The following is a 115,343-nucleotide window of genomic DNA, read 5'->3' as shown; positions in this document are numbered from 1 at the left end:
TACATTGACCAGTAAGCAAAAAGACCAGAATCTGGTGGTTGAGGTTTCTGACGATGGGCCTGGCATTAGCGACCAGGCAAAAGAAAAGGTTTTTGACCTTTTTTACACGGCAGAAACTGCGGCAGCTGATGGCAAAAGAGGACTGGGAATAGGGTTATCCTTATGTAAGAGTATCGTTACAGCACATGGAGGGACCATTTATGTCCGTGACAATAGCCCTAAAGGGGTTACCATTGGCTTTACATTACCATTAGTGGAGGTGCCAGTATTACATGAAAAATGAAAATGTTAAGATTTTAATTTGTGAAGATGACCCTTCCATTAACAAACTCTTGTCTCTGACAATGGAAGTTGAGGGTTATCATTATGTGGCAGTGCAGACAGGAAGATCTGCCTTGCGTCAGATTGTTTCGCAACTCCCAGACCTATTAATATTGGATCTTGGTCTTCCGGATATGGATGGCAAAGACATTATTGACAAGGTTCGTGGCTTTTCGCAACTGCCTATTATTGTTGTTAGTGCCCGCGGGGAAGAAAGTGATAAGATTGCTGCCCTTGATGCTGGGGCAGATGATTATTTGACCAAACCCTTTAGTGCTGATGAGCTTTTAGCTCGCCTAAGAGCCAACCTTAGGAGAGCCAAACAGCATGAGCAACAAGGAGCCTATGGTTCTAAAACATCAGCCTTTAGCAATGGCTGGCTACATATTGATTTTTTAGCCAATCGTGTGTTTATTACTGACCAAGAAATTCACTTGACTCCAATCGAGTATAAGTTGCTCTGTCTCTTGTCAGAGAATGTCGATAGGGTCTTGACCTATCGCTTTATTGTCAAGGAGATTTGGGGTTATTATGAGGAAGACTTCTCAGCCCTGCGGGTTTTTGTGAATACGCTGCGCAAAAAAATTGAATTAGGGTCTGGTTACCCCAAAATGATTCAAACCCATATTGGCATTGGTTATCGTCTCGTCAAAATCGAAGATGGTGCCAATAAATAAGCTAAACAGAATGTCATTCATCCGATAGGTGATGCCTTTGCAGCTATTTAAAACAAGTCTGAGGACCTCTTGTCCCAGACTTTTTTAATGGGTCAATCTTTATATTATCTTTATCTGGCATACTTAATCTTTATACCACCTTTATTTCTTTAGTGCTAGAATAATCACATTGTTGAAGGAGGATATGATGCTAGTAGATGTCATAATGTTTTTCATTTTGTTTTTGAGTTTTCTGTTGGTGCTTGGCTTTATTGCCTGGTGTGACAAACGACTCAAAGATGATTAGAAAGAGAGGGTGATACCATGATAATATTAGGAATCATTCTTGGCTTATTAATCAGTTATTTGTTTTATGCTCTGTTACACCCAGAGCGATTTTAGGAGGAATGTGAGATGTTACAAATCATCTTTGTCTTAGCATTAGCTTGTCTTCTCATATTACCAACAGGAAAGTACCTTTACCATGTTGCTAGTCAGCAAAAAACTTTTGCAGATCCTATCATGGACCCTATTGATCGAGGTATTTATAGGCTGCTTGACGTGGATAAAAAAGGTATGACTTGGAAACAGTATGCTGTGGCTCTTGTTTTAACCAATGCTGTTATGGCTCTAGTGGCTTATCTGATTCTACGAACACAAGCTTTTCTCTTTTTGAATCCCAACCGTGTGGGTTCATTAGAATCAAGCTTGAGTTTTAACACGGTCATCTCCTTTATCACTAATTCTAATTTACAAGATTACGTTGGTGAAAAGGATTTGTCTTTTCTTAGTCAGATGGTGGTTATTACTTTTATGATGTTTACCTCAGCTGCTTCGGGCTATGCTGCTGCTATGGCCTTTATCAGAGGGGTGTCAGGAAAATACCAAGACATGGGGAATTTCTATGTTGACTTTGTGCGTGTTATTACTCGGGTCTTACTTCCCCTTTCAATCGTGGGAGCCTTACTGCTTATTTCACAAGGAGTTCCTCAAACATTGGCAAAAGAGTTAAACGTGACCACCTTGGAGGGCAACTTACAAGGTATTGCAATGGGGCCAGTTGCCTCTCTTGAAATCATTAAACACTTGGGAACCAATGGTGGTGGTTTTTTTGCGGCGAATTCAGCAACTCCTTTTGAAAACCCTAATGTGATTACAAATATTATAGAAATGCTGTCAATGATGTTGTTGCCAGGGTCAATGCTAGTTGCCTTTGGCTATATGGTTACAGCGCAGAAAAAGGAATCCCATCCTCTTACTTCCTTACAGAAAGTTTCCTCTAATCCCATGACTGTTCAGCTAGGCAGACAAGCAAGACCGCTTTTGCTTGTTATGCTCTCCTTGTTTGTTGTGGGGTTAGCACTGATTGTTTGGTCAGAAAGTAAAGGGAATCCTTTCTTGCATCAGTTAGGTCTGAACCAATCAATGGGAAGCATGGAGGGCAAGGAAGTTCGGTTCGGTATTCCCATGTCTGGCCTCTTTACAGAAATAACAACGGCCTTTACAACGGGTTCGGTGAATAATATGCACGATACCTTGACGCCTCTGAGTGGTGGAGTAGCTATGATGAACATGATGCTCAATGTTATCTTTGGTGGTAAGGGTGTTGGCCTAATGAATATGATGCTGTACGTTTTACTGACTGTTTTTATCTGTGGGTTGATGATTGGACGGACACCTGTTTATTTAGGGAAAAAAATTGAAGGTAAGGAGATGACCTTAATTGCCTTAGGCATTATGATTCATCCTGTGATTATTCTAGGGTTTTCAGCCTTAGCTGTCTTATTACCAGCAGGACTTAGCAGTGTCACCAATCCAGGTTTTCATGGCTTATCACAAGTGATTTATCAATTCACCTCAGCTTCCGCCAATAATGGATCAGGATTTGAAGGATTGAAAGACAATACTCTATTCTGGAATATGTCCACAGGATTAGCCATGTTTTTGGGACGCTATGTGACCTTGATTCTTCAGTTGGCGATTGCTGGTTCGTTAATGAGAAAGCCACCTGTGAATGATTCCCTTGGCTCTTTAAAAACAGACACAGGAACCTTTACCATTAGTTTAGGGGTGGTAGTGCTAATCATATCAGCCTTGACTTTCTTGCCAGCTCTTGTGCTAGGCCCTTTAGCTGAATTTTTAACACAATGAGGTTTATTATGATTTCAAGGAAAACGCATTTTTTAACGCAAGAGATATTGCGCAGTTCTCTCAAAGGGGCGGTCGCAAAACTTCGTCCTAGCTATATGATTAAAAATCCAGTCATGTTTGTGGTTGAAGTTGGTTTTGTGCTGACCTTCTTTTTAGCCATTATCCCCGCTGATCTTCAGCAAGTCAGCCAAAGCAGTCAATTATACAACGGTATAGTGTCAGGCATTTTGCTCTTGACCTTACTATTTGCTAACTTTGCTGAATCCATTGCGGAAGGAAGAGGAAAAGCACAAGCCGAAAGTTTAAAAAAGACACAAGAGAACATGACAGCCCGCCGACTTCAGTTCGATCAGGCCAGCCAAACCTTTCGTGAAGAAAGGATTGAAGCGACTGATCTTCAAAAGGGGGATATCGTTCTAGTGAAAGCTGGCGAAATAATTCCCGGTGACGGCGAAGTGATTGAAGGGATTGCCTCTGTTGACGAATCGGCGATTACAGGAGAATCAGCGCCAGTGGTCAAAGAACCTGGTGGTGATTTTGCCTTCGTAACCGGAGGAACAACCCTTGCAAGTGACTGGCTCAAGTTGAAAATGACCTCACGCGCTGGGGAGTCCTTTTTAGACAAAATGATTGCTTTAGTGGAAGGCGCTTCTCGGCAGAAAACCCCTAATGAAATTGCCTTGAATACCTTGCTAGTCAGCTTAACCATTATCTTCTTAATAGTAATCGGGAGCTTGTACCCACTTGCTAATGCTTTGCATATCAAGATTACAGTTACCACCCTTGTTGCTTTGACCGTGTGCTTAATTCCAACAACGATTGGAGGTCTCCTGTCAGCAATTGGCATCGCAGGCATGGATCGCGTCACACGATTCAATGTGATTGCCATGTCAGGAAAAGCAGTGGAGTCTAGTGGGGACGTGGATACTATGATTTTGGACAAAACAGGGACTATTACCTTTGGAAATCGCATGGCAGCGCAGTTTGTTCCTGTTGCTGGTGTGAGCCAAAAGTCTTTAATGACAGCAGCTATGCTCAGTTCTTTACAAGATGACACACCAGAAGGAAAATCCATTGTGACCCTTGCCAAAGAGCATGGGGAAATGATTCCTCCTATTTCGGCCGACATGACCTTTATTGATTTTACTGCCCAAACACGCATGAGCGGCCTTGACCTTGCCAATGGGAGAATGATACGTAAGGGAGCCACAGACGCTATCAGCCATTATATCAAAGGAAAAGGTGGTGTGATTCCAAAAGATTTGAAGGCTATTAGTGAAGGGATCGCTTCAGCCGGAGGGACTCCTTTAGCAGTAGCTGATGGCCAGGTTATTTTAGGCGTGATTGAGCTCAAAGATACCATCAAGCCTGGCTTAGTTGAACGATTTGCCCGCTTACGAGAAATGGGCATTAAAACCGTTATGTGTACCGGTGATAATCCTCTTACCGCAGCAACCATCGCTCAAGAGGCAGGCGTTGATAGCTTTATTGCTGAATGCAAGCCAGAAGACAAAATTGAAGCCATCAAAAAAGAGCAGCGCTTAGGAAAAGTGGTTGCCATGACAGGTGATGGTACCAATGATGCACCAGCCCTCGCTCAAGCAGACGTTGGTATTGCCATGAATTCTGGAACAAGTGCTGCCAAAGAAGCTGCTAATATGGTAGATTTAGACAGTGATCCAACTAAGATTCTTGATATTGTTGAAATTGGGAAGCAATTATTAATGACACGAGGAGCCTTAACTACCTTTTCAATTGCCAATGATATTGCCAAATATTTTGCCATTATTCCAGCGATTTTTATGGTGGCCATTCCACAAATGCAAGCACTAAATATCATGGGATTAGCAACACCTTCCAGCGCTATTTTATCAGCTCTGATTTTCAATGCCATCATTATTCCCCTCTTAATACCAATTGCCATGAAGGGCGTTGCCTACAAACCTCAACGGTCAGAAAAAGTCTTGGCCCATAACCTGTTGATTTATGGTTTAGGCGGAGTCCTTGTCCCATTTATTGGCATCAAAATCATTGATATGGGCATTGCCCCACTCTTGCACCTGCTGAGCTTATCCTAACAAAACAGTTCAATACCAGAAGACATTCAGGAAAAGAACAGCTTAGGAATGGTCAATCTTTACTTGCTAAAAAAGTGGCCTTTCCTTTGGTTGCACATGAAAGGAATGAACAACAACCATGACAAAAATATGCACTTACCTCAAACGACCTGTCCGCCTAACGCTTTTATTTGGGGCGGTTTGTGGAATCATTTACCCTTTGCTGATTACGGGCTTGGGGCAGTTTCTGTTTCCTTTCCAAGCCAATGGTAGTCAGATTAAGCAGCATGGGGAACCGATTGGCTCAGCCTTAATTGGTCAAGAGTTTTCATCAGCTGCTTTTTTGCATGGCAGACCATCTGCCATTCATTACAACACCTACCCTCGTGAGGAAGTAGCAAATGGACAAAGGCTTGTGATTACTTCTGGTTCCCAAAATCTGGCTCCTAGTAATCCCAAACTAAAAGCACGGGTCCAACAGGAACTGGCACTTTTCCTAAAAGAAAACCCAACCGTTTCAGTGGGAGATATCCCTGCTGATTTGGTAACAACATCAGGTTCAGGACTAGACCCAGAAATTAGTCCAGAAAGTGCCAAACTACAAATTCCTCGTATTGCTAGTGAAACAGGGATTAGTCCAGCTAGGTTAAACAAAATCATTAACACACATACAGCAACAAAGGTCTTGGGGTTTCTAGGTGAAGACAGGGTATCTGTTTTAAAAGTTAACCTTGCTATCAAGAAAGAACTGAACCAAAACCCTTTTAAAAGACATATTGCTGTGATTGCAAGTGATGATTGACTAAAACACACAGTGATTAAAATGGAAGGATAAAAATGAAAAAGAGGTAGTGATCATGCGACTCGTAAAAAAGACACAAATAGACCGAAAACTTCTCATTAATCAGACGAAAGCCTTACTTGCAAAGAGAAAATATAATGACTGTTTTGAGTTGCTAGCTGATGACATGAAAAAGAATCCCCATCTCCCTGAACCCCATAATCTGATGGGGATCTTACTGGAAGAAAAAGGGGATCACCTTTTAGCCATGAAACACTTCCGTGTGGCTTTGGACTTGGACCCAACCTATCTCCCCGCAGAATACAACCTAGAACATTATGGCTCATTTTCTCCCAGCGGCCACTGTGCCTACGACAAAAAGGATTGCCTCCATCATCACAGTAGCTTAGGAGTAGCTAACCGCCTGTTTTTGCGCCACTAATCATGGCAGTAAGTAGAAAATGTTATTGCTTTGATGACCATAGTTTGACGGTTATGATTGGCGATAATAGGAACGTCACGTTCTCGAAAACACTCAAAAAGACTAACGATGGTAAGGCCGTTAGTCTTTTTGAGTCTATTTTCCAGCTGTCTTTGCTTGATCAGTCCACATAAAAGCAAAAAGACTTTTGGCAATCGCTAGCTCTCTCATCCAAAGATATTAAAGTAGGATAAGACGTTTATCAGTCAACTAGCTGAAATGAGATCTGAAATCGACGACGTCATCCGCCATTACCAAATACGATGTTCCATTATTCTTTCGACTAGTCAATCACTACCGAGAAATTGGAAAAAGCAAATGAGAGATGCCTTATCCCATCTTAAAGAAAAAAGATTATCTGTGAATAAGAGAGAGGGCTAATGATTGTAAAAAGGCTAGTTTTCCTCTTTCTTAATGAGGTTCCTTGGCTATTTGTTGCGCAAGATCAATAATAGGTTTAGGTGTTTGGTACCTGTTTACCACAAGGTACTAAGAAATATCATTGCTTAGTCTTGCTAATGCACCTTGCTCTCCTTTTTCAATCGCTGTTCTAGCTTTTAAAAGGATTTTTACTAGGGCATTATTATGTCGTATATCATTAGCATTTAAGATAGTGTCAATCTGTTTTACCCATTCAGTGACGTCTTTGTTTTTTTCAATAGGGTAAAGCTCCTTCCATAGTCTATAAGACCTTCAATTGTTAGTGATTGCCTAGGCCGCTTAATATTATTATATCATAGTGGCAGGTGCTTGAAATGCTCAAAAATAATTAGGGCATCCTTATATTGTTTTTATAAAAAGATTACTATATAATGATAGTGTAGGATTGCGCTTTCAATATTTGAGGAGATTACCTGATGAGAACAATTAACAGGATATCAACCATTAGATTGGTTAAGTTATGTCAATTAATGTTGCTTGTATTAAGTGCATACCTTGCTGCAGCTCACTTTGGGATGTTAATAAGTAGTCTTCCGCTTATTCTGTGTTTCTTATTGGAATTATTTGTTCCCAGTGATTATAAGTGGGGATTTGCTGGAAGCAAAAACGTTTTTCTAAAGAATGTGAGTCCCAATATTGAAAATACCATTTTGTTGGTGGTAGTCATATTATTGTCTGCACTTGCTGTTTCCTTTACTTTTTAACTGTGATCTTATACAAATCTTTTGAGATATAATAGTAAAAAAGAAGCTATATGACAACGACATTTTATTTTATTCGCCATGCTGAGCCAAACTATGACAATCATGATGATGTCACTCGTGAACTAACTGAGAAGGGCATAGTAGCCAGCCAAGCATTAATTGAAGCATTTGCATCAATTCCAATTGATAAATGCTACAGTAGTCCTTATAAACGTTCCGTTGATACCATTCTTCCTCTAGCAAAAAGTAGAGGCATGAAAATAATAACTTTGTCAGACTTGCGAGAACGTAAACTCTCTGATGAGTGGGTCAAAAATTTTAATGAAATAGCTCAAAAACAGTGGGAGGATTTCAACTTTAAACTACCAAATGGCGAAAGTTTACAAGAAGTCCAAGAAAGAAATATTAAAGCTCTCAATCATATGTTATCTGAATCCCAAAATCAAACGGTAGTCATTGGTACACATGGGACGGCATTGTCAACCATCATTAATTATTATAAACCAGAATTTAGGTATGAAGCCTTTAATGCCCTTAAGCATGTCTTTCCATGGGTGGTTAAATTTGAGTTTGAGGGGGAAGTATTTAAGGACATTAGATATTAGTTTAGGAATAGGGAAATAGATATATAAAAATAGCCCGGGTTTGAACTGCACCTCGTTCATTAGATTATTTGTCTAACTTTTGGGGGGCACTTCATTGTGAGTGTTTTTCTGCAAATCTTTGGAAATAAGTTCATTTTTTTTATTTTAATTCAACTATTGATTATCATTAATAAAAGGTATATACTTATTAATAAGAGAATTTAATTTAAAATTCTTAATTTAATCTATAAAGAGGAACTTAAAATGGAAACCAAGAAAATGAAGTATTACTTGAGAAAATCAGCATTTGGCTTAGCAGCTGTTTCAGCTTCTGTGCTAGTTGGTGCGAACACTGTTTCTGCGGCAACTACAAGAAGCATGACTGCTCGGGAGAAAGCTAATACTGAGAAGAAGTTTGAAGAATTAAAAGTGCGTTATCCTGATTTCAATGTTGAAGAAGCTAAGGCTAAGTTAGCTGATCTTGTACAACCAGAAGAATTTAAGAATGTTTTGACAGAAACAGAATTTAAGGCAGAATCAGAAGCAGCAGCAAAGGCGGAGGTTACTAACGAAGCTACTCATGCTGATGCATGGGAAGCTGCTGCGGATCAAGCAAATACTGCTAAAGCAGAAGCAGATGAACTTGCAAAGGCAGAAAAAGAATCATCAGATGCTTGGGAGAAGGCTGCTGCTTTAGATCAAGCTAAGCAAGCTGCTCTAAAAGAATTCGATCGTTATGGTGTGAGCAACTACTATAAAAATCTTATTAATAAAGCTAAAACTGTTGAAGGAATTATGGAGCTTCAGGCACAAGTTGTTGAGTCAGCCAAAAAAGCACGTATTTCAGAGGCAACAGATGGTTTATCTGATTTCTTGAAGTCTCAAACTTCAGCAGAAGACACCCTTAAATCAATTAAACTTTCAGAAGCTAAGGAGATGGCTATTCGTGAGTTAGATGCTCAGGGTGTTAGTGACTTTTATAAGAACAAAATTAACAATGCTAAGACTGTAGAAGGAGTTGTTGCGCTTAAAGACCTTATTCTTAACTCCTTAGCTAAACCAGAGGTTGAACCAGAAGCTAAACCAGAGGTTGAACCAGAAGCTAAACCAGAGGTTGAACCAGAAGCTAAACCAGAGGTTGAACCAGAAGCTAAACCAGAGGTTAAACCGGAAGTTAAACCAGAGGTTAAACCGGAAGTTAAACCAGAGGTTAAACCAGAAGTTAAACCAGAGGTTAAGCCAGAGGTTAAGCCAGAAGTTAAACCTGAAAACAAACCAGCTGAAGTTAAGAAAGATGAGAAGAAACTTCCATCGACAGGCGAATCTGTGAACCCATTCTTCACAGCAGCAGCATTTGCAGTTATGGCAGGTGCAGGTATGGTTGCTGTTTCTTCAAAACGCAAAGAAGATTAGTTCTACTAACAACTATATTATAAAAAAGGGGGGACTTATAGTTTCCTCTTTTTACTTTGAGATTAACCCTAGCATAATAGGATTATTTTTTTTAAAAATAACTAGTAATTGTTGAAAATAGGGATAAAGTGAAATAAATTTAACTTTCTCATAATTAAGATTAGTATAACGTTATCCCTACTTTGAGCAAATGTGAAATATGCTTAAACATTTAATTTATAGAGAAAAAAAGCATTCTATCTTAAAAGTCAAAAGAAGAATTCTAAAAAATCATAAAAAGCACCCTCACTGCGATAAACTTGATAACCAAGTTAGATAATCGTCTGGAGAATGCCCTCACTATGTTACTATTTTTAGTCTAAATGCTCAATTTTAGACATGCAAAAACTCTTGCATCTTGAGCAAGTTTTAAAATGATGCGTGATTTTATAGTTTTTATCTTACTTTAGTTTCCTCAAATGTTTGATGAGTTGTGAGAAGGTGATAAATCAGACGAATAAACTCTTTTGAACATGTGTCACAGCTACAGTATAATGCTTTTCTTGACTGATTTTCAGTCTTAAATAAGCCTTGAAGTGCGGTGAATAAATTGATAGGAGTTTAGCAGCTTGTATTAGGGCATGCCTTGGATGAGAAGAACCACTTTTCACCAGATGTCCTGTACTTTCAAGTGCTATCTTGACATCTTGTGTTATAGGAGATAGTTGTTCTAGCTTTTGTTTCAATTGATTAAAGCCTTGATAAGAATTATCAAATCTGAAGTTTGATATGACTGCCTCTCTATTTTGATTGATGCAGGCTACATCGTGTTTGTTTTTTGCAATATCAATACCAACATAGAGCATAAGTTTCTGATTTCTTTCAAAGTGATTAGCAACTGTTGTTCGTTCCACGCACTCTTTGCCGTGTACCCTTCCACGAGATAAAACGTCAGAGCGTTATCATTCTCATTACCAGTCAAACCACCCGTTTTGATATGATAGCTCTTTTACAGTCATGAGTGTCCACAGAGCAGATATGACTGTAAAATACCTTCGGAAGTACGAAAGGCTGCCTTAAATGCAGAATATCCTATCCTCTAGCTAAGAATAAACCAATTGGAAAGTACAAATCTAAGTGGTGTGCGTGAAAAACCAGTCGCACATTTTGTACGACTGATGTTATCAAACAGACACTATTTTTAGATAGTTAACCTATCTACTTGACAGGGGGTATATCAAAATGGATGGTTATGACTGGTAAACAAATTACTTTGTAATATACATATTAAGTGTTTATTGAATTAGTATTTACAAAATGGTCATCCCAATGATATGAGGTAGTTGTTAGTTTCCTATCGAAGAAGTTTTGTAAAGCGAAAACTTTTTAGGGCTCCTTTTGAATCAAGAGATTGTTTTTTTGTGTTCTTTTCGCCATACGTTTGGTGATTGTTGATAGTGGCGTTTAAAGGCTGTTGAAAAATTAAATTGATTGGAGTAACCGACTTGTTCAGCTACTTCTTGAAGGTTTAAATTGGTCGTTCTCAGTAATTCACATGCCTTACTAAGGCGGTATTGGATTAAAAATTGTTGGGGAGAGGTGTAGACTTGTTCTTTAAACAATCTGCTAAAATAATGTTTATTTAGATTACAATGCCTTGCCATATCAGTTACAGTAATAGGTTTGTCATAATTTCTTTCAATAAAATTGACAGCTTCTCTAATGTAAAGCACTTTAATATCATCATGTTCTGTTTGATAGTGTGTGAGAGAATTTTTAATGAGTGCATCAATGAACAAATAGAGATGAGCGATAATGTGTGCACTATTTTTATGATAACTCTTCATGAGCGCAGTAAGTTCTTGATAAACAGCGCTATCTTTTGAGGTTGTATGCTGACTAAAAATAGGCTGTAAAGCACTCATTCCAGCAAGGCGCAGAAAATGTTGGCTTTTGAGACCGTCAAACTCAATCCACATATAACTCCAAGGGTTGTCCTTATCAGCCTCATAACTACAAATGAGATCTGGAGGAATCAAAAATCCTTGACCAGCTTTAAGATGATAGGCCTTATCCTGACCGGAAATATAAAATGTTCCCTGTCCCTCAATAATATAATGAAAAAGATAGTGTTTCTTCATAGCAGGGCCAAATGAGTGTAGCGGCTGACAGGATTCTTGTCCAAATTGAATAGGGTAAAAGTCAATATAGGACTGGTTATTAAAGATGTGAAATTCTGTGTTTAGCATAATGGATTAACTTTCTAAAAACTGATAAACAATTACTATCAACAGTATAACAAATTTATATTGGAATGTGACATTTTATATGTCTAATTAACAGAATAACTCAAAATAATATTGTTTTAGTCAAATTAAAACATTCAAAAGAAAGCGCTTACTTGTTATCATAGAGCCGTAAGAAAGAAACAAATTTAGTCAAATAATAAAGGAGAATTTCTTATGAAATTGAAAAAATTAGGCTATTATGTTGGCGTTGTAACATCGCTTATTCTACTATCGGCTTGTGGTTCAACCAATAAATCTGGGACTGTTTCCTCAGATAAATCTGAACAAACCAAAATTTCTTATGCTATTTGGGATTCAGGACAAGAACCAGGGCTTCGCCAGATAGCAGATAAGTTTGAAGAAAAAAATCCTAAAATTAAAGTGGACATTCAGGTAGTTTCATGGGATGCTTATTGGACCATGTTAGAAGCAGGTGCAACAGGGGGATCCTTACCAGATACTTTTTGGATGCATTCTAATGAGATTTACCGCTATGGTTCTAATAACATGTTGTTGCCTTTAGATGATAACATTAAAAACAGTAAAAAAGTGGACTTGGAAAATTATCCTGAAGGTCTCAACAAAATTTATAATATTAATAGCAAGCAGTATGCTATTCCAAAAGATTACGATACTATAGGACTTTGGTATAATAAGAAAATGTTTGATGAGGCCGGTGTTAGCTATCCTGATGACACTTGGGATTGGAACACATTGAAGGAAGCAGCTAAGAAATTAACCAAATCTGATGGTAGTCAATATGGCTTTTTAGCACCACTTCATAATCAAGAGGGTTATTATAACTTTATCTATCAAAATGGTGGAAGTGTTATCACAGATGCTAAAAAATCAGGTTATGCTGATCCAAAATCTGTTGAAGCATTGAAGTTTTATGAAAGCTTTGTCCGTGAAGGCCTCTCACCAGAAATCACGGAAGACAAGAAACGTGCTGAGGCACTGCAAAATGGGCAAGTAGCCATGGCTTATTTTGGCTCATGGAACTTAGCTTCATTTACTAAAAATGATTATATCCGTAGCAACTTTGATGTTGCAGTGTTACCAAAAGGCAAAGTGCGTTCAACAATTTTTAACGGACTTGGCAATGCTATTGCAGCCAACACAAAACATCCAAAAGAGGCTTGGAAATGGGTTGAGTATCTTAGCTCAAAAGAAGGGCAAGAAATGCAAGCAGAACTTGGTGTCGCTATTTCAGCTTACAAAGGGACAGCTGATACTTGGGTGAATTCTAACAAAAACTTTGCTATTAAGAACTTTGTTGACATGGTAGACTACGCACAAATTCGTCCTTACTCAAATGCAACGTCTAAATGGGAAGATAAAGCCTATGAACTCTTGAAACCATCTTACCTGGGTCAAGAAGATGTTGAAAAGGGTGCTAAAAATACTGCAAAAATGATGAATGAAGAATTAGCTTTAGAAAAATAGTAATAAGGAAAACTGGAGAAGGAGCTGAATAACCTCTCCAGTTTTCCCTTCATGGAGGTTAAAATGAAAGATAAAAAAAGGCGTAACGAAGCCTTATGGGGATTGGGGATGGTTGCACCAACAATTATTGGACTAATTGTTTTAAATATCATTCCCATTTTACAAACCTTAAAAATGAGTTTTTTTAAGAGCGGGGATTTCGGACGAGGTGATATTTTTGTTGGTCTTGCCAATTATCAGAAAATGTTTGCGGACGAACAAGTTCGCCTAGCAACTTGGAATACCCTCAAATATACATTGCTAGTAGTCCCTATTACCGTGGTATTAGCTACTGTTTTGGCTACCTTACTCAATTCTAACATTAAAGGAAAGCATATTTATCGAACACTTTATTTCTTGCCAATGGTTGCAGCTCCTGCCGCAGTAACGATGGTTTGGAAGTGGTTGTATAACACTGATTTTGGTTTAATTAACTATATTCTGGGAAAAGGTGGCTTGGGACCGGTTAATTGGATTGAAGATCCTAAAATAGCAATCTTTTCTATTGCCGCAGTAGGAATTTGGAGTACTGTTGGTTATAGTATGATTTTAATTTTAGCAGGTTTACAAGAAATACCAACAGACTTTTATGAGGCTGCTCGTATTGATGGTGCTAGTCAAGTAAGACAATTCTTTGCCATTACTTTACCGATGGTTTCTCCCACCTTGTTCTTTGTCGTGGTTACTAGCATTATCCAAGCCATGCAGGTTTTTGACAGTATCTACATGATGGAAGGGGTTACTAGCCCAGCTTATAAAAATACCGTATCCTTAGTCTACCTTTTCTATAACAATTCCTTCAAATACTCGGACAAGGGTTATGGCTCAACGATTGTGATGCTATTGTTAGTTATCATTATGATAATTACTGTTATTCAGATGAAAATTCAAAAGAAATGGGTTCATTACAACTAGTCAGGAGATGTTATCAATGAAACAAGAAAGTAAATTAGTCACTTTGGGGATTCATATTTTTCTCATCATGGTGGCTTTGGGAATGATTGTCCCTTTTATTTGGATGATATTGACATCCTTTAAAACTATCACAGAATCAACTCAAATGAATCCTTTTAGTTTTTTTCCTAAAGACTGGCAGTTTAAAAACTATACCGAAGTGATTCGTTCTAATAATTTTATAATGCTTTACTTCAATACGATTATGATGATGCTGTGGCGCATTGTGAGCTCTGTGCTATTTAGTGCTATGGCTGCTTATGCATTTGCACGCTTGGAGTTTCCAGGTCGAAATTTCCTATTTGGATTAGTTTTATTTCAGATGATGGTTCCTCCTCAGCTTTTTGTTATTCCACAGTATTTAATGATTAATGATCTGGGGCTTCGCAATTCTATTTTTGCCTTGGCCTTTCCAGGTTTGGTTTCGGCATTTGGCACTTTCTTACTAAGACAGTTCTTTGTTGGTTTACCAAAGGAACTAGAGGAGGCAGCTCAGTTAGATGGGTGCAATATTGGTCAGACCTTCTTTAAGATTATGCTACCTTTGGCTAAATCTGGTCTTATTGCTTTGGGTATTTTTACGGCTCTCTTTGCTTTTAAAGATTTACTATGGCCTTTGATTGTCAATTCTGAAGCTGATGCAGCAACCTTGTCTAGTGCTCTTTCAAAAATTCAAGGTGCTTATGCTGTGAACTATCCACAATTGATGGCAGCGAGTGTTTTAGCTATTTGGCCGATGGTTGTCATTTATGTTATTTTCCAAAAACAATTTATTCAAGGGATTGCAACATCAGGTGGAAAATTGTAGGAGGTAAAAATGGCAATTATTTTTAAGAAAAAAAGTAAAGAATTTCACATTTATAATGATAAGATTAGCTATGTTATTTGTGTTCTTCCAAATGGGCATATAGGGAATCTTTATTTTGGCAAACGATTGAGCCAACAAGATTCCTATCTTCATTTGTTGGAAGGAAGACATCGTGCGATGACTTCATATGTTTATGAAGATGATGAAAACTTTTCGTTGCAGCATACACGGCAGGAGTATGCCTGCTACGGGACCGGCGATTTTTCTCTTCCTGCCTTTGAAATTAAGCAAGCAGATGGCAGTTTGCTCTCAAATTTTGTTTTTGAAGATTATCGTATTTTTTCTGGTAAACCTACCTTAGAAGGTTTGCCAGCAACTTATGTTGAGAAGGAAAGTGAGGCGACAAGTTTAGAAATTCAGCTTATTGATAAGGTATCTGAGACAAGACTATTTCTTTTATACACCATTTATGAAAATTTAGCAGCAGTGACAAGAAGTGCTCGATTTGAGCAATTGGGACAGCAAGAGATTCGTTTGACAAGAGCTCTTAGTTTAACACTTGATTTGCCAGATAAGCATTATGATTGGTTGCATTTGGATGGTGCTTGGAGTAGAGAAAGACATCTAGTGAGGACTCCTTTAAGTCAAGGTTGTCAATCTGTTTATAGCCTTAAAGGAGCTAGTAGCTCTGAGCATAATCCATTTCTTGCTCTTTTACGTCCTCATGCAGATGAACATCAAGGAGAAGTTCTTGGTTTTTCACTGGTTTATAGTGGTAATTTCTTGGCACAAATAGATGTTACACCTTACCAACAGACAAGGGTTAGTTTAGGTATTCATCCAGAACACTTTGAGTGGCCCTTAGCTCAAGGAAATCATTTTCAAACGCCTGAAGTAGTGATAGTTTATAGTGAAGAAGGGTTGAATGGTCTTAGTCAAAGTTATCATAATCTTTATCAAAAACGTCTGGCACGAGGTTATTGGCGAGATAAGGAACGTCCAATTCTCCTCAATAATTGGGAAGCGATGACCTTTGATTTTGATGAAGAGCGGATCTTGAAATTGGCTCAGCAGGCAGCAGATGTGGGTGTGGAACTTTTTGTCATGGACGATGGTTGGTTTGGAGCTAGAGACAATGATCAAGCTGGGCTTGGAGATTGGAAGGTTAATCTGAACAAGCTTCCAAATGGATTGACAGGAGTTATTGCTAAAGTTCACGAAATGGGGATGTCCTTTGGACTTTGGATTGAACCTGAGATGGTCAATAAGGATAGTGATTTGTATCGTCAACATCCCGACTGGATTTTCCATCACCCCCATCGTAGCCAATCTCATGGTCGTCATCAATTTACTTTGGATTTATCAAGAGAAGAGGTTTTCCAAAATATTTATCAACAGCTTTATGATTTACTTTCTCAGCATGATATTGATTACATCAAATGGGATATGAATCGTTACATGACAGAGGTTTTCAGTCTAACGCAAGCTAATGATCGACAAGGAGAAATTTTCCATCGTTATATTCTCAATCTTTACCGTTTATTTGACAGATTGACTAGTCAATTTCCAAAAATACTTTTTGAATCTTGTTCCAGTGGAGGTGCTCGCTTTGATCCAGGACTTCTTTATTACGCTCCGCAAGTTTGGACGAGTGATGATTCGGATGCTATTGAGCGCTTGAAAATCCAGTATGGGACATCAATCGTTTATCCTTTATCAACTATGGGCTGTCATGTGTCTGAAGTTCCTAATCAACAGGTGAGTCGTCTGACACCTCTAGAAACGAGAGCGAATGTCGCTTATTTTGGTGCCTTTGGGTATGAATTAGACCTATCAGAGTTGACAACAACAGAACTTCATGAGGTTAAAGAGCAAATTGCATTTTACAAAAGAGCAAGGAAAACCTTCCAGTATGGACGTTTTACACGTCTCATGAGCCCTTTTGAAGACAGTTCTACGGCTTGGCAAGTTATGTCCGAAAGCCAGGAAGAGTTGTTTGTCGGTTTTTACCGTAGCCTTATTATGGCAAACGAAGGTAATCAGCGTCTTTATTTAAAAGATTTGGACGAAACAGCAACTTATCAAGTTAATAATCAAGCGGTCTACTCTGGGTCAAGCTTGATGTATGCTGGGCTACCAATTGCATCGGAAGACTTTCCAACTGGGCTAAAGGATTTTGCATCTATTTTGTATCGTATTCAAAAATTGTAAACAGTCATTATGACGTTTTAAAGTGATTTTAGAGGAGGAGTTATGAGATTATTTTTTATCATGAAAGAAAAACGACATTTTTCTCTTCGGAAATTGGCTATTGGTGTTTGTTCAGTTTGCTTAGGTGTCAGCTTAGCCTCTCATTCAGTTAAGGCAGAAGAAGCAACTGTCACTGAAACACCGACAACAGAATTGTTATCGGGTCAAACACCGTCAGCTGCTTTAGCTTCTGAAATAAAGAGTTCCTCTATGGGTCAATCCGCCGACAAACAGATTGAGAGTTCCGAGGATTCAAACCTTGCTTTGCTTACAGAGACGAAAGAAGAGACAGAAACAACTAAATTAGTTAATGTGGTAAAGGGAAAAACACCGACTAGTAATAGTACTACAATGATTACATATGAACTGTCAACAATTCCTTCCGTCCAGATTGAAAATCCTAAACAGGCGACAGATGGTAGTAAAAATAGTGGATCAACTGATAAAAGTAATACCAAAATTTTAGCTGGTCAAGAAACTGGTGGCAAAGATAATGGTTATTCGAGCTGGCAACCTGTCTATTTGCAGTATGATTTTGGAGATGTTAAGCCTGTGGAGCGTATTGCTATTTATCGTAATACTTATAGTGATGCTATATCAACTTTTAAAAAAGTTAAAGTTGAACTATCAACTGAAGCAGATTTTAGTAAAAATAGTCAGGTCATTTTTGAAGAGGCGGATTTTGTTGAAACAGTAGGGACAAAGGGTCAACCTCAAATCATTGAGTTGTTAAAGACTGTTAATGCTCGCTATATCCGTATTTGGGGACAGGGACATTATATTCAAAATACCAATAGTAGTTGGGCAGGTTATAGTAGCGCTCTTCGCTTTAATGAGGTTGAAGTTTTGGCACGTGTCAAGGACGATGGTAGTCAAAATAATAATACCACCTTAGTTAATCTAGCTGCTCTCAAGCAACCTTATGTTTACGGGCTAGATCCGACTAATCTTGAAGCAATTAATGATGGCAAATTTGATGAAAATTATGCTTATCACAATACCAGAGGAGCGTCTTATCTTCAGTATGAATTCAAACGTTCTTACAATATCAAGGAGATTCGATTTAAATTAAAACCAGGTCTCTACTCTGATATTGCTGTTAGTTTTGACAATACCCCGTCACCAAATGATGGTTATGAGTCTATTTATAAGGAAGAGAATAAAACGATTGATAGTGGCGATATTATCACCGTCTCAGTTCCAGAAGATGCTCAGTCTCAGTATGTTCGTTTTTCAGCATGTCGAGCAGACAGGGAACCTGTTGGTTATTCTGAAATTGAAATTCTAGGAACAGGTGATAGTTATGATGAAAGTCGTCCAGATTATGTAGAACCTAATTCTAAGTTTAACAAACTTGTTTGGTCTGATGAGTTTAATGGTGACACGATAGATGAAAGCAAATGGCAAATTATTGATGGGATGGTCAATCACGCTGCCATTTATAACCGTGGTGCAGTTAGCATTAAGAAAGATGCAGACAAGAGTTATCTTTCAATCCGTAGCCAAAATTATGCTTCTACAGATGAGCTTATTAAGGCTGTTGGTATTGACAGATATGATGATAAAAAGTTAGCAAGTAAAATTACCTGGTCATCTGGTCGTGTTGAATCCAAAGACAAGTATTCCTTCCAGTACGGTCGTATGGCGGTTCGAGCCAAGGTTAACGATTCACAGGGAATTTGGCCGGCCATTTGGATGTTAGCACAAGATGAAACTGGTCATGATGAGATTGATGTCTTAGAGTTTCTGGGGCAAACGCCATGGGAGGCATGGACGACCAACCATTATGGTATTTTAGCAAAAAACAAAGCATCTCATGGTGTCCCCATTGAATATTATGAAGCTTGGAGCCAAGCTTTCCACGTTTATGAGGTGGAGTGGACACCAGAATCGATAAAGTGGTTTATTGATGGAGAATATGTATTTGGTAGTGATCGCGGACGTGATGATGGACGTGATGGTATGCATAGTCGTCCAATGTTTCCAATTCTTGAGACACAAGTCGGTGATGGATGGGTTGGCAATGTAGACTATGACAAAAATAAAACAAAGCAAAACAGTGAGTACCTGATTGACTGGATACGTGTTTACCAAGAGGATAATCAAGATCAAGTTTACTTTGATAATCTTGACAAAGAAGCGCCAAGTGGTGACTACTATATTCAACCAACACACTATGTGGGACAATTGACGGCAGTTTCAGACGGTAAGGAAGATTTTGAAAATAAAAATCATTTCTATTACGGCGGTCAGCCACGCTATGAAACCAGTCGCTTATTTGCCAGTGATGATAATCAAGAAAATGCACTGATTTATAAGATTGATCACCCAAGTGCTGTTCATTTAACCACTTATTATAAAACTTTGAGCGATTACAAGGTTTACAATGCCGCTGCTTGGGCAAATGAAGGACAATCAATTCGTGCACATTTGCTTGGAGATGATACCATTGATTTTAAAGTCTATTTATCAGCAGATGGTAATAAATGGACAGAAACAGGACTATCGGTGGTTGATAATTTTGTAGAGGCTACACCAGCCTATGCAAGGACCAACTTTGATGCGCGTGATTTGGCAGAAGGAACTCACTTTGTTAAAATTGTTTTTCCGAAGGTCTCTGGGAGACAGTACCGCTTAGCAAATCAGAGTCTTCAAGAGGTAATAGCAAGTGATGTGCAACTAGCTAAGGTTACTTTTACAGCACCTAAGCAGGTTAAGCCAAATCAAGTTGAACAGGTCTTAATAGATGACAAAGTAGTGAATTCTAACCTGAGATTGACAGAAGCTCTTCCTAATGCCCAACCACTGTCAACTAGTGCACCAGAAAAAGTGACTAAAAGTAAAGGTTTTCTCCAGGAAAAGGAGATACTGGTCATGGAAGAAAAGACAGGGAAGAATGCTGCTAGGACTTTACCAAAAACGGGTGACTCATCAACTGCTTGGTTAAGTTTAGCTGGACTAGTAGCACTACTGTCTACTGTTAGTTTCTTCAAAAAGAAAGAATAATTATCAGTTGTTCTCTTTTGACAAAGAAAGATTCTCTTGCCTTTATCAAGGTTTAAACAAATCTCTAAATTAAGGTTGTTATGGGCTATGCTTTTCTTAGGCATTATCCATCTATCCACTGTAAATAGTGAGGAACAGTAATAGGATAAAAGAAACACAGACGCTGCTTTATTTCAAAGTTCTTCATGACGAGCTGTCTGGATAAGGTATTGAAAAAACAGCTAAATTCAGCTGTTAGATTAGGGGTTAAGATGATTGTGTCACAAGTTGGTTTTATAGGTGACAGTTATGTAATGTTAGATCGCTACTCCAAGCATAGGAGGAAAGTTAATGAAGATATTAGAACAAATCATTGAAAAAATTGGACAAGAAGAAGTCATACAAATAACGTTAATGAATGATTTTGGCGTTAAAGTGGAATGTTTAACATTTGGAGCCACATGGCAATCTTTTAAGGTGCCAGATGGTGCAAATGAGAAAAATATTGTTTTAGGCCATCAATTGGTAAGTGATTATTTGATAGATCCTCTTTGCGCGGGTCAATCTATTGGGCGTGTTGCAGGTCGTATTGGAGGAGCTACTTTTCGTTTGAATAATCAGTCTTTCACCGTTGAAGCTAATGAAAAGGGAAACTGCTTACATGGTGGGTCAAAGGGTTTTCATAAACGAAATTGGCATTATCGAACGAACCTATCTGCTGAAGCAGCTAGTGTTACATTTTTGATGGGTTGTAAGGAAAGTGATGATCTATTTCCTGGTGATATGGATGTTTGTATTACTTATACCTTAACCAATGCTAATCAACTTGATATTGTATTTGAAGGCAACAATGCTAGTAAGCTAGGTTTATTTAACCCAACAAATCATGTGTATTTTAATTTAAGTGATCGCCAGGACTTAACAACACACTCCTTGCAAGTGGCAAGTGATGACTATCTGGAAACTGACGGGGACCTTATTCCTACAGGAAGGTTTCTTGATGTTAGTGGCAGGCCTCATGACTTTAGAGAAAAGAAGGCATTATGGCCAGCAGTTATCGCAAATGATGGTTTTGACACAGCGTTTCGCATTCGTCCAGATGCTCATAAAAATGGCCTGCCAATTGCTGTTTTAAGGGATGAGGAAAGTAATACTCAACTGTCAATTTTTTCAGACCGCAATGCCCTTGTCATCTACACAATGGATGACATTCCTTCAAATCTGTTTTTTGAAAGGGATCGTGGCCAAACAGCTTTGCCAAGAGAAGCGATCGCAATGGAAGCACAAACTTTGCCAGATGCGATTAATCATGCGGAATTTGGTGATATTACCATTTTGCCAAATGAGAAAAAGACCTATCGTATTTCTTACCACTACAACTAGAAAAGCAAATAGTAACTGAAGCAAACAGATTTATAAAAAGTGTGACATGCTATATTTGATTGAACATGTCATGCTTTTTCTGTATATATTCTAGAAGTTTCTAGCCGGTGTAGCTGCTCATATTTTTTGGGATAATGCAATACTTTAAAGGGACATCTTGATTAAAAAGTGAAAAAGTATGAGACAAAAGTTTAAACCTAATTGAAAAAAGGAACAAGCATAGGAACTAAGAGTTTGAAACCTACCTTTATTCATTTTAATGATTAATGTCTAAGTTAATAGGTGTCGATATTATCGTTTTTCTGAAATGGAATTCTTTTTGTCTCAAGCTCTTTCTATAAACTACTTTCTCGTAGAGTTAATGTCGTCGCTATTCGCGTCATACTAGCGATGGTTTCAGGTGCAATTAACTGTCTGTTTAACACGTCTACAGCTGTGCGTCCCATTTCTTCTGTATAAACAGTAATACTAGAGAGCGCTGGGTAGACCTGTTTGGCAAGCGATGTGTCATTAAAAGAAACTAAGCTAACTCTTTGAGGGACAGCAATACCAGCTTCCTGGAGTGCTTTGAGGGCTCCGATTGCTAGGGTATCATTTGCTACAAAAAAAGCTTTTGGAAGATTATTTCCCAATTCATCAATGGCTTTTTTCATTAAAAAATAGCCAGATTGAGCAGAAAATTCACCAATAAAGATTGTCTTTGGCGTGTAGATACCATGTTCGTAAGCATAGTTACGAAAGGTTCTAAATCTTTGATCGACAATAGTTTCTAAGCCATCAGTTGTCTTTTCTTCCCCAGCAATCATACCAATAGGAGTGAGTTTTTTGTCAATAAAATAGTCAAGAACTTTAATGACAGAATGGTCAAAATCAGTGGTGACACAAGGGTGTCCACTCGTTAGCGTATCGCTATCGACAAAGACCAGATTTTCAGTTAATTCTTCAAGACATTGAATTTGTCTTTGGCTAAACTTTCCTATAGCAATAATGCCGACTAGGTCATTAGGCAAGGCATCTAAATGACAATCAAAGCAGCGGATGACATCATAACTTAAATCTTGAGCACGTTTTTCAATCCCAATCCGGATAGTGTAATAATATAAATCATTCAGTTCTTCTTGTTCACTATACCATTGGACGATGGCTACTTTTTGCTTGACTCTTGTGGTATTTGTGATTTTTTTGTGCTTTTTATAGTCAAGATCATCAGCTATGGTTAAAATTTTGTGTCTCGTAGTCTCTGTGACTGATAGACTTTCATCATGGTTTAGAACTCTAGAAACAGTTGCTTGAGAAACGCCGGCTAATGTTGCAATATCTTTCAGTGTAGCCATAATAATTTCCTTTCTGTATTGATTTTATTATAACATTTTTAGTAATTTATAGGTAAAATTTAAGTAAAAATATTGAAAAACTTTTCTTTGGTTTCTATAATAGAAGTATCAATAGCTAAAGGAGTTTCATAATGAACGAAAAAGAACTCAGTCAAGCTTTTCAAACAATTTTTGAAGAGCAAGCAGATGCGACTTTTTTCTCACCTGGTCGTATTAATTTAATTGGTGAACATACGGATTATAATGGTGGACACGTTTTTCCGGCAGCGATTACACTGGGAACTTATGGGGCAGCTAAAAAACGTAATGATCAAAAACTACGCTTTTACTCAGCAAATTTTAAAGAAGTTGGGATTATTGAAGTATCTTTGGACGATTTGGCGTTTAAAAAGGAAGACTCATGGGCCAACTATCCTAAAGGAGTTATTAGTTTTATAAAGAAAGCAGGCCATGTGATAGATAAGGGATTTGATCTTTATGTCTATGGAAATATTCCAAATGGCTCCGGCTTATCATCGTCATCTTCTCTAGAAATGTTAGTGGGTATTGTCGCTGAGGAATTATTTGAACTAAAGCTTGAACGGCTAGATTTGGTCAAAATTGGGAAACAAACAGAGAATGATTATATTGGTGTTAATTCCGGTATAATGGATCAATTTGCCATTGGTATGGGTGCTGAAAACCGAGCTATTTATCTGGACACTAATACCTTGTCGTATGACCTGGTACCACTTGATCTTGGCGAGCATGTGATTGTTATTATGAATACGAACAAGCGTCGAGAGTTGGTAGATTCAAAGTATAATGAGCGTAGAGCTGAGTGTGAGAAAGCTGTCGAGGAATTAAATGTTTTGCTTAACATTAAAACTCTTGGTGAACTCGATGAAGCTGGCTTTGATGAATTTGCCTATTTGATTAAAGATAGTAAACGTATCAAACGTGCCCGTCACGCAGTTTTAGAAAACCAACGAACTTTAAAAGCCAGAAAAGCTCTAGAAGCTGGTAAATTAGAGCAGTTTGGTCGCTTAATGAATGCTTCTCATGTATCTCTTGAGCATGACTATGAGGTTACGGGAATTGAGCTTGATACACTAGTTCATACTGCTTGGGCACAAGAAGGGGTTTTAGGGGCACGTATGACAGGAGCAGGTTTTGGTGGCTGTGGTATTGCCATTGTCGCAAAGAATAAGGTTGATACTTTTAAGGCAAATGTTGGTCAGGTCTACACAGAAACTATAGGGTATGCACCAGATTTTTATATTGCCGAAATTGCTTCTGGCTCACGTGTGCTTTCAAGGAAATAAAAGATGGTCGGTTTAGTTGAAGCCTTTGTCACCAAGGTAATTGAAAATAGTGACTATAGCATTATTGATAGCATGTATCTTCGTAACCGCATCTTAGCACTTGTCGGTGAAACTAATGCCAATCAAGAGGTAAGTAACGACAATCTCATTGAATTAAAAGAGCTTTTGGTAGATTTGGCAGTTGCAAATGGCAAGATTGGTTCTCTAATAGAAGAAAAAGATTGCTTAGGGGCAGAGTTAATGAATTTTATAACTCCTATTCCGAGTGTGGTTAATCAAAGGTTCTGGGACACTTATGAAAAATCTCCTCAACAGGCGATCTCGGACTTTTATAATCTTAATCGAACAAACGACTACATTAAAGTAGCTGCCGTTGCAAAAAATATAGCTTTTTCAGCCCCATCACCTTATGGGGATTTGGAAATTACTATTAATTTATCTAAGCCTGAAAAAGACCCCAAAGCTATCGCAGCTGCCAAAAAACTTAAGCAATCCAGTTATCCAAAATGCCAACTTTGCATGGAAAATGAAGGATATTATGGCCGACTCAACCACCCAGCAAGAACTAACCATCGCATTATTCGTATGTCTTTGGGTTCTGAGATATGGGGCTTTCAATATTCTCCTTATGCCTATTTTAATGAACATTGCATTTTTCTCAATACCCAACATATACCCATGAGGATTTGTCAAACAACATTTGCTCAATTGCTTGATATTGTCGACACTTTTCCAGGCTATTTTGCTGGTTCAAATGCTGATCTTCCTATTGTTGGTGGCTCTATCTTGACACATAATCATTATCAAGGAGGACGACACACTTTCCCAATGGAAAAAGCCTTAATTAGTGATTCTTTTAAGATTGAAGGGTTTGAGAATGTGAGTGTCGGTATATTAAAGTGGCCTCTGTCAGTTATTCGGTTAACTGGTCTTGTTAAGTTAGACTTGGTAGCTTTAGCTGAGCATATTCGCTTGATTTGGCGAGACTATTCAGATGAAACAGTTGACATATTAGCTTATTCAGATAATATATCGCATCATACCGTGACACCAATAGCAAGGAAACGTAATGGTTTTTATGAATTAGATCTTGTTTTACGTGATAATCATACGTCAACAGAGCATCCAGATGGGGTTTATCATCCACATGCCGATGTACAACACATAAAAAAAGAAAATATAGGCTTGATTGAAGTAATGGGCTTGGCTATTTTACCATCTCGTTTAAAAGATGAATTAATGGAAATTGAAGCCTATTTGTTGGGACAAGAAAATAACATTGCGCCATACCATAAGGAATGGGCAGAGCAAATCAAGCAAAAACACACAGTAATAAGGGAAGATACTGTTCACGACCTTGTTTTTCAGGCAGTTGGACAAACGTTTGCTCGGGTCTTAGAAGACGCCGGTGTATACAAACAAACACCAGAGGGACAGAAGGCGTTTAAGCGTTTTGTAATGAGCTTGGGTGTTATACAATAGAATTTAAGGCATGTGATTCAAAGAAAGGAAGAGAAATGGCAATTTTAGTGCTTGGTGGGGCTGGTTACATTGGCTCACATATGGTTGATCGTCTGATAAAAAAAGGAAATGAAGCGGTGATTGTAGTGGACAATTTAGTAACTGGACATCGTGCAGCTTTGCATCCAGATTCTACTTTTTATCAAGGAGATTTGGCGGATCAGGATTTTATGCGCCAAGTTTTTAAGGCACATCCTGATATTGATGCTGTTATTCATTTTGCGGCCTATTCTTTAGTTGGCGAATCCATGCAGGAACCCTTAAAATACTTCGACAATAATACAGTAGGCATGATTAAACTCTTAGAAGTCATGAAAGAATGTGGTGTCAACTATATCGTTTTTTCATCAACCGCTGCAACTTATGGTATTCCAAAAGAAATTCCAATCAAAGAAACAGCAGAACAAAACCCGATAAACCCGTATGGTGAAAGTAAATTGATGATGGAGACTATCATGAAATGGTCAGATAAAGCTTATGGCATCAAGTTTGTAGCTTTGCGCTATTTCAATGTTGCTGGGGGCAAGCCAGATGGTAGCCTTGGAGAAGATCATAACCCCGAAACACATTTGTTACCAATTATTCTTCAAGTGGCACAAGGGGTGAGAGATAAGTTGATGATTTTTGGAGATGACTATCAGACTCCTGATGGCACAAATATTCGTGATTATGTGCATCCTTTTGACCTAGCAGATGCACACATGCTAGCAGTTGAATATTTAAGAGCTGGGAATGACTCAACCGCCTTTAATTTGGGATCTGCTACCGGTTTTTCAAACCTTGAACTATTAGAAGCTGCCCGAAAGGTCACTGGAAGAGAAATTCCAGCCCAAATAGTAGCTCGTAGACCGGGAGACCCGGATACTTTGATAGCCTCATCTGACAAAGCCAGACAATTACTGGGGTGGAAACCACAATTTGACAATATTGAAACCATTATTGAGACAGCATGGGCTTGGCATTCCAGCCATCCCAATGGCTATGATGACTGAAAATAAAAGGAAGAGGCTAAATAATTGGGTCATGATATGTACCCAGAATCCTGGACACATACTTATGGAAGTTATTTATGGCATAAAAATATTGATTTAGGTGTCATTGCTCAAGTATTAGGACATAAAGGCATCACTATGTTAGTAGAAGTTTATGGTCATACTTTAAATGAAAAAATTCAACAAAAATTTGAAGAAATAAAGCATTTTTTGTAAAATCTAAACAAATTAAGGGAGTGGGAAAGAACTCATAGCAATCAACAAAGAGTTCGTTTTCCCACCCCCGCACAGTTGATTAGGCTATCTTTGAAGATTGAAAAGCGAACAAAGCTGCCAATCAGCCACTGCGTTTTGCAATTCTAGCTTAAATAAAATTAGGAATTGGACTTTTTGCCCAGCTCCTTTTTATATGGGTTGTATTTGAAAATATTCATATTAAATTATCAATTTTAGTGATAAAATATAATAAAAACAACAAGTTATCAAGAAGGAGATTTACAAGGACAAACATATCACCTGAATTAATTTCTCTAGGTGCTAGCTTAGGAGAATTAGCAATTAAAAGTACTGTTAGTGCCATTACTCAAAAAATTAAAACCGTAAAAACTTCAAAGGATATTAATGAAGTAAGAAAAGTATATGATGAAGTGGTATCTGAATTAATAAATGAAAGACAGGAAGCAATTAGAATAGCTCAATCATATCAGTCTGAGTTAGAAAGAGTTCAGATTAGTGATGAAGATATAGATCATTTACATAATACTGTAAATAGGATAATCGAAATTATATCAAAAGCACAAACTAATTCTATTAACCCAAATGACAAAGAAGCTTTAAAATCAGCTTCTGAACAAATAGCCTCGTATAATCAATTTAAAGAATTAATAGATGTCGATACATTGAAAACAATGCAACTTTTAGGGTTTAACTATAAAGAAGCTATTGGAGAACCACTTACTTTAATGATGAAAAATTTTATATTGAGTAAGATGATCTCTCCGAACAATGATGTAAAGGATATTTTAACACCAGAAATGGTTGAAGTGTTAAAAAGCAAAGTTGCTTATGAAAATTTTTTCAAACTAATTGAAAAAAATAATAACCAAAACTAGGTATTTTTTAAGTTTAGAAGAGTTGATTATTTGCAGTATTTTTTATCTAATTACCCATTATCCAAAAATATATTAATTAAGTTTCTATTTAATAGGTTAACAAGTCTTTAGGCGTAATTAAGATGAATAAACTAATCAAAAATTGAGGCATTAAACATTTTTTGTGAAATTGTAACAAATTTATTTTAAACAAGCAAAAAAGCCCTGTAAATAAGGCTTTTTTTCGTTTTTGCACCATGCCCCCTACAGGGCTCGAACCTGTGACCCATAGATTAAGAGTCTACTGCTCTACCAACTGAGCTAAGGAGGCAAGAATGCTGTATTGGCACCGGTGATCCACTTTTTGTATTGAGCCCGCGCAACATAAGCAGGTGGGTAACGTGCTCTTTCTTGGAAGTTGCGTCCGCGTGAAACGGCTTGCAGACTAGAAAGAGTCTTTGTTTCCCTAAAATACAAAGAAATAGTCGGTCAACACTTAGATGTGGATTCGTATGCCACAGCAATGTTTCTGTACTTTTATAATACCACTTTTTAAAATTTTTTCAAGTCTTAAAGTATAAAAATGGAATCGCTTGCCTTATCTGCCTTCGAATGATTTGCTAGAAAGCTTGTCAATACGCTCTTTATTGGCACCGAGGGCACGTTCATATTTTCCTGTTTCGTTGGGGGAAAAATACTGTTTGCCAACTAATTTATCTGGTAGGTATTGTTGTTTGACCCATTTTTCTGGATAGGCATGTGGGTAAAGGTAATCTTTGGCATTGCCAAGGTCTTTGCTGCCAGCATAGTGCCCATCTCTCAAATGTCTTGGAATGGGAAGGTTTCCTGATGTTCTCAGATCGCTAAGGGCAGCATCCATTGCTAGATAAGCTGAGTTGGATTTTGGAGACAAGGCCAAATCAATGACCACGTTGGCAATTAGAATGCGTGCTTCGGGGAAACCAATTTTCTGGGCGGCATCGAGTGCGGTGACGGTATGGACTTGGGCATTGGGATTAGCCAGTCCAACGTCTTCATAAGCAATCACTATCAATCGTCTGGCAAGGCTTGGTAAATCCCCTGCTTCCACTAATCGCGCGGCATAGTGAAGGCTGGCATTGACATCGGAGCCGCGAATCGCTTTTTGGAGGGCAGATAAAACATCATAATGCCCGTCACCATCTTTATCCATAGTAATATAGCTGCGCTGCAAGGAATTTTCAACGGTGTCTAAGGTGATGTGTCGTTTCCCGTCGTTATCTGGCTTTGTGGACATAACTGCCAAATCCAGAGAGTGATAAGCTGAGCGTAAATCCCCATTAGTGGCGGTTGCGATAAAATCAAGAGCATCTTCGTCTAGGGCTACCTCAAAGGCGAAGCCTCTGTCTTTATCGGTAATGGCAGTTTGAAGGGCACGCTTGATATTCTCGTTGGAGAGAGGTTCCAGTTCAAAAATCTGAACTCGGCTTCTGATAGCGGGTGTCACTGAAAAGAAGGGATTCTCAGTGGTTGCGCCAATCATGATAATGGTCCCATTTTCCAGTAAGGGAAGCAAGAAGTCTTGCTTGGTTTTGTCAAGGCGATGAATCTCGTCTAGTAGCAACACCAAGCTTCCTGAAAATTTAGCTTCTTCAGCAATTTCTTGGAGACGTTTTTTGCTGTCAACGGTGGCATTAAAGGTCCGAAAGGCATATTTGGTAGTACCTGCAATAGCGCTAGCAATGGAAGTTTTACCAATTCCTGGAGGGCCATAGAGAATCATGGACGATAGCCTATTGGCTTCCACCATGCGACGGATGATTTTGCCTTCGCCAACAAGATGTTCTTGTCCGATGACCTCTGAAATGGTTTTGGGGCGCATGCGGAGCGCTAAATGATCGGGCATGTAACTGTCCTCCTTTCCTTTTGATGATATGATTAACGGGAAATGGCTGCGATGAAGTTGGCAATCATGGTCATGCCATCAGGGGTACCGATGCTTTCTGGGTGGAATTGTAGCCCAAAAAGTGGCAGGGTGCGGTGTTCAAATGCCATGATTTCCTGATCGTCACAGTCTCTAGCGGTCACGATAAAGTCTTTGGGCAACTGATCCACAACGATAGAATGGTAACGCATGACGGTGACCTGTTTTGGGAGGGAGCAAAAGAGACTGGTAGGACCTTGTGTTTCAATGGTACTTTGCCTGCCATGCATGACACGTTTGGCCAAGCGTAAGGTGCCCCCTAGGGTTTCAGCGATAGCTTGGTGTCCCAGACACACCCCTAAGATAGGTTTTGTTTGGTAAAAGTCTTGAATGAGCTTTGGCATTTGGTTAGCTTCTTTTGGCCAACCAGGGCCAGGTGAAAAGACTAGAGCATCAGCTTTTTTGGCCATGTCATATAAGTTTGGGTCTTGGTTATACAAGACAATCGTCTCGTCAAATTCGCTTAAATATTGGGCGAGGTTGTAGGTAAATGAGTCGTAATTATCAATTAAGAGTATCATAGGTTCCTTAATAACAAAAAGTTAGGTGCTAGTTTAGTCTTGACTGTTGGCTAAGAGGGTATTAAGGTGAGTAAGCTCAAGGTTGAGAGGATAGAGGCCACGGACAGCATTTCCTCCAAAAATAGCGGTGGCCTCTTTTAAATCAGCTAATGTTAACCATTTTTCCTGAGCTTGGCCGCTAGCTAGCAGTTCTTGGCGGAACAGGCCTGGTAAAATCCCTGCAGCTACTGGTGGTGTGTAGAGGGTCTGTCCCAACTGGACAAAGAGATTACCAATGGAAGTTTCCAATAAGTACCCAGCTTGGTTATAGAACACCTGTTCATAAGGTTTTGGGTCAATATGAGGCCTATAACTGGTCTTAAAGTAGGTAAAAGGCGAAGCTGTCACGTCCTTGTCCTGTAAGCGGAGTTGAGCTGTCAGAAAATCAGCTGACAAAGGTTCCAAAAGTTGATCAGAGAGACTGACCTTTCCATCCTTGGATAAACGAATCGTCAAGCGGTAGGCAGCATCGTCTTTATCTTCTAAGTAGATTGCCAGTTGTTTCTGCAAAGCTTTCTCATCGTAAGGGTAGGCAAAATAAGTGGCTGCTTCTTTAAGCCGATTGAGGTGGTGCTCAAAGAAGGTCAGTTTTTTCTGCTCCACCTTGGCGGTTGTTTTGAGGTCAAAGATTTGTTTGTGGCGATAGAGAAAGGCTGTTTTTTGATGCACTTCCTCGTATTCGTCTTCCCACTTGCTTTGCCAAGTGATGCCCCCGCCCACACCGTAAGTAGCTTGGTTATGACTGAGCTGGATGGTTCTAATGGGAACATTGAAGAGACGGCGACCGTCTGGTAGGCAAATGCCGATAGTTCCACAATAAATTCCCCTTGGTTTTGACTCCAGAGATTTGATAATCGCCATGGTGGAGACCTTTGGTGCCCCTGTGATAGAGCCACAAGGAAAGAGAGCTGTGAGAATGTCTATCAGATCACAGTCCGCTTTGAGGTCACCAACAATGGTTGAGGTCATTTGCCAGACGGTAGAGTATTGTTCAACCTCACAGAGCTTGTCAACACGAACACTGCCTGTTTGGCAAATTTTCCCCATGTCATTGCGGAGCAAATCAACAATCATCATGTTTTCGGAACGATTTTTCCCGTCAGCTTGGAGCCAATCATGTTCTTGGTGATCCAGCCAGCTATTAACCCCGCGCTTGGTAGTGCCTTTCATAGGTTTTGTAGTTAACTGATTGCCTGCTTGTTTGAAAAATAATTCGGGACTGGCCGAGATAAGGGCAACATCATCATGGGCAATATAAGCATTGTAGCCAGCAGCCTGTTCAACGACGAGTTTATTGTAAATGGCTAAGCTGTCAGCTGCATTGAGTTTCTGGGTTAATTGAATGGTGTAGTTGACCTGATAAGTATTGCCCTGCCGCATTTCCTGCTGGATGGTTTCAATAGCTTTTTGATAAGCCTCTTTTTGAGTGAGGCTAGCCCACTGATTAGGGATAGTGATACTATCATAATCAAGAGGCAGGTTTTCTTGGCGACAATCTTTGTGCACAGTAAAATAGGCAAGGTACTCTTTGCCTAGTCTTCTATCATGTGTTTGTAAGGCTTTGTCAAAAAAGGTAGCCGCCTCGTAACTAAGGTACCCCACCACGTAGTAGCCCAGTTCTTGGTAGTGCTGAACCTGTTGAATGACTGGGCCAACCTGATCTAAGGTCTTGGCTACCAACTCTAGCAAGGGGTCTTCAAACAAGAAGCGGTATCCGAGCTCCTTGAAATCAATAATGGTTTTTCTATGCATACCCCAATTATATCATAAAAGCGTTTGCTCAAGCTAATAAGTCCAAACAGAAATTGGCTGTTGGCATGCAAAAGGACTGAACCTGTCTTAAGAAAAATTCAGTCCTGTTTGTTGCTGCGATGGCAATGCCAGTTCTAGTGAATCTAATGGCAGTGTAGACTTTATTAACGTTGACTGAGGAGTTTCAGTCCTCCAGTATCCTAGATTTTCTCCTTGTTTCCCCTGAAGTTACCTGCTAAGAGTAGACTACCAAGGAATAAGCTAACATAGCTAGTCATTAATAGACCACCTTGTTGGTTGTCACCAGTCTGAGGAAGGCTATTGTATTTGGTGTAATGGTTAGGTTGGCTGACAAAACTCTTGGTGTGATAATGGACTGCAATAGGCTGTTTCTTGTCTCTTTTGTCCTTGTTATTTGGAGATTTCTGTTTAACTGGGGCAACTGGCAATCCTTTTTGTCTAGCCGTCAGGATATGGAACCGATTAGCTTTTTCAAAGAGGTCACCCAGTTGCAACAAGAGACTGTCGTTATGAGCTCCGCTATTCACTAAAATCCCGAGAGGTAGACCACTTGCCGTCACATGGGTTGGTAAAGACAAGGATGGTGTTCCTGTCAGGTTAGCAAGTTGGGTAAAAGGTGTCAACGTCCAAGCTGGTAGCCACTGCCGATAGATAAGGTCTAGTTTTTCTTCTTTGCTCAGGCCTGACATGTCACTGAGCTGTGCCACTAGGTCTTTAGGAATATGGTGGTAATCAGCAGCAGGAGCAGGATAGGCTGTTGTCGGTGTCAAGAAGATGGGGTATTTTTGGTAGAACTGGTTTAATTGGTTGGTCATGGTTGCGATACCTTCCCAGGCCTTGTTGACATCTTCTTTGGTCAAGTCCTTGCCAGTTTGGTAGAGCGCCCACGATAAGAGTTCGACATCATCTTTTTGAAGCGGGTGTTTCAAGGTTTGTTGTGCCATAACATTGATGGACGGCGCCACAGAAGCAGCGATGGTGTAATAATACTGCATCATGATTTTACCATCAACGGGGTAAGGAACCTCAACGGTTTGATAACCTTGTTCCTCTAAGAAAGCCACAGCTTCTTTGACCGCCGCAATAGCTTCCTTGCTAATAGGGGTTCCGGCTGGTGTTTGGGTGGTGTAAGCGATGGGAATGCTTTGGTCTAAACGCTTATGATTTTGTTGCGCTTTAGCCTTGTCTTTTAAGAGAAATTGGAAGAGTCTTCTGGTGTCTTCCATGCTCTTAGTGAGGGCAAAATGACTAACATTGCTACGTTCAGAAGTCGGATTTCCCTCTAAAATACCACGCGTTGGGTGTAAACCAATCAAGCCGCTCCAAGAAGCTGGAATGCGAGTCGAGCCGCCACCGTCAGAAGCACTGGCTAGGCTGACTTGACCAGAGGCCACAGCGGCTGCTGAACCACCAGAGGAACCGCCAGGGTTTTGCTCAAGTTTCCATGGGTTATGCGTGTTACCGTAGAGGTTAGAGTTGGTAACGTTGATCCAGCCCATTTCTGGGAAAGATGATTGCCCCACCACAATAAAACCAGCCTTTTGAAGTTGCTTGACAAAGGCGCTGGTAGATGAGCTGGTTTTGTCTTTCAAAAAGGCAAGGCCGTTGGTGTTACTGCTTCCAGCAATGGTGTGTCCTAACCCTTTAACCAGAATAGGTACTTTGTAAAAGGGTTGCCCTTGGTCAATCATTTGTTCGCTTTCTTGTCGAGCCAATGGTTCACGCAGAGAAATCACATTGTTGAGGTCGGGATCCGTCTCTTTGATGGTTTCTAAGGCAAAGTCTAGTAGTTGTTGACCTGTGACCCGTTGCTGGCGAGTCCATTTGGCTAATTGGCTAGCGCTAGCTGACTTATAGTCTTCTAGGGTAATGGGAGGTAGTTCTGAGGAAATAGTTGTTGGAGGAGAAGCTACTGTTGGTGCGACTAGGGGAACTTGATCAGTAGTTGAGATTGTGACTGTCGGCTCAGCAGCTATAGCTGTTTTAGCTGATGGGGTTGTGGCTTGGCTAGTGTCAACTTGAGCCATTGGCGGCTGATGATCGGCCCTGCTCTCATCAGCATAAGCAGTCATAGCTCCAGCTTGTAGGCTGGCAGTTACTAATAACAAGGTCAGAAGCACTTGCCTTGTTTGAGAAGGGTAGCGTTTAGCATATCTCATTCTTTTTCTCCTAACATCATAATCATTTATTAGTTTAACATAATGAGAGAAAAGGAAGCTGTAAAACGCTTACTAAAATGACAGGCGGTTTTACTGGGCAGTATTAGCCAGTGAAAGTTAGGTCAAATTATGCTACAATGGAAACAACTAACAGATGGGAAAAAGGACTAAAAAGATGGCAAAATATGGCTTTTTATCAGTATTAGAAGAAGAAATGGACAAGCATTTTCAGTATGACTATGCCATGGATTGGGACAAGAAAAATCATGCGGTTGAGGTAACTTTTATTTTAGAAGCTCAAAATAAAAAGGCTATCGAAACCATTGACGACAATGGGGAAGTGACCCAAGATGACATTGTCTTTGAGGACTATGTACTCTTTTACAACCCTGCCAAGTCTCAATTTGATGCAGCAGATTATTTGGTAACCATTCCTTTTGATGCTAAAAAGGGCTTCTCTCGTGAATTCTTAGCTTACTTTGCGCAAGTTCTCAACGATGTGGCTATTGAGGGGCACAGCGATTTAATGGATTTCTTAGCTGATGACAGCAAGGTTGATTTCAGCTTGGAATGGAACGCGCAAGCTTTTGAAGAAGGTCAACAAGGACTAGAAGAGGGGACACACTACCCTTATCCGAGGTACTAAGATGAAACACGTCAGAAGGTGCTAGGACTAAGATGTTAAGAGACATTTCCTAGAAGGCAACTCGCTTTAGAAATCACACCCTAAGCAGAGACTGAAAGAAATTGTTAAAAGGAGAAAGGACATAACTATGGAAACATGGCAGGAAGTAACGGTTCATGTGCATCGTGATGCGCAAGAGGCTGTTTCAAATTTGTTAATTGAAACAGGCAGTCAAGGGGTCGCTATCACAGATAGCGCAGACTATATTGGTCAGGAAGATCGCTTTGGGGAGTTGTACCCAGATGTGGAGCAGTCGGACATGATAGCTATCACAGCCTATTACCCAAGTAGCACTAATATGGCAGATGTGAGGGTGACTATTAATGAACAGTTGGCGAAGTTGGCTAGCTTTGGGTTACAGGTTGGTCAGGTTACCGTGGACAGTCAGGAATTGGCTGAAGAAGACTGGGCAGACAATTGGAAAACATACTATGAGCCAGCTCGCATCACGCATGATCTAACCATTGTCCCTAGTTGGACGGATTATGAAGCTTCTGCTGGGGAAAAGGTTATTAAGTTAGACCCAGGCATGGCATTTGGGACAGGAACACATCCCACAACTAAGATGAGCCTCTTTGCCTTGGAACAGGTCCTTCGTGGTGGTGAGACAGTCATCGATGTAGGGACTGGTTCAGGTGTCCTCTCGATTGCGAGTTCCTTGCTGGGGGCTAAAACCATCTACGCTTATGACTTAGATGACGTGGCTGTTCGAGTGGCCCAAGAAAATATTGATTTGAACCAAGGAACAGACAACATTCATGTGGCTGCTGGCGACCTCTTAAAAGGCGTTGAGCAAGAGGCAGATGTGATTGTGGCTAACATTTTAGCAGATATTTTAGTGTTATTGACTGACGATGCCTATCGCTTGGTCAAAAAGGAAGGTTATCTGATCTTATCAGGTATCATTTCAGAGAAGCTGGACATGGTTTTGGAGGCTGCCTTTAGCGTAGGTTTTTTCCTAGAAACGCACATGATACAAGGGGAGTGGAATGCCCTTATTTTCAAAAAAACAGATGATATATCAGGAGTGATTGGCGGTTAATGCAACAGTATTTTATCAAAGGCAAAGCAGAAAAACAGGTAACGATTACCGATAAAGATACCATCAAGCACATGTTTCAGGTCATGCGCTTGACTGACGAGGCAGAATTAGTCTTGGTATTTGATGACGGGGTGAAGTATTTGGCCAAAGTGACCAATAGCATTTCTCATGAGTTAGAGATTATAGAGACCTTGCCAGATCAAGTTGAATTGCCTGTTGAGGTGACCATCGCTTCAGGTTTTCCCAAAGGAGATAAGTTAGACACGATTGCCCAGAAAGTGACTGAGTTGGGAGCTGATGCACTGTGGGGCTACCCAGCAGACTGGTCGGTGGTCAAATGGGATGGCAAAAAATTAGCTAAAAAAGAAGACAAACTGGCTAAAATTGTTTTAGGAGCTGCTGAGCAGAGCAAACGAAATAAGGTGCCAGAGGTGCGTCTTTTTGAACAAAAAGTAGAGTTTTTAAAAGCCTTGCCTGACTTTGACCATATGTTTGTTGCGTACGAAGAAACAGCTAAGGCAGGTCAGCTAGCGACCCTGGCACGTGAATTAAAAGACGTTAAGTCAGGGGCAAAAATCCTTTTTATCTTTGGACCAGAAGGGGGGATTTCCCCAAATGAAATGGCCCATTTTGAGGCAGCAGGTGCTATTAAGGTAGGCTTGGGTCCTCGCATTATGCGAACAGAAACCGCCCCGCTATATGCCTTGAGTGCTATCAGTTATGCCTTAGAACTACAAGTGGCATCTGATAAAGACTAGTACCGCTTGCTTGTTTTTTATTGGCTACAGTTTATTTTGAAAGATAAAGTAACCACAAAAGTGACAGACGAGTTAACAGTTCTTCAATTAGGGAAAAGAGTTGACAGGCCTTGGGAAAATGACTATGCTAGTAAAAAAGACCATTGAGGGAGGCAATCTTGGTTACCATTAAAGATGTTGCGAAGTTAGCAGGCGTGTCACCTTCAACCGCTTCGCGTGCCATCAATGACAATCACATGATTAGTCAGGCAACAAAAGACCGCGTGAGAAAAGCCATGGAAGCATTGGATTATTCACCCAATTATTCCGCACAAAATTTGGTCAAGCGGCAGTCTAATGCTGTTGGGATTATTTTGCCAGTGCGCGTGAGCCAAGATTCTCTGGGGAACAATCCCTTTTTCATGCAAATTATCCAAGGCATCGCAGGTGTCTGTACCGATAATGGCTATATGGTCAGTCTAGCGACTGGTCGCAGTGATGACGAGTTATTGACAAATGTCCAAAACATGATTCGTAGTGGGCATATTGGCAAACTGATTTTCCTTTATTCCAAAACAGATGACAAGGTCTTTGACTTTGTCAAAAAACAGAGGGTTGACTGTGTCGTGGTCGGGCAGTCTTACGTGACTGATAATGGCAATGCCAAATTTGTGAATAATGACAATCGTCAAGCTGGCTATGATGCGACAGCTTTCCTGTTGGAGCGTGGGTTTAAGCAAATCACTTATGTCTACACAGACATGGATGAATTGGTGCAAGCTGAGCGCTATATTGGTTATGCCAAAAAGATGACCTCTCAAGGCTTGACTGCTCAAACCCTTAACGTGACTACAGAAAGAGGAGAGGCTATTGAGTCACAGGTTCAAACCTTTTTGACCAAGCACCCTCAAACAGCCTTTGTGACCTGTGATGATATGTTGGCTATCCATCTGCAACGCATGGTCAAACAGACTCTAGGCAACCGACAGCTTCCTCTTATCAGCTTTAATAATTCTGTTTTAGCCGAATTAGCCAATCCTTCGTTGACATCGGTAGAAATCTTCCCCTATCAACTGGGAGAAAAGGCGGCAGAATTAGTGCTAGCCATTAGCTCAGACCAATCAGTTGTCCACTTGATTCCTCATCAGATCATAGAAAGAGAGTCAACCCAGTTGACAATGTCATAATCTCATAAGAACCTTTGGTATGCCGTGACGGAATGCCAAGGCTTTTTTTTGTTTTCTCCCATCTTTTTTTCATGTAGGAAAAACATTGGTCTCATTTTTAGAAAAATAGTAACAATATTTTTTAGAAAACGCTTTACAAATAACCTAAAGGCGAGTATAATAAGTTTATCGAACAACGCAAACGTTTGCATAAATCATTTGCAAATCCATTCCCTTATTTAGAAAAGGTGCTGATAAAAGCAATCTTGCCATAAATGAGGTCTTATAAAGGAGAGGTAGAATGAAAACATCATTCAAACAACTGTTTAGTTTTGAATTTTGGCAAAAATTCGGTAAGTGCTTAATGGTGGTTATCGCTGTTATGCCAGCGGCTGGGTTAATGGTTAGTATCGGAAATTCAATCCCAATACTTAACCAGAATTCTCAAGCCTTAGCCACCATTGGGAACGTCATTGCTCAGATTGGCTGGGGGGTTATTGGAAACCTTCACTTGTTGTTTGCCCTTGCCATTGGTGGTAGCTGGGCTAAAGAAAGAGCCGGTGGTGCCTTTGCATCTGGTCTTGCCTTTGTCTTAATCAATCGCATCACAGGTGCTATTTATGGCATCAACGCAGCTATGCTGGCAGACCCAGAAGCCAAGGTGAGGAGCTTTTTAGGCACCGAAATGGTGGTTAAAAATTATTTCACTAGCGTTTTAGAATCGCCAGCCCTTAATACGGGTGTCTTTGTAGGAATCATTGCTGGTTTTGTTGGGGCAACAGCTTATAACAAATATTATAACTACCGTCAATTACCAGATGTTCTTGCCTTCTTTAATGGAAAGCGCTTTGTGCCATTTGTGGTTATTCTTCGCTCTGCTATTGTTGCCTTGTTATTGGCAACAGTTTGGCCAGTTATTCAATCTGGTATCAATGGCTTTGGAATGTGGATTGCTTCTTCGCAAGACTCAGCTCCAATTCTAGCCCCATTCTTATATGGAACCTTGGAACGTCTTTTGTTGCCATTTGGTCTTCACCACATGTTGACCATTCCAATGAACTACACAGCCCTTGGTGGGACTTACGAGGTAATGACAGGTGCAGCTGCGGGAACAAAAGTATTTGGACAAGACCCACTATGGCTTGCTTGGGTGACTGACCTTGTTCACCTTAAAGGATCAGACGCTTCAGCTTACCATCAGTTAATGGACAGTGTGACCCCAGCTCGTTTCAAAGTCGGGCAAATGATTGGTGCCACAGGGACCTTGATGGGGGTTGCCTTAGCCATGTATCGTAATGTGGACGCTGATAAGAAACACAAATACAAAATGATGTTCATTTCAGCAGCGGCAGCCGTATTCTTAACAGGGGTAACAGAGCCTCTTGAGTACATGTTTATGTTTGCAGCGATGCCACTTTACATTGTCTATGCCCTTGTTCAAGGTGCTTCGTTTGCTATGGCTGACCTTGTTCACCTTCGTGTTCACTCATTTGGCAATATTGAACTACTAACACGTACCCCAATGGCTCTCAAAGCCGGTCTAGCGATGGATTTGATTAACTTTGTTTGGGTATCTGTTCTCTTTGCAGTCATCATGTACGTTATTGCAGATATGATGATTAAGAAAATGAACCTGGCAACAGCAGGTCGTTTAGGTAACTACGATGCAGATATGTTAGAAGATGGCAAGACAACATCAACTACTACTCAAGTGGCAGATAGCAAGGCTCAAGTCGTGCAAATCGTTAATCTCCTTGGTGGGCGCGATAATATTGATGATGTTGATGCTTGCATGACGCGCTTGCGAGTAAGCGTAAAAGACCCAGCTAAGGTTGGTGTTGAGGATGACTGGAAAAAAGCTGGCGCTATGGGTCTCATTACCAAAGGCAGTGGCGTACAGGCTGTTTATGGGCCTAAAGCAGATATTCTAAAATCAGATATTCAAGACTTGCTTGATTCAGGTGCCATTATTCCAGAAATCAATATGGCCAGTCTGGCTGACACACCTACTCATGCCAAAGATTTTAAACAAGTGACAGAAGAAGTGCGATCAGTAGCAGACGGGACGGTTCTCCCAATCACAGGTGTGAAAGACCAAGTCTTCGCGGCTAAGATGATGGGTGATGGGTTTGCGGTTGAGCCAACTAATGGCAATATTTATGCACCCGTTTCAGGTCTTGTGACCAGTGTCTTCCCAACCAAACATGCCTTTGGCTTGCTCACAGATAATGGTCTTGAAGTGCTTGTCCACGTGGGTCTTGACACCGTAGCTTTGAATGGCGTGCCATTCTCAGTAAAAGTTGCAGAAGGACAACGTGTTCATGCAGGTGACCTGTTAGTAGTAGCAGATCTGGCTGCTATTAAATCCGCAGAGCATGAAACAACTATTGTTGTCGCCTTTACCAACACGGCAGAGATCAAAGATGTGACCTTGACCTCTGTAGGCGATCAACCTGCTAAGAGTTTGGTGGCAACTGTAGAACTTTAACAAAGAATCACAAGAGAGTGATAGGTCCAAGCCATATCTGGTTTGGGAACTATGACTCTTCTTGTCTTATAAAGGAGAACTAATGACCAAGCTGTTAACGCTTAACACCCATTCGTGGATGGAAGCCAATACCCTCAAAAAATTGGTTGACTTGGCCGAGCATATCCTAGCAGAAAAATACGATGTCATTTGCTTGCAAGAAATCAATCAATTAATTGAGAGCGAGCTGGCCATGGAGTTACCGAGCTATCAAGCCATAGAGGGGACACCAGCTATCCACAAAGATCACTTTGCTCTACTCTTGATCCATTACTTGAACAAACGAGGACAACATTATCACTGGTCTTGGGCCTACAATCATATTGGCTATGACATTTACCATGAGGGTGTTGCCATTTTAGCCAAACAACCTATTGAAACCTCCGCTATTTTGGTCTCAGCCATGGACGATGAAAGAGACTACCACACCAGACGCTCACTCGTCGCCAAAACCAAGTTAGCTGGCAAGGAGGTAGCCATTGTGAATGTGCACCTGTCTTGGTTTGACAAGGGGTTTCTGGGTGAGTGGGAGAAATTAGAAAAAGAACTGCTTTCCCTGAATTGCCCTCTAATTATAATGGGAGATTTTAACAATCCAACGGATCAAGACGGTTATCAGGTGATTATGGATAGCCCGCTAGACTTACAAGATAGCCATAAGGTGGCTAAGCATGTGTTTGGTGATCACAGTATCGTGGCTGATATTGATGGCTGGGAAGATAATCAAGAAGCCTTTAAGGTGGACCATGTGTTTACGAGCAAGGACTTCATTATCAAGACATCTAACATTACCTTTGAGGGCGGAGACGCGCCAGTTGTGAGTGATCATTACGGTTTAGAAGTGGCATTAGACTGGGGCAAGGGCACTGAGCCCCCTTAAAGTTTTTCAAACAGCCTGTCAGGCTCCCTGCCATTTTTCCAGAGTGAGCAGAAAGGTTAATACTAACAAAATAAAATAAGAGGGGCTGAGCAAAAAGCCTAATATAAACAAAACCGCATGAAATCAACCTTTGTCAACGAAAGATTTCATGCGGTTTCTTGTTTTGAAAATGTGAAAAAATCAATGAGATGTAGACGTCTTGCCCAGCCCCTCTTTATATGCTAGTTTGGACATCTACTAAGATACATTTTTCAGCCTCTTCTAAACTGAGAGTGGTGGTTAGTGATTTTTCAGGAATGAGTTTTAGCTAGCTTTGCTGCTTCCACCGACGTCTGAGACTTTCCTCGCCAAATTACAAGGACATTTCTCTGCTAGCCTACAGCCTGACGGTTTCTTCAAATAGTAGGCGTAGAGTTTTTCCTGACATAGGTCTGAGATGGTTTTACGACTAATCAATCATGGTGCTTTTTAAGTAAGCATCTACTAATCGTTCAGTTGCTTCGATAGAGTCTGTATGGGTGCGTTCATAGGAGTGACTTGATTCGATACCAGCCCCAAGAAGCGCGTGACGGACTTCAGCTCCTGCCCGCATAGCAGCAGAAGCATCACTACCGTAATAAGGGTAAATGTCTAGCTGATAAGGGATCTGATGGTCTTGGCAAAGGGCTACCAAATGCTGACGCAGCTCATAATGGTAAGGGCCAGAGCCGTCTTTGACACAGATAGAAACAGTGTATTCATCTGTTGCTTGGTCGTCTCCCATAGCCCCCATGTCAACCGCCAAATACTCGACCACTTGCGCTGGTAAACTGGAGTTAGCACCGTGGCCAACTTCTTCAAAGGCAGAGAAATAAAAATGGGTGGTGTATGGCAATTCAACCTGCTCTTCTTTGTAAAGTTTTAAGAGCTCCATAAGAATAGCTGCGCTGACCTTGTCATCAAGGTGACGAGACTTGATAAATCCTGACTCAGTTACGATGACACGTGGGTCAAAAGAGATAAAATCACCAACCTCGATGCCAAGTGCCCGTGTCTCGTCAGCCGTTGTGACTTTTTCGTCCAGACGAACTTCCATATTAGCCTGATTGCGTTCAGCGCTGCCTGCGTCTTTGTAAACATGGACAGAAGTTTGGTGCAGTAAAATGGTTCCAGAAATCTCCTTGCCAGACTTGGCAAGGTGCACCGTGCAGTTTTCTCCCTCGATAGAATTGTAGACAAAGCCACCCACCAAATCCATTTTCAAGCGGCCGTCAGGTTTGATGGCACGAACCATAGCCCCGAGGGTATCTAAGTGAGCCGTCACCACCCGGTGTTTGTCATCGTTTGTCCCTTTGACAGACACCATGATGCCCCCCTTGTTGGTACGGACAGGCTCATAGCCAAATTGGCTGAGCTCATCATGCACATAGTCCATGATGTTTCGCGTAAAGCCTGTTGGAGAAGGGATATTAGCTAGTTTAGTCAGGTAATCTACAGTTGTTTTCATAAGCACTCCATTCTATGGAAAAATCCATTGTCATGCTTCCATTATAGCATTTTTGATAGCAGAAGGGCAGAGCGCAACTGACTATCACCAAGTCCACCTGTCCATGTGTAGCTTGAGCAAAGACATAATCCTTTTCCAAGGGGAGACCACGTTCTAAATAAATGGGAATATCCAGACGGTTCACCTGTTCCAAAAGAAGAACAGTAATTTGAAGCCGATAGTAGTGACAACCTTGCCTTGAACCAGTGTAAGGGCAAGACCATCTAGCTTGGAATAGCTAAGCGCAGCCAACAGAAGCAAACTTATCACCAATACGAGGAAGGGTATCTTTAAGCCAAGGGGTTAAAAATAGCCCTTCTAGTCAGAATAATTTCTGCTAAGCACTCAATATCATCGTTTGTGCCCCGCAATTCAAAATCACCAAGCATTGGAAAGCCAAAGCGCTCAGCATATTGTTTAGCAGTCAGGCAATACTGATTGTTAAAATTCTTATTTCCTGAGCCAATAATCCCCATGCAATGTTTATAATTGTCATAGGCAGCAATGAAGTCTCCAAGAGGATTCGTCAAAATTTCCACTTCCCCAGAGTCAATCCCATTTCCCCCTTCTAAATAAGTGGGCAAGATAGCCACAAAGGTATCCTTGACAGGGAAAGTCTCGTGTTTCAGGTCTTTGATGTTAATCTGCTTGACCTGAAGATTGTGGTGCTCTTCGAAATAAAGGGAAAGACGTTTCACAAAACTAAGGGTGTTGCCGCTAAGGCTGATAAAAACAATGGTTAAGTCTGACATAAAAACTCCTATCTAAACGATCAGTCATTACTACCAAGATTAGCACAAGACCCAGAAACAAACAAGTGATAACCTTCTCAAATGGTTTAAATCGTTTCCTAATAGAATAAGACAATTGGTGCTTAGGTTAGGTGTCCAAAGTCCCTAATGCTATTTCAAAATAAATCAAAATAAGCAAAAAAAAAGAAAATATGATTAATTAAACAATTGGAAATAACCTAAATTATTAAAAAAGATAGAGAAAAAGCTAAAATCAGTCTACTTGAAGAAATAGTTCGGTTCACTTTTTGTGTTTGGATAGGAAAAGTGGCATTTAAGGGTCTAGTTGTCAGACTTGTCAGCCAGACCATCAGTTAAGATACTAGATTCTTGCAGAATAAGTATGTTATAATTTAGTCGTTTTGCAACAAAGTTGGTGACTGCAACAGTCGCTATACGATGTATTGAAATTACTTATAAGAAGGACATGAAACTGATATGATGCATGCTAGTAAACTTTTTACCAAGCAGCAATGGAGAGAGCTTGAGTTAATTGCCCACTTAACAGAACACCCGGAGAGAATGGGTTACAAGGACAGGGAACTGTGCAAAGTACTGGATAGCACCCTGTCAACCTTACAAGCCTGCGTTGCTAATTTACAATTTATGGAATCCCTCGGTCGGATTACCTACAAAGATAGCTATTTAAGCATTGATTATAATGACCATTGTGGCCTGCAGGAGGTTTATCAAAGGGCGCTGAGAGAGTCACAGTCCCTGCAGCTGTTAGCCACCCTATTTTTTAAGGAATTTGATTCTTTAGAAGATTTGGCAGAAGCCTTATTTATTAGCTTATCCACTTTAAAACGCTTGATTGAACGTACCAATAGCTACCTTCAAAAAGAATTTGTCATTAAGATTTCGACACGGCCAGTAATGGTAGTCGGTGACGAACGCCAGATCCGTCTATTCTACCTCAAATATTTTTCAGAAGCCTATGCCATTTCGGAATGGCCTTTTGCAGATGTGATCAATCAAAACAATCTGGAGCGCCTGATTGAATTGATGGTCAAACAAACAGATGTGCTTGTCAACTTTGGCTTATTTCAACATTTGAAAATACTAAGTGGAGTGAATCTGGTTCGTTTTCAAAAGGGCTTTACGGTTAACCGCAAAGATAAGGGCTTAGAGCCTCTCTTTATGAAGGCGCTAGAGGATTCCTTGGAAATGAAAGACCTTTCCTCCCTTTTTGTCCTCAAATACAATCGTCCCTTAGATGTCAAGGCGCTCTCTGAAATCTTTTCAAATTACATGAGTAAGGAATTAGAGCTAGGAGCCTCTTTGCAATCAACCATTAAAGAAAAAAACAAGACCCTATCACCTAGAAATATAGTCTCTTGGATTTCGTTATTAGACAATTTGGAAAAAACAATCGGACTAAGCATGTCTAATAAATATGAACTAGCTAGGCACCTTCAGGCAACTGTCGTCTTAGGAGAAGAAGACATCAGTGCCAACTTTTTAATCTATGATTATAAAAGAGAGTACCTTAGTTATTTTGATAAGCATTACAAATTGATCTATGAGACCTTCATTGGTTCTGTCAAGGAACTTTTTGCCTTAGCTGGAGAAGAGCTGAGCGACAAAATGATCAGTCACTTATTATACTGTCTCTTTATTACTTGGGAAAACCTTTTTTTAAAAATCAGTCATTCCAGGCGTAAGTTGAAACTTCTTGTCATTGAGAGGTCGTACAATAACGTTGGGAATTTTTTAAAAGCCTATTTCGTAGAGTTTTTTGACATCGTGAATTTTGCCGAATTAGAAACCACAACCATTGATTTAACAGCTTTAGAGAAAGACTATGATGTCATCGTGACAGATGTTATCCTTGAACGCAGTTTTCAAACAGAGATATTATTCTTTAATCAGATGATTCCTAGTGTGGTTGCCGATAAACTCAACGCTTTTCTAAGACTAAAAATAGGTGAAGACAAGCTTTTTAGCAAGATCAACATCACCATCTAAAATGAGATAACGATAAGGGCCTTGTGAAGGTTAAGTAGTACAAAAAATTAGAATTTTATTCTATAAATAGTTTATATCAAAAAAAGTGGCCTTTCCTTTAGGGTCATTATTATCTATAATGGTTTTGTTAGGGATAGTCTGTAACGAGGCTCCTCTAAATAAATCTAGGCAAAGGAAAATAAGGAGAAGAAATGACTAGAAAAAATACAATTAAGAAGCTTAGCGTTGGAACAGCATCACTGCTTGCCGCGACAACTGTTCTAGGAGCAGCTACCACAACAACTGTAAAGGCAGAAAGTAATAGGGCTGATAGGGCAAGAATGGAAGTCTTATTAAAGTATGTGCCGTATGTTTCTTCTAATTACTGGTACCAGGAAGTACTTAAAAATGATGCACTGCGAGAAGAAGTGCAACGTTTAGAAGATTTAGTTGAATCAGAAGTAAAAGATTACAATGCTCTACTCGACAAGAAAGAATCCGTTGAAAAGCAGCTTAAGAGCACAGAGGACAGCTTAGAAGTAACTGAAAAAGCTAACAAAGGTCTTACTAAAGAAAGAGATCTTTTAACAGATTTTTTAGAAACCACCAAAAAAGCTCTTGAAGATAGCCAAAAAGAAGTTCAAGCTAACCTTGACGCTTTGAACCATAAGAACGAGCAAATTGCCAGCTTAGTCGGTGAAAGAGATAGCTTGTCAGCACAACTATCTGCTAGCCAAGAGCGTAACGCTGAGTTGGAGCGTAACCTTGAAAGCTACGACCGCTTGATTGAGTCTGCAAAATTTGAAATGCAACAAAAACTAGCAGAAATTGAGCGCTTGACAGCTGAAAATGCAGACGCAAAAGATCAAATCGAGAAACTTCAAGCAGAAGTGTCAACACTTCGTGATCAAGTAGCAAGCCTAGACCGCTTGGTTGAATCAGCTAAGTATGACCTAGCTCAAAAACAAGCTGAAATCGATACCCTTACAAAACAAAAAGCAGAGGCAGAGCAAGCTCTTGCCGCAGAGCAAGCTAAAGTAGCTGAGCTTGAAAAACAACTTGAAGCATCAAACGCTAAAGTAGCTGAGCTTGAAAAACAAAAAGCAGAAGCAGAAGCTAAGATTGCTGTTCTTGAAAAAGACCTTGAAACAGCTCAAGCTGAAAACGCTAAGTACAAAGAACAATTAGCTAAACAAGCTGAAGAGCTTGAAGCAGCTAAGAAAGCAAAAGCAGAGGCAGAAGCTAAGATTGAAGAACTCAAAGGCATGCTTGACAAGAAAGCTCAAGACAACGCAAGTCTTCAAGCAGAGATTAACCGCTTGAAACAAGGTATTTCTGACAAGATGAAGTCAATGCCAGGTCAAGGCACTGCTAAAGCAAACATGTCATCTACTGACGCTAAGAAAGATAGCCACCAATTACCATCAACAGGTGAAGCTGCCAACCCATTCTTCACAGCAGCAGCTATGTCTGTCATGGCATCTGCTGGAGTTCTTGCACTTAAACGCAAAGAAGAAAACTAAACAAACATTCCTATTCCCAAAACAAACTAGCTCTCACCAGCTAGTTTGTTTTTTCTATTTCTCAATGTGACAGGCTATCTTTAGCCCCCAAGCTGACAAAACGTAACGATTTCGCCAATTAAACATGCAAGCTATTTTTGGCTTTTTTAAAAGAAAACCTTGCTGATTTGAGGTGAACAATAGTTAGCCGTCTCCTTTCTTGAAAAAACGCTGATTCTAACCGCTTTCTTGAAGGATTCCTCCTTTTGCTTTTGGGGTGAAAGTGTTAAAATAGGGAAAAGAAATTCTAGACGAGGAAACGAATGGCGAAAGAAATTAATGTAACAGGAGAAGAAGTGGTTGCCTTAGCAGCTAAGTACATGAATGACACCGATGTGGCTTTCGTGAAAAAAGCATTAGACTATGCAACAGCTGCTCATTTTTATCAAGTCAGGAAGTCAGGAGAGCCTTATATTGTGCATCCTATCCAAGTGGCGGGGATTTTAGCAGATTTGCATCTGGACGCTGTGACGGTTGCCTGTGGTTTTTTGCATGATGTGGTAGAAGATACTGATACTACCTTAGACAATATTGAAGCTGACTTTGGCAAGGACGCTCGCGATATTGTCGATGGTGTGACCAAGCTTGGGAAGGTGGAATACAAGTCCCACGAAGAACAATTGGCAGAAAACCACCGCAAAATGTTGATGGCCATGTCCAAAGATATTCGCGTGATTTTGGTGAAACTGGCAGACCGTCTGCATAATATGCGAACCCTCAAACATTTGCGCAAGGACAAGCAGGAGCGCATTTCGCGTGAAACCATGGAGATTTACGCTCCCTTGGCTCATCGTTTGGGGATTAGCCGCATCAAATGGGAGTTGGAAGACCTGTCTTTCCGGTACCTGAATGAAACCGAATTCTACAAAATTTCCCATATGATGAAGGAAAAGCGTCGTGAGCGCGAAGCCTTGGTTGATGACATTGTGACCAAAATCAAGTCTTATACGACTGAGCAAGGCTTATTTGGCGATGTTTATGGTCGTCCAAAGCACATTTATTCCATTTACCGGAAAATGCGGGACAAGAAAAAACGGTTTGACCAAATTTTCGACTTGATTGCAATTCGTTGTGTCATGGAAACGCAAAGCGATGTCTATGCCATGGTTGGTTATATTCACGAGTTGTGGCGTCCAATGCCGGGTCGTTTTAAAGACTATATTGCTGCGCCTAAAGCCAATGGTTACCAGTCAATCCATACCACTGTTTATGGTCCTAAAGGCCCAATTGAGATTCAAATCCGAACCAAGGAAATGCACCAAGTGGCTGAGTACGGGGTAGCTGCTCACTGGGCCTATAAAAAAGGTATTCGCGGTAAGGTCAATCAGGCTGAACAAAAAGTTGGCATGAATTGGATCAAAGAGTTGGTGGAGCTGCAAGATGCTTCAAATGGCGATGCGATGGACTTTGTGGACTCTGTTAAGGAAGACATCTTCTCCGAACGCATTTACGTCTTTACCCCGACAGGGGCTGTTCAAGAATTGCCTAAAGACTCAGGCCCCATTGATTTTGCCTATGCGATCCACACCCAAGTCGGGGAAAAAGCAACAGGTGCCAAGGTGAATGGCCGTATGGTTCCCCTAACAGCCAAATTAAAAACAGGAGATGTGGTGGAAATCGTGACCAATCCCAACTCCTTTGGCCCAAGTCGTGACTGGATTAAGTTGGTGAAAACCAATAAAGCCCGTAATAGGATTCGTCAGTTCTTTAAAAACCAAGACAAGGAACTATCGGTGAATAAGGGACGAGACCTGCTGGTTTCTTACTTCCAAGAGCAGGGCTACGTTGCCAATAAATACCTTGATAAGAAGCGCATCGAAGCTATTCTTCCAAAGGTCAGTGTGAAAAGTGAAGAGTCTCTCTATGCGGCTGTTGGCTTTGGTGACATTAGTCCCGTCAGCGTTTTTAATAAATTAACTGAAAAAGAACGCCGCGAAGAGGAAAGAGCCAAGGCTAAGGCAGAAGCAGAAGAATTGGTCAACGGCGGCGAGATTAAGCACGAAAACAGAGATGTTCTCAAGGTTCGCAGTGAAAATGGGGTCATTATCCAAGGAGCATCAGGACTTTTGATGCGGATTGCCAAATGTTGTAATCCTGTACCGGGCGACTCGATTGAAGGGTACATTACCAAGGGGCGTGGCATTGCCATTCACCGTGCAGACTGTAATAACATCAAGAGCCAAGACGGTTACCAAGAACGACTCATCGAAGTGGAATGGGATTTGGAAAATTCCAGCAAGGACTATCAGGCAGAAATTGATATTTATGGGCTCAATCGTAGCGGCCTACTCAACGATGTGCTCCAGATTTTGTCCAATTCCACCAAGAGCATTTCAACGGTTAATGCCCAGCCAACCAAGGACATGAAATTTGCCAATATTCATGTCAGTTTTGGCATTCCCAACCTCACGCATCTAACCACAGTGGTTGAAAAAATCAAGGCTGTGCCAGATGTTTACAGTGTCAAACGAACCAACGGTTAATAAAGGAGACAGCATGAAAATTGTGATACAACGGGTCAAGGAAGCTTCGGTTTCCATTGATGGGAAAATTGCTGGCGCTATCACTCAAGGCTTGTTGCTGCTAGTAGGTGTTGGACCAGATGATCAGGCAGAAGACATTAGCTACGCTGTGCGAAAAATTAGCAACATGCGCATTTTTTCAGATGCCAATGACAAGATGAATTTGTCTATCCAAGACATCAAGGGCAGTATCTTATCGGTGTCCCAATTTACCCTCTATGCCGATACCAAAAAAGGAAATCGTCCTGCCTTTACAGGGGCTGCAAAGCCAGAGATGGCTAGCCAGTTTTATGATAGCTTCAACGAGCAGTTAGCACAGGTTGTGCCTGTGGAGCGTGGTGTTTTTGGCGCTGATATGCAGGTCAGTCTGATCAATGATGGCCCAGTTACCATTATCTTAGATACTCACAATCGCTGAGCCGTGTCCAAGTGACGTGTCCGCTCGTTGCTGACATGAGAGGAAGGAGACGACAGCTCCTCTGACAACAAAGACGAGGTTTGGAGTGTGTTTGCCTAAGGTGATTAGTAGGTCAGCAATTTGTTCTAATCTATTCATTAAGAAGAAAGGGTTGACGACTGCGTCAGCTCAGATTGAAGAAAAAGTCCAGTTAAGACAATTTTTCTTCAATCTTTTTTTAGCTCCTCTAAAAAGAAAAATTCCTGAAACACGATAACATAAGTGTTTTAAGAGTTGGTTGACGACTGCGTCAGCTTTTTTCTGTTGTTCTGTTTGAAAAAACCAAGGCAAATGAACTGTCCTATGGTATAATTTGTCTAAAGAAACTTGTCAAAAGGGGGAATTATGAGGCTGAAAGACTATTTTCCAGACATACAGCTAGGTGCTTTTCCTTTGACTGATCCTGATTGGATTAGCATTGAAGAGGGAGACCACTATGTGCATTTCCCTAAGGCCAGCTTGTCAGAGAGAGAGCGTCTCTTGCTAGGCTTGGGGCTGGGTGACTATCCTGAGGCGACTCCGTTGATGTCACCTTGGTACTATTATTTGGTGGACCGTCAAGGGAATCCGCCTGAGCTGTTTAAAGATTGTCAGTTGATTTACCTCAACCACCACCAGCCCTTGTCAGCTGATTTGATAGACCTTCTGAAAAGTATGATTGATGGGGTGGAAGTGATTTTGCCAATTCATCAGACTAGAACCGCTTTTTTGTGCGGGCAAGATTGTTCGACTGAGGTCTTGCAGTTGCTCAAGGACGTGGTGCCAACTATTGAGAGTGATTTTGGCTTAGCATTGACCATTTTTGTAGGAAAGGCTTGGCACCAGCTGGTAGCTAGTAGCTTACGGGATTGTTTTGAGGAGGAAAATCAGTTATTGACCGCTTATTTGAGTCAGAAGTCAGGTGGCAGGTTGCTTACTTTTTCAGAAGTGATGCTCTGGTCCCTCTTGTCTCAGCAGTCTTTCCCAGCCTTAACACGCCAGTTTCACCACTTGCTGACCCAGCAAAAGGACATGGCAGATGTGGTTCAAGCCCTCTGGTTGGAACATGGCAACCTGGTTCAGACAGCACAGAGGCTCTATATTCACCGCAATTCCTTGCAGTATAAGCTTGATAAATTTGCTCAGCAATCTGGATTACACCTCAAGCAGTTAGATGATTTGGCCGTTGCTTATCTTTTTCTGTTGAAATATTAGGGAAGTCATTTGGCTTCCTTAGACTGAAGAAAAGGTCTGCTTTCGTCAACGTTATTATTTTTGATGATACTTGACTTAGGTAGCACGGACGGTAGCAACTCCCTACGGGATGTCATCCCTAGATCTTGAGCCTAAGCTTTAAAATCTCCGAACGCCAGAAACGTCATATTTCTGGTGTTTTTGCTACGGTGTAAAGTACCCAGTTTGGGCTCGCTTTACTTGCCTATGACGAATCCAATGCAAAAAGTGATCCTATTTTGTGATGACATTGTAGACAACTTCTCTTAGGGGTACTTTGTCTACAATCTGGGGAGCCACAGGCTTTCTTGTTTGATTGGTTTTGAGCTAATGCGTCATGGGTGTCTTGGACTAGCCTGACTGGCAAGCTAAAGGGCGCTGCTCTTTGTTAACACTTTGCCTTTTTCTGCTTCCAGATAATCTTTTCTGCCCCTTTCTTAGCTTAGCTTGCTCTGCTATTGTGCAACTTGCCCAAAGAAGTTTGGTCGCTTTGCCTCTATTTTGAAAGCGCTATCTTTGTTATAATGGCATCATCAAATAAAAGATGTCAGCGGTTTCTAGCCTTGCAGTCAGCTAGAACACCTGCTGACTAAATAGGAGTTACACATGGTTGAATTAAATCTAAATCACATCTATAAAAAATACCCAAACACTACACATTATGCCGTTGAGGATTTTGACTTGGACATCAAAGATAAAGAATTTATCGTCTTTGTTGGCCCATCAGGCTGTGGTAAGTCAACAACTCTGCGTATGATTGCTGGTCTTGAAGACATTTCTGAAGGGGAATTGAAAATTGATGGCGAAGTGGTGAATGACAAGTCTCCTAAAGACCGTGACATTGCCATGGTATTCCAAAACTACGCCCTTTACCCACACATGACCGTGTATGACAACATGGCTTTCGGTCTTAAACTACGTAAATATAAAAAAGATGATATTGACCGTCGTGTAAAAGAAGCTGCGGAAATTCTTGGTTTGACAGAGTTTTTAGAGCGTAAACCTGCTGACCTTTCTGGTGGTCAACGCCAACGTGTGGCCATGGGACGTGCCATTGTCCGTGATGCTAAAGTATTCTTGATGGACGAGCCTTTGTCAAACTTGGACGCGAAACTGCGTGTCTCCATGCGTGCTGAAATCGCTAAAATTCACCGTCGTATCGGCTCAACGACCATTTACGTTACCCATGACCAAACCGAAGCCATGACTTTGGCAGACCGTATCGTTATCATGAGTGCTACTAAAAACCCGCAAGGAAATGGGACTATCGGTAAAATTGAACAAGTGGGATCGCCGCAAGAATTGTATAACCTTCCAGCTAATAAATTCGTTGCCGGTTTTATCGGAAGCCCTGCTATGAACTTCTTTGAAGTGGAAGTAAAAGACGGCCGTATTGTGAGTGAGGATGGCCTTGACATTGCCATTCCAGAAGGGCAAGCTAAAATGCTTGAAGCTGCTGGTTACAAAGGCAAAAAAGTCATTTTTGGAATTCGTCCAGAAGACATTTCAAGTAACCAAATCGTGCATGATACTTATCCAAATGCCAATGTGACTGCAGAAGTCTTGGTATCTGAGTTGCTTGGTTCTGAAACCATGCTTTACGTTAAACTCGGTCAAACCGAATTTGCCTCTCGCGTGGATGCGCGTGATTTCCACAGCCCAGGGGAACAAGTCAGCTTGACCTTCAACGTGGCTAAAGGACATTTCTTTGACACAGAGACTGAACAAGCTATTCGTTAAATAGACCTCCTAGAATATAACGAAGCCCTCAAAGGTTTTTGAGGACTTCGTTTTCTTACTGAAAGGACAGAGAAGAAGAAAATGAGTATACAAAAAAAATGGTGGCATCAGGCAACAATCTATCAAATTTACCCAAGATCTTTTAAAGACACAAGTGGTAATGGGATTGGCGATTTGAAAGGTATTACTAGTCAGTTGGATTACCTGCAAAACCTTGGCATCACAGCTATTTGGCTGTCGCCAGTTTACCAATCACCCATGGACGATAATGGCTATGACATCTCTGATTATGAAGCGATTGCAGACCTTTTTGGAAACATGGACGATATGGATGAACTATTGGCAGCAGCAAATGAGCGCGGCATTAAGATTATCATGGACTTGGTGGTCAATCATACTTCCGATGAGCATGCCTGGTTTGTCGAGGCTAGGGAAAATCCTAACAGTCCTGAGCGCGATTACTACATTTGGCGAGATGAACCCAATAACCTCATGTCTATTTTTTCAGGGTCAGCTTGGGAATTGGACGAGGCTTCAGGCCAATATTACCTCCATTTGTTTAGTAAAAAACAACCTGATTTGAATTGGGAAAACGCTCAGCTGCGCCAAAAAATTTACGACATGATGAATTTCTGGATCGCCAAAGGCATCGGTGGTTTCCGTATGGACGTGATTGACCTGATTGGCAAGATTCCAGATTCTGAAATTACGGGTAACGGACCGCGCTTACACGATTACCTCAAAGAAATGAATCAAGCAACCTTTGGAAATCATGACTTGATGACCGTCGGTGAGACATGGGGAGCAACGCCTGAAATCGCACGCCAGTATTCTCGCCCTGAGAATAAAGAATTATCCATGGTCTTTCAATTTGAGCATGTGGGCTTGCAACACAAACCAAATGCCCCTAAATGGGACTATGCGGAAGAACTGGACGTCCCTGCTCTGAAAACCATTTTCAGCAAGTGGCAGACAGAATTGAAGTTGGGAGAAGGCTGGAATTCACTCTTTTGGAATAACCATGACCTACCACGGGTCTTGTCTATTTGGGGCAATGACAGCACCTATCGTGAGAAGTCTGCCAAGGCCTTGGCTATTTTGCTTCATTTGATGCGAGGGACGCCTTATATTTACCAAGGAGAAGAGATTGGCATGACCAACTATCCTTTTAAAGACTTGACTGAGGTTGATGATATTGAGTCCCTTAACTATGCCAAGGAAGCCATGGGAAATGGTCTGTCAGAGGCGAGTGTGATTGACAGCATTTGTAAAGTAGGACGAGATAATGCTAGAACGCCAATGCAGTGGTCTAAGGAAAAGCATGCTGGTTTTTCTGATGCCCAAGAGACTTGGTTGCCGGTCAACCCTAATTATCAGGAGATTAATGTGACCGATGCCCTTGCTAACCCAGACTCTATTTTTTACACTTACAAACAACTGATTGCCTTACGTAAGGAGCAAGACTGGCTAGTTGAAGCAGATTACCACCTCTTGCCAACAGCTGATAAAGTGTTTGCCTACCAACGTCAATTTGGGGCAGATTTGTATGTGATTGTTGTCAATGTGTCTGACCAGAAGCAAGTCTTTGCCAAAGACTTAGCAAGTGCAGAAGTGGTTATCGCCAACACAGATGTGGACAAGGTGTTAGAGACCAAGCATTTACAACCTTGGGATGCCTTTTGTGTGAAGGTGTCAGCTTAACCTATTATTAAGATTGATTTTCTTGTAACATTAACAGCCAACCGAGGGGAGGAATTCTGGTTGGCTTTTTTTTGTGTCTTCTATGGGGCTGAGCAAAAATCGACATCTCATTGATTTTTTCACATTTTCGAAACAAGAAACCGCTTGAAATCAACCTTTGTAAATGAAAGATTTCAGGCAGTTTTGTTTATATTGGACGTCTTGCCCAGCCCCTGTTTACTTGATGACAAGAAAGCTTTTCGTTTGCTGTTGCAAGCGTTTGCACAATGTGTTAAGATATGGTTGTTAGAATCTTTTATCAATAGGGAGGTCTTATGACTAAGAGCGTTATTCAAGGGGCAAAAGAGTACAAGTATGCCATCAAAAAGTTGAGCATAGGTGTTGTATCAGTAGCAACTGGGGCTAGTATCTTACTTTATAGCCCGCAAGTTTTAGCACAAGAAAGTAGCCCAGAAACTGAGGTGCTGCTGACTCAGGTAGAGCCTGACAAGCAGGCAACACAACAAGCTGATTCAGTTGTTAATGAGGTGTCCAATGCAAGCGCTGGCCTAACTCCAGAAAGTTCTGTGAAAAAGACAGAAGTGGTCACTGATTCAAGTCAAGCTGCTGAGGCTCACTTTTTGACCGATCAAGTAAGTACTACTCAAGCTGACCAAAGCAGTGAGCCGGCTAAACCTCTTGCGACTGATGCAGCAGCAACAGCGCCAGCTATTGCGGACAACCATTTGCGGTTGCATTTAAAAGCATTGCCAAAAGACCAGTCGCTCGATAGTCTGGGGCTTTGGGTTTGGGATGATGTGGACCAGCCTTCCAAAGATTGGCCTAATGGTGCTATTCCACTAACGACAGCTAAAAAAGATGATTATGGTTATTACCTCGATGTCAAATTAGCGGATAAGCAACGCAAACAGGTCTCTTACCTTATCAACAATAAGGCTGGGGAAAACCTCTCCAAAGATCAGCACTTTCAGTTGCTGACGCCAAAAATGAATGAAGCTTGGGCAGATGACACTTATCAGATTCATGCCTATGAGCCGCTTCAAAAAGGCCACATTCGGATTAATTACGACAATGAAGCTGGCAACTACGATCATCTAGCTGTTTGGTTATTTAAAGATGTTCAAACCCCATCGACTGATTGGCCAAACGGGCTTGATTTGGTCAATAAAGGGCCTTATGGTGCTTATGTAGATGTCCCTCTAAAAGAGGGTGCCAAGGAGATTGGTTTCTTAATCTTAGATAAGAGCAAGTCAGGCGATGCTATCAAGGTGCAACCTAAGGACTACCTTTTCAAAGATCTGGACAATCACACTCAGATTTTTGTCAAAGACACTGATCCTAAGGTTTACAACAACCCTTATTATATTGATCAGGTTCGTCTAAAAGGGGCTGAGCAAACGGAAGTAAGGGAGCTAAGAGCAACCTTCACCACTCTAGAAGGACTGGATCAGGCAGATGTGCTAAAAGCCATCAAAGTGACCGATAAAGATGGTAAAGCAGTCGCCGTCGAAAACCTTACCTTTGACAAGGACAATCCTGTGGTGATTCTCAAAGGGGACTTTAAGGTAGCTGGTGCAGACTATACGGTGACCTTTGGAGAGGTTAGCCAAGTCGCTCGCCAATCTTGGCAACTAAAAGATAACCTCTATGCTTACGATGGTGAGTTAGGGGCTAGTTTAGATAAAGATGGTTCAGTGACCTTGGCCTTTTGGTCTCCGAGTGCTGACAGTGTTAAGCTTGTCGTTTACGATAAACAAGACCAAACAAGAATGGTTGGTCAGGCTGATTTGACCAAGTCGGACAAGGGTGTTTGGAGAGCTCATCTGACTTCTGACAGTATCAAGGGCATTAGGGATTACACAGGCTACTATTACCTCTATGAAATCACGCGCGGTCAGGAAAAAGTCATGGTTTTGGATCCTTACGCCAAATCTCTCGCCGCTTGGAACAATGCGACTGTCACTGATCAGCTCAAAACAGCTAAGGCTGCTTTTGTCAATCCAAGTCTTGTTGGCCCTAAAGACCTTGATTTTGCTAAGATTGACAATTTCACCAAACGTGAAGATGCCATTATCTATGAAGCTCACGTGCGAGATTTCACCTCAGATCCAAGTCTCGATGGTAAATTGACGAGTGGTTTTGGAACGTTCTCAGCCTTTGTGGAAAAACTCGACTACCTCAAAGACTTGGGGGTTACTCACGTTCAGCTATTGCCAGTTTTGAGTTATTTTTATGTCAATGAGCTGGACAAGAGCCGTTCAACAGCCTACACGTCTTCAGACAATAATTACAACTGGGGCTATGACCCGCAACACTACTTTGCCCTTTCTGGCATGTATTCGGAAAATCCTAATGACCCTGCTTTACGCATTGCAGAGCTTAAACGCCTTGTCAATGAGATTCACAAACGTGGCATGGGGATTATTCTAGACGTGGTTTATAATCATACGGCTAGAACTTATCTATTTGAAGATTTAGAACCCAACTATTATCACTTTATGAATGCTGACGGCACAGCAAGAGAAAGCTTTGGTGGAGGTCGTCTGGGGACGACACATGCCATGAGTCGCCGTATTTTGGTGGATTCGATCACCTATTTAACCCGTGAATTCAAGGTGGATGGTTTCCGTTTTGACATGATGGGTGACCATGATGCGGCAGCGATTGAGCAAGCCTTCAAAGCAGCTAAGGCTATTAATCCTAATATCATTATGATTGGTGAAGGCTGGCGCACTTATCAAGGTGATGAGGGGAAAAAAGAAATCGCAGCCGACCAAGATTGGATGAAAACAACTAATACGGTTGGTGTCTTCTCAGACGATATTCGAAACACCCTCAAATCAGGGTTCCCTAATGAAGGCACAGCGGCCTTTATTACCGGTGGCGCAAAAAATCTAGAAGGCTTGTTCAAAACAATCAAAGCACAACCTGGTAATTTTGAAGCGGATGCCCCAGGAGATGTGGTTCAGTATATTGCAGCCCATGACAATCTGACCTTGCATGATGTTATTGCCAAATCCATTAATAAGGATCCTAAAGTTGCCGAAGAAGAGATTCACAAGCGTATACGTTTAGGAAATACCTTGATTTTAACCGCTCAAGGGACTGCCTTTATTCATTCTGGTCAGGAATATGGTCGAACCAAACACCTTTTAAATCCTGACTACAAGACAAAGGTTGCTGATGACAGGGTGCCAAATAAGGCAACGCTGATTGATGCCGTAGCAGAATACCCTTACTTCATTCATGATTCTTATGATTCGTCTGACGCGGTCAATCATTTTGACTGGGCAAGGGCAACAGATGGTCAAGCTAATCCAATCAGCTACCAAACACAGGCTTACACCAAGGGTTTGATTGCCCTTCGGCGCTCAAGTGATGCCTTCAGAAAAGCAAGTATGGCAGATGTCAACCGTGATGTGACCTTAATTACCCAAGCTGGTCAAGGGGATATTCAAAAAGATGATTTGATTATTGGTTACCAGACCATTGCTTCTAATGGAGACCACTATGCTATTTTTGTTAATGCAGATAGCAAAGCGCGCACCGTGGTCTTACCAGACAGCTACCGTCATTTGCTAGGAGCACAAGTGCTTGTGGATGCGCAGCAGGCTGGGACAAGTGCCATTGCTACCCCTAAAGGCATTCAATTTACCAAAGGTGGCTTGATTATTGATGGACTAACGGCTATTGTCTTGAAAGTGGCAGCAAGCACAGCAGAGACACCAAGCCAAACGCAGCAAGCAAGGACAGGGCAGACCGTAACACCAGTGCCAATGGCTGTTTCCAAGGCAAGTCCTTTGATGACAGAAGACCAAAAACCTCAACAAGCTATCCTTCCTCAAACAGGCGAAATGACCTCAAAAGGGTTATTAGCAACTGGGTTGACCATGCTAGTAGCAGCCTTTGGTTTCCTGAACAAGCGTCAAAAAAACTAAACACCGAGACCTAACAGAATCTGATACTTCTCAGGTTCTGTTTTTTTTTGAGCATTTTAATAAAACGGCTGTGCTCTGATGATTTTTTGAGCGTCAAAAAAGAGTTAGGCCAACTTTCCTATGAGAGGCGTTGACCCAACTCTAGCCTAATGATATTAATTGCCAAATACGGGCAAGATGCCAAAGAGAATAAAAAGATTGATCCAAAAGGCGCCACAAAAGAGTAAGCCAAATAGGATGAGCCCCCAACGCTTGCTGATGGCTCCCATCAAAATAGTCAGGATACCGAGGATGAGAAACGCTTTTTGCATCACTAAAAAGTAAAGGCTATAACCCAAAACCATTGTATCCCATCTAACAAAAAACATGACCAGCCATAGCAGGCAAACTAAGACAAGGTAGGGTTTGGCATAGCGATTGATAAGGGGTCTAAACTGTGCTAACATTTGGCTAAGTTCCTTTCTATGAGGGCGCAAAGAGACGAGTATTACCTTAGTTTTATTATAAAAGAAAATGGTAGCCCTTTCAAGACGGAATTAGTTGAGAAAGCTACTGCTTTGGTGTATGATAAGGGACAAGATAAAAGATAAAGGAGTTTAGAAATGACGTTTGAAGAAACCGTAGCCCAATTTACATCGGTGGGAATTAGTGACGTGACGCAAGCCATCGCAACTGGCAAAGACATGGTCGTTTTTTTAGGGCGTTCAACCTGTCCCTATTGCCGCCTTTTCGCGCCCAAACTTGCCCAAGTTGCTAAGGACAATCAGAAGAAGGTGTCCTTTGTTAACAGTGAAAATCCCCTTGATGCCGAAGCCCTTCAAGCTTTTCGTCAAGCGTATCACTTAGCAACTGTCCCAGCCTTGTTGGTGATCCACAGTGGTCAAGTGAGAGCCGTTTGTGATTCTAGCTTGACAGAAAGTGAGATTTTAGCTTTTTTAAATGCCGATATGTAGCTGAGTCATCAGCTCCTTTTTCTCAAATCAACAAAATGAGGTCCTGTCTTGCTATGCTGCCATAATTTTGTTATAGTAGGACATGACTTCTATAGAATAAAAAGGAGACATTATGGGATTTCCAACAATTTTAATGTTTGTGGTGATGCTTGCCTTGATTTGGTTCATGCAACGCCAACAAAAGAAACAAGCGCAAGAGCGTCAAAATCAATTGAACGCCATTGAAAAAGGTGATGAAGTGGTAACAATCGGTGGCATGTTTGCCATCGTTGATGAAGTTGATTCTGCTGCTAAAAAAATCGTTTTAGATGTGGACGGGGTTTTCTTAACCTTTGAATTGTCTGCCATCAAACGTATTGTAACAAAAGCAACTGCAGAAGCAAGACCTGTTGAGACAGCTGAGCCAGTAATTGTTGACGAAACAGCTATTGAGACTACAGATGACACCGAAAGTGCTATCGAAGGCAACTAAAAACGATGAAAGTCTGGGAGGAGAACTTCCAGCCTTTTTTGCTTTATGCAGCCGCTGACTAGGGAGATCAGAATTGCCTTTTAGTCCTTGTTTTTAACAAGCCAATCCAACAATGTTAAGAATTAGTCAAACTCCTTACAGGAAGATGACATCTGCTAACAAAAAGCGAGCCAAATGGGGCGAAGTATGATAAAATATGAGATAAGTATGCTTATCAATAAGGAAAAAACATGTTTGGAATAAAAGCAAAATCAAAAAAAGTTGTTTTGGACAAAATCCCAAAGCACATCGGAATCATTATGGACGGTAATGGCCGCTGGGCGAAAAAACGGTTAAAGCCTAGGGTCTTTGGTCATAAAGCGGGAATGGATGCCTTGCAGGAAGTGACTATTGCCGCCTCAGAATTAGGGATTAAGGTCTTGACGGTCTATGCCTTCTCAACAGAAAACTGGTCTCGCCCTCAGGACGAAGTCTCTTTCATTATGAATTTGCCAGTAGAGTTCTTTGACAAGTACGTTCCAACCTTGCACAAAAACAATGTCAAGGTACAAATGATTGGAGAAACCCATCGCCTACCTGAAGATACCTTGACAGCGCTCAATGCTGCCATTGATAAAACTAAGCGTAATACTGGTTTGATTTTGAATTTTGCCCTCAATTATGGTGGTCGTGCCGAAATTACCAGTGCTGTTCGTTTGATTGCCCAAGATGTTTTGGACGCAAGGTTAAATCCTGGCGATATTACAGAAGACTTGATTGCTAATTACCTGATGACGGATCATCTGCCTTACCTTTATCGTGATCCTGATTTGATTATTCGTACCAGTGGCGAATTGCGCCTGAGCAATTTCTTACCTTGGCAATCAGCTTATAGTGAGTTTTACTTTACACCAGTTTTATGGCCTGATTTTAAAAAAGCAGAGCTGCTAAAGGCTGTTGCAGATTACAATCGTCGCCAACGCCGCTTTGGGAAGGTCTAAAAGGAGATAGTTATGAAAGAACGTGTTATCTGGGGCGGAATAGCGGCAGCTATTTTTCTACCTTTTCTTATTATAGGAAGTTTACCATTCCAATTATTTGTGGGTGTTTTGGCCATGATTGGCGTGTCAGAATTATTGAAGATGAGAAGACTTGAAATCTTTTCCTTTGAAGGGGTCTTTGCCATGCTGGCAGCCTTTGTTTTGACAGTCCCGATGGACCATTACCTCACTTCCTTGCCGATTGATGCTAGCTTTGCAGGCTATGGGATTATTGTCTTTTTCCTTTTAGCAGGAACAGTCTTAAATAGCAGTGCTTATTCTTTTGAAGATGCGACTTTCCCTATTGCGGCTAGTTTTTATGTTGGGATCGGTTTTCAAAATTTGGTTAATGCCCGCCTGTCAGGAGTTGACAAAGTTTTATTAGCGCTATTTATCGTTTGGGCAACAGATATTGGAGCCTACATGATTGGTCGCCAGTTTGGAAAACGCAAATTATTGCCTAGGATTTCACCTAATAAAACCATTGAAGGTAGCTTAGGGGGAATAGCTTGTGCAGTGCTTACTTCCTTTGTTTTTATGTTGATTGATCGCTCGGTCTATGCCCCTCATCACTTTTTTGTCATGCTGCTTTTAGTGGCCCTCTTTTCAATCTTTGCCCAATTTGGAGATTTGGTTGAAAGTGCCATTAAGCGACATTTTGGTGTTAAGGATTCTGGCAAACTGATTCCAGGACATGGAGGCATTTTGGACCGCTTTGACTCCATGATTTTTGTTTTTCCCATCATGCATCTATTCGGATTATTTTAAACAATAGCCAAGGGTGTTTTTGCACGTTTAAGGATGACTTATGTCAGACCTGAGGACAGCAAGGACTCAATAGAAATAATAGACTGAAAGGAAATCTATGTTAGGAATAATAACCTTTATTATTATTTTTGGGATTTTAGTCATTGTCCATGAATTTGGGCATTTCTATTTTGCCAAAAAATCGGGGATTCTTGTCAGAGAATTTGCCATTGGTATGGGCCCCAAAATCTTTTCGCATGTTGACCAAGAAGGGACTCTCTACACCTTGAGAATTTTGCCCCTAGGTGGCTATGTGCGTATGGCTGGTTGGGGAGATGACAAGACAGAAATCAAGACTGGAACACCAGCTAGCTTGACGCTAAATGAGCAAGGGTTGGTCAAGCGCATCAACTTATCTCAAAGCAAGATTGATCCTACCAGCCTGCCCATGAATGTCACTTCCTATGATTTGGAAGATAAGCTCAGCATTACAGGCTTGGTTTTGGACGCTACCAAGACCTATGCTGTTGACCATGACGCCACCATTGTTGAAGAAGATGGCACTGAGATCCGGATTGCTCCGCTTGATGTGCAGTACCAAAATGCTAGCATTGGCGGTCGCTTAATCACCAACTTTGCAGGTCCCATGAATAACTTTATTCTAGGGATTGTGGTGTTTATCCTCCTTGTCTTTTTACAAGGTGGCATGCCCGACTTCAACAGTAATCATGTTCGTGTTCAAGAAAACGGTGCCGCAGCCAAGGCTGGTCTTCGCGATAATGATCAAATTCTCAAGATTAATAACCATAAGGTTAATGATTGGACTGACCTTACCAAGGCTGTTGAAACAACCAGCAAGGCGTTAGGGCCTTCAGAAACGGTTAAGGTGACCTATAAATCAGGGGACACTATAAAAACTGCGGCTATCAAGCCTCAAAAGCAGGGCAAGCAATATGCTCTAGGGGTTAAAGCAAGATTGAAAACAGGTTTCGTTGATAAACTCCTAGGCGGTTTGGCATTGGCTTGGAATGGTGCTTTTACCATTTTGAATGCCTTGAAAGGTCTGATTACTGCCTTTAGTTTAAATAAGTTAGGTGGTCCAGTTGCCATGTACCAACTGTCCAATCAAGCGGCTCAAAATGGCTTGGATTCTGTCTTATCTCTCATGGCCATGCTCTCTATCAACTTGGGAATTTTCAATTTAATTCCAATCCCTGCCCTTGACGGCGGGAAAATCTTGATGAATATTATTGAAGCCATTCGTCGCAAACCCTTGAAACAAGAAACAGAAACCTATATTACCCTTGTTGGGGTTGCTATCATGGTTGTTCTGATGATTGCCGTGACGTGGAATGATATTATGAGAGTTTTCTTCTAAAGAAACTCGCTTCAATAAAAGTAACTTGTTTTCAATTTGCTAAAAGAAAACCCAAAGCCAATCTTAACTGCGGCTTAATGATTTACCTCAAAATGAAAGGGATACACATTCAATTAGTTATTGAATAGTCAGATGGTTAGGCTGTTTCCAAACGAATCAGGAACTTGTCCCTGCCTCTGGCCTTGTATCAAAATGTAATAATCTTATGAAACAAAGTAAAATGCTTATCCCAACCTTGCGCGAAATGCCAAGTGATGCTCAAGTAATTAGTCACGCGCTTATGGTGCGTGCGGGATACGTGCGCCAAGTTTCTGCTGGTATCTATGCTTACTTACCACTGGCAAACCGTACCATCGAGAAATTCAAAACCATCATGCGTGAAGAATTTGAGAAAATTGGTGCCGTTGAAATGTTAGCGCCAGCTCTTTTGACAGCTGACCTCTGGCGTGAATCAGGTCGTTATGAGACCTATGGAGAAGACCTTTATAAGCTCAAGAACCGTGACAAATCAGACTTTATCTTGGGTCCGACCCACGAAGAAACCTTTACAACCTTGGTGCGTGACGCGGTTAAATCTTACAAGCAATTACCACTAAACCTTTACCAAATCCAAGCCAAATACCGTGACGAAAAACGTCCTCGTAATGGCTTGCTTCGTACTCGTGAATTTATCATGAAAGATGGCTACAGTTTCCATCAAAACTATGATGATTTAGATGTCACTTATGAAGATTATCGTCAAGCCTATGAAGCTATTTTTACCAGAGCTGGTCTAGATTTCAAAGGGATTATCGGAGATGGTGGTGCCATGGGTGGTAAGGACTCTCAAGAATTTATGGCTATCACACCAGCTCGTACTGACCTTGACCGTTGGGTCGTCTTGGACAAATCCATCCCAAGCCTTGCAGATATTCCAGAAGAGGTTCTAGAAGAGATCAAGGCAGAACTAACAGCTTGGCTGATTTCTGGTGAGGACACTATTGCCTATTCTAGCGAATCAAGCTACGCTGCCAACCTTGAGATGGCAACCAACGAATACAAACCATCATCAAAAGTAGCTGCTGAAGATGCCTTGGCAGAAGTGGAAACACCAAATTGTAAGACTATTGATGAGGTAGCTGCCTTCCTTTCAGTAGATGAAACACAAACCATCAAAACCTTGTTATTTATGGCAGATAATGAGCCTGTTGTTGCTTTGTTGGTAGGAAATGACCAAGTCAACGATGTTAAGTTGAAAAATTACCTTGGAGCAGACTTCTTAGAGCCAGCTAGCGAAGATGACGCCCGTTCCTTCTTTGGTGCAGGTTTTGGCTCACTTGGCCCTGTCCACTTGGCAGAAGGTAGCCGCATCGTGGCTGACCGCAAAGTGCAAGACCTTGCTAATGCTGTGGCAGGAGCCAACAAGGACGGGTTCCATTTGACAGGGGTTAATCCAGAACGTGACTTCCAAGCTGAATATGTTGATATTCGTGAAGTTAAAGAAGGGGAAATGTCTCCAGATGGTCATGGTGTTCTCCGGTTTGCGCGTGGTATCGAAGTAGGACATATTTTCAAGTTGGGCACACGCTACTCAGATAGCATGGGAGCAACGATTCTTGATGAAAATGGCAGAGCAGTTCCAATTGTCATGGGTTGCTATGGTATCGGTGTTAGCCGTATCCTGTCTGCTGTCATTGAACAGCATGCCCGTCTCTTTGTGAATAAGACACCAAAAGGCGATTACCGTTATGCTTGGGGCATTAATTTCCCTAAAGAATTGGCACCATTTGACGTGCATTTGATTACAGTCAACGTCAAAGATCAAGTGGCTCAAGACTTGACAGCTAAATTAGAAGCTGACTTGATGGCTAAAGGCTATGATGTCTTGACAGATGACCGCAATGAACGCGTCGGCTCCAAATTCTCTGATAGTGATTTGATTGGCTTACCGATTCGTGTCACTGTTGGTAAAAAAGCCGCTGAAGGTATCGTGGAAATTAAAATCAAGGCAACAGGTGATAGTATAGAAGTCAATGCAGAAAACCTCATCGAAACCCTTGAAATTTTAACCAAAGAACAATCATAAAGAAATGCAGAGGTTGCCTGTTTAGAGCAACCTCTTTTTGGTATACTAATCATATGACAGATAATCGTTTTAAAGAGTTGATGGCAGCAGACAAGGACATGATGACCGTTTTAACCATTATTGCAAGCCTTCCTTTGGCTGATGCTTGGTTAGCGGCGGGAGCTATTCGAAATTTTATGTGGAACCAGTTAGCTTATGGTATTGGTTTCGATACTGATATTGATGTGGTATTTTACGATCCTAGTTTACCTTATGAAGCTAGTCAGCTTGTAGAAGACAATCTTCACCAAAACTTTCCTAATTATCACTGGGAGGTCCGGAATCAGGCATATATGCACTGCCACAGTCCCAATACAAAACCGTATTTATCAACATGCGATGCCATTTCAAAGTACCCTGAGCGATGCACAGCCATTGGTCTAAGACTGATCGATGACCAGCTGGAATTGTTTGCCCCTTATGGGTTAGCTGATATTCTAGCTTTTGAATGCCACCCGACTCCTCATTTTCTAGCAGATAAGGAGCGTCTCTTGCTTTATCAAAAGCGCCTAGCAACAAAAGATTGGCAGAAAAAATGGTCTCAGATTAGTTATTACTTGGAATAAGCTAACCAAAGAACATCAGGAGAAAGCCCTGTTTTTCTTTCCATCTAAAGCTCGAAAATCATCATAAATTGTGATAAAATAGAGCCTAAGAAAATCGGGAGTAAACTATGTCAGACTTATTCGTTAAATTGATGGAACAGATAGAAATGCCGCTTGACATGAGACGTTCAAGTGCTTTTTCGTCTGCTGATATTATCGAGGTAAAGGTGCATTCGGTATCACGCTTGTGGGAATTTCATTTTGCCTTCGCAGAGCTTTTACCGATTGCAACTTATCGTGAATTGCATGATCGTTTGACACGAACCTTTGAGGCGGCTGACATTAGGGTAACCTTTGATATTCAGGCTGCTCAGGTGGACTATTCAGATGATCTGCTTCAAGCTTATTATCAAGAAGCTTTTGAGCATGCGCCATGCAATGGGGCTAGTTTTAAATCTTCTTTTGCAAAGCTTAAAGTGACTTATGAAGATGACAAACTCATTATTGCAGCACCGCGTTTTGTTAATAATGACCATTTTAGAAAAAATCATCTGCCTAATCTGGTTAAACAATTTGAAGCCTTTGGCTTTGGCACCTTGACCATAGATATGGTATCAGATCAGGAGATGACTGAGCATTTGACCAAGGATTTTGTTTCCAGTCGTCAGGCCCTTGTGGAAAAGGCTGTGCAGGATAATTTGGAAGCCCAAAAATCTCTTGATGCCATGATGCCACCAACTGAGGAAGCAGCACCTGCTCTTAAGTTTGATTACAAGGAGCGAGTAGCTAAGCGTCAGGCAGGCTTTGAAAAAGCGACCATCACGCCAATGATTGAGATTGAGACTGAAGAAAATCAGATTGTCTTTGAGGGCATGGTTTTTGACGTAGAACGTAAAGCGACTAGAACTGGACGTCATATTATCAATTTTAAAATGACGGATTACACGTCCTCTTTTGCCTTGCAAAAATGGGCCAAGGACGGTGATGAATTACGCAAATTTGACATGATTGCTAAGGGCGCTTGGTTACGGGTACAAGGGAATATTGAAACCAACCCTTTCACTAAAAGCCTTACCATGAATGTGCAGCAGGTCAAAGAAATTGTTCACCATGAGCGAAAAGACCTGATGCCAGAAGGGCAAAAACGGGTTGAGTTTCATGCCCACACCAATATGTCTACCATGGACGCTTTACCAACAGTTGAAAGTTTGATTGATACGGCAGCTAAGTGGGGACACAAGGCAGTTGCCATTACAGACCATGCCAATGTGCAAAGTTTCCCTCATGGCTACCATAGAGCTCGCAAAGCAGGGATTAAGGCTATTTTTGGTTTAGAAGCAAATATCGTTGAAGACAAGGTGCCTATTTCTTATGACCCTGTTGATATGGATTTGCACGAAGCTACCTATGTGGTCTTTGACGTGGAAACCACAGGTCTGTCTGCCATGAATAATGACCTGATTCAGATTGCGGCTTCCAAAATGTTTAAGGGAAATATTGTAGAGCAGTTTGATGAGTTCATTGATCCTGGACATCCTCTTTCTGCCTTTACCACAGAATTGACAGGGATTACAGACAAGCATTTGCAGGGTGCCAAGCCATTGGTTACCGTCCTAAAAGCTTTTCAGGACTTTTGCAAAGATAGTATTTTGGTTGCTCATAATGCTAGTTTTGACGTTGGCTTTATGAACGCCAATTATGAACGCCATGGCTTGCCCAAAATCACACAGCCTGTGATTGATACCTTGGAATTTGCAAGAAATTTGTATCCTGAATACAAGCGTCATGGTTTGGGACCTTTGACCAAGCGTTTCCAAGTCAGTCTGGACCATCACCATATGGCTAATTATGACGCTGAAGCCACCGGACGCTTGTTGTTTATTTTCCTAAAAGATGCCAGAGAAAAGCATGGCATCACTAATTTGCTGCAACTCAATACCGATTTGGTGGCTGAGGATTCTTACAAAAAAGCACGGATTAAGCATGCGACTATCTATGTGCAAAATCAGGTCGGCCTTAAAAACATGTTTAAATTGGTCAGTCTCTCCAATGTCAAATACTTTGAAGGGGTTCCTCGCATTCCAAGAACCGTTTTGGATGCTCATAGAGAGGGCTTGTTGCTTGGTACGGCTTGTTCGGATGGTGAAGTCTTTGATGCTGTTTTGACCAATGGAATTGATGCGGCAGTTGATTTAGCTAAGTATTATGATTTTATCGAAATCATGCCACCAGCCATTTACCAACCCTTGATTGTCCGTGAGTTAATCAAGGACCAAGCGGGAGTTGAGCAGGTGATTCGTGATCTTATCGAAGTAGGGAAACGAGCTAACAAACCTGTGCTTGCCACTGGGAATGTGCATTACCTAGAGCCTGAAGAAGAGATTTACCGCGAAATTATTGTCCGTAGTCTTGGTCAAGGGGCCATGATTAATAGAACTATTGGTCGTGGAGAGGGAGCTAAACCTGCTCCCTTGCCTAAAGCACACTTTAGAACAACCAATGAAATGCTAGATGAGTTTGCCTTTCTTGGTCAAGAGCTGGCCTACCAAGTTGTCGTGAAAAATACTCAGGACATGGCAGATCGTATTGAGGAAGTAGAAGTGGTTAAGGGAGATCTCTACACCCCATATATTGACAAGGCTGAAGAGACGGTTGCCGAGTTGACCTATCAAAAAGCATTTAAGATTTATGGCAACCCTCTACCAGATATTATCGATTTGCGAATTGAAAAAGAGTTAACATCCATTTTGGGGAATGGTTTTGCCGTGATTTACCTAGCTTCGCAAATGCTTGTTAACCGGTCAAATGAGCGAGGCTATCTGGTTGGGTCTAGGGGATCAGTTGGGTCTAGCTTTGTGGCAACCATGATTGGGATTACCGAGGTTAACCCTATGCCGCCTCACTATGTTTGCCCGTCTTGCCAACATTCTGAATTTATCACAGATGGGTCAGTCGGATCGGGCTATGATTTACCTAATAAACCCTGCCCGAAATGTGGCACACCTTATCAAAAAGATGGGCAAGACATTCCCTTTGAGACCTTTCTTGGATTTGACGGGGATAAGGTACCCGATATTGACTTGAACTTCTCTGGCGATGACCAGCCGAGTGCTCATTTGGATGTTCGAGATATTTTTGGTGACGAGTACGCCTTTCGTGCCGGAACAGTTGGTACCGTAGCAGAAAAAACAGCTTATGGATTTGTTAAAGGCTATGAACGAGACTATGGCAAGTTCTATCGTGATGCTGAGGTGGATCGTCTAGCAGCAGGTGCTGCTGGCGTGAAACGAACGACTGGTCAGCACCCTGGGGGGATTGTTGTTATTCCCAATTACATGGACGTGTATGATTTTACCCCCGTGCAATTTCCAGCCGATGATGTAACGGCTTCTTGGCAGACAACCCACTTTAACTTCCATGACATTGATGAAAATGTCTTGAAACTTGATATTCTGGGGCACGATGACCCCACCATGATTCGGAAACTTCAAGACTTATCAGGGATAGATCCTATTAGTATTCCGGCTGATGATCCGGGGGTTATGGCTCTCTTTTCTGGAACAGAAGTTTTAGGTGTCACCCCGGAACAAATTGGAACACCAACTGGTATGCTAGGTATTCCAGAATTTGGGACCAACTTTGTTCGTGGCATGGTTAACGAAACGCATCCGACCACTTTTGCAGAACTGTTGCAATTATCTGGACTATCTCATGGAACAGATGTTTGGCTTGGCAATGCACAAGACTTGATTAAAGAAGGCATTGCAACCCTAAAAACGGTTATTGGTTGTCGTGATGACATCATGGTTTACCTCATGCACGCAGGCTTGCAACCTAAAATGGCCTTTACCATTATGGAACGTGTGCGTAAGGGATTGTGGCTTAAAATTTCTGAAGAAGAACGCAATGGTTATATTGAAGCTATGCGGGAAAATAATGTACCAGACTGGTACATTGAATCTTGTGGGAAAATCAAATACATGTTCCCTAAAGCCCATGCGGCAGCTTACGTGTTGATGGCTCTTCGGGTAGCTTATTTCAAGGTGCACTATCCCATCATGTATTACTGTGCTTATTTCTCTATTCGTGCGAAGGCTTTTGAGTTAAAGACCATGAGTGGCGGTTTAGAAGCTGTTAAAGCTAGGATGGAAGATATTAGTATCAAACGAAAAAATAATGAGGCCTCCAATGTGGAAAATGATCTTTTTACCACACTGGAAATTGTGAATGAGATGTTGGAACGTGGCTTCAAATTTGGAAAATTGGACCTTTACAAGAGTAAGGCAACCGAATTCCAAATCGAAGGAGACACACTGATCCCACCGTTTATTGCCTTGGAAGGGTTGGGTGAAAACGTTGCAAAACAGATTGTGAAGGCCCGTCAAGAAGGAGAATTCCTCTCTAAAATGGAATTGCGCAAACGCGGTGGAGCTTCAGCAACCCTCGTTGAAAAAATGGATGACATGGGAATTTTAGGCAATATGCCTGATGATAACCAATTAAGTCTGTTTGATGATTTCTTCTAAATCTTTTCTTTTCAAGGATTCTGTGATAGAATAGAAAAAAATTGTGTGAATAGGGGCTGGGATGCCAAACCAAGAAGCAGTGTTTCTTGCGTTATCTCCCATTCCCTATTTTTATCAGAAATTGTTAATACTAATCAGTGACATATAACTGCGTAAGGAGTGAGAAATGAGTAACTTAGATAAAAATCGTGCCTTAAAAGCCATGGTGGTTTTTCGCAAGGCTCAACGAACCTTGGATGCCTTTGGATCAGAAGTATTTAAAAGTGCCAATTTAACCCCTACTCAGTTTAGCGTTTTAGAAGTCTTGTATTCCAAAGGGAGCATGCGCATCAACAATCTCATTGATTCCTTGTTGGCCACTTCAGGAAATATGACGGTTGTCTTGCGTAATATGGAACGTAATGGTTGGATTAGTCGTTGCAAAGATGACAAGGATAAACGAGCTTATCTTGTTGAGTTGACTAATCAAGGAAAAGTCCTAATTGAAGATATTTTACCAAAACACATCAAGCGTGTTGAGCAAGCTTTTTCCGTTCTGACTGAGGACGAGCAGAAGGAATTAATAGGCTTATTGAAAAAATTTAAAAACTTGTAAGCAAAGCCCTTTACAGTTTCTCCAATTCAAGGTATAATAACTACATAGTAATAAAAGTTACTAATTAGTAAGAAAGGGACAAGATGTCTATCTTTGCTAGATTAAAACATATCTTTAAGGGAGACCCTAAAATGAAAAATATTTTATTTATCGACGGATCATTGCGTAAAGGATCATTCAATCATCAGTTAGCAGAAGCTGCTGAACAAGCACTTGAAGGAAAAGCTAATGTGTCTTATTTAGATTGGGGACAAGTTCCTGTCTTTAGCCAAGACCTTGAAGCCAGTGCACCAGAAGCAGTTGTCAATGTTCGTAAAGCTATCCAAGAAGCGGATGCTATCTGGATCTTTTCACCAGTTTACAACTTCTCTATTCCTGGTTCAGTGAAAAACCTTCTTGACTGGTCTTCACGTGCGCTTGATTTATCAGATCCATCAGGACCTTCAGCAATCGGTGGCAAAGTTATTACGGTTTCTTCAGTAGCAAATGGTGGACATGACCAAGCATTTGCTATCTACAAAGATTTGTTACCATTTATTCGCACAACAGTCGCTGGAGAATTTACAAAAGCAACTGTAAATCCTGAAGCATGGGAAACTGGCGTTCTTGAAGTATCTGAAGAAACAAAAGCTCAGTTGCTTGCTCAGTCAGAAGCCTTGCTTGCAGCAATTCAATAAGATTGATTTTGGATAACTGTTTAAACCAATTTCCAAAACAGTTGGTACCTTAACTCACAATAGAATCACATCAGAAAAGACTGACCTCTATTGTAGTCAGTCTTTTCTGATGTGATGGTTAGTCGAGAAGTAATAAGTTTTCGTCAACCTTGAAAGGGTTTGTTTGGTTAATACGGTCGTAGAACATAACCCCGTTGATATGGTCAATTTCATGTTGGACCACGATGGCATTGTAACCTTTCAATTTAATCTTATGTTTGTCGCCAGACTTGTCAAAGTATTCCACAGTGACACGGGCGTGACGAACTACATAGCCTTCAACCACACGGTCAACAGATAGGCAGCCTTCGCCATCAGCTAGCGCCGCATCTTGAACAGAATGAGAAACAATTTTAGGATTGTAAAGGACTTCTTGTAAGCTGTAAGCTTCTTTTGGTGGGTTTCCTTCTTTATCAGGAAGGTTAGGAACTAGGACAGCGATGATGCGCTTTGACACATCAATTTGAGGTGCTGCCAAACCGACACCGGCTCTAAGGCCTAATTTTTCACCCATGACAGGGTCTTGAGAATGTTTTAAGAACTGCATCATTTTTTCTCCCAAGAGAATATCCTCATCACTTAGTGGTAAGGACACTTCTTTGGCAACAGCCCTTAGGGTAGGGTTCCCTTCGCGAATAATATCAGTCATCGTAATGAGATGACTTGGTTTAATAATTTTATCTTGTGCAGACATGTCTACTCCTTTATTTTTTTAACTGGATTTACTATATCACAAATCGTTTCTTTTTAAAAGAAGACCTAATGAGAAGTGGCATAAAGTGACTAAGTGACTGAGGGAAAAATGTTGTTTTTGAGTTCAATCAGTTGCCATGGCTTCGCTTTCTCTGTATAATCTCTTTAATATCCAAACATTGAATCTTTAGAGAGAAAGATGATACTGTTTATAAAGTCAGGAATCCTTAGTGGGTTCCTTTTATCTTGTCTCAAAAGGGATGATTAATCATTGGCACTTAATTGCTGCAAGCCTTCTTGATTGAGAATACGGTAGGTTTTGAAAGAGGTTCGTTCAATCATACCTTGGAGAATAAGCTGGTTAAGTACCCGATGTAGGTGCCGGTAACTGGTCCCGAAACGGTCAGCTAGTAAGGTCAGGTTTAAGTGAACTTCTTGTTGGCTTTGGTTGTTAATGATATAGGAGGCCAGACGCTCTTTAACGGTGTAGGTAATATTGGTGGTTGACGTGATATTTTGCTTGTAAAAGTTTTGAGCCAAGCCCTGCCCAATATGATAGAGAAAGCTTGCATCGCTGAGCAGGCTTTTTTTATGGACTAGTGGCAACTGCACAACATAGGCCTCGTCAAGAACAATCACCGACGTTACGGCTTTTTGATCCGTCATTAATTCAATATCGCCGATAAGAATAGGGCCATTATGGGTTTTTAAAATGTGCTCTTTGCCATTAAACAAGCGTCGTACAATTTTAATGTTGCCTTGGACTAGATAATAAAGGGCCTTGAGCTCTTGATCTTGCAAGCAAATGGCCTCCCCTTTAAGGTAGTGAACCAGCTGTAATTGTGAGTGGCTACTTTTGGGAAAAAAGTCTTCGAGATGATGCTTTTTAAGGTAGTGTACCAATAAGTTGGCGTCTGAAATCGTCTTCATGGGCTTTTTATGACCTAGGTCCTATTTTTATCTTGTTCTTTTGATTATACTGAAGGTAAGCAAAATATTCAAGGAAAGAGAGCCCTTTTGATGTCAGTTCCTAAATCCCTTATTGAAAAAATCAGTCTTCTGAGTTTATCTTTGATGATGATTTCCCCATTTGCAGTGTCGCCAGCCCTGCCACAAATGATTGCTTATTATAAAGAACAAGGTTATCAGGCGCAGGCTGTTGAGGTTCTATTTTCCTTATCTTCTTTTGCTATTTTAAGTGTTCTTCTTGTCATGCCTTTACTGAATCGTATCTTGTCCGAACAAGCAAGGGTTATCCTAGGACTCTTGTTATTAGCAGGAGGCGGCAGTCTTCCAGTTCTGAATCAGGCTTACCCCTTATTAGTTGCCTCACGGATTTTATTGGGATTGGGGATTGGTTTGATTAATGCGCGAGCAATTAATATCATCAGTGAACGCTTTACGGGTAAAGAGAGAATGACTATGCTTGGTTACCGAGGTTCGTCAGAAGTTCTTGGCTCTGCTTTCTTCACGGTTTTAGCAGGCTATTTGCTCCCATTTGGTTGGTCGCGGGCTTATTTGATTTATGCCTTTGGCTTTGTTATCCTTGCTCTCTATCTTCTCTTTGTCCCTCCTGTGGTTCCTACTCAGGGCATGACACCAACTGGTCACAAACATCAAGGCTTATCACACAAGCAATTGTGGCAGATACTTGGCAAGGCGCTTTATGCTGGTTTTGTCATTTTAGTTAATACGTCAAATACCTTGCGTATTCCGCAGGTCATTGACCAAAGTAAGATGGGAAGTCCTACACAAGCTAGTTTTATTTTAAGCTTGATGATGCTTATGGGAATTTTGGCGGGGATTAGTTTTGGGCCTCTGCTCATCTTGTTGAAAGATCGATTACTGGCTTGGGTTACTTTTGTTTTGGGGTTAGGCATGTTAGTTTTATGGCAGGGGGATAATCTCTTTTTAGTAGCAATTGGTGCCCTATCAACTGGTTTTGTGTATAGTATCGGAGTGACCTATGTTTTTCATGTCCTCTCAGAAAAAATACCTAGCCATCAGTTAACATCAGCTACGACCCTTGTTTTATTAGGGTGCAATTTGGGGGGTGGCGGTGCTGCTTTAGTTTTACAAATTCTAGCTCATTTCCATTCTGATTTAAGAGTAGCCTACTTGATGTTTGCAGCGGCCAGTCTTACTCTGGCAGCTTGCCTTGCAGCTTATACTTGGCTAGGCAAAAAGCGTAACAAGACCAGTGACTTATCCAACTTTGAAAACAAGGAATAACAGTTGACCTAACTTTCCGAATCTGCTAGAATAGAGTGGTCGAAAGACAAACCAACTTTTTCTTGGTTTTAGGAGTGCCAATCCTAGGACTCGGATTAAGCAAAAAAAGGAGACATTATTATGGCAATCTCAAAAGAGAAAAAAAATGAAATCATCGCTCAATATGCACGTCATGAAGGCGATACTGGTTCAGTAGAAGTTCAAGTCGCAGTTCTTACATGGGAAATCAACCACTTGAACAACCACATCAAAGAACATAAAAAAGACCACGCTACTTACCGTGGATTGATGAAGAAAATCGGTCACCGTCGTAACTTGTTAGCTTACCTACGTCGTACAGATGTTAACCGTTACCGTGAGTTGATCCAATCTCTTGGACTTCGTCGCTAATGTTAAGAGTAGACTCTCCATTTAGGAGAGTTTTTTTGTTAGAACTTTTTATTTCAGCACAGATACTGATTACATGACTACAAAATATCGTTAACGTAAATAAAATTAAAAAGGTTAGAATGAAATCTACCATTACTTCTTTTTCTAAAAAGCAAATTAGTAATAGCTTTAGCAACATTTTCCAAAGTTGATTGCTGATTAACTAAGTTGTAGTTGAAATAAAAAACAACAAATCACTCATTTTACTGAAATGTTATTTACATTTTAAAATAATAATTATATAATTGTTATATAATATAAATATAAAACCTTCACCCATAAAATAGTTTCAATTGTTACTTTTTACCCTAAGAGAGGAGGTAAATTTTTGAAGTGGTAAAACGAATGTAACATTAAATAGATATTGCTTTATATGTTTTGAAAGGAATTTTTTTATGGCAAAAAAAAAGACTGTTTCATGTTTTAGTTATTGCTTTGCTACCACTTAGCATGGGAGTATCTGCTTTAACATATGGATTTTCTGGTGGAGTAACAGGGCATCTTTGGTCTGGTGAGGTTTGGGCACGTTGGACAAGCAAAAATGATCCTAAGATTAATAATAATGTTGTCGTATATGCTTCTGGAAGCCACGTTACAAAGGCATATGCTAACAGATGGGCGAGTGCATACACTTCTACAGGAAGGAAACCTTCTGGCAATCGAGCTTATTGGGAATATTACTAAGCTATATGTCTTTCATTGAAAAAATTATATCCTGAAAAAGCGAATTGTGGTGTTAAGGTTTTACCTTAACACCATTTTTTAGATTATGAGGAGAAGCATGAAAAAAATATACACCATTGTTTTATTATCATTCTTGGCGATGTTTTTCTTTTACATGAATCAACTGATAAGAGAAAGCCATCATTTATCTTTGCCAGGGGCAAGGGCTAGCATTGAGGTGGTTGATTGGGATAAGAAATATTCGACCATACAAATCTATAAAACCTTAGAACAATTTACAAAAGAAAATAAAATTGGTATCTATAAAGTATCTTTTGGGACCTCTGTTGTAGGCAAATCTGAGAAGACCATTTTTACCTTCCCGTCTCAGCAATCTAAAAAGCTTAAGGAGGAGTTGCCTAAGGAGCATATTATAGGAAGTGATAAACTCAGCATTGAGAACCCAGTAGGAAGTTACTACCTACTAGGAGCTATCCCTGAGAAGTTGGTCCAGAAGTTTCATAATTTAGGCTTGAAGACTGCTGTGGAGACAAACTTTCTCAAACAGTTTTTTCTTCAGTTTCTTTCTGGAGAACTAGCATATGTTCTCGTTTTTCTAATTTTTATTTTATTTATAGTTGATTTATTTGTTTATTTTTCCGAATCAAAAAAAATCGGCATTTTTCGCTTGCATGGTGAAAACGCTTATCAATTAGTCTGTAAGTCAATAAGGATCGATTTACTAGCTTTAGGATTTTTCATCATATCATGCTTTAATTTACCGAGAGAATGGATGGTCTTTGCTATCCAAACTTTTTTCATACTTTTATTTTTACTAATAAGTCACCTAATAGCTTTATCTGTTTCTATCAGATTATCTAGTATAGTAGAACAAATAAAATCAAAGAAGCCTTTTAAAAAGTTGGTAGTATTAAATATTCTAATCAAAGTTATATTGGTTGTTTTTTGCTCAGCAACTTTGCTATATGGAATAAAGGATTTAATTTCTCAAAGAGAATTGGAGAAGAACCTGATGCATTGGGAAACTCTTCCGAATGTTGCTCGACTATACTTTAGTAGTAATACTAGATTAATTCCGGGACAATTTGATGAGCAAAAAGAAAAGAATGAACGTGATCAAAAATCTCGAAAAGTTATCTATGATTTACTGACATTGGCAGAAGAAGAAGGTGGGATTTTGGCAGAAAGCTATAGCTTACGTGAATATAAGATAGCAGGTAAGACTGTTCCTGGTCATAACTATATGGTTGTCAATCATCATTTTTTGGAGCATGTTCCTGTATTAGCTAATCAGGGACAAAAAATAGGAAATTTAGCTCCAAACATGTTTCATCTCATTATTCCTGAAAATCTCAAAAACTATGACGAACAAATTAAGGCAATGATTATGGAAGTTATCGCTTTTCATAAAGATGTAAAGTCTCCTTTAGAAAGTTTACAATCATACCCAATCAATATCATCTATTCAAAAAAGGAGCAAAAAGTATTTAATTATAATACAATCAATTTTCATGATACAACGTCTTTTAATCCTGTCATTTTAGTAGCTAAACCGACACTTTTTGGAGAAAAATCTGACTTTTTGGTGGCAGATGTTTCTCAAGGAAATTATTTATTTAATAATCCTCTTTCAGTTGCAACATATATTAAGGATCATGGTCTAGTGGAAGATTTTGCAGGATTAACTTCAGGTAGAGAGTTAGCGCTTAGAGAGTTAAACATCATAAGATCACGAATTTCTTTAAAAGTTCTTAGCATGATTACTAGTATCTTAGCCTTTATCATTATTAACTACTTTTTGCTGATGACTTATATAGAAAGTCAACGGAAAAAAATAGTTGTTTGGCTGATATTTGGGAAATCATTTTGGGAACGACATGGTCTCTTTTTGTTAAGTATGATTGGTTTAACCTTATTAGCCTTTACAGTTGTCTTTCTACTTCAGTTAACTACTTTTCCAATAATTTTAGGCTTGATGACTTTAGATGCTTTCATTTATACAGCTTTATTACTAATGTGTGAAAATAAAGAATGTTTGGCAACTATTAAGAAAGGAAACTGACTAATTTGAATGCAATAGAAGTAAAAAATATCTCTAAACACTATCCAGATAAAGTTATTTTTAGTCAATTAACTTTTCATGTTGAAGAAGGTGAGATGGTTGCTATTATAGGAGACAGTGGTGTCGGAAAAACGACATTGTTGAATTGCTTGGGGCAATTGGAAAAAATTGATTCAGGACAAATTTTTATTCAGGGTTCTCTCAGTAATTATCGTCATAGAAAGTATTATTTTAAATCCGTATTTGGATTTTTATTTCAAAATTTTGCATTAATTGATAATGAATCCGTATATGAAAACTTGAATTTCATCACAAAAGATAAGAAGCAAATAAAAAAATATCTAGAAGAATTTGGACTTGGAAAAGACTATCTAAACAAAAAAGTTTATCAGCTCAGCGGGGGAGAGCAACAACGTGTGGCTTTGATAAGAGTATTGTTGAAGAAGCCACAAATCGTTTTTGCAGATGAGCCAACAGCCTCGCTAGATGACGAAAATAGTCAATTTGTAATGAGGACTCTGCGGAGCCTCAAAAATAAAGGAGTTACAGTAATTGTGGTCACTCACGATAAAGGACTTTTACCTTATTTTGATAAGGTGATAGAGCTGAAGTCTGATAAGGGTCATGAAATAACATTATGTTAATAGATTATTTATAGGTAGTGGTTATTGTTATGTTTGATTCTCAGTAACAAGTGACAGAGCGTCTTAGAATTCAGGCTCATTGTCAACTGTAGTAGGTGACTGAACCCTGTCAGACATGTCAAAGGGAACGACTTTTACGCTGTTTCGAGTTTCTTTAGAATATCTGAAGAAGTGGTTACGGATGGTAGCTTGGCGTCTGTTATCAAGAATAGAGATAATTTTATTGGTCTCAAAATTCTGTGCAATAAAGGCGAGTTTGCCTTTCTGATAAGCAAATTTATCGATGGAGAGTCCCTCAGGGAGTCTAGAAAAGACCTCCTTAAAAGCGAACTGCTTGAGCTTACGATGGATAGTTGTCGATGAAATAACCAATTCTTGAGCAATGTGACTGAGAGCTAGATGGTTGATGAGTTTCCGTGTGCTTTTTACGCTAAGAGGCTCAGAAATTTGGCAATTTTTCTGTACACATTGGTTTCAGCGATAGTAGCCTTACGACAGCTTTTGCACTGAAAACGTCGCTTTTTAAGCCTGATAAGGCTAGGAATACTATTGATTTTAAGGGGGGCTTTTGGATATCTTCTGGAAGTCGTATTTGATTTATTTTCCATGACAGAGCTGACACAGCTTAGGTGAATAATCAATTCTATCCCAGATCTCAATGTGTGTCTTATTCTGAAAAACTTTGTCTAAAGAGATATTTTGTCTTTAATTCCGACTAATTCTGTAGGATGATACAGTTGTCCCATATGATGCTTTCTAATGAGTTGTTTAACGCTTTTCATTGTAAGTCATATGGGATTTTATAAGCAATCAAAAAGCCCTATAATATCCACAGTGGATTGACCTACTACAGAAATTACTGAACCAGAAAGGTTAAATTGAATCAAGAATGTCAGTTTAAGAATGAGTTGACTTTTTCTGATATTTTCGTTAGCTACGATAAGGTAATCCCAAGATTAACCGAGTGGGAGAGACCCTACAACGCTTTTTTCAGAGAACGATTCTTTTCCCTGAAAAGAGCTAGTCTGTCCTTTAGCTAAGTTCATGATAGCACTTAGCGTGTTGAATCAGACGTTAGTTAGATTTAACTAAGGAGAGGGGCAGTGGGCTTTTAATTATTGAATTTAGCCTACACACTTAGCTAAAATGGGTTAAGGCTGTTTTTATTAGCAGTTGGTGATTTTATCTAACAACAAAAGGTATCTCAGTGATGAGGTGTCTTTTTTGTGTTATGAAGAAAAAGGGAATCATTTCTCAGATTAGCTTCCTTTTTGCCTCCTTTTGAGGAACTTGTTACAATGAAATCACCTATTGAATCCAATTGCAGTCAAAAATGACGTGAGACAATTGGACTCAATTTATCTTGAAAATGAAAACGCTTCATTTTATACTGACATTATAGGAGGAGATGACATGCTATCTCATGAGCTTATCAGAAAATATCAACTCTTTTCTAAATACAAAGGGCATTCACTAGAGGCATTTGAATCCATTTTAAAGGTAAGCAAACGTCATATTTTGTCGGATATTGCTAAAATCAATGACAGTTTAGCGGTCTATCAGCTTCCTCTTATTGTTCTGGACAGGCAGCTGGTTTACCCACCCAACCTCACTGAGCAGGAGTTATTAGATTGCATGTTGCCGACCTTGGATGACTATCTTTTTCAAAATGAACGTCCTGATATGCTGATTATTTATCTCATGATGGCACAAGAATTTATTTCGATCAATCATCTGGAAAGCTTGTTACGGCTAAGTAGAAATTCAGTCATTGCCGATTTAAACCTAGTGCGTGAGCGGGTGCAAGCCTTTCAGGTAACCTTAACTTACAATCGGCAGGAGGGCTATTTTTTTGAAGGAGAACCGTTAGCCCTGCGGCGTCTCTTAGAATCGACGGTTAGTTCTCTTTTGCAATTAACATCAGGACCTTGGGTATTCAGCTATTTATTACATGAGCTTGGTTTGCCCAATCAGACGAAGGTGATGGCAAATAGTCTGGAGGAGCTGAGCAGGGAGAATCGACTCAGTTTCATTTCAGAAAAGTTAAGGGATTTAATTTATTTTTTCTGCCTGTTAGCCTGTCAACCATTTTCCCATGAGGTAAGGAATGAAACAGTGGATGCTTTTCTGTTAAGTTCGCCAGCTGTTGAAACCATGGTTGATCAGTTATTGGCTGCTTTTCCGAATCTGGCAAAGGAAAAAGATGTGGTCATGTCTCGGCTGCTAGGGTGTGTCCAAGGAGATTTAGAACGAGTCTTTCAGCAACCTATTTACGACATTATGGAGGAGATCATCAATTCGGTGACAGTTAATACGGGGTTGTCCATCACTGATACACCCGAACTTCGTCAGAACTTATACAGTCATCTTTTGCCAGCTTATTACCGTCTTTATTATGGTATTGACTTGATCAATCCGTTAAAAGACCAAATCAAACAAGATTACGAATCCCTCTTTTACTTGGTCAAGCGCAGCCTTTCTCCGCTAGAAAAACGGTTGGGAAAAGTTATCAATGAAGATGAGGTTGCTTATTTTACCATTCATTTTGGGAGATGGTTGCAGGCTCCGAAGAAAAGGAAAAGCAATCAGCTGGTAGCTTTGTCTGTTTGCCCTAATGGCATTAGTTCGTCCTTGATGTTGGAGGCAACATTGAAAGAGCTCTTTCCACAATTACAATTTATTACCGTTCATCAGTTGGATAATATCAAGCTGCTGGATCCAGACTCATTTGACTTGATTTTTTCAACAGTAGCCTTTGATTGTGCCAAACCTGTGTATGTGACGCAGGCTCTGATGGGGTCTGTGGAACAGATGATGTTGAAAAAAATGGTCTGTGACGACTTTCATCTTCCTCTGACAGAGCAGTTTGCCTTGGATGAACTGGTGACTATTATTAACAAATATGCCACCATCACTAATAAAGAAGGACTTGTTAGTGACTTGTCACGTTACTTGATTGGTAACCATTTAACGATTGAAAAAGGAGGTCTAGGACTATTGGACTTGTTAACAAAAGATTTTATTAGGCAGGCTGATGCTGTTTCGGATTGGCAAGAAGCCATTCGTTTGGCTGCCCAGCCTTTATTAGAACACCAGATGATTGAAACATCTTATATTGCTGGTATGATTGACTCGGTCAATGAGCTTGGGGCTTATATTGTTTTGGCTCCCAAGGTAGCCGTTCCGCATGCGGCACCTGAAAAAGGAGCGCGACAGTTAGGCGTGTCTCTCTTACAACTGAAAGAACCTGTCAGCTTTGACTTGAAGCAAGAAGGCGATCCAGATAAGCAGGTGCAGTTGATTTTTGTTTTGGCTGCTGTGGATTCTAGTTCACATTTGAAAGCTTTGCAGGAACTCTCATTGGTTTTAGATGATGATGAGTATATTGACCAACTCATTCAGGCTGAAGATTCTGATAGCATGCTGGATCTTATTAGTCATATTATTGAAAAAGGAGATTAAACACATGATTAAAATTGTAACGGTTTGTGGAAATGGTATTGGTAGTAGCTTGTTGCTTCGCATGAAAGTCGAAGCTATTGCATCTAGTCTAGGCATTGATGTGGATGCGGAATCCTGTGATTCCAATGCGGCTGTTGGAAAGGGTGCAGATTTATTTGTCACCGTCAAAGAATTTAAAGATATTTTTCCAGAGGATGCCAAAGTTTGTATCGTTAAAAGCTATACTAATCGTAAAAAAATTGAAGAAGATTTGGTTCCAGTTCTCAAAGAAATGAGTGGCAAGGAATAACCCCTAAAGGAGATAGGTAGATACTATGGAAGCACTATTATCATTTATTCGTGACATTTTAAAAGAGCCTGCATTTTTAATGGGGTTGATTGCCTTTGCAGGTTTAGTCGCTTTGAAAACACCTGCTCATAAGGTGTTGACAGGGACCTTAGGACCAATTTTAGGTTACCTCATGCTCTCCGCAGGGGCAGGTGTCATCGTTGCCAATTTGGATCCACTTGCCAAACTCATTGAGCACGGTTTTAGCATCACTGGCGTAGTGCCAAATAACGAAGCGGTTACCTCTGTTGCTCAAAAAATTTTGGGTGTGGAAACCATGTCTATCTTGGTGGTTGGTCTATTGCTCAATTTGACCTTTGCTCGATTTACCCGCTTCAAATACATTTTCTTAACAGGACATCATAGTTTCTTTATGGCTTGTCTTTTGTCTGCCGTGCTTGGAGCAGTTGGTTTTAAAGGGACTCTTTTGATTATCTTAGGTGGGTTCCTCTTGGGGGCTTGGTCAGCTATTTCACCAGCTATTGGTCAAAAATACACCTTGAAAGTGACTGATGGCGATGAGATTGCTATGGGGCACTTTGGTAGCCTAGGTTATTACCTTTCTGCCTGGGTTGGTAGCAAGGTTGGTAAAGGCAGTAAGGATACGGAAGACCTTCAGATTTCTGAAAAATGGAGTTTCTTGCGTAACACGACCATTTCAACAGGACTTATTATGGTTATTTTCTATTTAGTTGCCACAGTGGCTTCTGTTTTGAGAGATGCTTCAGTAGCAGAACAATTAGCAGCAGGACAAAATCCATTTATCTTTGCGATTAAGAGTGGGCTTACTTTCGCTGTTGGTGTTGCAATTGTCTATGCTGGTGTTCGCATGATTTTGGCTGACTTGATTCCAGCCTTCCAAGGCATTGCTAACAAATTAATTCCAAATGCTATTCCAGCCGTGGACTGCGCGGTCTTCTTTCCTTATGCACCAACCGCTGTTATCATCGGTTTTGCCGCAAGTTTCGTTGGTGGCTTACTTGGGATGTTGATTTTAGGGGTTGCGGGCGGTGTCCTGATTATCCCAGGTATGGTACCTCATTTCTTCTGTGGTGCGACAGCAGGGATTTTTGGAAATTCAACAGGCGGTCGCCGCGGTGCGATGATTGGTGCCTTTGCAAATGGCTTATTACTTGCCTTCTTGCCAGCTATGCTTCTACCAGTGCTTGGTAAACTTGGCTTTTCAAATACCACCTTTGGAGATGTGGACTTTGGGGTTTTAGGAATTTTGCTAGGCCGCCTTGGAACGTCTATTGGTGAAGTCGGTATTTACTTGGTGGTTGCGGTGCTAGCTGTTGTTCTTGTCCTACCAAGTTTTCTTTCAAAATCTCAAGAAGCCATTAATAATATTTCAGAAGAAGCCTAAAAGGAGGGTATTATGACAAAAAAACTAAACATTAAAGTCTTTTCAGACGGTGCAGTCTTAGAGACCATGTTAAAGGATTTGCAAACAGGTTTGGTCACAGGCTTTACAACCAATCCAAGTTTGATGAAAAAAGCAGGCATCACTTCTTATATTGGCTTTGCCAAAGAAGTGCTTGCCAAGATTACAGACTACCCAGTCTCCTTTGAAGTCTTTGCAGATGACCTCGCAAGCATGGAAAAGGAAGCTGAGAAAATTGCTAGTCTAGGTGACAACGTCTACGTGAAAATTCCAGTGACTACTTCAACAGGGGAATCAACCTGTCCCCTCATTCAAAAGTTGTCAGCCCAAGGCATCAAGTTAAATGTCACAGCCATTTTTACAATTGAGCAAACCCAAGCTGTGGTTAATCATTTAACCACAGGAGTACCAGCTATTGTGTCTGTTTTTGCTGGCCGTATTGCAGATACTGGTGTGGACCCAATGCCAATCATGGAAGAAGCCTTGCACATTTGTCGTCAAAAAGAAGGGGTCGAATTGTTGTGGGCTAGTCCACGGGAAACTTATAATATCTATCAAGCTGATCAGCTGGGTGTTGACATTATCACCTGTACCAGTGACTTGATTGCCAAGTTGCCTCTTCAAGGAAAAGATTTAGAAGACTATTCCCTTGAAACGGTCCAAATGTTTCTGAAAGATAGTACCAGTCTTGGTTTTAAAATTTTAGAAGACGACACTTATTAATGTTAGGAGACGAAAGCAGGCCTACCAACCTGCTTTTTTGCTTTGTTAAAGAGTATAAGTTTCGTTTAATATTTTTCAAGGACAGTTGAAGAGATTACAATATGACAGTGAAATTTCTGCTATTTTATGGTAAAATGTAGCAGATACGTCGTTTGATACAAAGAGGAGCTTGTGACAAGCGTGGCAGGTTGCTTTTTGTAGCAAAACAACGTATAACGATTGAATTTAAGCAGAAGTCAATTACCTATATTGACCCTCTGAAAATTAAAAGGAGAATATATGTCAAAACAAACCTTTACAACAACATTTGCAGGAAAACCTCTTGTTGTTGAAGTTGGCCAAGTCGCTAAACAAGCCAACGGTGCAACTGTTGTTCGTTATGGCGAATCAACCGTCCTTACCGCAGCTGTCATGTCAAAAAAAATGGCAACTGGTGACTTCTTCCCTCTTCAAGTCAATTATGAAGAAAAAATGTATGCCGCTGGTAAATTCCCGGGAGGTTTCATGAAGCGTGAAGGACGTCCTTCAACAGATGCGACCCTAACAGCTCGTTTGATTGACCGCCCGATTCGTCCAATGTTTGCCGAAGGCTTCCGTAATGAAGTACAAGTGATTAACACGGTTCTTTCTTATGACGAAAATGCTAGCGCTCCTATGGCAGCGATGTTTGGCTCATCTCTTGCTTTGTCAATCTCAGATATTCCATTTAATGGACCGATTGCAGGTGTTCAAGTTGGCTATATTGATGGCGAGTTCATTATTAACCCAGATAAAGAACAGATGGAAGCGTCGCTCTTAGAATTAACCGTTGCTGGTAGTAAAGAAGCCATCAACATGGTTGAGTCTGGCGCCAGAGAATTATCAGAGGACATCATGCTTGAAGCCCTCTTAAAAGGTCACCAAGCTATTCAAGAATTAATTGCCTTCCAAGAACAAATCGTAGCAGCTGTTGGTAAAGAAAAAGCCGAAGTTGAACTGTTACAGGTTGATGCAGACTTACAAGCGGATATTGTCGCTAAATACAATGCTCAGTTGCAAAAAGCTGTTCAAGTTGAAGAGAAAAAAGCGCGTGAAGCAGCCACAGAAGCTGTTAAAGAAATGGTTAAGACTGAGTACGAAGAGCGCTATGCAGAGGACGAAAACCTAGCAACCATTATGCGTGATGTGGTAGAAATCCTTGAGCAAATGGAACACGCTGAGGTGCGCCGTCTAATCACAGAAGACAAGATTCGTCCTGACGGCCGTAAGATTGACGAAATTCGTCCGCTTGATGCCGTGGTTGATTTCTTGCCAAAAGTCCACGGATCAGGTCTCTTTACACGTGGTCAAACTCAGGCACTATCAGTTTTGACTTTGGCACCAATGGGAGAAACCCAAATCATTGATGGTCTTGCTCCAGAGTACAAAAAACGCTTTTTACACCACTACAATTTCCCACAATATTCAGTTGGTGAAACTGGCCGCTATGGAGCCGCAGGTCGTCGTGAAATTGGACACGGTGCTCTCGGAGAACGCGCCCTCGAACAAGTCTTACCAAGTTTAGAAGAGTTTCCTTATGCCATTCGGTTAGTTGCCGAAGTTTTAGAATCTAACGGTTCTTCATCACAGGCTTCAATTTGTGCCGGTACCCTTGCCCTTATGGCTGGAGGTGTGCCAATCAAGGCTCCTGTGGCGGGGATTGCCATGGGTCTGATTTCCGATGGGACAAATTATACTGTCTTGACTGATATTCAAGGTCTTGAAGACCATTTTGGAGATATGGACTTTAAGGTGGCTGGAACTCGTGAAGGGATTACAGCCCTTCAAATGGATATTAAGATCGCAGGAATAACCCCTCAAATCTTAGAAGAAGCTCTTGCGCAAGCTAAAAAAGCTCGCTTTGAAATTCTTGATGTGATTGAAGCAACTATCGCGGAACCACGTCCAGAATTAGCCCCAACTGCACCAAAAATTGATACCATCAAGATTGATGTGGATAAAATCAAAGTGGTCATTGGTAAAGGTGGTGAAACCATTGATAAGATTATTGCTGAAACGGGTGTCAAGATTGATATTGATGACGAAGGAAATGTTTCTATCTACTCAAGTGACCAAGATGCCATTAACCGCACTAAAGAAATTATTGTAGGCCTTGTTCGCGAAGCCAAAGTGGGTGAAATTTACCATGCCAAAGTTGTTCGTATTGAAAAATTCGGTGCCTTTGTCAACCTCTTTGACAAGACAGATGCCCTAGTACATATTTCAGAGATTGCTTGGACGAGAACAGCCAATGTGTCAGATATTCTTGAAGTAGGTGAAGAAGTTGATGTCAAAGTCATTAAAATTGATGAGAAAGGCCGTGTAGATGCCTCAATGAAAGCTTTGATTCCACGCCCGTCAAAACCAGAGAAAAAAGAAGAAAACCATGACTAAACTCAATGAATTAGATGTTCGTTTAAGGGCTTTTATCAATGCGCCCGATAATTTTTTGGATAGCGTTGCTCTTGTTAACGCTTTCCACAATTTTCCTGTCTGGGCGGCTAAAGACCCCTATGTGATAGAAATTGAAGGGGTTAAAGTGACTCCTGTTTTTACCGACAAGGAAGATATGGCTCTCTTCAAGGAAGAACAAAAGAGTGCCCAAAGCCATTATTGGTTGGAGCGTTCAGCCCTTGCGGTGCTAGAAGAAGTTATTACAGCTGGCGCAGCAGGTCTTGTCTTTAACCTCAAGAAAAAGGGTGACTTTGGGAATTCTACTATTTTCAAAAGTAGTGACATGATTCAGTTTATGAATAACTATACCACTATTTTAAACACTCTTATGAGTGATGAGAATGTGACAGCTGACATCATGGACAAGGTTTACCTTGTTCCAGCCTTCGTTTACCCTAAAGACGATAGCCATTATGACCGCCTTTTCCCAACTATGTCAACGCCTGAAGGCAAGAGTTACGTTCCGGCATTTTCAAATCTTCAAAGTTTTGCGAAATGGTACAACCAAGATGATTTTGGTGGACTTTTCAGAAAAGCTGAAGGTGTGATTCTCACTTGGACAATTAATGATATTTATCAACCAAGAAATGGTGAGAACGAGCTTGATGAAACGTTCGGTGTCGCCATCAATCCTTTTGATGACCAACAAATTCTTGTTGACTGGTCAGAATTAGATAAGTCGTAGGAGTTAGTATGGGTTGGTGGAAAGAAAGTATAGCTATTGTTAAAGCTCTAGACCCAGCTGCTCGTAGTAGTCTTGAGGTTATCCTGACTTATCCAGGTATTAAAGCCTTAGCTGCTCATCGGCTATCTCATTTTTTGTGGCAACACCATTTTAAGATACTAGCCAGAATGCATAGCCAATTCTGGCGATTTTGGACACAGATTGAAATTCACCCTGGAGCACAAATTGCCCCTGGTGTTTTCATTGACCATGGTGCAGGCCTTGTCATTGGCGAGACCGCTATTATTGAAAAGGGCGTCATGCTTTATCACGGCGTGACTTTAGGTGGAACCGGGAAAGATCGTGGGAAACGCCATCCGACTGTTCGCCAAGGAGCCTTAATTTCTGCGCATGCCCAAGTCATTGGTCCTATTGAAATCGGAGCCAATGCCAAAGTGGGAGCGGCCGCAGTTGTCTTGACAGATGTTCCTGAAGATGTCACCGTAGTGGGGGTTCCAGCCAAAGTAGTTCGTGTCCATGGCCAAAAAGATAGCCTTCAAATCCAAAGTATACAAGAACAACGGGAAGCTTCTTACTACTCGTCAAAGTTATAGGTGAATAAAAAGGCGGGAATCTGATAACTTATATGAAAAAGAATTTTTTAGCTTGCTAATGTTATTGGCATGTCTTATCATCTTTTGAGATTCCTTGATGAGTGGGAATTGGGTTTGGCTAATGCGGGGATTTATTGTCACTGTCTGGAAGCTTTACAAAAATAGCAAAGAAGTCCGTTAAGCTTACTTAGCTGGACTGACCTTCACAGTTTGTGAAGGTTTTTCGTTAATAAAGGAGTGTCATGAAACAAATAAAAATAGGTATCTATGTCATCATTGGTTTATCTATACTTGTGGCCAGTATCACGCTAGTAGCAGGTCTAATCTTTTTGATGAGACAAGAAATGATCAAAGCGCTTATTTATCTTATTTTGACTGTATTTTGGTTAGTGGGACTTGTCATCAATATTAAGTTGTTGAAAAAGTGGAACAGCATGTCAGAAAAAGACTCAGGTCATCAAGATGACAACTAGTGACAGGCTATTGAATAAGGAGTTTACATGATTAAAATTTATGATACCATGACCCGTTCGCTCCGCGAGTTTGTGCCTTTGACTGAAAATACAGTCAACATGTACGTTTGTGGACCGACGGTCTATAATTATATTCATATTGGAAATGCCAGATCAGCGGTTGCATTTGATACAATCCGACGTTATTTTGAGTATGCTGGCTATCAGGTCAATTATGTTTCCAATTTTACCGATGTTGATGATAAAATCATCAAGGCAGCCGTACAAGCAGGGGTGTCTCCAAAAGAGTTGTCAGATCGCTTTATTGCAGCTTTTATAGAAGACACCAAGGCACTTGGTGTTAAGCCAGCCACACAAAATCCTCGTGTTATGGATTACATGGCTGAAATCATCTTATTTGTTGAGGCTCTTATTGAAAAAGACTTTGCTTACGAAGCAGCTGGCGATGTGTATTTTCGCGTGGAAAAGTCAGAGCATTATGCTCAGCTAGCTAATAAAACCTTATCAGAACTTGAAGTTGGAGCCAGTGGTCGGACAGATGCTGAGACAGCCTTGAAAGAAAATCCACTGGACTTTGCTCTTTGGAAATCAGCCAAGGCAGGCGAGGTTTCTTGGGATAGCCCTTGGGGAGCTGGCCGTCCAGGCTGGCATATTGAATGTTCTGTGATGGCTACTGAAATTCTTGGTGATACCATTGATATTCATGGTGGCGGAGCTGATTTGGAATTTCCTCATCACACCAATGAAATTGCTCAATCTGAGGCCAAAACAGGCAAGACTTTTGCCAACTATTGGATGCACAATGGGTTTGTCAATGTCGATAACGAAAAAATGTCCAAATCCCTAGGCAATTTTGTGACCGTTCATGACATGTTACAAACAGTTGATGGTCAGGTTTTACGCTTTTTCCTTGCGACACAACAGTACCGAAAGCCGATTAACTTTACTGAAAAGGCTATCCATGATGCCGAAGTCAATCTGAAGTATCTGAAAAATACCTTGCAACAACCGCTGACAGAAAAGGCAGATGAGCAAGAACTAAAACGCTTTGTGGCAGCTTTCCAGGTAGCTATGGATGATGACTTTAACACAGCAAATGGGATAACCGTCGTGTTTGACATGGCCAAGTGGATTAATTCTGGCTCCTATACAGAGCCTGTTAAAAGCGCCTTTGAGAAAATGTTAGCTGTTTTTGGAATCATCTTTGAAGAAGAGGTTCTTGAGGCTGATATTGAAACCTTAATTGCCAAGCGACAAGAGGCGCGTGCCAACCGTGACTTTGCCACTGCTGATGCCATTCGAGATCAACTCGCAGCTCAAGGCATTAAATTATTAGATACCAAAGATGGTGTGAGGTGGACGCGTGACTAATTCAGTTGATGTGAATTTGATTAATGGCATTGCCCTAGCCTTTGAGGGGGATGCGGTTTATTCCTACTATATTCGCCGCCATCTGATTTTTCAAGGCAAAACGAAACCTAGTCAACTACACCATTTAGCAACGAGATACGTTTCTGCTAAGGCGCAGGCCAACTTGATTCAGGCCATGTTAGAAGCGCAGCTATTGACCGAAAAAGAAGAAGACATTTACAGACGTGGTCGCAATACCAACAGCCATACCAAAGCCAAAAATGCAGATGTCGTTACTTATCGGATGTCAACAGGCTTTGAAGCAGTTATGGGCTATCTTGATATGACTGACCAACAGGCACGTTTAGAAGAATTGATCACGTGGTGTATCAATCATGTTGAAGCGAAAGCATAACAATGTTTGAGAGTTCTCCTAGGAGGCTCTCTTTCATTATTCTAAAGGCATCAGGAAATCACGAGTTGTCAGTAAGTCACCAGCACACTAATCATTATTACTGAAAAGGAGAAGAATATGCTAGCAACATTTTTAAAGCCAATAAGCGAAACCCTATCGACGGGGCTTGTGATGTTAATTGCTCTGGCAATGGCTGATGTTGCCTTAGGAATCTTAGGTCTGCTAGGATTTTTAGCCTTTCAAGTTCGCTCCATTTACTATCGTTTAGAAACTCTATCTTAACTATTCGTTTTTAAGGTGTGTTAGTGGGCAGCTTTCTGATACTTTTTATCATTCTTGTTTTAGAATATGCCCTTCAAAGCATGATTGATCATAAAGAAACCATTAAAGAATGGGTTGAAAAATAAATCGAAGTACCTTTATGGGTACTTTTTGACTATTTAAAGACATATTTGTAACATAATTGAAATATTTTTAACAAAAAAGACATAAAACTGTTGCAAAAATTTCCGAATAAATTATAATGAAAGAGTAAAAATGAAAAAAGAGGAGATCCTTATCATGACATCTATGAAAAAATCACTTACCTTATTCTCGGCAGCTTTGCTGATTAGTTCAGGTCTCTCTTTGAGCATGCCTAATGCTGTGCGTGCTGAAGATGGACAGACAGATAAGGTAACAGCAGAAACATCTGTTAGTCAGGTCAGCGTAGAGGCTACTATGCGTGGTACAGAACCTTATATTGATGCCACAATTGCAACCAGCCAACCTGTCAGTCATTCGGCCCAAGCGACTGTTATGCTTCAAGATGCCAATGGCAATACCATTACTAGTTGGGTTTATACGATGAACCCAGGGCAACGTCGCTTCACAGCTTGGTTTGATTTAAGTGGTCAAAAGAGCAATGATTATCGGGTTGCAGTTAGTGTTCAAGATAAGGAAACAGTGGCCAGCGGCCAATCAGCATCAGTTCACTTTGACCAGAGTAAAGCTAAAAAATCTCCAGCAAGCAATGAAAAAAAGCCCTCAACTGCTCAACAACCAAACCAAGTTAATACAACAACAGCAGTAGTTGGGAACTCTACAGCTGGTCGCCAACAATCAGACTCAACCAATCAGGTGTCAAGTACCAATGCTAATCAACACGTGACAACTTCAAAAGCGCTTGTTAAAAAGGCTAATGTTTCTAAAACGACTACAAGTAAAGAAGTGGCTGATGACAAAGACGATAAAATGTTAACAGACCGTGAAGACGATAAAGCAGAACCTAAAAAAGGCTTTCCATGGCTCTTATCAGGTTTAGTGGCAGTCGTTGCTTTGAGCTTGTTTCTTGTGATTCAGAAAGTCTCTAAACGAAAATAAGCAGACAGAATCATTTATTTGGAAGCATTCATGGTATAATAAGAACTATGAAAGATAAAGATACTATTGAACCAAATGACATTGTCTACGGTGTCCATGCTGTGACAGAAAGTCTCCAAGCCAATACAGGAAATAAACTCTATATCCAAGAAGATTTACGAGGGAAAAACGTTGATCACATCAAGTGTTTAGCCGCCGAGAAGAAAGTTTCCATTTCATGGACGCCTAAGAAAATCTTATCAGAAATGACAGAAGGAGCTGTTCACCAAGGGTTTGTCCTTAGAGTATCGGCCTTTGCTTATACCGAGTTGGATACGATTTTAGAAAAAGCAGAGCAAGAAGACAATCCTTTGATTTTGATTTTAGATGGTTTAACAGATCCTCACAATTTGGGATCCATTCTACGAACAGCTGACGCGACCAATGTGTGCGGAGTGATTATCCCTAAACACCGTGCCGTAGGTGTGACACCGGTAGTTGCGAAGACCTCAACAGGAGCTGTGGAGCATGTTCCAATTGCTCGTGTCACGAATCTTAGGCAGACATTGGATAAGTTGAAAGCAAAAGGATTCTGGACATTTGGCACAGGCATGAATGGAACACCATCTGACCGTTGGAATACTAGTGGAAAGTTAGCTTTGATTATTGGCAATGAGGGAAAAGGAATCTCTGCCAATATCAAAAAACAGGTGGACGAAATGATTACCATTCCGATGAATGGTCATGTTCAAAGCTTGAATGCTAGTGTGGCAGCAGCAATTTTGATGTACGAAGTTTTCCGAAATAGACCTTAAGCGATGAAAAAACGAATTCTCTTAGTTGACGGGTACAATATGATTGCCTTTTGGCAGTCCACTCGTCAATTATTTAAGACCAACCAGTTAGAACAGGCACGTAACACACTTTTAACAAAACTTAATCATTATGCCCATTTTGAGAATAGTGACATTATTTGTGTTTTTGATGCCCAGTATGTGCCAGGGTTAAGGCAGCGTTATGATCACTACAAAGTTTCCGTAGTGTTTACAGAAGAGGAAGAAACAGCAGATAGTTATATTGAGCGCACGGCTGCGGAACTAAACACGGCTATTCACTTAGTAGAAGTTGCAACCAGTGATCTCAATGAGCAGTGGACTATTTTTTCCCAAGGAGCTCTTCGCGTTACCGCCAAAGAATTAGAACAAAGGGTTAATACTGTCAAAGCTGATTTGGATAAAATGTCTCAAGCTATTGAGATGAAAACACCTAAGTTGAGACCTTTTGATCAAAGACAAATGGATCAATTGAAAGCGTTTATGACACATTTAGATGATTAATCAGTTTATACTCGCCAAGTGCGAGTTTTTTTGATAGAATAAGGCGATAATAATTTGATCATCAAACTAAATATAAACAAGTGACTAGGAGAGATGCTAATGACCTTTACTTTAATGACCGATTCTACAGCGGATTTGAATCCTGCTTGGGCAGACGACCATAATATTGCCCTCATGGGCTTAACCATTACGTGTGATGGGAAAGTTTATGAGACTGTTGGTCCTCATCGTCTTAGTAGTGAGCGCCTTTTAGAAAAAATGAAGGCAGGTAGTCAACCTCAAACCAGTCAGATTAATGTAGGGGAGTTTGAAAACGTTTTTCGAGAGCATGCCAAGCACAAGACCCCCCTTCTCTACTTAGCATTTTCATCTGTTCTCTCGGGAACCTATCAAAGTGCGGTGATGGCACGTGATATGGTATTAGAAGATTACCCCGATGCAGTGATTGAAATTATTGATACCTTGGCTGCCGCAGGAGGAGAGGGCTACCTCACCATTTTAGCGGCGGAAGCCAGAGACAGTGGCAAAACGATAAGTGAAACGAAATGTCTGATTGAAACTATCTTGCCCCGCTTGCGCACTTATTTCTTGGTCGATGACCTCTTTCATCTGGTGCGTGGTGGGCGTCTGTCAAAAAGTTCTGCTTTTTTTGGTAGTCTAGCTAGTATCAAACCTCTTCTGTGGATTGATGCCGAAGGGAAATTGGTGCCCATCGCAAAAATTCGGGGCCGTCAAAAAGCCATCAAAGAAATGGTGGCTCAAGTGGAAAAAGATATTGCCGATTCAACGGTTATTGTTTCTTATACTAGCGATCAGGATAGTGCCGAAAAGTTACGAGAACAGTTGCTGGCGCGTGAGAATATTAGTGACGTTCTCATGATGCCACTGGGGCCAGTTATCTCAGCTCACGTTGGTCCTAATACCTTGGCAGTTTTTGTTATTGGGCAGAAGTCCCGTTGATCCCTTATAAGGATTGAAGAGAAATTTTCAATCCTTTTTTGAATGGCTAAATCAGTCAGGTGTGTAAAGTATATTTGACAAAAAGACTAAAATAAGTTATTTGATGTCACATAAAACATCAAAGGAGAAATAAATCATGCTTGACAGCAAACAAAATCTCGTTAAGTCGCAACGGGGTTTCATTGTCATAACAGCAGTGATGGATCTAGTTGTGTTAGTAGCGACACTGCTGGCTAAAACCAGTTTTCAACGTTACTTATTTGGCGGCGCAGCCCTTGTATTGACTAGCCTTCTCATATTGTTGGTATGGGGACTAAAGACAGCGAAAAAGCTCCAAACTAGACTAGATAGCAAAGAAGTACTAGATCCTAAGGTAAGGGACTATCAGAAGCTGCCCAAATATGATGAACGCCAAAAACAGATTCTTCTCAAAGGATACACTATTGGGTTTTGGTTTATGATTGGGGTTGCCTGGCTGTCACTCTTTATTAGCCGATTCTCGGAGGGGCTGGTATCTGCAAGCTTCCTCTTTACGTTGGCTTTATGGGGAGGGGTGGCTGTTCAAACCACTTATTGTAACCTCAACGGGACTTCTCCATTTGTAGATGGACGCTTTGGAAAGCAAGGAACATTGATGGGGATGATAGCAACAGCGATGAGCTTGGTCATTATAGGATTGGCGGTAACAGAGATGATGGCACCGCCAATCAAAATGGAAAGCTTTTTCAAGGCAGGTGGTAGCGGATCTCTAATGGTGTTAGGAATAACGCTTCTTAGTATGGGAGCTAGTATTCTCTATCGTCATTATCTGGATGCTAAAGAGGCAGATGAATGAAGAACCTCAAATTAAAAGCAGCGCGTGCAGGCAAGGATTTGTCTCAACAAGCTCTAGTAGATTTAGTAGGTGTATCCCGACAAACCATTGCGGCTGTTGAAAAGGGAGATTACAACCCAACGATTAATCTTTGCATTGCCATTTGTCGTGTACTAGACAAGACTCTGGATGACCTCTTTTGGGAAGCTGATGATTGTCACTAATATTAGCAGAGCAGCTCTGCCATTCCCCCAAAAACGGAAAAAATAATCCAATAAAAATAGCTAAAGCACTTGACTAGAGCCTGTTAAGTTTGATATTATAGTAGGCGGTATTGTTTACCCCATTTGAAAGGCCCCGGAACCTTCCAAATACCTTTGATGGGACGGAACACCCATCACCCTGTAAACAAATATTACGAATTCGTATAGGAGAAATCATGAACAAAACAACTTTCATGGCTAAACCAGGCCAAGTTGAACGCAAATGGTACGTTGTTGACGCAACTGATGTACCACTTGGGCGTCTTTCTGCAGTAGTTGCTAGCGTACTTCGCGGAAAAAACAAACCAACTTTCACACCACACACTGATACAGGTGATTTCGTTATCGTTATCAACGCTGAAAAAGTTAAATTAACTGGTAAAAAAGTGACTGATAAAGTTTACTACACTCACTCAATGTACCCAGGTGGTTTGAAATCAATCACTGCTGGTGAACTTCGCTCTAAAAACGCAGTTCGCTTGATTGAAAAATCAGTTAAAGGCATGCTTCCACATAACACTCTTGGACGTGCACAAGGTATGAAATTGAAAGTCTTCGTTGGCAGTGAGCATACTCATGCAGCACAACAACCAGAAGTACTTGACATCTCAGGACTTATCTAAGAGGAAAGGAGCATTAAATAATGGCACAAGCACAATATGCAGGTACTGGCCGTCGTAAAAACGCTGTTGCACGCGTTCGTTTGGTTCCAGGTACTGGTAAAATCACTGTTAACAAAAAAGATGTAGAAGAATACATCCCACATGCTGACCTACGTTTGATCATCAACCAACCTTTTGCAGTTACATCAACTGAAGGTTCATACGACGTTTTCGTAAACGTTGTTGGTGGTGGATACGGTGGACAATCAGGTGCGATTCGTCATGGTATCGCTCGTGCGCTTCTTCAAGTAGATCCAGATTTCCGCGATTCATTAAAACGTGCTGGTCTTCTTACACGTGACGCACGTATGGTTGAACGTAAAAAACCAGGTCTTAAAAAAGCCCGCAAGGCATCACAATTCTCAAAACGTTAATATTCAGTTATATCAACGTTTCAGAGCACTTTGCGAAGTTTTCGCAAGGTGCTTTTTTTGATGAAAAAAGTGCTTTGGTAATCCTTTTGGTAATCTTTCGAGACTTGGTTTTTGGTCAATATGAGGCTGAGCAATAAATCTAGTTCATTTAGCCTTATTAAGATACTCTGCAAATTTTGTAATTGACTGTTTTTCACCAGCTTTTGTAGCATGGCTATAAGTGTCTAAAGTCATCTGGCTGCTTGCATGGCCTAAGCGTTTAGCAGTATTGACTGGGTCAATTCCCATTTCAATCATCAAGGTTGCGTGAGTGTGTCTAAACCCATGTGGGCTAATCTTTTTAAGATTATGCTTACGTATAATACGTTTTAGAATATTGTTGATATAGTCAGCGTGTAAGGGTTCTATCTCACCATCTCGGTTGCAGTATGTAAACATAAATTCTTTGTCGAGAGAAAGAGGTTGTACTGATAATTGCCACTTTTCTCTGCTAGTTTCCTGTTTCCATTTGTTGAGGATAGAACAGGTTTCATCATCAAGATATATAGAGCGTACAGAGAATGTATTTTTAGTTCCTTTTTCAATGGCATGACCATCTATTCTTCCTAAACTTTTGCTGACTGTTAATAGTTGATTCTCAGAATCAAAATCTTCCCATTTGAGGGCGTAGAGCTCTCCTTTTCGTAACCCACTGTATGCTAGTAATCGAAATAGTGCATAATGTTTATAAGGTTCATTTTCTAAAATGATTGTCAAAAAATGATGCAACTCGTTAACTGTCCAATAGTTCTCACTGACAGTTTTTTTGAGTTTAGGCATAATAACCTTGCTCATAGGATTTCGTTCAATATAATTCATATTAATGGCAAATTCAAATATTTTAGAAGTATAAGATTTGATTTGTTCATGTTTTTGAATGTCTTGGCTTTGTCAGTGATGAAGGATTGACAGTCTAAAGGACTGATTTTTGAAATTTTCTTTTCTCCAAAAACAGGAAGAATATGTAGGCGATAGAGGTCGGCAGTTTTGACTGCAGTAGTTGCTTCAACAGTATCTTTGTAAGCTTCATACCACCTTTGATAAAGCTCTTGGTAAGTGTAGGTTGTTTGAGCAGTAATATGGACAAAAGTTCCACTATTCAACTGATGATTAACAGCAGTTTCATGAGCTTTGGCAGCTTTGCGCGTCTTGAATCCTCGTTTAGTATAATATTTTTTCTTACCGTAGTCGTTTAGACCAAGGTAAACTTTAACAAAATAGGTGACTCCTTTTGTAGATTGGTACTTGTGTACAGACATAACAGTTCTCCGTTTCTAAGTTTTCGGAGCTTATGTAATTGAGAAACTGTTCGTTTATTTTTTGTGTCGGTCTTCTTGTCTAATTCGGTATTCTTCAGTCTGAATCCAGGTTTGCCAAATTTCTGACTCTCGTTTTAAACTATTCATGTGTTTAGTGAAAGTTTTCATGAATTCTTCCTCATGATTGATCAAGTAGCGCGCTAAAATGCGCCTAAAATCGTCTGAGAAGCCTTCATTTAAGGGCATAGACAAATGAATCTCTCCTAGTTCGATTCCTTTCTTAAGCTTCTCCATATCGCTTTTAAAAGGTGTTACAGAAGTAATTTCAGATGTCTTGAAACTATCAGTGACGATTTTTAAATTTGACGGAGCGTACTTTTCTTCGTCAATTCCAAGGATGTATGCCACTGAGACACCAAAATAATCCGCTAACTTTTGAGCATTCTCTTTTTTAGGTTTTCGTATTCCTTGGTTATAGCTAGATAGTGTTGGGTAGGATATATCTAGCGCTTCACTGATACTTTTTATTTTTTTGCCACTTTCTTCTATAAGTTTAGCTATATTATTAGTCATAGATTCCTCCTAATTGATATTCTACCATATTTAATACAAAAAGTATAATACCACTCGACAAGAATACAAAAAGTATTTATAATTTAAAATGTATAATAAAATATACAAAATTTCGGAGTTTATTTAATTGAGAAATGGAAACGAGGTAATAATATGTCTGAAGAAGCGACTTTAGTTGTTCAACTTCCCAAAGTTTTGGAAAAACAGTTAAGGGCACATTATGATGAAATGGTCTCTACAGCTATTGAAAGAGCGCTAGAAGATAAAGAACTATACAAACCTATGGTTCGGATGGCAGCTCTTTCTAGGTGGCTTGATGTATCAACGACAACCCTTCAAAAATGGACACGAGAAGGAATGCTTACAATGGTCATTGATGGGGTGACTCTGTACGATAAACGAGCTGTCACTAGATGGCTAAAGCAATATGAAAGATAGGAGGTACACGTATGAGTGAAGTACAATGGATTAAGATTACTACAGATATCTTTGATGATGAAAAAATACAGTTGATTGAGTCAATGCCCGAAGGAGATACTTTAATTGTCATCTGGTTTAAACTACTCGTTTTAGCAAGTAAACAGAATTACAGTGGAGTCTTAGCTCTAGGAGATAAGGTCTTTTATACAGAAGAGATGTTAACTACAGTCTTTAGGAGAAAGTCAACGACTGTGAAGCTGGCTCTGAAAACATTTGAACAATTTGGAATGATTGCTTTTGTGGATGGAGCAGTCACAATTCCTAAATGGGAGAAACATCAGAATATTGATGGTCTAGAAAAAATTCGTAAACAAACAAGAGAAAGAGTGGCTCGTCATCGTCAAAAGCAAAAAGCTCTAGTAAGTGGGCAAGATAGTTTATCAATAGAATGTAACGTTACAGAAATGTTACCTGTAACGGAAAGTAACGGTCAAGTAACGCAACAGATTAAGAACAAGAACCAGAAAGAGAATAAGAATATACTAGATAATAGTTCTAGAGAGACAGAAGATCAGTCAACAACTTATCTCAAACCAGAGTATTATTCCCTTTTGCAAGTGATTGCGGATAGATATAACGATCGTTTTATTTACCCCTATAATTACACCCTAACGCATAAGCAAAAAATGGCGATTGGACAGTTTTTAAGCGAAGGCTATATGACTTCTGATGAAGTCTTGGGAATGATAGATCGTATTCCTAATGATGTAGAGTCACCATTAGCCTATTTAATGAGCTCTATGGAGCGCCTAAAAGATGAGCGATTATTGGAATCTAAGGTAATTGCTCATGAAAATGCTAGAAAGTTTTACCAAAAGGGATAAGGAGAGTAGAATGACAATATATTATCAATTGGAGAATATGCTAGTCGCTGGTTTTAAATCAGAAGAAGAGTTACAACGGTATCAAGGGTTAAAAGCAGAGTATGAGGAAGAAACCCTGGATTATAGTTTCTCAATTAGAGAAATTGTCAATCAATTAGAAATTATTATCCAGAGTAGAGAAAATGACTTCCCAAATTTAGAAGAAAGGCTGTTGCAAGGTTATCAGGAACTTGTAGAATATTTGAGGGAATACGATGTGTCTCAGGCAGAAAAATACACAAGGAGAATTTATTGTGGTTGAGCGTTATCGAACAGTTCTGAAAAAATTCTATATCACAAAATCGCAGAATCAAACGCTAAACTACCTTATCAGTTATACAGGTTTAAGGAATTTTTCTAACTATGCTAGGAAAATGTTATTTAAGAAATTCCCTATTGTTTTGGTATTTGATGAAACTTCATTTGAAGACTTGATATTTTCTTTGAGGCGAATTAAAAATAATATCAATCAGTTAGCAAGGATAGCAGAGAAATCTCAGGATCTTCAAGCATTACGAGCTATGACTTACAGTGTTCAAATGATTGAAAAATATGAAAAATCGTTCCTTAAATACCATAAAACGAAAAAGGCGAGGTTACTATCAAAAGTGGATGAATGAAAAATAGAATTAAAAATATCGTGAAGCAAGTCTTTTTGACTGAGGATGAGAATAAAAGATTGTTAGCACTAATGGCTAATGAAAAAGAGTCAAACTTTTCCGCTTTTGCCAGAAAGAAATTATTTAACCAAGAGATTGAATCATGGACGATTAATTTTCCAGAGTATGAGCAACTGACAGAGCGATTCATTCAGATTGGCAGATCAATTAATAGGATTGCTAAGTTTTCAACTCAGGTTGGAAATATTTCACAACAGAATTTTATAGAACTTGGTCAGTTGATAACTCAATTATTGGATGAATTGGAAAAGGGACTCTCAGTTAACCTAAAAGAGAAGTCTACTAAACATTAAATAAGTAAATGAAATCGCAGGAATTTATCTGCGGTTTTCTTATGTCCTTCTAAAAAATGATTGTCTGACAATGTCAGCCACCGTGTCTGGCACGGGGAATTTAGAATTGATACTAAAACATAATTTTAGGTCTTTGCGAGCTCAGATAGTGTATACATACTATCGCAAAAAATCCACTACCAAAAGTGAGCAGACGGCTCCTTTAGGTGATGGATTTTAACACTTGGGGCAAAGCCCCAAACCCCTTGAGGAAACGTGTAAGAAGAAGGGAAAAATGGTATAATAGAAATATTAAAGACTGTGAGGATTTGAAGATGTCAGAACAAGCACAAAGGCAAGAGTTGCACCGCAAAATCTGGGCAATCGCAGATGATGTCCGTGGTGCGGTAGATGGTTGGGATTTCAAACAATATATTTTGGGAATCCTTTTTTACCGTTTTATCAGTGAAAATTTCAAGACTTATATCGAGGGTGGTGAGGACTTCAACTATGAGGAGATTCCGGATGAAGTAATCACACCTGAGGTTAAGGATGATGCGATTAAGACAAAGGGGTACTTTATTATGCCTGCGCAGCTTTTTTCCAATGTTGTGAAAACAGCTCGTAGTAATGACAACTTAAATACGGAACTCAAGGACATTTTTGATGCCATTGAGGCGAGTGCTACGGGTTATGCCAGTGAAAATGATATTAAAGGTCTTTTTGACGACGTGGACACCAGAAGTAATAAGCTGGGAAGTACCGTCCCAGAGCGTAATGAACGCCTAGCCCTTATTCTAGAAGGTATTGCTAGTCTTGACTTTGGGAATTTTGAGGACAACCATATTGACCTTTTTGGGGACGCTTATGAGTACTTGATTTCAAACTATGCTTCCAATGCAGGGAAGTCAGGTGGCGAGTTTTTTACACCACAGAGTGTGTCACGTCTGTTAGCTCGTATCGTCATGCTGGGTAAGGATGAGAAAAATAAAATCAACAAGATTTATGACCCTGCCTGTGGTTCAGGTTCCCTCCTCCTTCAAGCCAAAAAACAATTTACAGAGCATATCATTGAGGATGGTTTTTACGGTCAGGAGATTAACATGACCACCTATAACTTGGCTCGGATGAACATGTTCCTCCATAATATCAACTATGACAAGTTTAGTATCGAGCGTGGTAATACGCTGCTGGATCCTAAGCATGGTAATGATAAGCCCTTTGATGCTATTGTGTCCAACCCGCCTTATTCTATTAAGTGGATTGGTAGCGATGACCCGACGCTGATTAATGATGACCGTTTTGCACCAGCGGGAATTCTGGCACCCAAGTCTAAGGCAGACTTTGCCTTTATCATGCATAGCCTTTCTTATTTGTCTAATAAAGGCAGAGCGGCTATTGTGACCTTCCCTGGGATTTTTTATCGTGGTGGAGCGGAGCAAAAGATTCGTCAGTATCTGGTAGACGGAAACTTTGTTGAGGCTGTTATTCAGTTGCCTGATAATCTCTTTTTCGGGACATCTATTGCAACATGTATCCTTATCCTTGCTAAAAATAAGGCAACAACAGATGTTCTCTTTATTGATGCTAGTCATCAGTTCAAAAAAGAAACCAATAACAATGTCTTGGAAGAGAAGCATATCGAGAAAATCTTGACAAGTGTTGAGCATAAGAAGAATGAAGACCATTTCGCACAGCTTATTTCCCAAGAAAAAATTGCGGAAGCTGACTACAATCTCTCTGTATCTACCTACGTGGAAAAAGAGGATACGCGTGAGAAAATTGATATTGATGTTCTTAATAAAGAAATTGCGGAGACCGTGAAAAATATTGACCGCTTACGAGCAGAGATTGATAAGATTGTCGAGGAGTTGAGCTGATATGACCTACATTGATGAAATGATAAAAGAGCTTTGTCCTGACGGAGTAGAGTGGAAAGAGTTGGGAAAGGTCTGTGTTGTAAAAACAGGGCAGTCGGTTAATAAAACATTTATACAGAATAATTCTGGAGATTACCCAGTTATCAATAGTGGGAAAGAACCTTTGGGATATGTAGATGTTTTCAATACGGAAGATGATCCAATAGGAATTACTTCTAGGGGAGCAGGAGTTGGCTATGTTTCGTGGAATGAAGGAAAATATTTTAGAGGGAATCTCAATTATTCTGCAACTGTTAAAGACTCGGAGAAGCTGTTACCACGCTATTTGTATTATTTTTTGAAAAATAATTCTAAAAAAATTGAGGAATTATGTACTTTTGATGGTATACCAGCTCTGAACAAGTCTAAGCTAGAAAACCTTAATATTGCTATTCCCCATGAAGATATTCAAAAAGAAATCGTCAAAATACTTGACAAATTCACTGATTATGTTACAGAATTGACCGCAGAATTGACCGCAGAATTGACCTTCCGACAGAAGCAATATTCTTATTTTAGAGATAAACTCCTAAGTTTTGATGATGAAAGTATGGGGGGGGCGAACAATAAGGTTTACACTGTCCAGTGGAAAACGCTAGGGGAGGTGGCAAGGTTGAAAAATGGTCGGGATTGGAAAAGTTTGCCGTCTGGAGAAGTGCCAGTTTATGGTAGTGGTGGTGAGATGGGAGAATTTGTCTCTGATTATGCGTATGACAAACCGACTGTTTTGATTCCTAGAAAAGGCTTAATATCTAATCTGTTCTATCTTGATAAACCTTTTTGGAATGTCGATACAATCTATTACACCGAGATTGATGACAGTCAGATGATGCCGAGATATTTTTACCATTATTTGACAACTGTTGATTTAGAGAGATTATCGACTAATCCAACTAGACCGAGTTTGACACAGGCTATTCTGGACAAAATAGAAATCCCCCTCCCTTCTCTGGCTATCCAATCCCGCATCGTCCAAGTGCTCGACAATTTCGATACAGTTTGTAATGACCTCAATATCGGTCTACCCAAAGAGATTGAGCTTCGTCAAAAACAGTACGAATTTTTTAGAGATAAGCTCTTGACCTTCACCGCCGAAGGCGTGTATACTGACAGGACAGTACAGTACAGACAAGACCTAATTAGGCTCTTGCAGTGGGTGTTTGGACCAATACGTGTATCGTTGGGTGCTATTTGTGATTTCACGCGAGGCAATGGTCTGCAGAAGAAAGATTTTATTGATGAGGGGTATCCTGTTATTCATTATGGACAGATTTACACCAGATACGGGTTTTCAACTAAAGATACCATTTCTTTTACCAGTCAGACAGTCTTTGATAAACTGAAAAAAGCCAAGCCTAATGACATAGTGATGGCGACAACATCAGAAAATGTTGAGGATGTTGGTAAGGCGGTTGTTTGGGAAGGCACGGAGGAGATTGGTGTGTCAGGTGATGCCTATATCGTTCAGACATCGCAAAATGCCAGATACCTGAATTACTTCTTTAAATCCGTCCCCTTCCAAAGTCAGAAAGAAAAAAAGGTCACTGGAACAAAAGTTATCCGTATCAATGCTAAGGATATGGAGAATTTTCTGATTCCACTTCCTGATTTAGAACAACAACAGCAAATCGTTAACATACTAGACAAATTCGATACCTTAACATCTGATCTTATCCAAGGTCTTCCGAAGGAGATTGAATTGAGACGAAAACAGTATGAGTATTTTAGGGATAAGTTGTTGCAATTTTAAACAAAGAGGTGATGCCTTATGGGAAAAAGTTTAAGAGAGATTGCTCAGGAGCTGAAGGAGTCAGAAAAGAAAGTTCATCTGATTTATGCCTTCAATGGAACCGGGAAAACAAGATTATCTAAGGAATTTACTAAACTTGTTACACCTGATGAAGATGAGCTAACAAGGCAAAAAATTCTCTATTATAATGCTTTTACAGAAGACTTGTTTTATTGGGATAATGAGATAATTGCCTTGAAAATTTGGAACAACTATTTTATGGATTGGATTCTAATAGATCAAGGACAAGATGGAAATATTATTAAGAATTTTCAACAATACACAAATGATAAGTTGATGCCTAACTTTAACTTCTCAGATAGAAGTGTTACCTTTTCTATTGAGCGTGGTAATGAGGAGATTATAGAATCCATTAAGTTATCCAAAGGAGAAGAAAGCAATTTTATTTGGTCTATATTTTACACGCTATTAGAACTAGTGATTAGTGAACTGAAAATTCCAGAATTAGATGAAAGAAGCACATCCGATTTTAATCAGTTGGAGTATGTATTTATTGATGATCCCGTTTCATCTCTTGATGATAATCATCTGATAGAAGTTGCTTCTAATTTAGCTTCTTTAATAAAAGAGAGCAACAAAGAAAAATTAGGATTGCAATTTATAATCACGACTCATAACCCATTATTCTATAATGTCTTACACAATGAATTTGGAAATGCTAATAAGTTTAGACTAGAAAAATTGGAAGATGGTACCTATGAACTGCACGCACAAAGAAATGATTCACCATTTTCTTATCACATATTTTTGAGAAATGAACTGAGAACAGCAATAAATGAAAACAGAATTCAAAAATATCATTTTAATTTTTTGAGAAATCTTTTTGAAAAAACTGCGACGTTTTTAGGGTACATGGATTGGAAAGATTTGTTACCGCGTGAAGCAGACGATGAAACAAAATTGAGCTATGCAAAAAGAATCTTAGATATTTCAAGTCACTCGCAGTATTCGGGAGAAGAAGTTTCTAGTCTCAATCCTAGAGAGAAACAGATGCTAATTTATCTGTTTGAAAGTTTTGAAAATACCTACCAATTCAATAAGGAGCACCTATGACAAGTACCTTTCAAACCACACCCATTATCGAAACCAACAATTTCATCGTTTTAGACAAATATACTAAAATTACCCAGCCCAGCACCTATCAGACGGAAGCAGACTTGGAGCGAGAGCTGGTTAGTGATTTGCGACAGCAGGGATACGAGTACCTCAATAATCTGACGACCCCAGAAGCTCTCTTAGATAACCTAAAGACCCAGATGGAAGCCCTTAACGGCGTTGTTTTTTCTGAGGCAGAATGGCTACGTTTTTTAGAGGAGTACCTCAATAAGCCTAGTGATGGTTTGATTGACCGCACCCGAAAGCTCCACGATAACCACATCTACGACTTTATCTTTGACGATGGGCATATCCAAAATATTTATCTCTGGGATAAGAAAAATATCAGTCGAAATAAGCTTCAGGTTATTAACCAAATGTCTCAAGTTGGGACTTCAAGTAATCGTTATGATGTGACCATTTTGGTCAATGGGCTACCCTTAGTACAAATTGAGCTTAAAAAGCGTGGGGTGGCTATTCGTGAGGCTTTTAATCAGGTTCACCGTTACAGCAAGGAGAGTTTTAATGAAGAAAATTCACTCTTCAAGTATCTCCAGATTTTTGTCATTTCAAATGGGACGGATACTCGCTATTTTGCCAATACCACTAAGCGGGAGAAAAATTCTTTTGACTTTACCATGAATTGGGCACTAAAAAATAATGAACCAATCAAGGATTTGAAGGATTTTACAGCGACCTTTTTCAGTCAGCAGACACTTTTAAACGTTCTCATCAATTATTCTGTTTTTGATACCAGTGATACCCTCCTTATCATGCGTCCCTATCAGATTGCGGCGACGGAGCGGATTATTTGGAAGATTCGCTCGGCCATTGACAGCAAACTCAAGAGTGGTCCTGAGACTGGCGGTTATATCTGGCATACGACGGGGTCTGGTAAGACCTTGACCAGTTTTAAGGCGGCGAGACTGGCGACTGAGATGGATAAAGTGGACAAGGTTTTCTTTGTGGTTGATAGGAAAGACTTGGACTACCAGACTATGAAAGAATACCAGCGTTTTTCACCTGACTCAGTTAATGGGTCAAATAGCACAGCTGGACTTAAATGCAATATAGAAAAAGATGACAATAAGATTGTGGTTACGACAATTCAAAAGCTCAATAACTTTATGTCTAGTGAAGCAGAGCATGAGATTTACAACAAGCAAGTAGTTTTTATCTTTGACGAATGCCACCGTTCACAGTTTGGCGAGGCTCAAAAGCGCTTAAAACAAAAGTTTAAGAAGTATTGTCAGTTTGGTTTTACGGGGACGCCGATTAAAGTTGAAAATGCTTTAGGCAGTGAGACGACGGCTTCTGTATTTGGTCGGGAACTTCATGCATACGTCATTACCGATGCTATCCGCGACCAAAAAGTGTTGAAATTTAAGGTGGATTACAATGATGTTCGTCCACAGTTTAAGTCGTTGGAAACTGAGCAAGATTTAGGGAAATTATCTGCTGCTGAAAATAAAAAAGCCCTACTTCATCCAACACGGATTACAGAGATTTCGGCTTATATTTTAGAACATTTTAATCAAAAGACACATAGACAAAACGGTAAAGGATTTAACGCTATGTTTGCCGTGTCAAGTGTCGAGGCGGCCAAGGCTTACTACCAAGAGTTGCAAGACCAACAAGCTGGAAAAGATAAACCATTGAAGATTGCAACCATCTTCTCTTATGCAGCAAATGAGGAGCAGGCTGCGATTGGGGAGATTGATGACGAGACATTCAGCCCTGCTGACTTGGCAGATATTAGTAGTAAGGAATTTTTGAGTGGAGCGATTTCCGATTATAATCGCCTTTTTCAGACTAATTTTAGTATCAATGGCAATAAGTTTCAAAACTATTACCGTGATTTAGCTAAGCGAGTTAAGTCTGGCGAGGTGGATTTGCTTATTGTCGTCGGTATGTTTTTGACTGGCTTTGATGCTCCGACCTTGAATACACTTTTTGTGGATAAAAACTTACGCTATCATGGGTTGATTCAGGCTTTTTCTCGAACGAATCGGATTTACAATGCGACTAAGACATTTGGAAATATTGTAACTTTTCGTGATTTGGAAAAGGCAACGACAGATGCTATTAAGTTGTTTGGGAAGACGGAAACGGCTGATATTCTGTTAGAGCGCTCTTACGAGGACTACATGAATGGCTACATTGAGGCTGGTCAAGAGCAAAAAGGATATTTGGAAGTCGTAAAAGAATTGCAGGAGAGATTTCCAAATCCAACGACTATTATCAAAGAAAGTGATAAGAAAGAATTTGTGACCTTGTTTGGTCAGTTCTTGCGTTTGGATAATATCTTGCAGAACTATGATGATTTCATGAGTTTGCAGGCTTTGCAAGAGTTAGATGTTACAGATATAGAGGCTTTGGCAGATTTCAAAGGACGTTTTCATTTGGATGACGAAGCAGTTGCAGTACTCTCTCAACTGGACATCCCAAGTGTTCGTGAGATTCAAGATTATCGCTCCGCTTACAATGATATCAAGTCTTGGTATGACAATGAGCGGCGTAATCAGCAGAATAACGATTCCGAAATCGACTGGGATGCGGTTGTCTTTGAAGTGGAGTTGTTGAAATCACAGGAAATCAATCTGGACTATATTCTGGAATTGATTTTTGAAACCAACCAAAAGGTATCTGATAAGGATCAACTCATTGAAGAAATTACTCGGACTATCCGTGCTAGTCTGGGTCAGAGAGCTAAAGAAAGCTTAATTGTGGATTTTATCAATGCCAGCGACTTGGACAGTTTTTCCGAGAAGTCAGATATTTTAGAACAATTTTATACATTTGCCCGTCAAAAACAAAAAGAAGCAGTAGCTAATTTGATTGAGACAGAGGGGCTGAATGTTGAGAGTGCAAGCCGATATATTCAGATGTCGCTCAAACGAGAGTACGCTAGTGAAAATGGGAATGCTCTCAATGAAGCACTTCCTAAGATGAGTCCCCTCAATCCCCAATATCGTACTAAAAAGCAGACGGTATTTGAAAAAATTGTGGATTTGGTAGAGGTATTTAAGGGGATTGGTGGAGAAATTTAACCATTATTATTTCTTCTAGACATAAGAAGAGAAAACTTTACAGTTGACATTTTAAAAAATATCAAAGGCATTATATCAGTGGTATAAAAAGCTGACTTATCATTTATTTGGAGACGACAGTTGTTCCAAAAATGTGCTGTTTGATATTGAGAAGGAGGCTTAAACTTGGAAAACAAAAGGGATTTAATTCAAACCCTATCCCACTACCAATTCTCTCCAGAAAGCCAACATTTAGACAGGAAATCCGCCCGAAAGAAACCGTCTGAACTGCTTAAACACCTGATTGCCTTTGCTAAAGCAGATGGTGGTCAGCTGGTCATCGGTATTGAGGACGACAAGCAGAGCAACCTCATCACTGGTTTCAGGGATGGCAAGGCCTATTCCATTGATGACTTTAAAAAGATTGACCGTGAAATGCGTGAGACACCTCTGGATTTGTCATTTGAAGAAATTCCTGTGGTTAATCACAAGGGTGAAGAAGATGTGATTTTGGACATCTCAGTTGAATTGTCCTCAAATCGCGTGATTGCTGCGCCTAATGATGAGGTTTACCTGCGTCAGGGTGATGAGACCGTTAAGCTCAGTTATGAACAACGAACTCAACTCAGCTATGATAAGGGACAGCGTTTCTTTGAGGATGAAGTTGTGGCTGACGCAACCTTAGAAGACATTGATGATAGTCTGGTACAGGATTTCAAGAATCGATTTGATATTTCAGACCGCTCTACGGAAGAAATTCTCAAAGCTCGGCGTTTTCTGGTCAATGGTAAATTGACCAAGGCTGCTATCTTGCTTTTTGGTAAATACCCATCAGCTTTCTTCCCTCAAGCTCGTGTTCGCTTCCAACGGTTTGATGGCACGGACATGGGGACAGGTAGTAGCTTTAATGTCATTAAGGAAGTGACCTTTGATGATGCTCTACCAACCCTGATTATCAAGGCTCGTGATTTTATTCGTACCCAGCTGCGTGAGTTCCAATATCTGGATGACAATGGGCAATTTCAAATTTTGCCTGAATATCCAGAATTTGCCTGGTTTGAAGGCCTTGTCAATGCTGTTACTCACCGTGATTACTCTGTCTATGGCGACCATATTCGTGTGCTCATGTTTGATGATCGACTGGAGATTCATAGCCCAGGTAAACTGCCAAATATCGTCACCGTTGACAATATCAAGCATGAACGTTTTTCAAGAAATCCTCGGATTGCCAGAACCCTGACGGAGTTTGGAGGGGTCCGTGAGATGAATGAAGGTGTTAAACGGATTTACTCAGAGATGGAATCAGCCTTTCTTCATGAGCCAAAATACTATGAACCTGGGAACAAGGTTGTTCTGACGCTTGAAAATAATATTGTCAGTCGACACCTACGAACTCGAGATAGTTTAGAGAAACAGTTTACTGATTTTGGCGACCTCAATGCCGATGAGCAATTGTTGATCCATTACATGTACAATTCAGGAGAGAAGATGACAACTGCAAAAGCCATTGAACTGACAGGAAGAAGTCGTAAGTTTATTGTAAAAACGATGAAAAAATTACAAGAATTGGGTATGGTTGACTGGTATGGAGCCAATAAAAATGACAGAAATCAATACTATACTTTAACGAAAAATTATCCTATCTCTCTAAGAGATAGGATACAGTAGGATACAGAGGCTTTGTGATGGAAAAATTCAACCAAGAAATTAAGAATATTGGTTCAAATAAGTTAGCCTATTCAATAGACCTTAATAATCAAAAAATTACCAAATCAGAGATTGTAAAAAGCTGGGGCAAAGCGTATTCTGAGAAAGTTGCTAACGGTTCTTTAGGTAATGGATTGCGCCCTCCTCAATATGGTGCACTTTCTGCTATACGTTCTCATTGGGTTGTCTCTAATGAACCGGCCACAATAGTTTTACCGACAGGAACAGGAAAATCTGAAACAATTTTTTCGACAATAGTCTCAGAGCGTATTGCTACAACTTTGATTGTTGTTCCAAGTAATTTACTTAGAGAACAACTTTTTGATCAGGTTAAACATCTGGGGATTCTTCCTAAAATTTCAGTTGTATCTGATCAGGCAATTTTTCCTAATTGTCTATTATATAAATCTACTGTGAAAGATAGTGAAAAGGATATTTTATTTAATGAAATTGATAATATAAATATCATTATAACTACACCAGCGCTGATTAAAGCGTTACCGAATGATCTGTTTGAAAAAATCTATTCGAACGTTGAATTAGTTGTATTTGATGAAGCTCACCATCTTGCTGCAAATGATTGGAGAAAAGTAAGAGATAAGTTCTCAGGTAAAAAGTTTTTACAATTTACAGCGACCCCATTTCGAAATGATGGTAAGAAAATTGATGGAAAAATAATTTTTAAATATAGTTTATCTCTTGCTCTGCAAAACAATTATTTTAAACCAATTGATTTTCATCCTATCCATGAGTATAATATTACAAAATCGGATGAAAAAATCGCAGATGTTGCAGTTAAACTTTTGCAAAGTGATTTGGATAAGGGATTAAATCACATTCTTTTGGCGAGAGCTAACTCTAAAAAAAGAGCTGATGAGTTATTCGATAAAATATATTCGAATTACAAAATATATAATCCAGTGATTATACATTCTGATAGAAAAAAGTCGCAAAACAGAGATTCGTTAGATCTACTAAAATCAGGAAAATCACAAATTGTTGTATGCGTGGACATGTTTGGTGAAGGTATTGATATTCCTTCACTTAAAGTTGCTGCAATTCACGACAAATATAAGTCATTACCAATTACTTTACAGTTTATGGGAAGGTTTGCAAGGTCTGGTAAAGAAAGGTTAGGCAGTGCTAAACTGATTACTAATATAGCATCAGAAGACTTAAAAGAAGATATCGATGAATTGTATAGACGTGATGCGGATTGGACTAAACTGCTTCAAATTAAGTCAGATAGAGCAATAGAAAAAGAAGTTCAGATAGAAGAATTTATTTCCCAATTTGAAAAAACAAGAGCAAGTAATATTGACTTATCTCAAATAAAGATGAAAATTAGTTCTCGAATATATAAAACGGATATGAAAGAGGTAAATATCAACGCCTGGAAAAATGTTCTGAGTGCAGAACATACTACTCACTTGATAAATGAAGAGAAGGGAATTTTAATATTTATTGAAGAAATAGAGAATACAGTTAACTGGTCTTATCAAAAAGATCTTGTCGAATATTTATATAATTTTTTTGTAATCTTTTTTGATGAGTATAGAGGTTTGATTCATATTAATGAGTCAGATAGTAGAAAAGGAAATGATTTGGTAGAGCAAATTTTTCCTAATTCTATGCAAATCAAGGGAGATGAGATTTACAGAGTGCTTGACGGTATTAATCGACTAATGATTGGAACACTCGGTTTAAAACAAATACCTGGAGGAAATGTCAGTTTTCGGATGTTTGCTGGGGTTGATGTAAGAAAGGGAATAAGTGAAGCAACTTCATTAGGTTCAATCAAATCAAATCTTTTTGGACATGGATACAGAGATGGAAATAAAATAAGTGTAGGTTGTTCTTATAAAGGAAAAGTTTGGATGAGATGGGTTGAAAGTCTTAATTTTTGGGTAGATTGGTGCCAAAAAATTGGGGCAAAAATTTTAGATACTAATATTGATACAAGTATGATATTAGAAAACTCACTTACTTCAGAAGTTGTTACAGAATTTCCGGATGGGGTTCCTTATAAAATAACACCTGACAGTATAATTGAAACTAGTAATTCAACTGCAAGGGCATTCTATATTGAAAAAGAAGATAAGCTGTATCATTTTTTTGAATCAGACTTTAGGAACCCTCGTCTTGAAAAAGGCTTATTGATTTTTGAACTTTGGATTAGTGAAAGAAAATTTATTTTTCAACAACACATAGATAAAAAGGGGTTTGGTTTTTTGCAAATTTCTGGAGATGACTTATTTATAAAGAAATCAAATAATAAGATTTTATTTTCACAATATTTAAAAGATCATAGTCCAACTATTTCTTTCATACAGAAGGATGGGGTTCGGGTAATGTTAGAGGGTAATCTACAAATTGTAGATAAACCGAGGAGTAAGGCATCGTTGTCAAATGAGATGCTTGTTCCGATAGAATGGAAAAAATATGGAACAAATATACGAAAAGAGTCTCAAGGTGTTGCTAAGGATAGAGCATCCATTCAATATGTAACTATAAATAAATTGATAAATACTGATGAATTGATAGTTTTTGACGATGATGGTTCAGGAGAAATTGCAGACATTGTTACAATAAGTGCTAATGAAGCAGAGCGCAAAATACTCATAAATCTGTATCATTGTAAATATTCACATGGTGATGAACCAGGTGCTCGTGTATCAGATTTATACGAAGTGTGTGGTCAAGCAGAGAAATCAATTATTTGGAAAGATAATTTATTAGATTTCCTTGATAGAATGATAAAAAGAGAGTCAATACGGATTTCTAAAAGACAGAGTTCTCGGTTTGAAAAAGGAAATATTAATGATTGTCGGACAATCAAATCTATGATAAAAGATGGCTTTAGTACTGATATGAGAATAACCATTGTACAGCCAGGTGTGTCGATTTCGAAACTAAGTACTGAGATGAAGCAATTGTTATTATCAACTGAGTATTATTTAAGTGAGACATATAATATTCCTCTTAACTGTTATTTCAGTGAATGAGAAATAGTTTTTAAATTCGAATACTCTAGGCTTTTTATGAGTATGAATCTTGAGTGATATAAGTCACTAGCAAGTTAATATAAAAAAAGTTAATTATACAATGATTTTCCTGTTCATTTCCTCAATTACATAAGCTCCGAAAACGAATTTTTGGTAATCTAATGGTAATCCATTGTTTGTAGGATTAGGTTATAAGTGCTTATTTTTAATGAAACTGACTTTTGAAAGCTTGATTTAATAAGCTTTTATTGAGGTTTTACTTTTGCTACCCAAAACCAGGTCTTAAGAAAGCTCGTAAAGCTAGTCAGTTCTCAAAACGTTAAGAAACGGCTACAATACAGCATTTACAACACTTCATGGTTACCACCATGGGGTGTTTTTTGGTAGATTTTTAGCAAAATTCACACCACTTTTCACACCAAATTCACACCATTACTTTTTTAAGTTACGATAAGCAATCTCTCCAACAGCCATTGGAACGATATTTGAAGTATTGACATAGGTCTTAGTTGTAAGAGTATCGCTATGTGTTAAAGCCTCTGAAATGGCTTCAAGTGATGTTTCAGATTGTTTGGCAAGAGTTGCCCCTGTGTGACGTAATTTATGAGGTGTAGCGTGTATTAGTTCCTTATGACGGGGTTCGACTGACTTCATCTTATTATTAAGATAATCAGCATGTAAGGGACTATTAACGTTTCCTTTTGTGTCAATATAAGTAAAGACATACTGTTCATCAGATTGAATAATATTGAATTTTGCTAATTCCAATTTTTGTTGCTTTTTCCAAACACGGAGTAAATCAGCTAGCTCAATGGGAATATGGAAAGTCGTCTTTTTATTACCCTTAGTTGACTTTGGATTTTTATACTTATCCAAGGCTCTCACTAACTGAATTCCTTGTTTCTTTAGGTTAATGTGCTTCCATTAAAGAGCATAGCTTTCAGATTTTCTATTTCCTAAAAAGAATGTGAGATAAAATAAAAGATAGTCTTTCAGCGAAATCTTATTGTCTTCTAAATCTTTCTGAAAAGCAGAGAACCATTCCTGTAATTGTTCATGCGTCAGGTAGAGGTCTTCATCTTTCCTGGATTCTGCTAGTTGGATTTTCTTTGTTGACTTGATACGGCGTAACGTTTTTGCGATACGATTAGTTTCGATGTATTCAAGTTCTTCTGCCCAGTCAAATATTGAAATAACGTAGCTTCTAAGAGTTTTAAAGTTAGCGTATTCATTTGCCTTGGCAGTCATTAAGTTTAGAATAACTTGCTTGTTCTGATTGAGAAATTGAATTGTATAGTTGCCAAGTAAGGGCAAAATGTGTCTTTCAAAACAAGTTTTAGTATTGGCAACAGTGGATCGAGTTGGTGGTTTACTTGTTGAAGTTGTTTGACCTGCTGTATAAGATTCCCACCAAATATTTTCATAGAAATCTTTGAAAAGCATTTTCCCTTTACCTAGTCCTGTAAAGGTATTATCCTCAATTTGATTAAGTTTTGTTAGCAGGTCTATTTCAGCTTGTCGTGCCTCCTTTCTTGTCTTGAATCGTTTATCGAAGTAGCTGTTGTTTACGATACCCAAAGGCATTCGTGCTTCAATAGGTATATAAACTTTTAAGCGATACGTTCCGTTTTTTGTCTTAGTGATAGTCATGATATTCTCCTTGTATCGAACCAGAAAATATCATGACCATTATAAAACAAAAAGACAGATTTTTCTAGTTGTGTGAAAGTAGCCAGTTATCTATAGCTTGTTTGTTGAAACGGATTGACTTCCCAATTTTGATGGCTGGAAGTCCTTTTTGAATCCAAGTATCCAGTGTATTGTTAGAGATACCTAGATAGTCGCTGGCTTGTTGCTTGTTCAAATAGGGGCTATTAAGTCCTTTTTGTTCTAGTTGTTGTTCAATTTCCTTTTGGATAAGGTTTGAAAGCAGTAGTTGAATTTGATGGATCGGCTCATCAGGTAGAATTACTTGCATTTCTATTCCTCCTTCTTGATATTATTACGTTGTGGATTGCACCGACGTGAATCAAGATACTTGACGAAGAAGTAGGTGCGTTCAATGATGAGGCTAAGCAGTGGGGTATGGTTAGCATGGGCATACCGTACCAGCTCTTCAAATTCAGTGAAGTTATTCTGCTCAATAATATCTACGACTTCATGCATAAACTCATCTGAGTTCATTTCTACAAGAAACCTATCAAGATTGAATCCACAGCCTGCCTCAATATCATTCACATCATACTGGGTTTTATTTTTGTTCTCAGCATGTGTGAAGTAGGCAAATAGTCCCTTTGGAGATTGAACAACTTCTACATGAGCAGGAC

Annotated in this window: 95 protein-coding genes, 1 tRNA gene, 1 other RNA gene and 5 pseudogenes (2 of these 102 cut by a window edge); 80 read left to right on the top strand and 22 right to left on the bottom strand. The window is 40.0% G+C overall.

What is annotated here, in order from left to right; translation table 11 throughout:
* From EL097_RS01800 to EL097_RS01770, 7 genes are all read left to right on the top strand, one after another.
* On the top strand, positions 1 to 283 hold the final stretch of the coding sequence (locus EL097_RS01800) for a sensor histidine kinase (RefSeq protein ID WP_099982896.1). Its footprint begins 2,363 nt before the window's first position; 283 of the gene's 2,646 nt are visible here — the last part of the coding sequence; its start codon lies beyond the left edge, outside the window; the stop codon is at positions 281 to 283.
* Positions 273 to 998 (top strand): response regulator transcription factor, encoded by a 726-nt coding sequence (locus EL097_RS01795; protein WP_003046299.1) that lies wholly within the window; start codon positions 273 to 275, stop codon positions 996 to 998. The genes EL097_RS01800 and EL097_RS01795 overlap by 11 nt, the downstream gene beginning before the upstream one ends.
* Before the next feature lie 303 nt (positions 999 to 1,301).
* Positions 1,302 to 1,379, top strand: a complete 78-nt coding sequence (kdpF, locus tag EL097_RS01790) for a K(+)-transporting ATPase subunit F (protein WP_080358075.1) — start codon at positions 1,302 to 1,304, stop codon at positions 1,377 to 1,379.
* A 12-nt stretch (positions 1,380 to 1,391) separates the two neighbouring features.
* The gene (locus tag EL097_RS01785; protein ID WP_003046304.1) at positions 1,392 to 3,128 is read left to right on the top strand and encodes a potassium-transporting ATPase subunit KdpA; all 1,737 of its coding nucleotides are present in this window, start codon (positions 1,392 to 1,394) and stop codon (positions 3,126 to 3,128) included.
* Positions 3,129 to 3,136: 8 nt separating this feature from the next.
* Positions 3,137 to 5,206 (top strand): potassium-transporting ATPase subunit KdpB, encoded by a 2,070-nt coding sequence (kdpB, locus tag EL097_RS01780; RefSeq protein WP_003046306.1) that lies wholly within the window; start codon positions 3,137 to 3,139, stop codon positions 5,204 to 5,206.
* 118 nt (positions 5,207 to 5,324) lie between these two features.
* Positions 5,325 to 5,987, top strand: a complete 663-nt coding sequence (gene kdpC / locus EL097_RS01775; RefSeq protein ID WP_003046307.1) for a potassium-transporting ATPase subunit KdpC — start codon at positions 5,325 to 5,327, stop codon at positions 5,985 to 5,987.
* Between the two features lie 55 nt (positions 5,988 to 6,042).
* Positions 6,043 to 6,408, top strand: a complete 366-nt coding sequence (locus tag EL097_RS01770; RefSeq protein WP_003046310.1) for a hypothetical protein — start codon at positions 6,043 to 6,045, stop codon at positions 6,406 to 6,408.
* Between the two features lie 528 nt (positions 6,409 to 6,936).
* On the opposite strand, the gene EL097_RS10815 is transcribed toward EL097_RS01770, so the two are convergent.
* Entirely contained in the window at positions 6,937 to 7,068 is a 132-nt protein-coding gene (locus EL097_RS10815) for a bacteriocin immunity protein (protein ID WP_269471207.1), read from the bottom strand.
* Positions 7,069 to 7,304: 236 nt separating this feature from the next.
* Here EL097_RS10815 and EL097_RS01760 point away from each other — a divergent pair, with 236 nt between their 5' ends.
* From EL097_RS01760 to EL097_RS11015, 3 genes are all read left to right on the top strand, one after another.
* The gene (locus EL097_RS01760; RefSeq protein WP_003046314.1) at positions 7,305 to 7,592 is read left to right on the top strand and encodes a hypothetical protein; all 288 of its coding nucleotides are present in this window, start codon (positions 7,305 to 7,307) and stop codon (positions 7,590 to 7,592) included.
* A 50-nt stretch (positions 7,593 to 7,642) separates the two neighbouring features.
* A complete protein-coding gene (locus EL097_RS01755; protein WP_003046316.1) occupies positions 7,643 to 8,197 on the top strand; it encodes a histidine phosphatase family protein in 555 nt (184 codons plus the stop codon).
* Positions 8,198 to 8,440: 243 nt separating this feature from the next.
* The gene (locus EL097_RS11015) at positions 8,441 to 9,589 is read left to right on the top strand and encodes an albumin-binding GA domain-containing protein (RefSeq protein WP_129544916.1); all 1,149 of its coding nucleotides are present in this window, start codon (positions 8,441 to 8,443) and stop codon (positions 9,587 to 9,589) included.
* A 488-nt stretch (positions 9,590 to 10,077) separates the two neighbouring features.
* On the opposite strand, the gene EL097_RS01745 is transcribed toward EL097_RS11015, so the two are convergent.
* Together EL097_RS01745 and EL097_RS01740 are read right to left on the bottom strand one after the other, a co-directional pair.
* Positions 10,078 to 10,482 (bottom strand): IS110 family transposase, encoded by a 405-nt coding sequence (locus EL097_RS01745; protein ID WP_003046320.1) that lies wholly within the window; start codon positions 10,480 to 10,482, stop codon positions 10,078 to 10,080.
* A gap of 489 nt (positions 10,483 to 10,971) precedes the next feature.
* Entirely contained in the window at positions 10,972 to 11,817 is an 846-nt protein-coding gene (locus EL097_RS01740; RefSeq protein WP_003046322.1) for an AraC family transcriptional regulator, read from the bottom strand.
* Between the two features lie 219 nt (positions 11,818 to 12,036).
* Here EL097_RS01740 and EL097_RS01735 point away from each other — a divergent pair, with 219 nt between their 5' ends.
* The 6 genes from EL097_RS01735 to EL097_RS01710 all read left to right on the top strand — a co-directional run bounded on the left by EL097_RS01735 (position 12,037) and on the right by EL097_RS01710 (position 21,721).
* A complete protein-coding gene (locus EL097_RS01735; protein ID WP_086014972.1) occupies positions 12,037 to 13,302 on the top strand; it encodes a sugar ABC transporter substrate-binding protein in 1,266 nt (421 codons plus the stop codon).
* A 63-nt stretch (positions 13,303 to 13,365) separates the two neighbouring features.
* Entirely contained in the window at positions 13,366 to 14,256 is an 891-nt protein-coding gene (locus EL097_RS01730; RefSeq protein WP_003046327.1) for a carbohydrate ABC transporter permease, read from the top strand.
* A gap of 16 nt (positions 14,257 to 14,272) precedes the next feature.
* The gene (locus EL097_RS01725) at positions 14,273 to 15,103 is read left to right on the top strand and encodes a carbohydrate ABC transporter permease (protein ID WP_003046330.1); all 831 of its coding nucleotides are present in this window, start codon (positions 14,273 to 14,275) and stop codon (positions 15,101 to 15,103) included.
* Positions 15,104 to 15,112: 9 nt separating this feature from the next.
* Positions 15,113 to 17,314 (top strand): alpha-galactosidase, encoded by a 2,202-nt coding sequence (locus EL097_RS01720; protein WP_003046331.1) that lies wholly within the window; start codon positions 15,113 to 15,115, stop codon positions 17,312 to 17,314.
* 60 nt (positions 17,315 to 17,374) lie between these two features.
* Positions 17,375 to 20,359, top strand: a complete 2,985-nt coding sequence (locus EL097_RS01715) for a family 16 glycosylhydrolase (protein WP_141290652.1) — start codon at positions 17,375 to 17,377, stop codon at positions 20,357 to 20,359.
* 330 nt (positions 20,360 to 20,689) lie between these two features.
* Entirely contained in the window at positions 20,690 to 21,721 is a 1,032-nt protein-coding gene (locus EL097_RS01710; protein WP_003046335.1) for an aldose epimerase family protein, read from the top strand.
* A 335-nt stretch (positions 21,722 to 22,056) separates the two neighbouring features.
* On the opposite strand, the gene EL097_RS01705 is transcribed toward EL097_RS01710, so the two are convergent.
* Positions 22,057 to 23,055, bottom strand: coding sequence for a LacI family DNA-binding transcriptional regulator (locus EL097_RS01705; RefSeq protein ID WP_003046337.1), 999 nt, complete (start codon positions 23,053 to 23,055; stop codon positions 22,057 to 22,059).
* Positions 23,056 to 23,186: 131 nt separating this feature from the next.
* Here EL097_RS01705 and EL097_RS01700 point away from each other — a divergent pair, with 131 nt between their 5' ends.
* From EL097_RS01700 to EL097_RS01680, 5 genes and pseudogenes are all read left to right on the top strand, one after another.
* On the top strand, positions 23,187 to 24,359 hold the full coding sequence (locus tag EL097_RS01700; RefSeq protein ID WP_099982933.1) for a galactokinase: 1,173 nt from the start codon (positions 23,187 to 23,189) through the stop codon (positions 24,357 to 24,359).
* Between the two features lie 3 nt (positions 24,360 to 24,362).
* On the top strand, positions 24,363 to 25,841 hold the full coding sequence (gene galT, locus EL097_RS01695) for a UDP-glucose--hexose-1-phosphate uridylyltransferase (RefSeq protein ID WP_003046343.1): 1,479 nt from the start codon (positions 24,363 to 24,365) through the stop codon (positions 25,839 to 25,841).
* Positions 25,842 to 25,876: 35 nt separating this feature from the next.
* A complete protein-coding gene (gene galE, locus EL097_RS01690; protein ID WP_003046346.1) occupies positions 25,877 to 26,872 on the top strand; it encodes a UDP-glucose 4-epimerase GalE in 996 nt (331 codons plus the stop codon).
* Between the two features lie 57 nt (positions 26,873 to 26,929).
* A pseudogene (locus EL097_RS01685) lies at positions 26,930 to 27,088 on the top strand (integrase); the annotation flags it as partial.
* 236 nt (positions 27,089 to 27,324) lie between these two features.
* Positions 27,325 to 27,984 carry a hypothetical protein gene (locus EL097_RS01680; RefSeq protein WP_003046349.1) on the top strand — a complete coding sequence of 220 codons (660 nt, stop codon included), beginning with the start codon at positions 27,325 to 27,327 and terminating at the stop codon, positions 27,982 to 27,984.
* Between the two features lie 237 nt (positions 27,985 to 28,221).
* Here the strand turns inward: EL097_RS01680 and EL097_RS01675 are convergent.
* From EL097_RS01675 to EL097_RS01650, 6 genes are all read right to left on the bottom strand, one after another.
* Positions 28,222 to 28,294 (bottom strand) — tRNA-Lys (locus tag EL097_RS01675).
* Positions 28,295 to 28,490, bottom strand: a non-coding RNA gene (gene ssrS / locus EL097_RS01670) — 6S RNA.
* A 71-nt stretch (positions 28,491 to 28,561) separates the two neighbouring features.
* Positions 28,562 to 29,848, bottom strand: coding sequence for a replication-associated recombination protein A (locus EL097_RS01665; RefSeq protein ID WP_129544915.1), 1,287 nt, complete (start codon positions 29,846 to 29,848; stop codon positions 28,562 to 28,564).
* Positions 29,849 to 29,880: 32 nt separating this feature from the next.
* Positions 29,881 to 30,447, bottom strand: a complete 567-nt coding sequence (locus EL097_RS01660; RefSeq protein ID WP_003046357.1) for an aminodeoxychorismate/anthranilate synthase component II — start codon at positions 30,445 to 30,447, stop codon at positions 29,881 to 29,883.
* Between the two features lie 33 nt (positions 30,448 to 30,480).
* On the bottom strand, positions 30,481 to 32,238 hold the full coding sequence (pabB, locus tag EL097_RS01655; protein ID WP_003046359.1) for an aminodeoxychorismate synthase component I: 1,758 nt from the start codon (positions 32,236 to 32,238) through the stop codon (positions 30,481 to 30,483).
* A 200-nt stretch (positions 32,239 to 32,438) separates the two neighbouring features.
* Positions 32,439 to 34,418 (bottom strand): amidase family protein, encoded by a 1,980-nt coding sequence (locus EL097_RS01650; RefSeq protein ID WP_003046362.1) that lies wholly within the window; start codon positions 34,416 to 34,418, stop codon positions 32,439 to 32,441.
* A gap of 175 nt (positions 34,419 to 34,593) precedes the next feature.
* On the opposite strand from EL097_RS01650, the gene EL097_RS01645 reads away from it, so the two are divergent.
* From EL097_RS01645 to EL097_RS01620, 6 genes are all read left to right on the top strand, one after another.
* Positions 34,594 to 35,064, top strand: a complete 471-nt coding sequence (locus EL097_RS01645) for a DUF3013 family protein (RefSeq protein WP_003046364.1) — start codon at positions 34,594 to 34,596, stop codon at positions 35,062 to 35,064.
* Between the two features lie 127 nt (positions 35,065 to 35,191).
* A complete protein-coding gene (gene prmA / locus EL097_RS01640) occupies positions 35,192 to 36,145 on the top strand; it encodes a 50S ribosomal protein L11 methyltransferase (RefSeq protein WP_003046367.1) in 954 nt (317 codons plus the stop codon).
* The gene (locus EL097_RS01635) at positions 36,145 to 36,903 is read left to right on the top strand and encodes a 16S rRNA (uracil(1498)-N(3))-methyltransferase (protein WP_003046370.1); all 759 of its coding nucleotides are present in this window, start codon (positions 36,145 to 36,147) and stop codon (positions 36,901 to 36,903) included. Before prmA ends, EL097_RS01635 begins: the two co-directional genes overlap by 1 nt.
* A gap of 158 nt (positions 36,904 to 37,061) precedes the next feature.
* On the top strand, positions 37,062 to 38,069 hold the full coding sequence (locus EL097_RS01630; RefSeq protein ID WP_003046374.1) for a LacI family DNA-binding transcriptional regulator: 1,008 nt from the start codon (positions 37,062 to 37,064) through the stop codon (positions 38,067 to 38,069).
* A gap of 280 nt (positions 38,070 to 38,349) precedes the next feature.
* The gene (locus tag EL097_RS01625; RefSeq protein WP_003046377.1) at positions 38,350 to 40,536 is read left to right on the top strand and encodes a PTS transporter subunit IIBC; all 2,187 of its coding nucleotides are present in this window, start codon (positions 38,350 to 38,352) and stop codon (positions 40,534 to 40,536) included.
* A gap of 82 nt (positions 40,537 to 40,618) precedes the next feature.
* A complete protein-coding gene (locus EL097_RS01620) occupies positions 40,619 to 41,455 on the top strand; it encodes an endonuclease/exonuclease/phosphatase family protein (protein WP_003046380.1) in 837 nt (278 codons plus the stop codon).
* Positions 41,456 to 41,903: 448 nt separating this feature from the next.
* Here EL097_RS01620 and EL097_RS01615 read toward each other — a convergent pair whose 3' ends face one another.
* Positions 41,904 to 42,941: a M42 family metallopeptidase gene (locus EL097_RS01615; protein WP_003046383.1), complete on the bottom strand. Its 1,038-nt coding sequence runs from the start codon at positions 42,939 to 42,941 to the stop codon at positions 41,904 to 41,906.
* Positions 42,942 to 43,270: 329 nt separating this feature from the next.
* Positions 43,271 to 43,732, bottom strand: a complete 462-nt coding sequence (gene nrdI / locus EL097_RS01610) for a class Ib ribonucleoside-diphosphate reductase assembly flavoprotein NrdI (protein WP_129544914.1) — start codon at positions 43,730 to 43,732, stop codon at positions 43,271 to 43,273.
* A gap of 477 nt (positions 43,733 to 44,209) precedes the next feature.
* On the opposite strand from nrdI, the gene EL097_RS01605 reads away from it, so the two are divergent.
* The 8 genes from EL097_RS01605 to EL097_RS01570 all read left to right on the top strand — a co-directional run bounded on the left by EL097_RS01605 (position 44,210) and on the right by EL097_RS01570 (position 58,850).
* Entirely contained in the window at positions 44,210 to 45,739 is a 1,530-nt protein-coding gene (locus EL097_RS01605) for a helix-turn-helix domain-containing protein (RefSeq protein ID WP_003046390.1), read from the top strand.
* 191 nt (positions 45,740 to 45,930) lie between these two features.
* Entirely contained in the window at positions 45,931 to 47,241 is a 1,311-nt protein-coding gene (gene scm / locus EL097_RS01600; RefSeq protein ID WP_129544913.1) for an M-like protein SCM, read from the top strand.
* Positions 47,242 to 47,543: 302 nt separating this feature from the next.
* On the top strand, positions 47,544 to 49,763 hold the full coding sequence (locus EL097_RS01595) for a RelA/SpoT family protein (protein WP_003046395.1): 2,220 nt from the start codon (positions 47,544 to 47,546) through the stop codon (positions 49,761 to 49,763).
* A gap of 13 nt (positions 49,764 to 49,776) precedes the next feature.
* On the top strand, positions 49,777 to 50,220 hold the full coding sequence (dtd, locus tag EL097_RS01590; RefSeq protein WP_003046397.1) for a D-aminoacyl-tRNA deacylase: 444 nt from the start codon (positions 49,777 to 49,779) through the stop codon (positions 50,218 to 50,220).
* 384 nt (positions 50,221 to 50,604) lie between these two features.
* Positions 50,605 to 51,453: a helix-turn-helix domain-containing protein gene (locus EL097_RS01585; RefSeq protein ID WP_129544912.1), complete on the top strand. Its 849-nt coding sequence runs from the start codon at positions 50,605 to 50,607 to the stop codon at positions 51,451 to 51,453.
* A 624-nt stretch (positions 51,454 to 52,077) separates the two neighbouring features.
* Positions 52,078 to 53,211 carry an ABC transporter ATP-binding protein gene (locus EL097_RS01580; protein WP_003046402.1) on the top strand — a complete coding sequence of 378 codons (1,134 nt, stop codon included), beginning with the start codon at positions 52,078 to 52,080 and terminating at the stop codon, positions 53,209 to 53,211.
* Between the two features lie 87 nt (positions 53,212 to 53,298).
* A complete protein-coding gene (dexB, locus tag EL097_RS01575; protein ID WP_039994932.1) occupies positions 53,299 to 54,912 on the top strand; it encodes a glucan 1,6-alpha-glucosidase DexB in 1,614 nt (537 codons plus the stop codon).
* Between the two features lie 314 nt (positions 54,913 to 55,226).
* A complete protein-coding gene (locus tag EL097_RS01570; protein WP_003046409.1) occupies positions 55,227 to 58,850 on the top strand; it encodes a pullulanase in 3,624 nt (1,207 codons plus the stop codon).
* Positions 58,851 to 59,005: 155 nt separating this feature from the next.
* Here EL097_RS01570 and EL097_RS01565 read toward each other — a convergent pair whose 3' ends face one another.
* Entirely contained in the window at positions 59,006 to 59,296 is a 291-nt protein-coding gene (locus EL097_RS01565; protein ID WP_003046412.1) for a hypothetical protein, read from the bottom strand.
* 156 nt (positions 59,297 to 59,452) lie between these two features.
* Between EL097_RS01565 and EL097_RS01560 the strand changes: the two genes are divergently transcribed.
* The 10 genes from EL097_RS01560 to EL097_RS01515 all read left to right on the top strand — a co-directional run bounded on the left by EL097_RS01560 (position 59,453) and on the right by EL097_RS01515 (position 71,866).
* A complete protein-coding gene (locus EL097_RS01560) occupies positions 59,453 to 59,803 on the top strand; it encodes a thioredoxin family protein (RefSeq protein ID WP_003046417.1) in 351 nt (116 codons plus the stop codon).
* 112 nt (positions 59,804 to 59,915) lie between these two features.
* Positions 59,916 to 60,275 (top strand): preprotein translocase subunit YajC, encoded by a 360-nt coding sequence (yajC, locus tag EL097_RS01555; protein ID WP_003046420.1) that lies wholly within the window; start codon positions 59,916 to 59,918, stop codon positions 60,273 to 60,275.
* 230 nt (positions 60,276 to 60,505) lie between these two features.
* Positions 60,506 to 61,255: an isoprenyl transferase gene (locus EL097_RS01550; RefSeq protein WP_003046424.1), complete on the top strand. Its 750-nt coding sequence runs from the start codon at positions 60,506 to 60,508 to the stop codon at positions 61,253 to 61,255.
* Positions 61,256 to 61,267: 12 nt separating this feature from the next.
* Positions 61,268 to 62,062, top strand: a complete 795-nt coding sequence (locus EL097_RS01545) for a phosphatidate cytidylyltransferase (protein ID WP_003046426.1) — start codon at positions 61,268 to 61,270, stop codon at positions 62,060 to 62,062.
* A gap of 97 nt (positions 62,063 to 62,159) precedes the next feature.
* Entirely contained in the window at positions 62,160 to 63,419 is a 1,260-nt protein-coding gene (gene rseP / locus EL097_RS01540) for an RIP metalloprotease RseP (RefSeq protein WP_003046428.1), read from the top strand.
* 205 nt (positions 63,420 to 63,624) lie between these two features.
* A complete protein-coding gene (locus tag EL097_RS01535; RefSeq protein ID WP_003046431.1) occupies positions 63,625 to 65,484 on the top strand; it encodes a proline--tRNA ligase in 1,860 nt (619 codons plus the stop codon).
* 53 nt (positions 65,485 to 65,537) lie between these two features.
* Complete coding sequence (locus EL097_RS01530) at positions 65,538 to 66,089, top strand: nucleotidyltransferase family protein (RefSeq protein WP_003046433.1); 552 nt, start codon at positions 65,538 to 65,540, stop codon at positions 66,087 to 66,089.
* Positions 66,090 to 66,196: 107 nt separating this feature from the next.
* A complete protein-coding gene (locus EL097_RS01525; RefSeq protein WP_003046435.1) occupies positions 66,197 to 70,594 on the top strand; it encodes a PolC-type DNA polymerase III in 4,398 nt (1,465 codons plus the stop codon).
* A gap of 166 nt (positions 70,595 to 70,760) precedes the next feature.
* A complete protein-coding gene (locus EL097_RS01520; RefSeq protein ID WP_003046438.1) occupies positions 70,761 to 71,189 on the top strand; it encodes a MarR family winged helix-turn-helix transcriptional regulator in 429 nt (142 codons plus the stop codon).
* A gap of 131 nt (positions 71,190 to 71,320) precedes the next feature.
* The gene (locus EL097_RS01515) at positions 71,321 to 71,866 is read left to right on the top strand and encodes an NADPH-dependent FMN reductase (RefSeq protein ID WP_086014973.1); all 546 of its coding nucleotides are present in this window, start codon (positions 71,321 to 71,323) and stop codon (positions 71,864 to 71,866) included.
* 118 nt (positions 71,867 to 71,984) lie between these two features.
* Here EL097_RS01515 and def read toward each other — a convergent pair whose 3' ends face one another.
* Both def and EL097_RS01505 read right to left on the bottom strand, forming a co-directional pair.
* Entirely contained in the window at positions 71,985 to 72,599 is a 615-nt protein-coding gene (gene def / locus EL097_RS01510; protein WP_003046444.1) for a peptide deformylase, read from the bottom strand.
* A gap of 263 nt (positions 72,600 to 72,862) precedes the next feature.
* Entirely contained in the window at positions 72,863 to 73,528 is a 666-nt protein-coding gene (locus tag EL097_RS01505; RefSeq protein ID WP_003046447.1) for a cyclic nucleotide-binding domain-containing protein, read from the bottom strand.
* A 90-nt stretch (positions 73,529 to 73,618) separates the two neighbouring features.
* On the opposite strand from EL097_RS01505, the gene EL097_RS01500 reads away from it, so the two are divergent.
* The 5 genes from EL097_RS01500 (at position 73,619) to EL097_RS01480 (ending at position 78,649) form a co-directional block, all read left to right on the top strand.
* A complete protein-coding gene (locus EL097_RS01500) occupies positions 73,619 to 74,830 on the top strand; it encodes an MFS transporter (protein ID WP_003046450.1) in 1,212 nt (403 codons plus the stop codon).
* A 120-nt stretch (positions 74,831 to 74,950) separates the two neighbouring features.
* Positions 74,951 to 75,220, top strand: a complete 270-nt coding sequence (rpsO, locus tag EL097_RS01495; RefSeq protein ID WP_003046456.1) for a 30S ribosomal protein S15 — start codon at positions 74,951 to 74,953, stop codon at positions 75,218 to 75,220.
* A gap of 417 nt (positions 75,221 to 75,637) precedes the next feature.
* Positions 75,638 to 75,943 carry a 4a-hydroxytetrahydrobiopterin dehydratase gene (locus EL097_RS10540; RefSeq protein WP_159305819.1) on the top strand — a complete coding sequence of 102 codons (306 nt, stop codon included), beginning with the start codon at positions 75,638 to 75,640 and terminating at the stop codon, positions 75,941 to 75,943.
* A 97-nt stretch (positions 75,944 to 76,040) separates the two neighbouring features.
* Positions 76,041 to 78,005 (top strand): hypothetical protein, encoded by a 1,965-nt coding sequence (locus EL097_RS01485; RefSeq protein WP_003046462.1) that lies wholly within the window; start codon positions 76,041 to 76,043, stop codon positions 78,003 to 78,005.
* Positions 78,006 to 78,010: 5 nt separating this feature from the next.
* Positions 78,011 to 78,649: an ABC transporter ATP-binding protein gene (locus tag EL097_RS01480; protein WP_003046465.1), complete on the top strand. Its 639-nt coding sequence runs from the start codon at positions 78,011 to 78,013 to the stop codon at positions 78,647 to 78,649.
* A gap of 111 nt (positions 78,650 to 78,760) precedes the next feature.
* Here EL097_RS01480 and EL097_RS10800 read toward each other — a convergent pair.
* Positions 78,761 to 79,395 (bottom strand): annotated as a pseudogene (locus EL097_RS10800) (transposase); the annotation flags it as partial.
* A 667-nt stretch (positions 79,396 to 80,062) separates the two neighbouring features.
* Between EL097_RS10800 and EL097_RS01470 the strand changes: the two are divergent.
* The 19 genes from EL097_RS01470 (at position 80,063) to rpsI (ending at position 96,285) form a co-directional block, all read left to right on the top strand.
* On the top strand, positions 80,063 to 82,111 hold the full coding sequence (locus EL097_RS01470; RefSeq protein ID WP_003046470.1) for a BglG family transcription antiterminator: 2,049 nt from the start codon (positions 80,063 to 80,065) through the stop codon (positions 82,109 to 82,111).
* Positions 82,112 to 82,115: 4 nt separating this feature from the next.
* Positions 82,116 to 82,400, top strand: a complete 285-nt coding sequence (locus tag EL097_RS01465; protein WP_002982644.1) for a PTS sugar transporter subunit IIB — start codon at positions 82,116 to 82,118, stop codon at positions 82,398 to 82,400.
* 25 nt (positions 82,401 to 82,425) lie between these two features.
* Positions 82,426 to 83,805, top strand: a complete 1,380-nt coding sequence (locus tag EL097_RS01460; RefSeq protein WP_093999081.1) for a PTS ascorbate transporter subunit IIC — start codon at positions 82,426 to 82,428, stop codon at positions 83,803 to 83,805.
* Between the two features lie 12 nt (positions 83,806 to 83,817).
* The gene (locus EL097_RS01455) at positions 83,818 to 84,546 is read left to right on the top strand and encodes a transaldolase (protein WP_003046477.1); all 729 of its coding nucleotides are present in this window, start codon (positions 83,818 to 83,820) and stop codon (positions 84,544 to 84,546) included.
* 279 nt (positions 84,547 to 84,825) lie between these two features.
* On the top strand, positions 84,826 to 86,958 hold the full coding sequence (pnp, locus tag EL097_RS01450) for a polyribonucleotide nucleotidyltransferase (protein WP_003046479.1): 2,133 nt from the start codon (positions 84,826 to 84,828) through the stop codon (positions 86,956 to 86,958).
* Positions 86,951 to 87,703, top strand: coding sequence for an SseB family protein (locus tag EL097_RS01445; protein ID WP_003046481.1), 753 nt, complete (start codon positions 86,951 to 86,953; stop codon positions 87,701 to 87,703). The genes pnp and EL097_RS01445 overlap by 8 nt, the downstream gene beginning before the upstream one ends.
* Before the next feature lie 8 nt (positions 87,704 to 87,711).
* Positions 87,712 to 88,296: a serine O-acetyltransferase gene (cysE, locus tag EL097_RS01440; RefSeq protein ID WP_003046484.1), complete on the top strand. Its 585-nt coding sequence runs from the start codon at positions 87,712 to 87,714 to the stop codon at positions 88,294 to 88,296.
* A gap of 242 nt (positions 88,297 to 88,538) precedes the next feature.
* Positions 88,539 to 88,769, top strand: coding sequence for a hypothetical protein (locus tag EL097_RS01435; protein WP_003046485.1), 231 nt, complete (start codon positions 88,539 to 88,541; stop codon positions 88,767 to 88,769).
* Between the two features lie 27 nt (positions 88,770 to 88,796).
* A complete protein-coding gene (gene cysS, locus EL097_RS01430; protein WP_003046487.1) occupies positions 88,797 to 90,140 on the top strand; it encodes a cysteine--tRNA ligase in 1,344 nt (447 codons plus the stop codon).
* Positions 90,133 to 90,534, top strand: coding sequence for a Mini-ribonuclease 3 (locus EL097_RS01425; protein WP_003046489.1), 402 nt, complete (start codon positions 90,133 to 90,135; stop codon positions 90,532 to 90,534). Before cysS ends, EL097_RS01425 begins: the two co-directional genes overlap by 8 nt.
* A 117-nt stretch (positions 90,535 to 90,651) precedes the next feature.
* The gene (locus EL097_RS10535; protein ID WP_003046491.1) at positions 90,652 to 90,816 is read left to right on the top strand and encodes a hypothetical protein; all 165 of its coding nucleotides are present in this window, start codon (positions 90,652 to 90,654) and stop codon (positions 90,814 to 90,816) included.
* A gap of 279 nt (positions 90,817 to 91,095) precedes the next feature.
* The gene (locus tag EL097_RS01415; RefSeq protein ID WP_003046497.1) at positions 91,096 to 91,896 is read left to right on the top strand and encodes a hypothetical protein; all 801 of its coding nucleotides are present in this window, start codon (positions 91,096 to 91,098) and stop codon (positions 91,894 to 91,896) included.
* Between the two features lie 47 nt (positions 91,897 to 91,943).
* A complete protein-coding gene (gene rlmB, locus EL097_RS01410) occupies positions 91,944 to 92,690 on the top strand; it encodes a 23S rRNA (guanosine(2251)-2'-O)-methyltransferase RlmB (RefSeq protein ID WP_003046501.1) in 747 nt (248 codons plus the stop codon).
* 3 nt (positions 92,691 to 92,693) lie between these two features.
* Entirely contained in the window at positions 92,694 to 93,212 is a 519-nt protein-coding gene (locus EL097_RS01405) for an NYN domain-containing protein (protein ID WP_003046503.1), read from the top strand.
* 99 nt (positions 93,213 to 93,311) lie between these two features.
* Entirely contained in the window at positions 93,312 to 94,172 is an 861-nt protein-coding gene (locus tag EL097_RS01400; protein ID WP_003046505.1) for a DegV family protein, read from the top strand.
* Positions 94,173 to 94,308: 136 nt separating this feature from the next.
* Positions 94,309 to 95,007 (top strand): hypothetical protein, encoded by a 699-nt coding sequence (locus tag EL097_RS01395; RefSeq protein ID WP_003046508.1) that lies wholly within the window; start codon positions 94,309 to 94,311, stop codon positions 95,005 to 95,007.
* Complete coding sequence (locus EL097_RS01390; RefSeq protein WP_003046511.1) at positions 95,004 to 95,210, top strand: helix-turn-helix transcriptional regulator; 207 nt, start codon at positions 95,004 to 95,006, stop codon at positions 95,208 to 95,210. Before EL097_RS01395 ends, EL097_RS01390 begins: the two co-directional genes overlap by 4 nt.
* A gap of 215 nt (positions 95,211 to 95,425) precedes the next feature.
* Positions 95,426 to 95,872, top strand: coding sequence for a 50S ribosomal protein L13 (gene rplM, locus EL097_RS01385; protein WP_003046514.1), 447 nt, complete (start codon positions 95,426 to 95,428; stop codon positions 95,870 to 95,872).
* Positions 95,873 to 95,892: 20 nt separating this feature from the next.
* Positions 95,893 to 96,285 (top strand): 30S ribosomal protein S9, encoded by a 393-nt coding sequence (gene rpsI, locus EL097_RS01380; protein WP_002982716.1) that lies wholly within the window; start codon positions 95,893 to 95,895, stop codon positions 96,283 to 96,285.
* A 144-nt stretch (positions 96,286 to 96,429) separates the two neighbouring features.
* On the opposite strand, the pseudogene EL097_RS01375 reads toward rpsI, so the two are convergent.
* Positions 96,430 to 97,583: pseudogene (locus EL097_RS01375) on the bottom strand (site-specific integrase).
* A gap of 54 nt (positions 97,584 to 97,637) precedes the next feature.
* Positions 97,638 to 98,156 (bottom strand): helix-turn-helix domain-containing protein, encoded by a 519-nt coding sequence (locus EL097_RS01370; protein ID WP_003046517.1) that lies wholly within the window; start codon positions 98,154 to 98,156, stop codon positions 97,638 to 97,640.
* A 153-nt stretch (positions 98,157 to 98,309) separates the two neighbouring features.
* Between EL097_RS01370 and EL097_RS01365 the strand changes: the two genes are divergently transcribed.
* The 11 genes from EL097_RS01365 (at position 98,310) to EL097_RS01315 (ending at position 113,016) form a co-directional block, all read left to right on the top strand.
* On the top strand, positions 98,310 to 98,594 hold the full coding sequence (locus EL097_RS01365) for a hypothetical protein (RefSeq protein ID WP_003046520.1): 285 nt from the start codon (positions 98,310 to 98,312) through the stop codon (positions 98,592 to 98,594).
* Positions 98,595 to 98,605: 11 nt separating this feature from the next.
* On the top strand, positions 98,606 to 99,460 hold the full coding sequence (locus tag EL097_RS01360) for a phage replisome organizer N-terminal domain-containing protein (protein ID WP_003046524.1): 855 nt from the start codon (positions 98,606 to 98,608) through the stop codon (positions 99,458 to 99,460).
* 10 nt (positions 99,461 to 99,470) lie between these two features.
* On the top strand, positions 99,471 to 99,761 hold the full coding sequence (locus tag EL097_RS01355; protein ID WP_003046526.1) for a DUF5962 family protein: 291 nt from the start codon (positions 99,471 to 99,473) through the stop codon (positions 99,759 to 99,761).
* Positions 99,754 to 100,119, top strand: coding sequence for a plasmid mobilization protein (locus EL097_RS01350; protein WP_003046529.1), 366 nt, complete (start codon positions 99,754 to 99,756; stop codon positions 100,117 to 100,119). The genes EL097_RS01355 and EL097_RS01350 overlap by 8 nt, the downstream gene beginning before the upstream one ends.
* On the top strand, positions 100,116 to 100,472 hold the full coding sequence (locus EL097_RS01345) for a hypothetical protein (protein WP_003046531.1): 357 nt from the start codon (positions 100,116 to 100,118) through the stop codon (positions 100,470 to 100,472). The genes EL097_RS01350 and EL097_RS01345 overlap by 4 nt, the downstream gene beginning before the upstream one ends.
* Before the next feature lie 314 nt (positions 100,473 to 100,786).
* Entirely contained in the window at positions 100,787 to 102,331 is a 1,545-nt protein-coding gene (locus EL097_RS01340) for a type I restriction-modification system subunit M (RefSeq protein ID WP_003046534.1), read from the top strand.
* A 1-nt stretch (position 102,332) separates the two neighbouring features.
* The gene (locus EL097_RS01335) at positions 102,333 to 104,120 is read left to right on the top strand and encodes a restriction endonuclease subunit S (RefSeq protein ID WP_129544911.1); all 1,788 of its coding nucleotides are present in this window, start codon (positions 102,333 to 102,335) and stop codon (positions 104,118 to 104,120) included.
* Positions 104,121 to 104,138: 18 nt separating this feature from the next.
* On the top strand, positions 104,139 to 105,233 hold the full coding sequence (locus EL097_RS01330; protein WP_003046540.1) for an AAA family ATPase: 1,095 nt from the start codon (positions 104,139 to 104,141) through the stop codon (positions 105,231 to 105,233).
* Positions 105,230 to 108,325, top strand: coding sequence for a type I restriction endonuclease subunit R (locus tag EL097_RS01325; RefSeq protein ID WP_003046543.1), 3,096 nt, complete (start codon positions 105,230 to 105,232; stop codon positions 108,323 to 108,325). Before EL097_RS01330 ends, EL097_RS01325 begins: the two co-directional genes overlap by 4 nt.
* 165 nt (positions 108,326 to 108,490) lie before the next feature.
* A complete protein-coding gene (locus tag EL097_RS01320; RefSeq protein ID WP_129544910.1) occupies positions 108,491 to 109,972 on the top strand; it encodes an ATP-binding protein in 1,482 nt (493 codons plus the stop codon).
* A gap of 17 nt (positions 109,973 to 109,989) precedes the next feature.
* The gene (locus EL097_RS01315; protein ID WP_003046550.1) at positions 109,990 to 113,016 is read left to right on the top strand and encodes a DEAD/DEAH box helicase; all 3,027 of its coding nucleotides are present in this window, start codon (positions 109,990 to 109,992) and stop codon (positions 113,014 to 113,016) included.
* 432 nt (positions 113,017 to 113,448) lie between these two features.
* Here the strand turns inward: EL097_RS01315 and EL097_RS01310 are convergent.
* The 4 genes and pseudogenes from EL097_RS01310 to EL097_RS01300 form a co-directional block, all read right to left on the bottom strand.
* A pseudogene (locus tag EL097_RS01310) lies at positions 113,449 to 114,465 on the bottom strand (site-specific integrase); the annotation flags it as partial.
* Positions 114,466 to 114,530: 65 nt separating this feature from the next.
* Positions 114,531 to 114,666: pseudogene (locus tag EL097_RS11185) on the bottom strand (site-specific integrase); the annotation flags it as partial.
* 64 nt (positions 114,667 to 114,730) lie between these two features.
* Entirely contained in the window at positions 114,731 to 114,994 is a 264-nt protein-coding gene (locus EL097_RS01305) for a helix-turn-helix domain-containing protein (protein WP_003046554.1), read from the bottom strand.
* A gap of 2 nt (positions 114,995 to 114,996) precedes the next feature.
* A protein-coding gene (locus EL097_RS01300) for a replication protein (RefSeq protein WP_003046556.1) crosses the window boundary here: on the bottom strand, positions 114,997 to 115,343 show its 3' portion. 241 nt of this gene lie beyond the right edge of the window; the window shows 347 of its 588 coding nt (coding positions 242–588); its start codon lies off the right edge, out of view — the gene reads right to left on this strand; its stop codon occupies positions 114,997 to 114,999.

The sequence above is a fragment of the Streptococcus canis genome (genome assembly GCF_900636575.1).
GTDB classification, from domain to species: domain Bacteria; phylum Bacillota; class Bacilli; order Lactobacillales; family Streptococcaceae; genus Streptococcus; species Streptococcus canis.
This window is presented reverse-complemented; position numbering and strand designations above follow the sequence as displayed.

Excerpts from the sequence above, each read along its gene's own strand:
- EL097_RS01645 (WP_003046364.1), top strand. The coding sequence starts at position 34,594 with ATGGCAAAATATGGCTTTTTATCAGTATTAGAAGAAGAAATGGACAAG.
- EL097_RS01795 (WP_003046299.1), top strand. The coding sequence starts at position 273 with ATGAAAAATGAAAATGTTAAGATTTTAATTTGTGAAGATGACCCTTCC.
- kdpC (WP_003046307.1), top strand. The coding sequence starts at position 5,325 with ATGACAAAAATATGCACTTACCTCAAACGACCTGTCCGCCTAACGCTT.
- EL097_RS01525 (WP_003046435.1), top strand. The coding sequence starts at position 66,197 with ATGTCAGACTTATTCGTTAAATTGATGGAACAGATAGAAATGCCGCTT.
- EL097_RS01660 (WP_003046357.1), bottom strand. The coding sequence starts at position 30,447 with ATGATACTCTTAATTGATAATTACGACTCATTTACCTACAACCTCGCC.
- EL097_RS01760 (WP_003046314.1), top strand. The coding sequence starts at position 7,305 with ATGAGAACAATTAACAGGATATCAACCATTAGATTGGTTAAGTTATGT.
- rpsO (WP_003046456.1), top strand. The coding sequence starts at position 74,951 with ATGGCAATCTCAAAAGAGAAAAAAAATGAAATCATCGCTCAATATGCA.
- EL097_RS01605 (WP_003046390.1), top strand. The coding sequence starts at position 44,210 with ATGATGCATGCTAGTAAACTTTTTACCAAGCAGCAATGGAGAGAGCTT.
- EL097_RS01580 (WP_003046402.1), top strand. The coding sequence starts at position 52,078 with ATGGTTGAATTAAATCTAAATCACATCTATAAAAAATACCCAAACACT.
- EL097_RS01770 (WP_003046310.1), top strand. The coding sequence starts at position 6,043 with ATGCGACTCGTAAAAAAGACACAAATAGACCGAAAACTTCTCATTAAT.
- EL097_RS01445 (WP_003046481.1), top strand. The coding sequence starts at position 86,951 with ATGACTAAACTCAATGAATTAGATGTTCGTTTAAGGGCTTTTATCAAT.
- EL097_RS01455 (WP_003046477.1), top strand. The coding sequence starts at position 83,818 with ATGACAAAAAAACTAAACATTAAAGTCTTTTCAGACGGTGCAGTCTTA.
- EL097_RS01595 (WP_003046395.1), top strand. The coding sequence starts at position 47,544 with ATGGCGAAAGAAATTAATGTAACAGGAGAAGAAGTGGTTGCCTTAGCA.
- cysS (WP_003046487.1), top strand. The coding sequence starts at position 88,797 with ATGATTAAAATTTATGATACCATGACCCGTTCGCTCCGCGAGTTTGTG.
- EL097_RS01715 (WP_141290652.1), top strand. The coding sequence starts at position 17,375 with ATGAAAGAAAAACGACATTTTTCTCTTCGGAAATTGGCTATTGGTGTT.
- rlmB (WP_003046501.1), top strand. The coding sequence starts at position 91,944 with ATGAAAGATAAAGATACTATTGAACCAAATGACATTGTCTACGGTGTC.
- EL097_RS01395 (WP_003046508.1), top strand. The coding sequence starts at position 94,309 with ATGCTTGACAGCAAACAAAATCTCGTTAAGTCGCAACGGGGTTTCATT.
- nrdI (WP_129544914.1), bottom strand. The coding sequence starts at position 43,732 with ATGTCAGACTTAACCATTGTTTTTATCAGCCTTAGCGGCAACACCCTT.
- EL097_RS01665 (WP_129544915.1), bottom strand. The coding sequence starts at position 29,848 with ATGCCCGATCATTTAGCGCTCCGCATGCGCCCCAAAACCATTTCAGAG.
- EL097_RS01725 (WP_003046330.1), top strand. The coding sequence starts at position 14,273 with ATGAAACAAGAAAGTAAATTAGTCACTTTGGGGATTCATATTTTTCTC.
- EL097_RS01370 (WP_003046517.1), bottom strand. The coding sequence starts at position 98,156 with ATGACTAATAATATAGCTAAACTTATAGAAGAAAGTGGCAAAAAAATA.
- EL097_RS01615 (WP_003046383.1), bottom strand. The coding sequence starts at position 42,941 with ATGAAAACAACTGTAGATTACCTGACTAAACTAGCTAATATCCCTTCT.
- EL097_RS01360 (WP_003046524.1), top strand. The coding sequence starts at position 98,606 with ATGAGTGAAGTACAATGGATTAAGATTACTACAGATATCTTTGATGAT.
- EL097_RS01650 (WP_003046362.1), bottom strand. The coding sequence starts at position 34,418 with ATGAGATATGCTAAACGCTACCCTTCTCAAACAAGGCAAGTGCTTCTG.
- EL097_RS01710 (WP_003046335.1), top strand. The coding sequence starts at position 20,690 with ATGAAGATATTAGAACAAATCATTGAAAAAATTGGACAAGAAGAAGTC.
- galT (WP_003046343.1), top strand. The coding sequence starts at position 24,363 with ATGGTCGGTTTAGTTGAAGCCTTTGTCACCAAGGTAATTGAAAATAGT.
- EL097_RS01530 (WP_003046433.1), top strand. The coding sequence starts at position 65,538 with ATGACAGATAATCGTTTTAAAGAGTTGATGGCAGCAGACAAGGACATG.
- EL097_RS01305 (WP_003046554.1), bottom strand. The coding sequence starts at position 114,994 with ATGCAAGTAATTCTACCTGATGAGCCGATCCATCAAATTCAACTACTG.
- kdpF (WP_080358075.1), top strand. The coding sequence starts at position 1,302 with ATGATAATATTAGGAATCATTCTTGGCTTATTAATCAGTTATTTGTTT.
- EL097_RS01585 (WP_129544912.1), top strand. The coding sequence starts at position 50,605 with ATGAGGCTGAAAGACTATTTTCCAGACATACAGCTAGGTGCTTTTCCT.
- EL097_RS01330 (WP_003046540.1), top strand. The coding sequence starts at position 104,139 with ATGGGAAAAAGTTTAAGAGAGATTGCTCAGGAGCTGAAGGAGTCAGAA.
- EL097_RS01470 (WP_003046470.1), top strand. The coding sequence starts at position 80,063 with ATGCTATCTCATGAGCTTATCAGAAAATATCAACTCTTTTCTAAATAC.
- EL097_RS01570 (WP_003046409.1), top strand. The coding sequence starts at position 55,227 with ATGACTAAGAGCGTTATTCAAGGGGCAAAAGAGTACAAGTATGCCATC.
- EL097_RS11015 (WP_129544916.1), top strand. The coding sequence starts at position 8,441 with ATGGAAACCAAGAAAATGAAGTATTACTTGAGAAAATCAGCATTTGGC.
- EL097_RS01700 (WP_099982933.1), top strand. The coding sequence starts at position 23,187 with ATGAACGAAAAAGAACTCAGTCAAGCTTTTCAAACAATTTTTGAAGAG.
- EL097_RS01465 (WP_002982644.1), top strand. The coding sequence starts at position 82,116 with ATGATTAAAATTGTAACGGTTTGTGGAAATGGTATTGGTAGTAGCTTG.
- dtd (WP_003046397.1), top strand. The coding sequence starts at position 49,777 with ATGAAAATTGTGATACAACGGGTCAAGGAAGCTTCGGTTTCCATTGAT.
- EL097_RS01730 (WP_003046327.1), top strand. The coding sequence starts at position 13,366 with ATGAAAGATAAAAAAAGGCGTAACGAAGCCTTATGGGGATTGGGGATG.
- scm (WP_129544913.1), top strand. The coding sequence starts at position 45,931 with ATGACTAGAAAAAATACAATTAAGAAGCTTAGCGTTGGAACAGCATCA.
- EL097_RS01435 (WP_003046485.1), top strand. The coding sequence starts at position 88,539 with ATGAAACAAATAAAAATAGGTATCTATGTCATCATTGGTTTATCTATA.
- galE (WP_003046346.1), top strand. The coding sequence starts at position 25,877 with ATGGCAATTTTAGTGCTTGGTGGGGCTGGTTACATTGGCTCACATATG.
- EL097_RS01345 (WP_003046531.1), top strand. The coding sequence starts at position 100,116 with ATGAAAAATAGAATTAAAAATATCGTGAAGCAAGTCTTTTTGACTGAG.
- EL097_RS01545 (WP_003046426.1), top strand. The coding sequence starts at position 61,268 with ATGAAAGAACGTGTTATCTGGGGCGGAATAGCGGCAGCTATTTTTCTA.
- EL097_RS01550 (WP_003046424.1), top strand. The coding sequence starts at position 60,506 with ATGTTTGGAATAAAAGCAAAATCAAAAAAAGTTGTTTTGGACAAAATC.
- rseP (WP_003046428.1), top strand. The coding sequence starts at position 62,160 with ATGTTAGGAATAATAACCTTTATTATTATTTTTGGGATTTTAGTCATT.
- kdpB (WP_003046306.1), top strand. The coding sequence starts at position 3,137 with ATGATTTCAAGGAAAACGCATTTTTTAACGCAAGAGATATTGCGCAGT.
- EL097_RS01635 (WP_003046370.1), top strand. The coding sequence starts at position 36,145 with ATGCAACAGTATTTTATCAAAGGCAAAGCAGAAAAACAGGTAACGATT.
- EL097_RS01565 (WP_003046412.1), bottom strand. The coding sequence starts at position 59,296 with ATGTTAGCACAGTTTAGACCCCTTATCAATCGCTATGCCAAACCCTAC.
- EL097_RS01460 (WP_093999081.1), top strand. The coding sequence starts at position 82,426 with ATGGAAGCACTATTATCATTTATTCGTGACATTTTAAAAGAGCCTGCA.
- yajC (WP_003046420.1), top strand. The coding sequence starts at position 59,916 with ATGGGATTTCCAACAATTTTAATGTTTGTGGTGATGCTTGCCTTGATT.
- EL097_RS01785 (WP_003046304.1), top strand. The coding sequence starts at position 1,392 with ATGTTACAAATCATCTTTGTCTTAGCATTAGCTTGTCTTCTCATATTA.
- rpsI (WP_002982716.1), top strand. The coding sequence starts at position 95,893 with ATGGCACAAGCACAATATGCAGGTACTGGCCGTCGTAAAAACGCTGTT.
- EL097_RS01755 (WP_003046316.1), top strand. The coding sequence starts at position 7,643 with ATGACAACGACATTTTATTTTATTCGCCATGCTGAGCCAAACTATGAC.
- EL097_RS01405 (WP_003046503.1), top strand. The coding sequence starts at position 92,694 with ATGAAAAAACGAATTCTCTTAGTTGACGGGTACAATATGATTGCCTTT.
- cysE (WP_003046484.1), top strand. The coding sequence starts at position 87,712 with ATGGGTTGGTGGAAAGAAAGTATAGCTATTGTTAAAGCTCTAGACCCA.
- EL097_RS01390 (WP_003046511.1), top strand. The coding sequence starts at position 95,004 with ATGAAGAACCTCAAATTAAAAGCAGCGCGTGCAGGCAAGGATTTGTCT.
- EL097_RS01560 (WP_003046417.1), top strand. The coding sequence starts at position 59,453 with ATGACGTTTGAAGAAACCGTAGCCCAATTTACATCGGTGGGAATTAGT.
- EL097_RS01520 (WP_003046438.1), top strand. The coding sequence starts at position 70,761 with ATGAGTAACTTAGATAAAAATCGTGCCTTAAAAGCCATGGTGGTTTTT.
- pabB (WP_003046359.1), bottom strand. The coding sequence starts at position 32,238 with ATGCATAGAAAAACCATTATTGATTTCAAGGAGCTCGGATACCGCTTC.
- EL097_RS01415 (WP_003046497.1), top strand. The coding sequence starts at position 91,096 with ATGACATCTATGAAAAAATCACTTACCTTATTCTCGGCAGCTTTGCTG.
- EL097_RS01365 (WP_003046520.1), top strand. The coding sequence starts at position 98,310 with ATGTCTGAAGAAGCGACTTTAGTTGTTCAACTTCCCAAAGTTTTGGAA.
- EL097_RS01535 (WP_003046431.1), top strand. The coding sequence starts at position 63,625 with ATGAAACAAAGTAAAATGCTTATCCCAACCTTGCGCGAAATGCCAAGT.
- def (WP_003046444.1), bottom strand. The coding sequence starts at position 72,599 with ATGTCTGCACAAGATAAAATTATTAAACCAAGTCATCTCATTACGATG.
- EL097_RS01620 (WP_003046380.1), top strand. The coding sequence starts at position 40,619 with ATGACCAAGCTGTTAACGCTTAACACCCATTCGTGGATGGAAGCCAAT.
- EL097_RS01720 (WP_003046331.1), top strand. The coding sequence starts at position 15,113 with ATGGCAATTATTTTTAAGAAAAAAAGTAAAGAATTTCACATTTATAAT.
- EL097_RS01505 (WP_003046447.1), bottom strand. The coding sequence starts at position 73,528 with ATGAAGACGATTTCAGACGCCAACTTATTGGTACACTACCTTAAAAAG.
- EL097_RS01740 (WP_003046322.1), bottom strand. The coding sequence starts at position 11,817 with ATGCTAAACACAGAATTTCACATCTTTAATAACCAGTCCTATATTGAC.
- EL097_RS01325 (WP_003046543.1), top strand. The coding sequence starts at position 105,230 with ATGACAAGTACCTTTCAAACCACACCCATTATCGAAACCAACAATTTC.
- EL097_RS01515 (WP_086014973.1), top strand. The coding sequence starts at position 71,321 with ATGAAAAATATTTTATTTATCGACGGATCATTGCGTAAAGGATCATTC.
- EL097_RS01625 (WP_003046377.1), top strand. The coding sequence starts at position 38,350 with ATGAAAACATCATTCAAACAACTGTTTAGTTTTGAATTTTGGCAAAAA.
- EL097_RS01315 (WP_003046550.1), top strand. The coding sequence starts at position 109,990 with ATGGAAAAATTCAACCAAGAAATTAAGAATATTGGTTCAAATAAGTTA.
- EL097_RS01340 (WP_003046534.1), top strand. The coding sequence starts at position 100,787 with ATGTCAGAACAAGCACAAAGGCAAGAGTTGCACCGCAAAATCTGGGCA.
- EL097_RS01355 (WP_003046526.1), top strand. The coding sequence starts at position 99,471 with ATGACAATATATTATCAATTGGAGAATATGCTAGTCGCTGGTTTTAAA.
- EL097_RS01335 (WP_129544911.1), top strand. The coding sequence starts at position 102,333 with ATGACCTACATTGATGAAATGATAAAAGAGCTTTGTCCTGACGGAGTA.
- EL097_RS01500 (WP_003046450.1), top strand. The coding sequence starts at position 73,619 with ATGTCAGTTCCTAAATCCCTTATTGAAAAAATCAGTCTTCTGAGTTTA.
- EL097_RS10535 (WP_003046491.1), top strand. The coding sequence starts at position 90,652 with ATGCTAGCAACATTTTTAAAGCCAATAAGCGAAACCCTATCGACGGGG.
- pnp (WP_003046479.1), top strand. The coding sequence starts at position 84,826 with ATGTCAAAACAAACCTTTACAACAACATTTGCAGGAAAACCTCTTGTT.
- EL097_RS01485 (WP_003046462.1), top strand. The coding sequence starts at position 76,041 with ATGAAAAAAATATACACCATTGTTTTATTATCATTCTTGGCGATGTTT.
- rplM (WP_003046514.1), top strand. The coding sequence starts at position 95,426 with ATGAACAAAACAACTTTCATGGCTAAACCAGGCCAAGTTGAACGCAAA.
- EL097_RS01400 (WP_003046505.1), top strand. The coding sequence starts at position 93,312 with ATGACCTTTACTTTAATGACCGATTCTACAGCGGATTTGAATCCTGCT.
- EL097_RS01705 (WP_003046337.1), bottom strand. The coding sequence starts at position 23,055 with ATGGCTACACTGAAAGATATTGCAACATTAGCCGGCGTTTCTCAAGCA.
- prmA (WP_003046367.1), top strand. The coding sequence starts at position 35,192 with ATGGAAACATGGCAGGAAGTAACGGTTCATGTGCATCGTGATGCGCAA.